107 protein-coding genes and 2 pseudogenes (2 of these 109 only partly in view) are annotated in these 115343 nt (G+C 60.9%); 59 read left to right on the top strand and 50 right to left on the bottom strand.

Annotation, left to right across the window (positions count from 1 at the left end):
• From rpsD to bfr, 5 genes are all read left to right on the top strand, one after another.
• Positions 1-232 carry the 3' end of a 30S ribosomal protein S4 gene (rpsD, locus tag QMK54_RS27885; RefSeq protein WP_003176404.1) on the top strand. 389 nt of this gene lie to the left of the window's left edge, so the window shows 232 of its 621 coding nt (coding positions 390-621); its start codon lies beyond the left edge, outside the window; the stop codon is at positions 230-232.
• A 22-nt stretch (positions 233-254) separates the two neighbouring features.
• Positions 255-1256 carry a DNA-directed RNA polymerase subunit alpha gene (locus QMK54_RS27880; RefSeq protein WP_007970428.1) on the top strand — a complete coding sequence of 334 codons (1002 nt, stop codon included), beginning with the start codon at positions 255-257 and terminating at the stop codon, positions 1254-1256.
• A gap of 42 nt (positions 1257-1298) precedes the next feature.
• Positions 1299-1685, top strand: coding sequence for a 50S ribosomal protein L17 (gene rplQ, locus QMK54_RS27875; RefSeq protein ID WP_046041617.1), 387 nt, complete (start codon positions 1299-1301; stop codon positions 1683-1685).
• Between the two features lie 239 nt (positions 1686-1924).
• Positions 1925-3379, top strand: coding sequence for a catalase (locus QMK54_RS27870; RefSeq protein WP_320401650.1), 1455 nt, complete (start codon positions 1925-1927; stop codon positions 3377-3379).
• A gap of 148 nt (positions 3380-3527) precedes the next feature.
• Entirely contained in the window at positions 3528-3992 is a 465-nt protein-coding gene (gene bfr / locus QMK54_RS27865; protein ID WP_007970123.1) for a bacterioferritin, read from the top strand.
• Positions 3993-4057: 65 nt separating this feature from the next.
• Here the strand turns inward: bfr and uvrA are convergent, their stop codons facing one another.
• Positions 4058-6892: an excinuclease ABC subunit UvrA gene (gene uvrA / locus QMK54_RS27860; protein ID WP_218486197.1), complete on the bottom strand. Its 2835-nt coding sequence runs from the start codon at positions 6890-6892 to the stop codon at positions 4058-4060.
• 191 nt (positions 6893-7083) lie between these two features.
• On the opposite strand from uvrA, the gene QMK54_RS27855 reads away from it, so the two are divergent.
• Both QMK54_RS27855 and QMK54_RS27850 read left to right on the top strand, forming a co-directional pair.
• Positions 7084-8481 (top strand): MFS transporter, encoded by a 1398-nt coding sequence (locus QMK54_RS27855; protein ID WP_110657346.1) that lies wholly within the window; start codon positions 7084-7086, stop codon positions 8479-8481.
• Between the two features lie 9 nt (positions 8482-8490).
• Positions 8491-9009 carry a single-stranded DNA-binding protein gene (locus QMK54_RS27850; RefSeq protein ID WP_007984430.1) on the top strand — a complete coding sequence of 173 codons (519 nt, stop codon included), beginning with the start codon at positions 8491-8493 and terminating at the stop codon, positions 9007-9009.
• A gap of 97 nt (positions 9010-9106) precedes the next feature.
• On the opposite strand, the gene QMK54_RS27845 is transcribed toward QMK54_RS27850, so the two are convergent.
• On the bottom strand, positions 9107-9655 hold the full coding sequence (locus tag QMK54_RS27845; RefSeq protein ID WP_110660253.1) for a cysteine hydrolase family protein: 549 nt from the start codon (positions 9653-9655) through the stop codon (positions 9107-9109).
• Positions 9656-9756: 101 nt separating this feature from the next.
• Between QMK54_RS27845 and QMK54_RS27840 the strand changes: the two genes are divergently transcribed.
• The 3 genes from QMK54_RS27840 to QMK54_RS27830 all read left to right on the top strand — a co-directional run bounded on the left by QMK54_RS27840 (position 9757) and on the right by QMK54_RS27830 (position 12905).
• A complete protein-coding gene (locus QMK54_RS27840) occupies positions 9757-10749 on the top strand; it encodes a GlxA family transcriptional regulator (protein WP_320401649.1) in 993 nt (330 codons plus the stop codon).
• Positions 10750-11047: 298 nt separating this feature from the next.
• Positions 11048-12157 (top strand): DUF3182 family protein, encoded by a 1110-nt coding sequence (locus tag QMK54_RS27835; protein WP_320401648.1) that lies wholly within the window; start codon positions 11048-11050, stop codon positions 12155-12157.
• Positions 12147-12905, top strand: coding sequence for an alpha/beta hydrolase family protein (locus tag QMK54_RS27830; RefSeq protein ID WP_223590071.1), 759 nt, complete (start codon positions 12147-12149; stop codon positions 12903-12905). Before QMK54_RS27835 ends, QMK54_RS27830 begins: the two co-directional genes overlap by 11 nt.
• Before the next feature lie 141 nt (positions 12906-13046).
• On the opposite strand, the gene QMK54_RS27825 is transcribed toward QMK54_RS27830, so the two are convergent.
• The 5 genes and pseudogenes from QMK54_RS27825 to QMK54_RS27805 form a co-directional block, all read right to left on the bottom strand.
• Positions 13047-14033, bottom strand: coding sequence for a lysylphosphatidylglycerol synthase domain-containing protein (locus QMK54_RS27825; protein ID WP_110662069.1), 987 nt, complete (start codon positions 14031-14033; stop codon positions 13047-13049).
• Positions 14020-15312 carry a cardiolipin synthase ClsB gene (clsB, locus tag QMK54_RS27820; protein ID WP_110662068.1) on the bottom strand — a complete coding sequence of 431 codons (1293 nt, stop codon included), beginning with the start codon at positions 15310-15312 and terminating at the stop codon, positions 14020-14022. The genes QMK54_RS27825 and clsB overlap by 14 nt, the downstream gene beginning before the upstream one ends.
• Complete coding sequence (locus tag QMK54_RS27815) at positions 15309-16106, bottom strand: endonuclease/exonuclease/phosphatase family protein (protein WP_223590075.1); 798 nt, start codon at positions 16104-16106, stop codon at positions 15309-15311. Before QMK54_RS27815 ends, clsB begins: the two co-directional genes overlap by 4 nt.
• A complete protein-coding gene (locus QMK54_RS27810) occupies positions 16103-17029 on the bottom strand; it encodes a DUF72 domain-containing protein (protein WP_320401647.1) in 927 nt (308 codons plus the stop codon). Before QMK54_RS27810 ends, QMK54_RS27815 begins: the two co-directional genes overlap by 4 nt.
• A 234-nt stretch (positions 17030-17263) precedes the next feature.
• Positions 17264-17407, bottom strand: a pseudogene (locus QMK54_RS27805) (MFS sugar transporter); the annotation flags it as partial.
• Positions 17408-17751: 344 nt separating this feature from the next.
• Here QMK54_RS27805 and QMK54_RS27800 point away from each other — a divergent pair.
• Positions 17752-19875 (top strand): mechanosensitive ion channel family protein, encoded by a 2124-nt coding sequence (locus tag QMK54_RS27800; RefSeq protein WP_110662770.1) that lies wholly within the window; start codon positions 17752-17754, stop codon positions 19873-19875.
• Between the two features lie 153 nt (positions 19876-20028).
• On the opposite strand, the gene QMK54_RS27795 is transcribed toward QMK54_RS27800, so the two are convergent.
• Entirely contained in the window at positions 20029-24351 is a 4323-nt protein-coding gene (locus tag QMK54_RS27795; RefSeq protein WP_223590082.1) for a DEAD/DEAH box helicase, read from the bottom strand.
• Positions 24352-24704: 353 nt separating this feature from the next.
• Between QMK54_RS27795 and QMK54_RS27790 the strand changes: the two genes are divergently transcribed.
• Both QMK54_RS27790 and QMK54_RS27785 read left to right on the top strand, forming a co-directional pair.
• Entirely contained in the window at positions 24705-25589 is an 885-nt protein-coding gene (locus QMK54_RS27790) for a sugar nucleotide-binding protein (RefSeq protein WP_046041630.1), read from the top strand.
• Positions 25582-26511, top strand: coding sequence for an NAD-dependent epimerase/dehydratase family protein (locus tag QMK54_RS27785; RefSeq protein WP_320401646.1), 930 nt, complete (start codon positions 25582-25584; stop codon positions 26509-26511). The genes QMK54_RS27790 and QMK54_RS27785 overlap by 8 nt, the downstream gene beginning before the upstream one ends.
• A gap of 186 nt (positions 26512-26697) precedes the next feature.
• On the opposite strand, the gene QMK54_RS27780 is transcribed toward QMK54_RS27785, so the two are convergent.
• From QMK54_RS27780 to QMK54_RS27760, 5 genes are all read right to left on the bottom strand, one after another.
• A complete protein-coding gene (locus QMK54_RS27780; protein WP_110661275.1) occupies positions 26698-27396 on the bottom strand; it encodes an OmpW/AlkL family protein in 699 nt (232 codons plus the stop codon).
• Between the two features lie 221 nt (positions 27397-27617).
• The gene (locus QMK54_RS27775; protein WP_110661276.1) at positions 27618-28136 is read right to left on the bottom strand and encodes a DUF3299 domain-containing protein; all 519 of its coding nucleotides are present in this window, start codon (positions 28134-28136) and stop codon (positions 27618-27620) included.
• An 11-nt stretch (positions 28137-28147) separates the two neighbouring features.
• Positions 28148-29413: an ABC transporter permease gene (locus tag QMK54_RS27770; protein ID WP_110661277.1), complete on the bottom strand. Its 1266-nt coding sequence runs from the start codon at positions 29411-29413 to the stop codon at positions 28148-28150.
• Between the two features lies 1 nt (position 29414).
• Complete coding sequence (locus QMK54_RS27765) at positions 29415-30125, bottom strand: ABC transporter ATP-binding protein (RefSeq protein ID WP_057713120.1); 711 nt, start codon at positions 30123-30125, stop codon at positions 29415-29417.
• Positions 30126-30256: 131 nt separating this feature from the next.
• A complete protein-coding gene (locus QMK54_RS27760) occupies positions 30257-30835 on the bottom strand; it encodes a DUF2796 domain-containing protein (protein WP_110661278.1) in 579 nt (192 codons plus the stop codon).
• 135 nt (positions 30836-30970) lie between these two features.
• Here QMK54_RS27760 and QMK54_RS27755 point away from each other — a divergent pair, with 135 nt between their 5' ends.
• Entirely contained in the window at positions 30971-31312 is a 342-nt protein-coding gene (locus QMK54_RS27755) for a hypothetical protein (RefSeq protein ID WP_110661279.1), read from the top strand.
• Between the two features lie 104 nt (positions 31313-31416).
• Here QMK54_RS27755 and trxA read toward each other — a convergent pair whose 3' ends face one another.
• The 3 genes from trxA to QMK54_RS27735 form a co-directional block, all read right to left on the bottom strand.
• A complete protein-coding gene (trxA, locus tag QMK54_RS27745) occupies positions 31417-32289 on the bottom strand; it encodes a thioredoxin (RefSeq protein WP_110663219.1) in 873 nt (290 codons plus the stop codon).
• 199 nt (positions 32290-32488) lie between these two features.
• Complete coding sequence (locus tag QMK54_RS27740) at positions 32489-33142, bottom strand: class I SAM-dependent methyltransferase (protein ID WP_110662470.1); 654 nt, start codon at positions 33140-33142, stop codon at positions 32489-32491.
• Positions 33139-33603 (bottom strand): YbaY family lipoprotein, encoded by a 465-nt coding sequence (locus tag QMK54_RS27735; protein WP_223590084.1) that lies wholly within the window; start codon positions 33601-33603, stop codon positions 33139-33141. The genes QMK54_RS27740 and QMK54_RS27735 overlap by 4 nt, the downstream gene beginning before the upstream one ends.
• A gap of 127 nt (positions 33604-33730) precedes the next feature.
• On the opposite strand from QMK54_RS27735, the gene nrdR reads away from it, so the two are divergent.
• The 12 genes from nrdR (at position 33731) to QMK54_RS27675 (ending at position 42741) form a co-directional block, all read left to right on the top strand.
• Positions 33731-34195 (top strand): transcriptional regulator NrdR, encoded by a 465-nt coding sequence (nrdR, locus tag QMK54_RS27730; protein WP_003228656.1) that lies wholly within the window; start codon positions 33731-33733, stop codon positions 34193-34195.
• Positions 34192-35325 carry a bifunctional diaminohydroxyphosphoribosylaminopyrimidine deaminase/5-amino-6-(5-phosphoribosylamino)uracil reductase RibD gene (gene ribD / locus QMK54_RS27725; protein ID WP_223590086.1) on the top strand — a complete coding sequence of 378 codons (1134 nt, stop codon included), beginning with the start codon at positions 34192-34194 and terminating at the stop codon, positions 35323-35325. Before nrdR ends, ribD begins: the two co-directional genes overlap by 4 nt.
• Before the next feature lie 47 nt (positions 35326-35372).
• Positions 35373-36038 carry a riboflavin synthase gene (locus QMK54_RS27720; protein WP_046815884.1) on the top strand — a complete coding sequence of 222 codons (666 nt, stop codon included), beginning with the start codon at positions 35373-35375 and terminating at the stop codon, positions 36036-36038.
• A 30-nt stretch (positions 36039-36068) separates the two neighbouring features.
• A complete protein-coding gene (gene ribBA, locus QMK54_RS27715; RefSeq protein ID WP_110662983.1) occupies positions 36069-37160 on the top strand; it encodes a bifunctional 3,4-dihydroxy-2-butanone-4-phosphate synthase/GTP cyclohydrolase II in 1092 nt (363 codons plus the stop codon).
• Positions 37161-37406: 246 nt separating this feature from the next.
• Positions 37407-37883, top strand: coding sequence for a 6,7-dimethyl-8-ribityllumazine synthase (ribE, locus tag QMK54_RS27710; RefSeq protein WP_003228649.1), 477 nt, complete (start codon positions 37407-37409; stop codon positions 37881-37883).
• Positions 37880-38380: a transcription antitermination factor NusB gene (gene nusB / locus QMK54_RS27705; protein ID WP_008053839.1), complete on the top strand. Its 501-nt coding sequence runs from the start codon at positions 37880-37882 to the stop codon at positions 38378-38380. Before ribE ends, nusB begins: the two co-directional genes overlap by 4 nt.
• Positions 38381-38398: 18 nt before the next feature.
• Positions 38399-39364 carry a thiamine-phosphate kinase gene (gene thiL / locus QMK54_RS27700; protein ID WP_223590088.1) on the top strand — a complete coding sequence of 322 codons (966 nt, stop codon included), beginning with the start codon at positions 38399-38401 and terminating at the stop codon, positions 39362-39364.
• Positions 39361-39864: a phosphatidylglycerophosphatase A gene (locus QMK54_RS27695; RefSeq protein WP_007970166.1), complete on the top strand. Its 504-nt coding sequence runs from the start codon at positions 39361-39363 to the stop codon at positions 39862-39864. Before thiL ends, QMK54_RS27695 begins: the two co-directional genes overlap by 4 nt.
• Positions 39865-39916: 52 nt before the next feature.
• Complete coding sequence (locus QMK54_RS27690) at positions 39917-40657, top strand: substrate-binding periplasmic protein (RefSeq protein WP_223590090.1); 741 nt, start codon at positions 39917-39919, stop codon at positions 40655-40657.
• Between the two features lie 250 nt (positions 40658-40907).
• Entirely contained in the window at positions 40908-41525 is a 618-nt protein-coding gene (gene ribA / locus QMK54_RS27685; protein ID WP_223590093.1) for a GTP cyclohydrolase II, read from the top strand.
• Positions 41522-41941: an MFS transporter gene (locus QMK54_RS27680; RefSeq protein WP_110662309.1), complete on the top strand. Its 420-nt coding sequence runs from the start codon at positions 41522-41524 to the stop codon at positions 41939-41941. Before ribA ends, QMK54_RS27680 begins: the two co-directional genes overlap by 4 nt.
• The gene (locus tag QMK54_RS27675; protein WP_223590095.1) at positions 41941-42741 is read left to right on the top strand and encodes a cobalamin-binding protein; all 801 of its coding nucleotides are present in this window, start codon (positions 41941-41943) and stop codon (positions 42739-42741) included. Before QMK54_RS27680 ends, QMK54_RS27675 begins: the two co-directional genes overlap by 1 nt.
• Positions 42742-42891: 150 nt before the next feature.
• Here QMK54_RS27675 and QMK54_RS27670 read toward each other — a convergent pair whose 3' ends face one another.
• The 5 genes from QMK54_RS27670 to QMK54_RS27650 all read right to left on the bottom strand — a co-directional run bounded on the left by QMK54_RS27670 (position 42892) and on the right by QMK54_RS27650 (position 49293).
• Positions 42892-44775, bottom strand: a complete 1884-nt coding sequence (locus QMK54_RS27670) for a TonB-dependent receptor domain-containing protein (protein ID WP_320401645.1) — start codon at positions 44773-44775, stop codon at positions 42892-42894.
• Positions 44776-44932: 157 nt separating this feature from the next.
• Entirely contained in the window at positions 44933-46831 is a 1899-nt protein-coding gene (gene dxs / locus QMK54_RS27665; RefSeq protein WP_223590100.1) for a 1-deoxy-D-xylulose-5-phosphate synthase, read from the bottom strand.
• 91 nt (positions 46832-46922) lie between these two features.
• A complete protein-coding gene (gene ispA, locus QMK54_RS27660; RefSeq protein WP_110661003.1) occupies positions 46923-47810 on the bottom strand; it encodes a (2E,6E)-farnesyl diphosphate synthase in 888 nt (295 codons plus the stop codon).
• Positions 47807-48049: an exodeoxyribonuclease VII small subunit gene (locus QMK54_RS27655; RefSeq protein ID WP_007970180.1), complete on the bottom strand. Its 243-nt coding sequence runs from the start codon at positions 48047-48049 to the stop codon at positions 47807-47809. The genes ispA and QMK54_RS27655 overlap by 4 nt, the downstream gene beginning before the upstream one ends.
• A gap of 104 nt (positions 48050-48153) precedes the next feature.
• Entirely contained in the window at positions 48154-49293 is a 1140-nt protein-coding gene (locus tag QMK54_RS27650; protein ID WP_223590102.1) for a Fic family protein, read from the bottom strand.
• Positions 49294-49571: 278 nt separating this feature from the next.
• On the opposite strand from QMK54_RS27650, the gene QMK54_RS27645 reads away from it, so the two are divergent.
• Genes QMK54_RS27645 through QMK54_RS27620 form a run of 6 tightly spaced genes read left to right on the top strand, consistent with a single transcriptional unit; the run spans position 49572 to position 59742 of the window.
• Positions 49572-50363, top strand: coding sequence for a YfaP family protein (locus tag QMK54_RS27645; RefSeq protein ID WP_320401644.1), 792 nt, complete (start codon positions 49572-49574; stop codon positions 50361-50363).
• A gap of 38 nt (positions 50364-50401) precedes the next feature.
• Positions 50402-52114, top strand: coding sequence for a DUF2138 domain-containing protein (locus tag QMK54_RS27640; protein ID WP_223590106.1), 1713 nt, complete (start codon positions 50402-50404; stop codon positions 52112-52114).
• Entirely contained in the window at positions 52111-52749 is a 639-nt protein-coding gene (locus tag QMK54_RS27635) for a DUF1175 domain-containing protein (RefSeq protein ID WP_110660544.1), read from the top strand. The genes QMK54_RS27640 and QMK54_RS27635 overlap by 4 nt, the downstream gene beginning before the upstream one ends.
• Positions 52746-57305, top strand: coding sequence for an alpha-2-macroglobulin (locus tag QMK54_RS27630; protein WP_320401643.1), 4560 nt, complete (start codon positions 52746-52748; stop codon positions 57303-57305). Before QMK54_RS27635 ends, QMK54_RS27630 begins: the two co-directional genes overlap by 4 nt.
• A gap of 16 nt (positions 57306-57321) precedes the next feature.
• Positions 57322-58926: a DUF2300 domain-containing protein gene (locus QMK54_RS27625; protein ID WP_413787349.1), complete on the top strand. Its 1605-nt coding sequence runs from the start codon at positions 57322-57324 to the stop codon at positions 58924-58926.
• 3 nt (positions 58927-58929) lie between these two features.
• A complete protein-coding gene (locus QMK54_RS27620; protein ID WP_223590114.1) occupies positions 58930-59742 on the top strand; it encodes a YfaP family protein in 813 nt (270 codons plus the stop codon).
• On the opposite strand, the gene QMK54_RS27615 is transcribed toward QMK54_RS27620, so the two are convergent.
• Positions 59729-60904 (bottom strand): GGDEF domain-containing protein, encoded by a 1176-nt coding sequence (locus tag QMK54_RS27615; RefSeq protein WP_320401641.1) that lies wholly within the window; start codon positions 60902-60904, stop codon positions 59729-59731. The genes QMK54_RS27620 and QMK54_RS27615 overlap by 14 nt on opposite strands.
• A 239-nt stretch (positions 60905-61143) precedes the next feature.
• On the opposite strand from QMK54_RS27615, the gene QMK54_RS27610 reads away from it, so the two are divergent.
• The gene (locus QMK54_RS27610) at positions 61144-62157 is read left to right on the top strand and encodes a PDDEXK nuclease domain-containing protein (RefSeq protein WP_320401640.1); all 1014 of its coding nucleotides are present in this window, start codon (positions 61144-61146) and stop codon (positions 62155-62157) included.
• A gap of 305 nt (positions 62158-62462) precedes the next feature.
• On the opposite strand, the gene QMK54_RS27605 is transcribed toward QMK54_RS27610, so the two are convergent.
• The 9 genes from QMK54_RS27605 to QMK54_RS27565 form a co-directional block, all read right to left on the bottom strand.
• A complete protein-coding gene (locus tag QMK54_RS27605) occupies positions 62463-63209 on the bottom strand; it encodes a S24 family peptidase (RefSeq protein WP_110660563.1) in 747 nt (248 codons plus the stop codon).
• A 229-nt stretch (positions 63210-63438) separates the two neighbouring features.
• Positions 63439-63966, bottom strand: coding sequence for an inorganic diphosphatase (ppa, locus tag QMK54_RS27600; protein WP_007894323.1), 528 nt, complete (start codon positions 63964-63966; stop codon positions 63439-63441).
• A gap of 113 nt (positions 63967-64079) precedes the next feature.
• On the bottom strand, positions 64080-64892 hold the full coding sequence (locus tag QMK54_RS27595) for a zinc-dependent peptidase (protein WP_320401639.1): 813 nt from the start codon (positions 64890-64892) through the stop codon (positions 64080-64082).
• A 4-nt stretch (positions 64893-64896) separates the two neighbouring features.
• Positions 64897-65553, bottom strand: coding sequence for a DedA family protein (locus QMK54_RS27590; protein WP_110660565.1), 657 nt, complete (start codon positions 65551-65553; stop codon positions 64897-64899).
• 270 nt (positions 65554-65823) lie between these two features.
• Complete coding sequence (locus QMK54_RS27585) at positions 65824-66285, bottom strand: GNAT family N-acetyltransferase (RefSeq protein WP_007970197.1); 462 nt, start codon at positions 66283-66285, stop codon at positions 65824-65826.
• 114 nt (positions 66286-66399) lie between these two features.
• Entirely contained in the window at positions 66400-67236 is an 837-nt protein-coding gene (gene eutC / locus QMK54_RS27580; RefSeq protein WP_411740838.1) for an ethanolamine ammonia-lyase subunit EutC, read from the bottom strand.
• A complete protein-coding gene (locus tag QMK54_RS27575; RefSeq protein ID WP_110660567.1) occupies positions 67233-68627 on the bottom strand; it encodes an ethanolamine ammonia-lyase subunit EutB in 1395 nt (464 codons plus the stop codon). The genes eutC and QMK54_RS27575 overlap by 4 nt, the downstream gene beginning before the upstream one ends.
• Positions 68628-68818: 191 nt before the next feature.
• The gene (eat, locus tag QMK54_RS27570; RefSeq protein ID WP_110660569.1) at positions 68819-70192 is read right to left on the bottom strand and encodes an ethanolamine permease; all 1374 of its coding nucleotides are present in this window, start codon (positions 70190-70192) and stop codon (positions 68819-68821) included.
• Positions 70193-70411: 219 nt separating this feature from the next.
• Entirely contained in the window at positions 70412-71932 is a 1521-nt protein-coding gene (locus tag QMK54_RS27565) for an aldehyde dehydrogenase family protein (RefSeq protein ID WP_320401638.1), read from the bottom strand.
• A gap of 436 nt (positions 71933-72368) precedes the next feature.
• Here QMK54_RS27565 and QMK54_RS27560 point away from each other — a divergent pair, with 436 nt between their 5' ends.
• The 4 genes from QMK54_RS27560 (at position 72369) to QMK54_RS27545 (ending at position 76707) form a co-directional block, all read left to right on the top strand.
• Positions 72369-74285, top strand: coding sequence for a sigma-54-dependent Fis family transcriptional regulator (locus tag QMK54_RS27560; protein WP_320401637.1), 1917 nt, complete (start codon positions 72369-72371; stop codon positions 74283-74285).
• A gap of 166 nt (positions 74286-74451) precedes the next feature.
• Positions 74452-75801, top strand: coding sequence for a UDP-N-acetylmuramate:L-alanyl-gamma-D-glutamyl-meso-diaminopimelate ligase (gene mpl, locus QMK54_RS27555; protein WP_110662692.1), 1350 nt, complete (start codon positions 74452-74454; stop codon positions 75799-75801).
• Complete coding sequence (gene ubiX / locus QMK54_RS27550; RefSeq protein ID WP_110662694.1) at positions 75798-76430, top strand: flavin prenyltransferase UbiX; 633 nt, start codon at positions 75798-75800, stop codon at positions 76428-76430. The genes mpl and ubiX overlap by 4 nt, the downstream gene beginning before the upstream one ends.
• Positions 76423-76707, top strand: a complete 285-nt coding sequence (locus QMK54_RS27545) for a YceK/YidQ family lipoprotein (RefSeq protein WP_320401636.1) — start codon at positions 76423-76425, stop codon at positions 76705-76707. Before ubiX ends, QMK54_RS27545 begins: the two co-directional genes overlap by 8 nt.
• Before the next feature lie 151 nt (positions 76708-76858).
• On the opposite strand, the gene QMK54_RS27540 is transcribed toward QMK54_RS27545, so the two are convergent.
• The 3 genes from QMK54_RS27540 to QMK54_RS27530 all read right to left on the bottom strand — a co-directional run bounded on the left by QMK54_RS27540 (position 76859) and on the right by QMK54_RS27530 (position 79816).
• Positions 76859-77500 (bottom strand): oxidoreductase, encoded by a 642-nt coding sequence (locus QMK54_RS27540; RefSeq protein WP_110658318.1) that lies wholly within the window; start codon positions 77498-77500, stop codon positions 76859-76861.
• Between the two features lie 27 nt (positions 77501-77527).
• Positions 77528-79246 (bottom strand): C13 family peptidase, encoded by a 1719-nt coding sequence (locus QMK54_RS27535; RefSeq protein ID WP_320401635.1) that lies wholly within the window; start codon positions 79244-79246, stop codon positions 77528-77530.
• Positions 79247-79360: 114 nt separating this feature from the next.
• On the bottom strand, positions 79361-79816 hold the full coding sequence (locus QMK54_RS27530) for a MaoC family dehydratase (RefSeq protein WP_008001099.1): 456 nt from the start codon (positions 79814-79816) through the stop codon (positions 79361-79363).
• A 193-nt stretch (positions 79817-80009) separates the two neighbouring features.
• On the opposite strand from QMK54_RS27530, the gene QMK54_RS27525 reads away from it, so the two are divergent.
• From QMK54_RS27525 to QMK54_RS27500, 6 genes and pseudogenes are all read left to right on the top strand, one after another.
• Positions 80010-80372, top strand: a complete 363-nt coding sequence (locus tag QMK54_RS27525; protein ID WP_056728878.1) for a CidA/LrgA family protein — start codon at positions 80010-80012, stop codon at positions 80370-80372.
• Entirely contained in the window at positions 80369-81085 is a 717-nt protein-coding gene (locus tag QMK54_RS27520; RefSeq protein ID WP_110658316.1) for an LrgB family protein, read from the top strand. Before QMK54_RS27525 ends, QMK54_RS27520 begins: the two co-directional genes overlap by 4 nt.
• A 10-nt stretch (positions 81086-81095) precedes the next feature.
• Positions 81096-81686: an LON peptidase substrate-binding domain-containing protein gene (locus QMK54_RS27515; protein WP_223594697.1), complete on the top strand. Its 591-nt coding sequence runs from the start codon at positions 81096-81098 to the stop codon at positions 81684-81686.
• Between the two features lie 221 nt (positions 81687-81907).
• Positions 81908-82276: a hypothetical protein gene (locus tag QMK54_RS27510; RefSeq protein ID WP_110658315.1), complete on the top strand. Its 369-nt coding sequence runs from the start codon at positions 81908-81910 to the stop codon at positions 82274-82276.
• A gap of 122 nt (positions 82277-82398) precedes the next feature.
• A pseudogene (locus tag QMK54_RS27505) lies at positions 82399-82518 on the top strand (ATP-dependent protease); the annotation flags it as partial.
• 108 nt (positions 82519-82626) lie between these two features.
• Positions 82627-82878 carry a hypothetical protein gene (locus QMK54_RS27500; protein ID WP_320401634.1) on the top strand — a complete coding sequence of 84 codons (252 nt, stop codon included), beginning with the start codon at positions 82627-82629 and terminating at the stop codon, positions 82876-82878.
• Between the two features lie 125 nt (positions 82879-83003).
• Here QMK54_RS27500 and QMK54_RS27495 read toward each other — a convergent pair whose 3' ends face one another.
• A complete protein-coding gene (locus QMK54_RS27495) occupies positions 83004-84320 on the bottom strand; it encodes a bifunctional DedA family/phosphatase PAP2 family protein (RefSeq protein ID WP_110658313.1) in 1317 nt (438 codons plus the stop codon).
• 192 nt (positions 84321-84512) lie between these two features.
• A complete protein-coding gene (locus QMK54_RS27490; RefSeq protein ID WP_110658312.1) occupies positions 84513-85211 on the bottom strand; it encodes a DNA-3-methyladenine glycosylase in 699 nt (232 codons plus the stop codon).
• Positions 85212-85400: 189 nt separating this feature from the next.
• Between QMK54_RS27490 and QMK54_RS27485 the strand changes: the two genes are divergently transcribed.
• The 13 genes from QMK54_RS27485 to QMK54_RS27425 all read left to right on the top strand — a co-directional run bounded on the left by QMK54_RS27485 (position 85401) and on the right by QMK54_RS27425 (position 97991).
• On the top strand, positions 85401-86672 hold the full coding sequence (locus tag QMK54_RS27485) for a glutamate-5-semialdehyde dehydrogenase (protein ID WP_320401633.1): 1272 nt from the start codon (positions 85401-85403) through the stop codon (positions 86670-86672).
• A 1-nt stretch (position 86673) separates the two neighbouring features.
• Complete coding sequence (gene nadD / locus QMK54_RS27480) at positions 86674-87363, top strand: nicotinate-nucleotide adenylyltransferase (RefSeq protein ID WP_223594693.1); 690 nt, start codon at positions 86674-86676, stop codon at positions 87361-87363.
• A 72-nt stretch (positions 87364-87435) separates the two neighbouring features.
• The gene (gene rsfS, locus QMK54_RS27475) at positions 87436-87930 is read left to right on the top strand and encodes a ribosome silencing factor (protein WP_110658309.1); all 495 of its coding nucleotides are present in this window, start codon (positions 87436-87438) and stop codon (positions 87928-87930) included.
• Positions 87931-87939: 9 nt separating this feature from the next.
• Positions 87940-88407, top strand: a complete 468-nt coding sequence (gene rlmH, locus QMK54_RS27470; RefSeq protein WP_003185785.1) for a 23S rRNA (pseudouridine(1915)-N(3))-methyltransferase RlmH — start codon at positions 87940-87942, stop codon at positions 88405-88407.
• Between the two features lie 10 nt (positions 88408-88417).
• Positions 88418-90313 carry a penicillin-binding protein 2 gene (gene mrdA / locus QMK54_RS27465; protein ID WP_103396548.1) on the top strand — a complete coding sequence of 632 codons (1896 nt, stop codon included), beginning with the start codon at positions 88418-88420 and terminating at the stop codon, positions 90311-90313.
• 31 nt (positions 90314-90344) lie between these two features.
• The gene (gene rodA / locus QMK54_RS27460) at positions 90345-91448 is read left to right on the top strand and encodes a rod shape-determining protein RodA (protein WP_046041681.1); all 1104 of its coding nucleotides are present in this window, start codon (positions 90345-90347) and stop codon (positions 91446-91448) included.
• 17 nt (positions 91449-91465) lie between these two features.
• A complete protein-coding gene (gene mltB / locus QMK54_RS27455) occupies positions 91466-92476 on the top strand; it encodes a lytic murein transglycosylase B (RefSeq protein WP_110658307.1) in 1011 nt (336 codons plus the stop codon).
• A complete protein-coding gene (locus tag QMK54_RS27450; RefSeq protein ID WP_320401632.1) occupies positions 92476-93483 on the top strand; it encodes a septal ring lytic transglycosylase RlpA family protein in 1008 nt (335 codons plus the stop codon). The genes mltB and QMK54_RS27450 overlap by 1 nt, the downstream gene beginning before the upstream one ends.
• A 195-nt stretch (positions 93484-93678) precedes the next feature.
• On the top strand, positions 93679-94836 hold the full coding sequence (locus QMK54_RS27445) for a D-alanyl-D-alanine carboxypeptidase family protein (RefSeq protein WP_103396545.1): 1158 nt from the start codon (positions 93679-93681) through the stop codon (positions 94834-94836).
• Positions 94837-94919: 83 nt separating this feature from the next.
• Positions 94920-95195: a DUF493 domain-containing protein gene (locus tag QMK54_RS27440; RefSeq protein WP_223594691.1), complete on the top strand. Its 276-nt coding sequence runs from the start codon at positions 94920-94922 to the stop codon at positions 95193-95195.
• The gene (gene lipB / locus QMK54_RS27435; RefSeq protein WP_110658305.1) at positions 95195-95842 is read left to right on the top strand and encodes a lipoyl(octanoyl) transferase LipB; all 648 of its coding nucleotides are present in this window, start codon (positions 95195-95197) and stop codon (positions 95840-95842) included. Before QMK54_RS27440 ends, lipB begins: the two co-directional genes overlap by 1 nt.
• A 25-nt stretch (positions 95843-95867) precedes the next feature.
• Positions 95868-96866, top strand: coding sequence for a lipoyl synthase (gene lipA / locus QMK54_RS27430; RefSeq protein ID WP_160385797.1), 999 nt, complete (start codon positions 95868-95870; stop codon positions 96864-96866).
• Between the two features lie 174 nt (positions 96867-97040).
• Positions 97041-97991: a S66 peptidase family protein gene (locus QMK54_RS27425; RefSeq protein WP_223594687.1), complete on the top strand. Its 951-nt coding sequence runs from the start codon at positions 97041-97043 to the stop codon at positions 97989-97991.
• A 103-nt stretch (positions 97992-98094) separates the two neighbouring features.
• Here QMK54_RS27425 and QMK54_RS27420 read toward each other — a convergent pair whose 3' ends face one another.
• The 5 genes from QMK54_RS27420 to leuS form a co-directional block, all read right to left on the bottom strand.
• Positions 98095-99417: a lytic murein transglycosylase gene (locus tag QMK54_RS27420; RefSeq protein WP_223594686.1), complete on the bottom strand. Its 1323-nt coding sequence runs from the start codon at positions 99415-99417 to the stop codon at positions 98095-98097.
• Between the two features lie 61 nt (positions 99418-99478).
• On the bottom strand, positions 99479-99643 hold the full coding sequence (gene arfA, locus QMK54_RS27415; protein ID WP_007975872.1) for an alternative ribosome rescue factor ArfA: 165 nt from the start codon (positions 99641-99643) through the stop codon (positions 99479-99481).
• Positions 99644-99900: 257 nt separating this feature from the next.
• A complete protein-coding gene (holA, locus tag QMK54_RS27410; RefSeq protein ID WP_110659866.1) occupies positions 99901-100938 on the bottom strand; it encodes a DNA polymerase III subunit delta in 1038 nt (345 codons plus the stop codon).
• Between the two features lie 39 nt (positions 100939-100977).
• The gene (gene lptE / locus QMK54_RS27405) at positions 100978-101583 is read right to left on the bottom strand and encodes an LPS assembly lipoprotein LptE (RefSeq protein ID WP_110659874.1); all 606 of its coding nucleotides are present in this window, start codon (positions 101581-101583) and stop codon (positions 100978-100980) included.
• Positions 101584-101670: 87 nt separating this feature from the next.
• The gene (gene leuS / locus QMK54_RS27400) at positions 101671-104277 is read right to left on the bottom strand and encodes a leucine--tRNA ligase (RefSeq protein ID WP_320401631.1); all 2607 of its coding nucleotides are present in this window, start codon (positions 104275-104277) and stop codon (positions 101671-101673) included.
• A 281-nt stretch (positions 104278-104558) separates the two neighbouring features.
• Here leuS and QMK54_RS27395 point away from each other — a divergent pair, with 281 nt between their 5' ends.
• Together QMK54_RS27395 and QMK54_RS27390 are read left to right on the top strand one after the other, a co-directional pair.
• Positions 104559-104879, top strand: a complete 321-nt coding sequence (locus QMK54_RS27395; RefSeq protein ID WP_110659868.1) for a hypothetical protein — start codon at positions 104559-104561, stop codon at positions 104877-104879.
• A gap of 104 nt (positions 104880-104983) precedes the next feature.
• Positions 104984-105742: a YdcF family protein gene (locus QMK54_RS27390; protein WP_110659869.1), complete on the top strand. Its 759-nt coding sequence runs from the start codon at positions 104984-104986 to the stop codon at positions 105740-105742.
• Between the two features lie 139 nt (positions 105743-105881).
• Here the strand turns inward: QMK54_RS27390 and lnt are convergent, their stop codons facing one another.
• The 5 genes from lnt to miaB all read right to left on the bottom strand — a co-directional run bounded on the left by lnt (position 105882) and on the right by miaB (position 111311).
• Entirely contained in the window at positions 105882-107405 is a 1524-nt protein-coding gene (gene lnt / locus QMK54_RS27385; protein ID WP_320401630.1) for an apolipoprotein N-acyltransferase, read from the bottom strand.
• Between the two features lie 8 nt (positions 107406-107413).
• Positions 107414-108253, bottom strand: a complete 840-nt coding sequence (locus QMK54_RS27380) for an HlyC/CorC family transporter (protein ID WP_007975860.1) — start codon at positions 108251-108253, stop codon at positions 107414-107416.
• A gap of 5 nt (positions 108254-108258) precedes the next feature.
• Positions 108259-108753 (bottom strand): rRNA maturation RNase YbeY, encoded by a 495-nt coding sequence (gene ybeY, locus QMK54_RS27375; RefSeq protein WP_110659871.1) that lies wholly within the window; start codon positions 108751-108753, stop codon positions 108259-108261.
• Positions 108746-109753: a PhoH family protein gene (locus QMK54_RS27370; protein WP_110659872.1), complete on the bottom strand. Its 1008-nt coding sequence runs from the start codon at positions 109751-109753 to the stop codon at positions 108746-108748. Before QMK54_RS27370 ends, ybeY begins: the two co-directional genes overlap by 8 nt.
• Before the next feature lie 229 nt (positions 109754-109982).
• Entirely contained in the window at positions 109983-111311 is a 1329-nt protein-coding gene (gene miaB, locus QMK54_RS27365) for a tRNA (N6-isopentenyl adenosine(37)-C2)-methylthiotransferase MiaB (RefSeq protein WP_110659873.1), read from the bottom strand.
• A gap of 135 nt (positions 111312-111446) precedes the next feature.
• Here miaB and QMK54_RS27360 point away from each other — a divergent pair, with 135 nt between their 5' ends.
• On the top strand, positions 111447-111776 hold the full coding sequence (locus tag QMK54_RS27360) for a DUF1820 family protein (protein ID WP_003185742.1): 330 nt from the start codon (positions 111447-111449) through the stop codon (positions 111774-111776).
• A 173-nt stretch (positions 111777-111949) separates the two neighbouring features.
• On the opposite strand, the gene QMK54_RS27355 is transcribed toward QMK54_RS27360, so the two are convergent.
• From QMK54_RS27355 to QMK54_RS27340, 4 genes are all read right to left on the bottom strand, one after another.
• Entirely contained in the window at positions 111950-112504 is a 555-nt protein-coding gene (locus tag QMK54_RS27355; protein ID WP_103396533.1) for a tetratricopeptide repeat protein, read from the bottom strand.
• Positions 112505-112730: 226 nt separating this feature from the next.
• Positions 112731-114014 carry a glutamate-1-semialdehyde 2,1-aminomutase gene (gene hemL / locus QMK54_RS27350; RefSeq protein WP_008052405.1) on the bottom strand — a complete coding sequence of 428 codons (1284 nt, stop codon included), beginning with the start codon at positions 114012-114014 and terminating at the stop codon, positions 112731-112733.
• A gap of 31 nt (positions 114015-114045) precedes the next feature.
• Positions 114046-114669, bottom strand: a complete 624-nt coding sequence (gene thiE, locus QMK54_RS27345; RefSeq protein ID WP_110662966.1) for a thiamine phosphate synthase — start codon at positions 114667-114669, stop codon at positions 114046-114048.
• Between the two features lie 31 nt (positions 114670-114700).
• Positions 114701-115343 carry the 3' portion of a hydroxymethylpyrimidine/phosphomethylpyrimidine kinase gene (locus tag QMK54_RS27340; protein ID WP_223594680.1) on the bottom strand. 155 nt of this gene lie beyond the right edge of the window, so 643 of the gene's 798 nt are visible here — the last part of the coding sequence; the start codon falls outside the window, past its right edge; the stop codon is at positions 114701-114703.

Raw genomic sequence — 115343 nt, 5'->3', positions numbered from 1 at the left:
TAACGTTCCGTCCTACCAGGTTCGTGCTGGTGACGTGGTTGCTGTTCGCGAGAAAGCAAAAAATCAACTTCGCATTGTCCAAGCTCTCGATCTGTGTGCCCAACGTGGCCGCGTAGAATGGGTAGAAGTAGACACTGAGAAGAAGTCGGGCGTTTTCAAGAACGTTCCAGCTCGCAGTGATCTGTCCGCCGACATCAACGAAAGCCTGATTGTCGAGCTCTACTCCAAGTAAGGGCTAGAAAATAGGTGCATCCATGCAGATTTCGGTAAATGAGTTCCTGACACCCCGCCACATTGATGTGCAGGTTGTCAGTCCAACCCGCGCCAAGATCACTCTCGAGCCTCTCGAGCGTGGTTTCGGCCATACCCTGGGCAACGCGCTGCGCCGCATCCTGTTGTCCTCAATGCCCGGCTGTGCAGTAGTCGAGGCCGAGATTGACGGTGTGCTCCACGAGTACAGCGCCATCGAAGGTGTACAGGAAGACGTAATTGAAATCCTGTTGAACCTTAAAGGTCTGGCTATCAAGCTGCACGGTCGTGACGAAGTTACGCTGACCTTGTCGAAGAAGGGTTCGGGGGTGGTTACCGCTGCCGATATTCAGCTGGATCATGATGTCGAGATCGTTAATCCCGATCACGTAATCGCTAACCTGGCGTCTAACGGCGCCCTGAACATGAAGCTCGTAGTAGCTCGTGGTCGTGGTTATGAACCGGCAGACTCGCGTCAGAGCGATGAAGACGAAAGCCGCAGCATCGGTCGCTTGCAGCTTGACTCTTCGTTCAGCCCGGTTCGCCGTATCGCATACGTGGTGGAAAACGCCCGTGTCGAGCAGCGTACTAACCTGGACAAGCTGGTTATTGATCTGGAAACCAACGGTACTCTGGATCCTGAAGAGGCTATTCGCCGCGCTGCAACCATCCTGCAACAGCAGTTGGCTGCGTTCGTCGACCTCAAAGGTGACAGTGAGCCAGTGGTTGTCGAGCAGGAAGACGAGATCGATCCGATCCTGCTTCGCCCGGTTGACGATCTGGAACTGACTGTACGTTCGGCTAACTGCCTTAAGGCGGAAAACATTTACTACATCGGTGACCTGATTCAGCGTACCGAAGTGGAACTGTTGAAGACTCCGAACCTGGGCAAGAAATCCTTGACTGAAATCAAGGACGTTCTGGCCTCCCGCGGTCTGTCCCTCGGCATGCGCCTCGACAACTGGCCGCCTGCAAGTCTTAAGAAGGACGACAAGGCGACTGCCTGATCGTCGTAATCACCGAACGTAGTGTTTGGTAAGGAATGAACCATGCGTCATCGTAAAAGTGGTCGTCACCTGAGCCGCACCAGCTCGCACCGCAAGGCCATGTTCCAAAACATGGCGGTGTCGCTGTTCGAGCACGAGCTGATCAAAACTACTCTGCCAAAAGCTAAAGAACTGCGTCGCGTTGCTGAGCCGCTGATCACTTTGGCCAAGATAGATAGCGTTGCTAACCGCCGTCTGGCTTTCGACCGTACTCGTTCGAAAGCTATCGTTGGTAAGCTCTTCAACGACCTGGGCAAGCGTTACGCTACCCGTGAGGGTGGCTACCTGCGCATCCTCAAGTGCGGTTTCCGCGCTGGCGACAACGCGCCTATGGCGTACGTCGAGTTGGTTGATCGTGCTACTGCTGGCGAAGCTGTATCCGCCGAGTAAGACGTCAGTCTGAAACAAGGAACCGGGCCTAGTGCCCGGTTTTTTGTGCCTGTAAGAAAAACGCGCCGTTCATACAATCCTCGAATCTTTCCCGTTGTCAGTATGGGATGGGGATGATCATTAGTATTTCTCTATCGATGTCTGCAAGTTAATGAATTTGTAGCTGTCATATTGATGATCAATACTCCTTCTCAGCCGATTAGCCGGCAGTTAAAGACCGACAGAGGAAGGAATTTCGCATGAGCCAAAACACAACGCTTACAACCGCCAGTGGCGCTCCTGTTGCCGATAACCAGAATTCCCGTTCCGCCGGCCCTCGTGGCCCGCTGCTGCTCGACGACTTCCACCTGATCGAGAAGCTTGCCCACTTCAACCGTGAAAACATCCCTGAGCGCCGTGTACACGCCAAAGGCTCGGGTGCCTACGGTACGTTTACCGTGACCAGCGATATCAGCCAATACACCAGTGCCAAGCTGTTCGAAGCGGTTGGCAAGCAAACTCCGACGTTCCTGCGGTTTTCCACCGTGGGTGGTGAGCGTGGTTCGGCCGATACCGAGCGTGATCCGCGTGGCTTTGCCCTGAAGTTTTACACCGAGGAAGGCAACTGGGACATCGTCGGCAACAACACCCCGGTGTTCTTCATTCGCGATCCACTGAAGTTTCCAGACTTTATCCACACCCAGAAGCGCTTGCCGCAAAGCAACCTCAAGAGTGCCCAGATGATGTGGGACTTCTGGTCGCATTCGCCCGAGGCGCTGCATCAGGTCACCATCCTGTTCTCCGACCGGGGTATCCCTGACGGCTACCGTCATATGCACGGCTTTGGTAGCCACACTTACAGTCTTATCAACGCTCAAGGTGAGCGTCACTGGGTGAAGTGGCACTACAAGACCAAGCAGGGGATCAAGAACCTTGCTCCTGCCGAGGCTGCGCGCCTGGCGGGTGCCGATCCGGATTACGCCCAGCGTGACTTGTTCAATGCCATCGAACGCGGCGATTTCCCGAAATGGCGCGTGTGCATTCAGATCATGACCGAGGCTCAGGCGGCAGCGCATTACGAGAACCCGTTTGATGTGACCAAAACCTGGTCGCAGAAAGAGTTTCCACTGATTGAAGTGGGCGAACTGGAGCTCAATCGCAATCCGCAGAATTACTTTGCGGAAGTCGAGCAGGCGGCGTTCGGTCCCAGCAACATGGTGCCAGGCGTTGGCCTCTCGCCGGATCGTATGCTGCAAGGCCGGGTGTTCGCCTATGCGGACGCGCACCGCTACCGTGTCGGCACCAATCACCAACAACTGCCAGTCAATGCTCCGCGCAGCCCGGTCAACACCTACCAGCGCGACGGCTCAATGGCTTTTGGCAGCAATGGCGGTGCGGCGCCGAACTACGAGCCAAACAGCTACGTCGAGTCGCCGAAGCAGGCGCCTCGTTATGCAGAGCCGGCATTGGCCCTGAGCGGTGCAGCCGATCGTTATGATCACCGCGAAGATACCGACTACTACAGTCACGCAGGCGCATTGTTCCGCTTGATGTCTGCAGAGCAGAAATCATTGCTGGTCAGCAACATCGCTGGTGCGATGGCGGGTGTGTCGAGTGACGTGGTTGATCGCCAGTTGCAGCATTTCTTCAAGGCGGACCCGGCGTATGGAGAAGCAATCGCAAAGCTGCTCAACGTACAGCTTAACGAAGTCTAAATGAGAAGCAGAACCGCCCTTGTTTGGGCGGTTTTTGCGTTATTTCAGCTGATTTTCTCAGAATATCTTCGCTTTTATTGCGTCTTCCGAGTGACGATATGGCCGTGTTGGTTCAAACTACAACTTTCAAGCAGGGAGATGTAGGGCGATGCAAGGCCACCCAGATGTGATCGATTACCTCAACACGTTGCTGACCGGCGAACTGGCTGCGCGTGATCAATATTTCGTCCATTCGCGGATGTATGAGGACTGGGGTTTCACCAAGCTCTACGAACGAATCAACCACGAGATGGAAGAAGAGGCTGGGCACGCTGATGCTCTGATGCGCCGGATTCTGATGCTCGAAGGCACGCCGCGCATGCGTCCGGACGATCTTGATGTCGGCACCACGGTCACTGAGATGCTCGAAGCGGATCTACGCCTGGAATACAAGGTGCGGGCTGCGCTGTGCAAGGGCATCAAGCTCTGCGAGCAGCACAAAGATTATGTCAGCCGCGAAATGCTGCGGGTTCAATTACATGACACTGAAGAAGATCACACCTACTGGCTCGAAAAGCAGTTGGGTCTGATCAAGTTGATCGGGCTTGAGAACTACCTGCAATCCCACGCCTGATTCAGCGGATACAAAAAAAGCCCCTGTCACTGACGAAGTGACAGGGGCTTTTTCATGGCACCCGGTTAAGCCCGGTCACGCTCCAGCAAAGGCTTGAGGTAGTAACCGGTATGAGACTGCTTCATCTCGGATACTTCCTCCGGCGTGCCGACGGCAATGATTTGCCCGCCCTTTGAACCACCTTCCGGACCGAGGTCCACAAGCCAGTCGGCGGTCTTGATCACGTCCAGGTTGTGCTCGATCACCACCACGGTGTTGCCGTGGTCGCGCAGGCGATGCAACACGTCCAGCAGTTGCTGGATATCCGCGAAGTGCAGGCCGGTGGTCGGTTCATCGAGGATGTACAGGGTCTTGCCGGTGTCACGCTTGGACAGTTCGCGGGACAGTTTTACCCGCTGGGCTTCACCACCGGAGAGCGTGGTCGCCGATTGCCCAAGCTTGATGTACGACAGGCCGACGTCCATCAATGTTTGCAGCTTGCGCGCCAGGGCTGGTACGGCATCGAAGAACACCCGCGCTTCCTCGATGGTCATCTCGAGGGTTTCGTGGATGCTCTTGCCCTTGTACTTGATCTCCAGGGTCTCGCGGTTGTAACGCTTGCTCTTGCACACGTCGCAAGGCACGTAGATGTCCGGCAGGAAGTGCATCTCGACCTTGATCAGGCCGTCGCCCTGGCAGGCTTCGCAGCGGCCGCCCTTGACGTTGAAGGAGAAACGCCCCGGCCCGTAGCCACGGGAGCGAGACTCCGGTACGCCGGCGAACAATTCGCGGATCGGCGTGAACAATCCGGTGTAGGTCGCCGGGTTGGAGCGCGGGGTCCGGCCGATCGGGCTCTGGTCGATGTCCACGACCTTGTCCAAGTGCTCCAGGCCCTTGATGCTGTCGTGGGCGGCGGCCTCAAGCGTGGTGGCGCCATTCAGTGCCGTGGCGCTCAGCGGGAACAGCGTGTTGTTGATCAGCGTCGACTTGCCCGAGCCGGATACGCCGGTGACACAGGTCAGCAGGCCGATCGGAATTTCCAGGTCGACATTGCGCAGGTTGTTGCCACGCGCACCCTTGAGCGCCAGCGTCAGCTTCTTGTTGCGCGGTGTGCGCTTGGCCGGGACTTCGATCTTCACCCGGCCCGACAGGTATTTGCCCGTCAGCGAGTCCGGATGCGCCATGACCTCGGCGGGTGTGCCCTCGGCGACGATATGCCCGCCGTGCACGCCGGCGCCCGGGCCGATGTCCACCACGTAGTCAGCCAGGCGAATGGCATCTTCGTCGTGCTCGACCACGATCACCGTGTTGCCGATATCGCGCAGGTGCTTGAGGGTGCCCAGCAGCCGGTCGTTGTCGCGCTGATGCAGGCCGATGGAGGGTTCGTCGAGGATGTACAGGACACCCACCAGGCCGGCGCCAATCTGGCTGGCCAGACGAATACGCTGGGCCTCGCCACCGGACAAGGTGTCGGCGCTGCGGTCCAGCGACAGATAGTCGAGGCCGACGTTGACCAGAAACTGCAGACGCTCGCGGATTTCCTTGAGGATCTTGTCGGCGATTTCGCCACGGCGACCGGTAAGCTTGAGCCCGCCAAAATAATCGGATGCATCGCCGATCGGCAGGTTGGTCACCGCCGGCAGGGTTTTCTCGCCAACCCAAACGTGCCGCGCTTCGCGACGCAGGCGGGTGCCACGGCAGTCCGGGCACGACTGGGTGCTGAGGAACTTGGCCAGCTCTTCGCGCACCGAAGCGGATTCGGTTTCGCGGTAACGGCGCTCCAGGTTCGGCACGATGCCTTCGAACGGATGCGAGCGTTTGACGATGTCGCCACGGTCGTTCAGGTACTTGAAATCGACGTTTTGCGAGCCGCTGCCGTGCAGGATGAATTTCTGCTGATCGGCTGGCAGTTCGTTGAACGGTACTTCCAGGCTGAATTTGTAGTGGGCCGCCAGCGACCCGAGCATCTGGAAGTAATAGACGTTGCGCCGATCCCAGCCGCGAATTGCCCCTTCGGCCAGTGTCAGTTCGCCGTTGACCAGACGCTTGATATCGAAGAACTGCTTTACCCCCAGGCCATCACAAGTCGGGCAAGCGCCGGCCGGGTTGTTGAAGGAGAACAGCTTGGGTTCCAGCTCGCTGATGGCGTGGCCGCAGATCGGGCAGGCAAAGCGTGCGGAGAAGATCATCTCTTCACCGGGCTCGTCGTCCATCGGAGCCACCAGGGCGATGCCGTCCGCCAGCTTCAGCGCGGTCTCGAAAGATTCGGCCAGGCGTTGTTGCAGGTCGGCGCGGACCTTGAATCGGTCGACCACGACATCGATGGTGTGCTTTTTCTGCTTGTCGAGCTTCGGCGCTTCGTCCAGCTCGTAAAGCTTGCCGTTGATTCGGGCACGAACGAAGCCTTGCGCGCGCAGTTCTTCGAAAACCGACAGGTGCTCGCCTTTGCGTTCGCGGATGACCGGGGCCAGCAGCATCAGCTTGCTGCCTTCCGGCTCGGCGAGAACCAGGTCGACCATTTGGCTGACGGTCTGCGCTTCCAGCGGGATATCGTGATCCGGGCAGCGCGGAATACCCACGCGTGCATAAAGCAGGCGCAGGTAGTCGTAGATTTCGGTAATGGTGCCGACCGTCGAACGCGGGTTGTGCGAGGTCGATTTCTGTTCGATGGAGATTGCCGGCGACAGGCCTTCGATGGTGTCGACGTCGGGCTTTTCCATCATCGACAGGAACTGCCGGGCGTAGGCCGACAGCGATTCGACGTAGCGGCGCTGACCTTCGGCGTACAGGGTGTCGAACGCCAGGGACGACTTGCCGGAACCGGACAGGCCGGTGATAACGATCAGCTTGTCCCGTGGCAGGGTCAGGTCGATGTTCTTCAGGTTGTGGGTTCGAGCCCCACGAATCAGGATCTTGTCCAAGGTGGCCTCGCTCGGCGGGCGTCGAAAACGTAGGAGTATACGGCCAAATACTGGATGGATGCACACTATCAAACGAGTGGGCTACTGTCTTACATGAAGAGTGTGTCAGCAATGCGCGTCAAAGCGTCGCGATATACCCCGCCAATCGATGGGACTGGTAGAATCGCCGCCGGTTCACATGAGGTTTTTCCATGCACGATCCCCACAGCGAGCGCATGAGTGGCAGCGAGACCCGCGCGGCAAGCGGTCTGGCCCTGGTGTTCGCCTTCCGTATGCTTGGCATGTTCATGGTGTTGCCGGTACTGGCGACCTATGGGATGGATCTGGCCGGAGCCACGCCGGCCCTGATCGGCCTGGCGATTGGCGCTTATGGCCTGACCCAGGCGGTTTTCCAGATTCCTTTCGGTTTCATTTCCGACCGCATCGGTCGCCGCCCGGTGATTTACCTGGGCCTGATCGTGTTTGCCCTCGGCAGCCTGCTGGCAGCCAATGCCGATTCGATCTGGGGTGTGATCGCCGGGCGAATCCTGCAGGGCGCCGGGGCGATTTCCGCAGCGGTCATGGCCTTGCTGTCCGACCTGACCCGCGAGCAACACCGGACCAAGGCCATGGCCATGATCGGCATGACCATCGGCCTGTCGTTTGCGGTGGCCATGGTGGTCGGCCCGCTGCTGACCCGCGCTTTCGGCCTGTCCGGGTTGTTCCTCGCCACCGGCGGCATGGCATTGTTCGGCATTGTGATCGTGATGTTCATGGTGCCGCGTTCCACCGGCCCGTTGCAGCATCGTGAGTCCGGTGTAGCGCGCCAGGCGCTGATCCCGACGCTCAAGCATCCGGACCTGCTGCGTCTGGACCTGGGCATTTTTGTGTTGCACGCGATGTTGATGTCCAGCTTCGTCGCCTTGCCGCTGGCGCTGGTCGAGAAGGCCGGGCTGCCCAAGGAGCAGCACTGGTGGGTGTACCTGACCGCGCTGCTGATTTCTTTCTTCGCCATGATCCCGTTCATTATCTACGGCGAGAAGAAACGCAAAATGAAACGAGTTTTGCTCGGCTCCGTCGTGACGCTGCTGCTCACTGAGCTATTCTTCTGGCAGTTTGGCGATAGCTTGCGGTCTCTGGTGATCGGTACGGTGGTGTTTTTCACCGCGTTCAATCTGCTGGAAGCCTCGTTGCCGTCGCTGATCAGCAAGGTTTCACCGGCAGGCGGCAAGGGCACGGCGATGGGGGTTTATTCCACCAGCCAGTTCCTCGGCTCGGCACTGGGGGGAATCCTCGGTGGCTGGCTGTTCCAGCATGGCGGTCTGTCGGTTGTGTTCCTCGGATGCGCCGGTCTGGCTGCCCTCTGGCTAGCCTTTGCTGTTACCATGCGCGAACCTCCCTACGTCACAAGCCTGCGCTTGCCGTTGTCGCCCGAGGCGATCCGCGAAGCGGGTCTGGTCGAGCGCCTGAAGGCGGTCGTAGGGGTAACAGATGCAGTCATCGTCGCGGAAGAGGCGGCGATTTACATCAAACTGGACACCGAACTATTGGATCGCACCACCCTTGAGCGCCTGGTGAACAACCCGGCCGAGGCAGCGTGCGTAGCCTAGGAGAACGTTATGGCCCGTGGGGTTAACAAAGTCATATTGGTCGGCACTTGCGGCCAGGATCCCGAAGTTCGCTACTTGCCTAACGGTAATGCCGTGACCAACCTGAGTCTGGCAACCAGCGAACAGTGGACCGACAAGCAAACTGGTCAGAAAGTCGAAAAGACCGAATGGCACCGTGTGTCGATGTTCGGCAAGGTTGCGGAAATCGCCGGCGAATACCTGCGTAAAGGTTCGCAGGTGTACATCGAAGGCAAGCTGCAGACCCGTGAGTGGGAAAAAGACGGTATCAAGCGTTACACCACCGAAATCGTGGTCGACATGCAAGGCACCATGCAACTGCTGGGCGGTCGTCCACAGGGCGACCAGCAGGGCCAGGGCGGCGGTAACAACTACCAGCAATCCGCTCCGCGCCAGCAGGCTCCGCGTCCACAGCAGTCGGCGCCGCAGCAGTCGCGTCCGGCTCCACAGCAGGCCGCTCCTCAACCAGCTCCGGATTTCGACAGCTTTGATGACGATATTCCGTTCTAAAGCTGCTGAAAGCCTGCAAACGGCAAGCTGAAAAACAAAACCCGCACTTCGGTCTGAAGTGCGGGTTTTTTATGGTCGGTGATATTTAGTTGCAGGCTCAGGCCGCGAGGAAATCGTTGGCCGACACCACGCTGGCATACGCAAACGCCAGGGCTGCCATGAACGCCGCATGAACCTGGGCCGCCGGTACATTCACGCCATTGAATTCCAGGTCACGGGTGGCGCAGGCGTCGTGGATCACGGTCACCTTGTAGCCAAAGTCCGCCGCCGCACGGGTGATGCCGTCGACGCACATGTGGCTCATGCTGCCCACGACCACCAGTTCCTTGATGCCTTGTTCGTCGAGGATCGATTTCAGCTCGGTTTCGCGGAACGAGTTGACGAAGTGCTTGAGCACCACCGGTTCGTCGGCGCGGTTGAGCACTTTGGGGTGCAGCTTGGCGCCTTCGGAGTTCGGGGTGAAAAACGGCGCCTCTTCGGACGTGAATTCGTGGCGGATGTGCACCACCGAATCACCGGCATCGCGGAAGGCCTTGATCAGGCGAACGGCGTTGTCCGCAGCGGCGTCGGCGCCGACCAGCGGCCACTTGCCTTGTGGGAAGTAGTCGTTCTGGATATCGACTACGATGAGCGCTTGCTTGGCCATGACTGTTTCCTCGAAGTGTGTGTTGGTGTGGAATGAAGTATTGGCTCTGGCCGGCGATCCGGGGATTGGTCGCACCGACAATAGAAGGGGGAAAACTGACAATGGATGCAGAAAGGGCAATCGCTGAGCTGGGCGTGCTGATCTATCCCGGCGCGCAGATGGCGGCGGTGCATGGCTTGACGGATTTGTTCGGGGTGGCCAACCGGATTGCCGCCGAACATCAGTCTGCGCAGTTGCCGCTGTTGCGGGTCAGCCATTGGCAGGTCGAAGGCGATCAGTTGCCGGCGCGGGTCTTCGACAGCCATCCCGGTCCGGAGCGCGCCCTGGTGGCCGTGTTGATTCCCCCGTCGATTGCCGGATTTACCGAGGGCCAGGCGCCACAGGGATTGATCCGCTGGTTACGCGAGCAACATGCCGGCGGCGCGACACTGGGCGGGGTTTGCGTGGGGTCTATCCTGTTGGCGGAAAGCGGTCTGCTCGATGGCCGCAGTGCCACCACCCACTGGACCTCGGCCAAAGCCTTTGCCGAGCGTTACCCGTCAATCAGGCTCAAGGCCGATACGCCAATTGTCGATGACGGCGACCTGATCACCACTGCCGGGTTGATGGCCTGGTCCGAGCTGGGGCTGCGCCTGGTCAACCGTCTGCTGGGGCCGAGCATTGCCACCAGCACCGCGCGGTTTCTGGTGGTGGAGCACAGCGACAGCGCCAGTGAGTGCGGCAGTAATTTTGCACCGATCCTCAGCCATGGTGATGCGGCGATCCTCAAGGTGCAGCACTGGCTGCAAAGCACCGGGGCGACGGATGTATCACTGGCGGCGATGGCCGAAAAGGCAGGCATGGAAGAACGTACCTTCCTGCGCCGATTCCGTGCGGCCACCGGCCTCAAACCCACCGAATACTGCCAGCATCTGCGAGTCGGCAAGGCCCGGGAAATGCTCGAATTCACCAACGGCACCATTGACCACATCGCCTGGACCGTGGGTTATCAGGACCCCGGGGCGTTTCGCGCGACCTTCAAGAAAATCACCGGGCTGGCGCCGAGTGTTTATCGGACGCGGTTCGGGGTGACGCCGGGGGCCGCGACGTGGTAGACGCAGCACCACAAATCCCCTGTGTGGGGCTTGCTCGCGAAAGCGGTGCGTCAGTCAACATCAGCCTCGCTGACAGATAGCATTCGCGAGCAAGCCCACTCCCACATGGGGTCTGTGCCAGTCCTGAGTCGTGCAAAATGCCGGAGTATCAAAGGGCGTCGTGCAGAATAAAACAGGCCCCATGCCATCACTTTATGGGCAACGGTCTGATTTAAAACGCCTTATGCCACAACGAGCCTTGGCCTGATCCCTGCACCCCTTCAACTACATTCATCAAGCGTCGATTGAAGGGGGATGCATGACCCCAACAAACCGCAAGAAACTGGTGGTCGCCCATTCGGTGCTCGCCAACGCGCCGCTGCATGAAGTCGAAACCAACCGTGCGCTGGCCCGCTGGCTGGCGCAGATATTGGGGCTCAAGTACGGCGGCAGCTACGATCCGCAGTTGCACGACGGACGGGATCTCTACCTGTTGCCGACCCAGACACTTGTGGGCGCTGCGGCTGCCCGGCAACTGGGGGTCAAGGGACCGGAAGATTTGTGGGGTGGTTATGTCGACCACGACTTCATCTGCACCAAGGCCATCAGTCACGGATTGCTCAACCGCCATGCCCATGCGCCGCCAGGCTGGGCTCCATTGTTTTCCGAGCGGGTGCGCAGCGTGGTGCTCGACGGTCTCAGCGTCTTCTCCCTGAAGGACGCGCGTCCGGCGGCGGAGCATCTGTTGTACACCGGGCCGATCCGCCTGAAGCCGATTCATGCCTGTGCCGGACGCGGTCAGGAAGTGATCAAAAGCCTCGACGGGTTCGATGAAGTGCTCGCCAGGCCAGAGGCCGGGACTACGTTCACCGAAGGCGTGGTGCTCGAACAGGATCTGGACCAGGTGATCACCCACAGCGTCGGCCAGAGTTTTATTGGCGGCAAGATCCTCAGTTACTGCGGTGATCAATACCTTACCGAAGACGCGCAGGGCGAGGCTGTGTATGGCGGGTCCAACCTGCTGGTGGTGCCGGGCGACTACGACGAATTGCTGAAACTGGATCTGCCGGAAGATGTGCGCCTGGCGATTCATCAGGCGCAGGTGTTCGACAAGGCGGCGGATGAAGCCTATCCCGGCTTTTATGCCTCGCGGCGCAACTACGACATCGCCCAAGGTGTTGACAGTGACGGGCAGGCGCGCAGCGGTGTGCTCGAACAGTCCTGGCGCATGGGTGGTGCCAGCAGTGCCGAAGTGGCGGCGTTGCAGAGTTTCGTCAACGATCGGGGGATGCGCGCGATCCGGGTGTCTTCGGTGGAAACCTACAACGATCAGCCGCTGCCTGCAGACGCCATCGAGGTGTACCGCGGGCCGGCGCAGACCAGTGACTTTCTGCTCAAGTACGTAACGGTCAAATCCTATGACGGCTAGAAGCGAATCCATTCAGATCGACATCGACAACGAACAGATGAGCGGGACTTTTCTGAGCCCCAAATCGAAAGTCCCCGGCGTGCTCTTCGTGCACGGTTGGGGCGGCAGTCAGGAGCGGGACCTGGAGCGCGCCAAAGGCATCGCCGGGTTGGGCTGCGTGTGTCTGACTTTCGACCTGCGCGGGCACACCGGCGGCACCGGCATTCCATTGTCCCGGGTGACCCGCGAAGACAACTTGCGCGACCTGCTGGCAGCCTATGATCGCCTGCTCGCGCACCCGGCCCTCGATACCTCGGCGATTGCCGTGGTCGGCACCAGTTACGGGGGGTATCTGGCCTCGATCCTGACCTCGCTCAGACCCGTGCGCTGGCTGGCGCTACGGGTGCCGGCGCTGTATCGCGACGAGCAATGGCACGCGCCGAAACGCGATCTGGACAAGTTGGATCTGCGTGACTATCGAAGCACCCTGGTGCGTGCCGACAGTAACCGCGCCTTGCATGCCTGTTCGCAATTCACCGGGGATGTCCTGCTGGTGCAGTCCGAGACTGACGATTACGTGCCCCATGCGACGATCATGAGCTACCGCGCGGCGTGCCAGCAGACTCATTCACTGACTCACCGCATCATCGACGGCGCCGACCATGCCTTGAGTGAGCCGGTTTCCCAACAGGCCTACACCTCGATCCTCGTCGACTGGATTACCGAGATGGTGGTAGGGGAGCGGTTGAGCATTATTCAATCGTCCTGAGATTTGTGGTGATCTTGCGGACGCCTTCGCGGGCAAGCCCGCTCCCACAGGGTCCGTTGGTGGATGCAAATTCTATGGTACGCCTTCGATCCTTGTGGGAGCGGGCTTGCTCGCGAAGGCGTCCTCACAACCAGCACAAAATCACTTGGGTTTCCTGGAAATCCGCAACGACTTGGCCTTGGCCTCCACCAGCAAATACATCACCAGGGCAATCAACAGCGGCAGAATGAAGTAAATCGCTCGATAGGCCAGCAGTCCCGCCACCAGGCTGCCTCGCGAAACCTCATGTTGCAGCAGCGCCACGAACACCGCCTCGAGCACGCCGAGCCCGGCCGGGATGTGGGTGATGACCCCGGCGATGGCGCTGATCAACAGCACGCCCAGCACCAATGGATAATCCAGTTTGCCCGGCAGCAAAGTGAAAATCACCGCCGCCATCAGCGCCCAGTTCAGGGCCCCGAGGGCCAGTTGCAGCACCGCCATGCGCAGCGATGGCAGGTCAATTTCGATACCGCGAATCGCCCACTCCCGACGTTTGGCAAACCGGCACGCCGCCAGGTACCCGGCGCTCAGCAGTAGCAACAAAATCCCTACGCCTTGCAGCGCGCTACTGCTGAGCTTCCAGCCCGGCGGCATGCGCACCAGCCCGCTGCTGAACACGGCGCCGGCAATCACCATGTAGCCGAACCAGTTGGTCGCCAGGCTCAGGCCGAGGATTTTCGCGATGTTGCTCTTGCTGACCCCGAGCCGCGAATACAGCCGGTAACGCATGGCGATACCGCCGACCCAGGCGCTCAGGTTGAGGTTGAAGGCATAGCTGATGATCCCCACGGGCAGGATCTGCTTCCATGTCAGGTTCTGGCGGATGTAGGTGCGGCCGATCAGGTCGAAGCAGGCGTACACCAGAAAGCTCACCAGGGTCAGCCCCGACGCAATGATCAGCGTGCGCACCTTGAAATCGGCCAGGTTATCGAACACTTCGTTCCATTCGAGGCGCTGGGCGAGCGTCGCGAACAGCACGATCAGCATCAGGAAAAACAGCATCGTCAGCGGTCGTTTCCAGCGACCCCAATGGGACTTGCCCGGGCTCTTTGCATGGGCTGGCGCGTGGGTCTCAGCGCGGTTCATGGTCGGCGCTCCCGGTTGGGGGTTGGAAGGGTTTTAGGTGCGGTTTATGCGCCGGCAACCAACCGGCCCATGCCGGGAAATGCCGCAGGAAGTGAAACACCAGAAAACCGATGGTCATGTGCCAGACACGCCCGCGTGGCGTGATGTCGAAAGACATGGCCTTGCAGTGGTTGTCGCTGAGGTCTTCCAGGCGATCGAACAGATGTCGATTGAAACCGCGGTCACGGATCAGCACGTTGGCTTCCAGATTCATCGCCAGGCTCAACGGGTCGAGGTTACTGGAGCCGACGGTGCTCCAGTCTTCATCCACCAACGCGACCTTGCCGTGCAGCGGACGGTCGCAGTATTCGTAGATCTTCACCCCGGACTTCAGCAGGTAGTCGTAGGTCATGCGCGCGGCGAGCTTGGCCACCAGCATGTCTGGCTGGCCCTGCAGGATCAGCCGCACATCCACGCCCCGGCGGGCCGCATTGCGGATCTCGCGCAGCAGGCGGAAACCGGGAAAGAAGTAGGCGTTGGCGATCACCACTCGGCGCTGCGCCTGGCGCAACACCTGGCGGTAAACCTCTTCGATGTCGGCCGGGTGTTCAGCGTTGTCGCGGTACACCAGACGCACCTGGCCATCGTGATCGCTGAAGGCCAGTTCCGAACGCCGCAACCGGCGCCGTTGCCACCAGTATTTGGCCCGCACCGGGCGACCGCATTGCAGCAGGGCGAAGTGATGGATATCGGCCACGGCCGGGCCTTGCACTTCCACGGAATAATCCTGTTTGGCCTCGGGGCCGAAGTCGGCCAGATGATCGGCGGAGAAGTTGATCCCGCCGACGAAGGCGACGCTGCCATCCACCACCACAATCTTGCGGTGCAGGCGCCGGAACCAGTTGGTGCGGATGCCCAGGCGTTTCGGTGCCGGGTCGAACATTTGCAGATGTACGCCGGCCGCAGTCAGGGCGGTGAGAAAGCCAGTGCTCAGTTCGCCGCAACCAAAGCCGTCGAGGCTGACGGTGGTGCGCACACCGCGCTGGGCGGCTTCGATCAATATCTGTTGCAGCTCATTGCCGACCTTATCCTCAAACAAAATGAAGGTTTCCAGCAGGATTTCACTTTGCGCCCTGCGCAGGGCTTCAAACACCCGGGGAAAGTACTCCTCGCCATTTTCCAGCAACTCGACCCGGTTGCTGCCTTGCCAGCCATATTCGACATCGACCGCTGTCGGCTCGCGGGTCGGCGGGGCAGGGATATGTTGCAGCGTGGTTTTTTCCATCGACTGGCTGCTCATAGCTCGATCTCCACCGACAGCGGGACGTGGTCGGAAAGGTGCGACCAGGGTCGGGAGGTCAGTACTTGCGGATGGCTGGCCTTGAGGTTGCGCACGTAAATGCGGTCCAGGCGCAATGCCGGCAAGCGCGCGGGAAAACTGCGTGCCGGTTTTCCATGCTGCGCGGCGAAGACTTCACGCAGGCCACTGGGTTTGAGCACTGCATCGGCGCGCTGGCGCCAGTCGTTGAAGTCCCCGGCGACAATCACCGGGGCATCGCCGGGCACGGCATCCAGGCGTTGGGCAAGCAGTTTCAGTTGCGCGATGCGATGGCTTTCGCGCAGCCCAAGGTGCACGCAAATCGCATGCACCTCCCGGCCGTCGCCGGGCAAACGCAACACGCAATGCAAGAGCCCGCGGTTCTCGTGGCCGCTGATGGACACGTCGAGGTTGTCGTGGCGGATGATCTGGAATTTCGACAGCAACGCATTACCGTGATCGCCCGTCGGATACACCGCATTGCGGCCATAGGCGAACTGCGGCCAGAGGGTGTCGGCGAGGAACTCGTATTGCGGCATCGCCGGCCAATTGGTGTAGCGCTTGGGGTGCAGTTCGTGGGTGCCGTGGACTTCCTGCAAAAACACCACATCGGCAGATACGCTGCGCACCGCTTCACGCAGTTCCGGCAGGATGAAACGCCGGTTGAGTGCGGTGAATCCTTTATGGGTGTTGACCGTCAGCACCGTGAAGCGGCGCACCGTCGTGTTGATGGGCGTCTGTTCATCCGTGACGCCGACCGGCTCGGGAATGCTCATGGCAACGCACCTTCGGCGGCAGGTTTGCCGGGGACGGTGGCGAGGTTTTTGTCGAGGTGCAGACGCTCCAGCAAAAGGCGTGCATCAAAGGGCGCGCGGACTTTGCTGTCGTTATCGAAATAGCGGAACACTTCCCGGGACTTGCACGCCTTGGGTTTTTGCCGGGGCGCGATCAATTGTGGATCGTCCGGTTGTTGTCCGTGATGCCAGGCTTCGATCCGCTCGCCCCAGCGCTTCAGTGCTTGCGGGGTATAACCGCTGGCGTAGAGTTCCTCGGCGCCATGCAGGCGCAGGTAGACGAAGTCGCTGGTGATGTCCTCGCGGTACGGCCATTTGCCTGCGGTGTCGGCGATGACCAGTGCCGTGTTGTAGCGCTTGAGCAAGCGCACGAACAGCGGATCGACAAAGCTCTCGTGACGGATTTCCACGGCATGGCGCAAGGGCTGCTTTGTGTAAGCTTTCAGGCTGGCGTGGCCATTGACGTGGGCATCGTGCTGGCGGGCCAGGGTGGCGGCCTTTTCAGTTTCGCGGGGCAATTGGTCGAGGAAGGTTTCGAACAGTTCGGCATCGAATTTGAAACTGGGTGGAAACTGCCAGAGGATCGGGCCGAGTTTTTCTTTCAGTTCCAGAACCCCGGAAGCGAAGAAATTCGCCAGAGGCTTGTGGATGTCACGCAGGCGCCTGATGTGGGTAATGAAGCGCGGGGCTTTTACGCTGAAGACGAAACCCGCCGGGGTTTCGCCATACCACTGCGCATAACGTTCGGGCCGTTGCAGGGCGTAGAACGATCCATTGATTTCGATGCTGTTGACCGCCCGGGAGGCGAATTGCAATTCGCGCCTCTGGATCAGGCCCTTGGGGTAGAAGTCTCCCCGCCAGGGCACATAGCGCCAGCCTGAAATACCGATATGAATCGCCGCCATGTTGCCTTCTCCGGTCTGCCTACCCTGTCTTGGGATGACTACGGGGCAACGGCGAAAGTTTCGGCGTCGGTACGGACGGTACGCCTTGCCGGTTCTGTAGGAGCCGGCTTGCTGGCGAAAGCGCTGTGTTAGTCACTTCCATGTCGACTGTTCCGCCGCCATCGCCGGCAAGCCGGCTCCTACAGGGGGGGCCGTGACCGGCAATGATTGGCGTTGAACTCTCGGCATAGACCGGGCCGAGGTGAGGCCGGTGAACATGATGGCGATCGCGCTGGCGGCTTTTTCCTTCGGCACTAGACTGGTGGCGATGGTCGAGCCGATCAAGAAAAACACCCCGTGAGCCCGGCCGGTGCCGATCCGTGCGAGGATCAACGACTCTCCGGAGATTGATTCGATGGAGCGCAGTGTCGGGATTTGGCTCGTTCAGAAAAATACAGGGATGGACATTTGATATTTGCGTGTAGATCAAATATCGCGATGGCCGGTGCATACTTGTGGCGAGGGGGCTTGCCCCCGTTCGGCTGCACAGCAGTCGTGAATCCATTGCATGCGGTGTATCAGATGAATTCGACCAGGAGGTTTTGGGGGAGCTTCGCACCCCAACGGGGGCGAGCCCCCTCGCCACATAGAGCATTGCCTTCCTCTTATCTGCGGGCAATATCCGAACCTGCCCGGCATTTCTCGATCAGTTTCTTACAGACACAGCCAAAGGAGCGGGTGCTTTGATCAGGCTCAAGACGGCGATATTGCTGGGAGCGTTACTGTTCGTGGGTAGCGAGCAACTGGAGGCCGCCGCGATACCGGGGTTGCCGGCCGCCGCGACCGCCGCGACGCCGCCGGCGCACCCCGAACCGCTGGTACAGGGCGGCTTGCTCGGTGCCATCAGCTCGAGCATCGACGAGGTCCAGAGCAAACTCGATCTCAACGAAAACCTCGTCGACGTCTGGCGCCTGCGTGCCGACCGCGCGGCCGATGAAGTGGATCAGTTGGTCAATCAGCCATCGGCCCGTTCGCCCTGGAGCGTTGCCGGCGATTTCCTGCTGCTGACCTGCGTGTGGGTGGCCGTGTTTGCCTGTCTGTGGCTGCTTGGGCGGATGGCCGTCAGGCGCCTGTGCGAACATCGTCTGCTGCTCAGTCGTGAACGGGGCCAGGCGTTGCTCGGTTACGTACTGCCCTACACCCTTCCGGCGGTGGTCAGTCTGCCGCTGACGATTTATGCCAGCCAGTTTTTGCCGATATCGGCGGGACGGGCGCTGGCGCTGTGTCTGGCTTATGCCGCTAGCGCGGGGATATTTGCTGCGTCATTGATGCTGTCGCTGGTGGTGGTGTTCAATGCCGGGCACAAGCGGCGGGCGGTGCAGATCATTCGCGAGAAGAGTCCCCGTCCCTTGTTCGTTATCGGCTTTCTGGTGGCCTTGAGCGATGCCCTGACCAGTCCGCAGATCGCCCATCAACTGGGCAGCAACCTCACCAGCAGCATCGCCGTGTTCACCGGGTTGGCAGCGTCGATTTCCTTCGGCTTGCTGGTGATCCGCATGCGTCGCCCGGTAGCCCAGGTCATCCGCATCCTGCCGCTGGCCCAACGCCTCAGCCAACCGGCATTGCGTGAAACCCTGCGGATATTTTCCGGGCTCTGGTATTGGCCGATTCTGTTGATGGTGATGGTCTCGATCATCAACCTGATCGGCGCCGGGGCGGACAACCAGAGAGTCCTGCGCAGCGCCTTGTTCACCACGGTGTTGCTGATTGCCACGGTATTCCTCAGCACCACGCTGCATCATTTGTTCAAGGCGCGCAGCGAAGCGGACCTGCGCCGCAGCAGCGCCTACAAGGAGCGCTTTCTCAATCTGTCCCATGCCTTGTTGCGTATCGGCATGGCCATCGTGTTCATCGATATCCTCGGGCGGATCTGGGGTGTGTCGCTGTTCGAATTCGCGGTGAGCAATGCCGTGGGCCGGGCGATCAGTGATTCCCTGAGCCACATCGGGCTGATCCTGCTGGTGACCTGGATGGTCTGGGTCTTGCTCGACACGGCGATACAGGAGGCCCTGAAACCACCGGCCAACAAGCGCTCGGCGCGCCAGCCGAGCACGCGGGTGAAAACCATCCTGCCACTGCTGCGCAACGCGATCAAAATCATCCTGGTGGTGATTTGCGCGATCACCACCATGGCCAACCTGGGCATTAACGTCGCGCCGTTCCTGGCCGGTGCCGGGGTCATCGGCCTGGCAATCGGTTTTGGTTCCCAGCAACTGGTGCAGGACGTGATTACCGGGCTGTTCATCATCATCGAAGACACCCTGTCCATCGGCGACTGGGTGGTGCTTGATTCCGGGCATGCCGGCACGGTCGAAGGTCTGACCATCCGCACCTTGCGCCTGCGCGACGGCAAGGGCTTCGTGCACTCGGTGCCGTTCGGGCAGATCAAGGCGGTGACCAACCAATCGCGGCAATTCGCCTATGCGTTTTTCTCGGTGCAATTCACCTACGACACCGATGTCGACAAGGCCATCGAACTGATCCGCGAGGCCGGGCATTCCATCAGCAACGACCCGTTCCTGCGCTACAACCTGCAAGGGCCGCTGGATGTGTTTGGCGTGGACAGGATGGACCTCAACGGCGTGGTGCTGACCGCGCAGTTTCGCACGGTGTCCGGTGGTCAGTATGCGGTGAGCCGAGCCTTCAACCAGCGTTTGAAGAAGCTTGTGGATAACTCCCCGTGGGTGCATTTCGCGCAGACTTATCCACAGCAGGCGCTGGTGCCGCGGCATCCGGTCGAAGCACCACCGGAGATTGAGCCAGAGCATGCGGCGGTGCTGATGCCGGATCGGCCGCGGTCTCAGTAGAAGGTTTTGTGCTGAGGTTCTTTATTGCCTGTGATGGCCTCTTCGCGAGCAAGCCCGCTCCCACAGGGTTTTGTGTTGGAACACCAATCTGCGTCCGGACATAGATCCAATGTGGGAGCGGGCTTGCTCGCGAAGGGGCCGGTAGAGACACCCTCAATGCCGGATCAATTTGCTGCGCACCTCGGCACCCACCTGCTGATCCAACTCCCCCCAAAACTGCTGCTTGCCGGCAATCTCGGCAGCCACCGGCAAGCCATCGCGATACACCAGCCGATTACTCGCCAGCGCCGGGACTTTTACCCCAGGCAATAGCGTACCGGCGAGGTTCAACGGATCGACCCCGCACACCGCGACCAGGCTACCGTCATGGGGCCGACGCCGGACCTCGCGCAGCAATGGAATCGCCTCGGGCAGGGCGAATTGCTCGCCCGCCAGGCCACTGACAAACCGCCCGCCGCGAATCTCGCCACGTGCCTCCAGACGATGGAAAGTGCGCAGCAGTTCGCGCCAGCTCGGCAGCCAGTCCGCCTCACGCTCCAGCAAGCGCCAGAACACCACGCCGTAGCGGCGTAGCAGGGTCATTGCGATGTGTTCCAGGGTGTCGGCCGGCGTCGGTGCGGGGCGCGGGTTTTCCGAGAGCGGCATGGCCGGCACTCGTCGCAACAAGGCCCAGCGTCCGGCGTCATCCATGCCTCCGATAAACGCCCCGCGCCCGCGCCCGCGCCGAGCGTTGCGCGGCTGGCGCTTGCTGGCCGGGGTGATCAGTGCGCGCAATCCGGCGAAGCTGTCGGCGTTCACCAACCCTGCGCCCACCAGTTCCTGCAGAGCGATCTCCAGCTCCGATCGCAGCAGGTGGGCCTCATGGATCAGCTCATCGAAAAACAGCGCGCCGTGCTGGCTGAGGGCCGCGTGGACTTTTTGTGTTTTCGGCGACAATTCGCTGACCGGTGTCTGCTCGGTCAAGCCGCTCCAGAGGCCGACCCGGTTGCGCGGCAGCAACACAATCGGCGTGCTGCGCAACGCGGTGCTGGCGCTTTTGTTGTGCGCGGTCAGGCGTGTCCACACCAGTCTGCCGCTGCGGCACAACTCATCCAGCCAGGTCGCCGCGTAGTCCTTGATCCGCGCCGGCAGGATGTCGCTGTCCCAGGCTGAAGCGGCGGCGGGGTAGCCCTCGAATTGCGCGACGATAGCTGGCAGTACCGCCGCGCCCTGGCCCTGGCTTGCGCTCGACACATGCTGCCAGTCGAACAGGAACCGCATGAAATCCTGCAACGCCACCGGTTCGATTTCCCGGCGCAGGCGCTTGACCGTATAGCGGTGAATCCGTGCCAGCAAATGCCGCTCGCACCATTCTTCCTGGGCGGTGCCAGGGGTGAAGCGACCGCGCAGCACATAGCCTTCGCGTTCCAGTTGCGCCAGGGCTTGATTGACTTGAGCGGCGGGCAAGCCGAGTGGTTCGGCAATGCGATTGAGCGCGAGCGGCCCGAAGGCGCTGAGTCGCGCGCGGATCAGTTCGAGTACGGCTTCGTCGGGCTCCCAGACTTCATCGAAGTCCGGCAGCGCTTGCAGGGGAGGCGTCAGTTCAGCTTGTGGGTAAATAGCCCGCAGGCAGGTCAGTCGCTCCAGCGCCAGCCACAGCGATTGCCCGGGGTTGATCTGCAAACGGCTTGCGCGCCCGCTGGCGGCCAGGCTGTTGAGCCAATCGGGCCACTGCGCATTGGCGCCGGCCTCGGCATCGGTAATGCACGCCAGGCTCATCAAGGCCTCGTGCATTTCATCGACCCCGGAGGGCGCCGGCCAGGCTTCGTCGCGCACGGCGGCAATCGCCTCGGCGTCCAGTGCACCGAGATCGTCAGTGGATTGCGGGTCGCTCCAGCGCCGGTTGAGCACGGCTTGGGTACGGCGTTCTTCCAGCGGTGCATCGTCAAGAAAGGTATAGGGTCGGGCGCTGAGAATCTCCGCCGCCAGCGGCGAGGGCGCCGGCAAGTCGCGGCTGATCAGGCGGATGTCGCTGCGCTCCATGCGCCGCAGCAAGGCCAGCCAGCCTTCAGTGTCCATGGCTTCGTGCAGGCAATCGTCGAGGGTTTGTTCCACCAGCGGATGGTCGGGAATCTCCCGTTCGCCGGCGAGGTTTTCCACGCAGGCGATCTGGTCGGGAAACACGCTGGCGATCAGGTCTTCGCTTTTCATCCGCTGGATCTGCGGCGGGACTTTGCGCCCGCCGCTGTAGCGCGGCAGGGCCAGGGCCACGCCGGCATTCCAGCGCCAGCGCACGCCGAACAGCGGCGCCTCGAGCACGGCCTGGATCAGGATGTGTTCGGCGCTGTTGCTGTGCAGGTAGCGCCAGACATCGTCCAGTTCAAAACTGTGGCTGGTGGACAGCGACAGCACGATGGCGTCTTCGCTGGCGGCGGCCTGCAATTCGAAGTTGAAGGTGCGACAGAAACGCTTGCGCAGGGCCAGGCCCCAGGCGCGGTTGATGCGGCTGCCGAACGGCGTGTGAATGACCAGTTGCGTGCCGCCGGACTCGTCGAAAAAACGCTCCATCAACAGCGTGTCTTGCGAGGGCAGGGCCCCCAGCGTTTGTCGCGCACGGGCCAGGTAATCCACCAGTTGTTCGGCGCTGGCGAGGTTCAGGCCCAGGGTCTCGGTCAGCCAGTCGAGTGCAGGTTGCACGTTGCCTGGCGCGGCACCCAGCAGGTCGTCGAGTTGTGCCTGCAAGCGCGCCACCGCCGAGGACAATTCGGCACTGCGCCCCGGCGCTTCCCCGAGCCAGAACGGAATGGTCGGCGGCTGGCCTTGGGCGTCCTCGACCCGGACCTTTCCGGTTTCCACGCGCAGGATTCGATAGGACGTGTTGCCCAGCTGGAAGACATCCCCGGCAATACTTTCCACCGCGAAGTCTTCGTTGATGGTGCCGATGTTCAGCCCTTGTGGCTCCAACAGCACGCTGTAGTCGGCGTTGTCCGGAATGGTCCCGCCACTGGTCACCGCGGTCAGTTTCGCGCCCCGGCGACCGCGCAGGGTGCGGCTCACGGCGTCGCGGTGCAGGTAGGCGCTACGGATGCCCTGACGTCCGTTGTAGCCCTCGGCGAGCATGTGCAGCAGCGCCTGGTAATGTTTGTCGTCGAGTGCGGCGTAGGGCGAGGCGCGGCGCAGCATCTCCAGCAACGCTTGCTCCGGCCATTCCTGGCAGCTGACCTCGGCGATGATCTGCTGCGCCAGCACGTCCAGCGGCGCTTGCGGGATCAACAAGGTGTCGAGTTCGCCCCGGCGCACGCAGTCGAGCAGCGCGGCGCATTCGATCAGGTCGTCGCGGGTGGTGGCGAACAAACGGCCCTTGGGCGTGCCGCCGACCTGGTGCCCGGAACGGCCGACCCGTTGCAGAAATCCGGCAATCGAACGCGGCGAGGCGATCTGGCACACCAGGTCGACGTCGCCGATGTCGATCCCCAGCTCCAGTGATGCCGTGGCGATCAGCACTTGCAGGTCGCCGCGCTTGAGGCGCTGCTCGGCATCCAGGCGAAACTCCTTGGCCAGGCTGCCGTGGTGGGCCGCCACGGCATCCTTGCCCAGGCGTTCGCTCAAGTGCCGGCTCAGGCGTTCGGCCAGGCGCCGGGTGTTGACGAAAATCAGCGTGGTCCGGTGTTCCCGGGCGAGGGCGGCGAGGCGGTCGTAGACCAGTTCCCAGACATCATTGGCCATCACCGCCGATAGCGGCACGGGTGGCACTTCGATGTCCAGATCGCGGGGGCGGGCGTGGCCGATGTCGACGATCTCGCACGGGCGATCGCGGCCCACCAGAAAACGCGAGACGGCTTCGATAGGTTTTTGCGTGGCCGACAGACCGATGCGCAACAGTGGCTCCGGACAGAGCGCTTGCAGGCGTTCAAGGCTCAGCGCCAGATGGCTGCCGCGTTTGCTGGCGGCCATGGCGTGGATCTCGTCGACGATCACCGTTTGTGTGGTGCCGAGCATCTGCCGGCCGGAATCAGATCCGAGCAGCACGTACAGGGATTCCGGTGTGGTCACCAGAATGTGCGGCGCCGTCTTGCGCATCGCCGAGCGGTCTTTTTGCGGCGTGTCACCGGTGCGCACGGCGGTGCTGATCTGCAGTTCGGGCAGGCCCATCACGCGCAATTGCTCGGTAATGCCGGCCAGCGGGGTTTGCAGGTTGATCTGGATGTCGTTGGACAGCGCCTTGAGGGGCGAGACATAGACCACCAGGGTGGCGTCGGGCAAGCCTTCGGGGCGTTCCAGGCCGCGGTGTACCAGGTCGTCGATGACGGCGAGAAAGGCGGTGAGGGTCTTGCCGGAGCCGGTGGGCGCGGCGACCAGGGTCGAGCGGCGCTGGCGAATCAGCGGCCACGCCCGGGCCTGGGCGGCGGTGACCGCTGCGAACGTGTGGTTGAACCAGGCGCTGACGGCGGGGTGGAAGCCGCTCAGGGCACTGTCTGCGGGGATGGGCAGGTTCATGCAGCAAGTTATGCGGGTGGGGGCGCAAGATGCAAGTCTCGCAGGCTGGTCGGTAACCTGTGGCGAGGGGGCTTGCCCCCGTTGGGGCGCGAAGCGGCCCCAAAATCCGCAAGCGCGGTGTAACAGGCAAACCGCCTTCAACAATTTTGCGACTGCTGCGCAGCCGTACGGGGGCAAGCCCCCTCGCCACAGGGGCCAGTGGCAGCACCACAAATCCCGGACATCTACACTTTACGGATGACGGTTGCGCACTAAACCCGCAAAATGCAACGATTCCGGCAATTACCAACGACATCGCCTGGGCGCGGTGTCGAAAAAGCCATCGTTCCAATCAGACTGGGCCTGCTGACTCTATGCGAATGCGCCTTATGTTACTGGGCGGCGGAAATGCCCTTGGGCAGGCGCTGATTCGCCTCGGTGCGGAGGAAGACATCGGTTTCCTCGCCCCCCGCCCGCCGCAAGACGGCTGGGATGCCGCGAGCCTGACACAATTGCTCGACGACACCCGTCCCGATGCATTGATCAACCTTGCCTACTACTTCGACTGGTTTCAGGCCGAGGCAGTGAGCGAGTCGCGTCTGGCCGGCCAGGAGCGCGCGATCGAGCGTCTGGCGGAATTGTGCCAGCACCACAACATCGTTCTGCTGCAGCCTTCCAGCTATCGAGTGTTCGACGGCTCCCGCGCCACGGCCTACAGCGAAAAAGACGAACCGGTGCCCTTGGGCCTGCGCGGTCAGGCGTTGTGGCGGATCGAGCAAAGTGTTCGCGCCACCTGCCCGCAACATGTGCTGCTGCGTTTCGGCTGGCTGCTGGATGACAGCCCGGACGGTGCCCTTGGCCGCTTCCTCGCCCGTGCCGAACAACCCGAAGAACTATTGATGGCCGACGATCGACGCGGCAATCCGACGCCGGTCGACGATGCTGCCCGCGTGATCATTTCAGTGCTCAAGCAACTCGATTGCGCCGCGCCGCTCTGGGGCACCTACCACTACGCCGGGCATGAGGCGACCACGCCGCTGGCGCTGGGGCAGGCGATTCTGACCGAAGCCCGCAGCCTGCATCCGCTGGCCATCGAAGCGCCGACCGCCCAGGCCCACGCCGCGCGTCCGGATGCGGCGGAAGAGCCACAACACGCGGTATTGGCCTGCAAAAAAATTCTGCACACCTTCGGGATCAAGCCGCGTGCCTGGCGTGCGGCGCTTCCCGGTCTACTGGACAGGTTCTATCGCCATGGCTGACGGTCCCGTTTTGATCACCGGTGGTGCCGGTTTCATTGGTTCGCACCTGACTGATGCCCTGCTTGCCAAGGGGCATGCGGTACGGATCCTCGATGACCTGTCCACCGGCAAGCGCAGCAATCTGCCGCTGGGCAATCCCGGGGTCGAACTGATCGTCGGCGACGTGGCCGATGCGGCCTTGGTTGCCCAGGCGATGGCTGGTTGCAGCGCGGTGGCGCACCTGGCCGCCGTGGCATCGGTGCAGGCCTCGGTGGACGATCCGGTGCGCACGCACCAGAGCAACTTCATCGGCACGCTGAACGTCTGCGAAGCCATGCGTCAGGCCGGGGTCAAGCGCGTGCTGTTCGCCTCCAGCGCGGCGGTGTATGGCAACAATGGCGAGGGCGAGTCGATCGACGAAGAAACGCCCAAGGCACCACTGACGCCCTATGCGGCGGACAAACTCGCCAGCGAGCATTACTTCGATTTCTACCGCCGCCAGCATGGGCTGGAGCCAGTGATTTTCCGCTTCTTCAACATCTTCGGTCCGCGCCAGGATCCGTCCTCGCCGTACTCCGGGGTGATCAGCATTTTCAGCGAACGCGCGCAGAAAGGCCTGCCGATCACCGTGTTCGGTGATGGCGAGCAGACCCGGGATTTCGTCTACGTCGAAGACCTGGTCGACTTGCTGGTGCAGGCCATCGAGAAGCCCCGGGTCGAAGACGGTGCGGTCAACGTGGGCTGGAACCAGGCGACGACCCTCAAGCAAATGCTCGAAGCGCTCGAAACCGTGGTCGGTGAACTGCCGCCGGTGAGCTACGGCCCGGCGCGCTCCGGTGACATCCGTCACTCCCGGGCGAACAACCGGCGTCTGCTGGAGCGCTTCACTACCGCGGAGCAGACTCCGATGCGTATAGGGTTGGCGCGGTTGCTGGGACGATAGATGACTGCCCTGCGGACATGAAAAAGGCGCCTTTTTACAGGCGCCTTTTTCACGGCCGGAATTTACCCTGAAGTGGGTAGATTCCCTGTGGCGAGGGGGCTTGCCCCCGTTCGACTGCGCAGCAGTCGCCATCAGTATTTAGTCTGCTCACCAGCAAGCCTCATTCACCACCACGTGAACGTTCGTTTAGAACTTGTAGCCCAGACCAACCATGTAGATGAACGGATCCACATCCACGTTGACCTTGGCGCGGGTGCCCGGTGCAATCGAGTTGTTCTCGACGGTGGCGCGGGTATCGATGTCGATGTAGCGCACCTGGGCGTTGAGCATGACATGTTCGGTCAGCATGTAGTCGGCACCGACCTGCCAGGCCATGCCCCAGGAGTTCTTCGCCTTGAAGTTGCTGAAACCGGCGGACTGGGCTTCGCTGCCAACGTGTTCGTCGTAGATCCAGGTGTAGTTGATACCGGCACCGACGTACGGCTGAAACGCCGACTTCGCGTCCAGCGGGTAATACACCACGCTCAGGGTTGGCGGCAGGTGCTTGAGCGTGCCGAGTTTGCCGTTGGCAGCGCTCAGGGCGGTGCCTTTGAGTTTCACGTCATGCTCGAACGGCGTGGCCGCCAGCAATTCGATCCCCCAATTGTTGGTGAGCATGTAGGCGAAGTTCAGACCCAGTTGGGTGTCGCTGCTCATGGTCGCCTTGCCGCCCAAGTCGGCACCTGCGAGCGGGCCTTGATCGACCTTGACGCTGGAGCTGTCGGCTTTCGGGTTAACGGTGATGGCGCCCGCACGAAGGATGATGTCACCGGCCTCGTGGGCGTGGGCGAGCGGGGCTGCGAGCGCGAGGGCAACCAGCGAAGCGCTGAGCATGGACTTGTTCATGGGGGCTCCAAAGGACGTTAAAAATGTTCGATGTCCAATGGTAAGCCGGCTAACTATTCGGTCTTTTGATGCAGCTCAATGAAAGTGGCTAGGGAGTGGTTTTTGTGCTGTTTTTGATGGCCCCTTCGCGAGCAAGCCCGCTCCCACAGGGGAACGCAATCCAATGTGGGAGCGGGCTTGCTCGCGAAGGCGGAGAAACTGACAGTACAAAACGACCGGATTCACTCCGGCAATTCATACAGGTAAATCTTGTCCGCCTCCATCTGATACCCGGCATCCGCCAGCTCGCTGGTGGTCGCCTTGACCTGCAACGCGCCCTCGATCCAGTACGGCTGATACAGCTCGTCGAGCTTCACGCCGACTTCGCTTTTGACGTGCACGATCTGGTTCGACGGCGGTGGTGGCACATGGATGCAGGCGCCGAAATACGGCACCAGCAGGAACTCCGTGGTGCGTCCTTCCTCGCTGACTTCCAGCGGCACGATGTAACCTGGCAAGCGAATGTTCTGGCCATCGAGGGCCTTGACCACCGGTGCGTTGGGCATGTCCTGTTTGGCGGCTGGCGCCGACTCTGCCGAGAGCGTGCTGCTCATCTGCGACAGATCGTGCAGCGGCGTCATGTTCGGCACTTCTTTCGGCGCGTCGGGCGGGATCATCTCCGACCAGGTCAGGTCTTTTGGCTGGGCTGCCCACAGGGGCAGGGCGACCAGCATCAACAGCGCAATTACAGCGCGGGGCATTTTCAACGTCCTCATAAACGGATCGACAGGCCATCGGCCAGGGATTGGCGATAGGCGCGCCAGGCCGGCACACTGCCCATCAGCAGCGCGGCGATCAGGATGCCACCGAGCAGCGTCCATTCATACTCGCTCGGCCAGGACAGCGGCAGGAACAGGCCGTAGTTGGCTTGCACATAACCCTGGGCCGCCGCGATGCACACATACAGCAATGCCACGCCAGCGATCACGCCCGACAACGCCAGGGCAAAGGCCTCGAGCACCAGCAGTGTCGCGATGTGCCAGGGGCGTGCGCCCACCGAGCGCAGGATCGCCATTTCCCGACGGCGTTCGTTGAGGCTGGTGAGAATGGCCGTCAGCATGCCAATCAACCCGGTCAGCACCACAAATAGCGAGACCACGAACAAGGCTTTTTCCGCGGTGCCCATCAGGCTCCACAGCTCTTGCAACGCCACGCCCGGCAGGATCGCCAGCATCGGTTCACCGCGGAATTCGTTGATTTCCCGCTGCAGGGCAAAGGTCGAAATCTTGTTGTTCAGGCCGAGCATGAACGCGGTGATCGCCTGCGGCGTGAGGTCCATGTTGCGCGCCTGATCGGCCGTGATGCGCCCCTCGCCCCGGGCCGGCACGCCGTTATGCCAGTCGATGTGAATCGCTTCCATGCCGCCAAGGCTGATGTGCAGCGTGCGGTCCACCGGGGTGCCGGTGCGCTTGAGAATGCCGACCACGGTGAACGGCTTGTCGTCATGCTTGACCAGGCTGATCGCCGCCACGCCGTGGGCCAGCACCAGTTTCTCGCCGAGTTTGTAGTGCAGCGCATCCGCCACTTCGGCACCGAGCACCACTTCGAACGGGTCGGTGGCGAAGGCGCGGCCATCGGCCAGTTCCAGGTGTTGCTGGCGACCGTACTGGTAATGCTCGAAGTAGGCTTCGGTGGTGCCCATCACCCGGTAGCCGCGATGGGAATCGCCGAGGGACATCGGGATCGCCCATTTCACTTTCGGGTTGTTGGCAAAGTGTTCGAAGCTGTCCCAGCGGATGTTGTTGGTGGCGTTACCGATGCGGAACACCGAGTACAGCAACAGGTTCACCGAGCCTGAGCGGGCGCCGACGATCAGGTCGGTGCCACTGATGGTACTGGCAAAACTGGCCTTGGCTTCGGTACGCACGCGCTCCACCGCCAGTAACAGGCACACCGACAGGGCGATGGCGAACGCGGTGAGGATCGCGGTGAAGCGGCGGTTAGCCAGGCTGGCCATGGCTAGACGAAACAGATACATCTCAGACCTCGGACGGGGTGGCGGCGCGATTGAGTTCGGCCAGCGACAGGTTGTGGTCGAACAGCGGCGCCAGGCTCTGGTCGTGGCTGACGAACAACAGGCTCGAGCCGGCTTCGCGGCACTCGGCGAACAGCAGGCGAATGAAGTTCTCGCGGGCATCGTAATCGAGGGCCGAGGTCGGCTCGTCGGCGATCACCAGTTCCGGCTGGCCGATCAAGGCTCGCGCTGCGGCGACTCGTTGTTGTTGGCCGATGGACAGCGAATCGGCGCGGCGTCCGAGGATGTTTTCATCCTTCAAGCCCAAATGAGCGAGCAAGGTGGCGGCCGCTTTGTCGACGCTGCCGTGGCGTTGTTTCGCCCGTTCGGCGCGCAGTTTCGAGAAGTGGCAGGGCAGTTCGACGTTCTCGCGCACCGACAGAAACGGCAGCAGGTTGAACTGCTGGAAGATGTAGCCGGTGTGATCGACGCGGAAGTGGTCGCGGGCGCCGGCCGAGAGTTGCGTCAGTTCCTGGCCGAGCAGGCGGATGCTGCCGCGATCAGGTTTTTGTACGCCGCCGAGCAGGCCGAGCAGGGTGGTCTTGCCACTGCCGCTGGGGCCTTTGAGGAACAGGGTTTCCCCGCGCTCCAGGCGAAACGCCGGGATGTCCAGCAGTGGCGGGTGACCGGGCCAACTGAAGCCCAGGTCGGACAGTTCGATGAGTGCTTGGGTCATTTAGCCGATTTCATGAATGTTGATGACCTGTGTAGGAGCCGGCTTGCTGGCGATAAACGATAACGCGGTTTCATTGACAGACCGCGGCGTGGCGATCGCCAGCAAGCCGGCTCCTACGGAACTGGGTGGATTCAGAATTTGAGGGCCGCAGACTTGGCCGTCACTTCAACCCCTTGCTGCCCGCTCGGGCTGATCAGTTGTACCTGAATTTTCTGGGTGGCCGGGAACGAGTTGAAAATGTTCGCCAGGTCCAGGGTCTTCAACGCCGCTGGAGTGGCACAGGTGAACTGGTAGTGGGCGTGGATTTCGCTGTGATCGTGATGATGTTCATCCTTGGCGTCTTCATCGTGGTCATCGTCGGCATCCGGGGCATCGCCGAACAGCGGGCTTTCCAGTTCCTGGTTTTCCACCACGCAACCGGCGGCTGTCGGCAGGTTGAACAGGGCCAGTGGTTGCTCAAGCCGGGCGCGGGCGGCGGCGACTTTGGCTTTGTCGGCATCGCTGCTGGCGACATGCTCGAAACCCACCAGGTTCATCGCCGGGCTTTCCAGCTCCAGCGCCAGGGTCTTGCCGTCGAGCGCCGCGTTCAGGCGGCCCACTCCATGCTCGTGGGCACCCAGGCTGCCATGCTCATGATCGTGTTCATCGGCGGCATGGGCGACAGCCAACGGCAACATGGCAAACGGCAGAACGAGAAGCAGACGACGCATGGCGAGTCTCCGAAAAGTAAAATGAATAAAATGTTATGTAATCTTATAACGTAGATGCGGAGAGTTTGACTGTCTGCTTGGCGTTGCACAAGTCCCGTGGGAGCATGCAGGGAAGAAATGTGCGGGAGCAGACCTATGTTGCGAATTCGCGGAAGCATCGGCGACTGGCCGGTGGATTTGACCCTGGAGATGGACGACGCGGACTGGGCGCGACTAGGGGCGCAACTGCAGGTGGAAAAAGCCCCGGTCAGCACGCCAGCGGCGAAACCGCTGAATCAGGATGATGCGCTGTGGCAGATCGCCAGGGATTTGCTGCGCCAGGCCGGGCAGCTCAGTGGCCCGGACCTGCTCGATCAACTGGAAGGCCTGACCGGCAGCGCGGCGGCGGGCAAACGCCTGTTGGTGCGCTTGCGCCATAGTCCGGATGTGAAAGTGGAAAGCGGTACCGATACGCCGCTCTATCGCTGGTTGTTGTAGGAGCGAGCTTGCTCGCGAAAAGCGTCAGGGCGCTTCGGCCATGCAGGCAGCCCTCGTCATCGTTGACGACCATCGCGAGCAAGCTCGCTCCTACAGGTTTGTGATCAGTAGAGAGCAGCAAACAACTTGCGGCGATACGTGCTCACCAGCGGGTGATCATTGCCCAGCAACTCGAACACCTGCAGCAAGGTCTTGTGTGGCAAGCCTTCGCTGTAGCTGCGGTTGCGCATGAACAACTTCAGCAAGGCATCCAGCGCGGCGTCGTACTGCTGACGGGCCAGTTGCTGGATCGCCAGTTGATAGACCGCCTCGTCGTCCAGCGGGTCTTTCGCCAGCCGGGCCTTCAGGTCGGCGGCATCCGGCAAGTCCTTGGCCAAACCGAGAAACTTGATCTGTGCCTTGGCGCCGGCCAGCGCGGCCTTGTGTTCGTCGCTCTTGACCGCATCCAGCACGGCTTGCGCTTCGCCCAGTTCACCGCGTTCAGTCAGACAACGGGCGTAGAGGATCAGCGCCTTGGCATTGGTGTTGTCTTCACCCAGTAGCACTTTGAGCAGGGCTTCTGCATCGGCAAAGCGGCTGTCGTCGAACAGCGCCTGGGCCTGTTCGAACGGATCGGCGGCGGCCGGCGGCGGCATCTGCACATGGGGTTCGAGCAGGGCGCGCACGGCGGATTCCGGCTGGGCACCGGCAAAGCCGTCGACAGGCTGGCCGTCCTTGAACAGCACCACGGTCGGCAGGCTGCGGATGCCGAAGCGGGCGACGATGTCTTGCTCGAGGTCGCAGTTGACCTTGGCCAGCAGCAACTCACCCTGATAGCTCTCGGCAATGCTCTGCAACATCGGCATCAGCACTTTGCAGGGCGCGCACCATTCGGCCCAGAAATCCACCAGCACTGGCTTGTGGAAGGAGTTCTCGATCACCGACTGGTCGAAATCGGCAGTCGTGGCGTCGAAGATGTACGGCGTTTCCTGACTCATGGGTGATCTCTTGGAAGCGTGAATGGGGCAACTATACGGCTTGGTGGGGTGCGGCCGGAAGCGGGGTAGGCGTGAGAGGTGCGTTGCCTGATCGGGCGTCTTCGCGGGAAAGCCCGCTCCCACAGTGGTTGGTGTGCATCACAAATCTTGTGGCCGACTTAAATCCGTGTGGGAGCGGGCTTGCTCGCGAAGCTCTTGGTTAACGCTGCGCGTGGTACAGGCTCACATGCCGAAACTCGTGGGGCTCGGCCAGGTCCGGCAGGGTCATGGCTTCGAGCATTTCGATGCGTTGGTACAGCGGATGACGGAAATCCCTGACACGGGAGTCCGCCACCAGCGCTTCCCGGCCGCGACTGAGGAACTGGTCGAGCAGTGGCAGGTTGGCCCGGTCGTACAGCACATCCGCGACCAGGATCAGATCGAAGCGATCAGCCTCGGCGAAAAAATCCGTCGAGTAATTGAGCTGTACGTCATTGAGCTCGGCATTGGCCCGACACGCGGCAATCGCCAGCGGGTCGAGGTCGCAGGCCAGCACTTCAAGCGCGCCGGCCTTGGCCGCGGCAATCCCCGCCACCCCGGAACCGGCACCGAAATCCAGTACCCGCTTGCCTTCGACCCAATGCGGGTTGGCGGCCAGATAACGGGCCACGGCCAGGCCGCTGGCCCAGCAGAAACTCCAGTACGGCGGCTCATGCAGGATGCGCCGGGTTTCTTCCGGGCTGAAGGCGCGGTCCATGTTGTCGCCGTCGATCAGCCACAGTTTCAAATCGCTTTCAGGCAACGGGCAGGCCACCAATTGTGCGTCGCCGAGCAATTCAGCCAAGGCCCGTTGCAGGTCGAGCGGTGCACTCATGGGGCTTTGACGAATTGCAGTTGGCCCAGGGCCTGGGTGGTCGGTTGGCTGATCAGCTGCGACGGCAGGTGCAGGATCAACTGGCCGGACTGACTGGCCCGGCCACGCAGTTCCACGCGGGCGCCGGTCGGGAAGGATTCCGGATTGAAACGCAGGTGAAACGGCAGCACCTGGTTGTTGCCGATCAGGCTGGAGCTGGCGAGCAATTGTTGCGGGCGGTCCTTATCGTCGATCACCAGCAGCGCCAGTTCGACTTCAGCGCCGGCCGGCACGCCTTGCAAGGTGCCGCTCAGCTCACGCTGATAGGCGGGCAGCGGGCCGAGGTCGGCGGCCTCCCGGGCTTTTTTCTGTGCTTGCTGCGGCGCCGGGCCTGGCGTTGGCGGCTGGGGCTTGGGTGCATCGCTGCCGCAAGCCACCAGCAGGCTGAAAACACTGAGCAAAATGAGCGGACGTAACGACATTGGTGGCTCCATAAAGCTGAATTCCATGGATCAAGTGATCATCCCGTCTGTATACCGCAAACCCTATGGCTTGTCTTGCCACCGGGATGCGCTACCATGGCCCTCCCTTTTTTTGTTGCCTGCCACCATGCACTGTCCCTTCTGCGGTGCCAACGACACCAAGGTCATCGACTCGCGTCTGGTCGCCGAGGGCGAACAGGTGCGCCGCCGGCGTGAATGCCTGGCCTGCGGCGAGCGTTTCACGACGTTCGAGACGGCTGAACTGGTGTTGCCGCGCCTGATTAAAACCGACGGCAGTCGCCAGCCGTTCGACGAAGAAAAACTCCGCGCCGGCATGCAGCGCGCGCTGGAAAAGCGCCCGGTGAGCGTCGAGCGCCTCGAATCGTCGCTGGTGCACATCAAACACAAACTGCGCGCCACCGGCGAGCGCGAGGTCAAATCCCTCGTGGTCGGCGAACTGGTGATGGCCGAGCTGCAGAAGCTCGATGAAGTCGCCTACATCCGCTTCGCCTCGGTATATCGCCGCTTCCAGGACCTCAACGAGTTCCGCGAAGAGATCGATCGCCTGGCCCGTGAACCGGTGAAAGAATGACCACCTGCGCAGAACAAGCGATCCTCGACGCCCACTTCATGGCCCGTGCCCTGGAGCTGGCGCGCAAGGGGCATTACACGACGCACCCCAATCCGCGAGTTGGTTGCGTGATCGTGCAGGGCGGGCAGATTGTCGGCGAAGGCTGGCATGAGCGCGCCGGTGAACCCCACGCCGAAGTCCACGCCTTGCGTGCTGCCGGTGAGTTGGCCCGTGGCGCCACTGCCTACGTCACCCTTGAACCTTGCAGCCATCACGGCCGTACACCGCCGTGCGCCGATGCGCTGGTGAATGCCGGCGTGGCCCGGGTGGTCGCGGCGATGCAGGACCCGAACCCGGAAGTCGCCGGTCGCGGTTTGCAACGCCTGTCCCAGGCTGGCATCGCCACTGAAAGCGGTGTGCTGGAAAGCGAGGCACGCAAGCTCAATCAAGGCTTTCTGAAACGCATGGAACACGGCTTGCCCTACGTGCGGGTCAAATTGGCCATGAGCCTGGACGGTCGCACGGCGATGGAAAGTGGCGAAAGCCAATGGATCACCGGCCCGGCGGCACGTTCGGCGGTGCAACGCCTGCGCGCCCAGGCCAGTGTGGTGCTGACTGGTGCCGATACGGTGCTGGCGGACAACGCGCGGTTGACCGTGCGCGCCGATGAGCTGGGGCTGGATGCCGGGCAAACGGCCCTGGCCATGAGCCGTCCGCCCCTGCGTGTGCTGGTCGATGGTCGTCTGCGGGTGCCGCTGGATGCGCCATTCTTCAAGGCTGGCCCGGCGCTGGTCGCCACTTGTGTCGCGGTGGAGGAACAGTACGCCAACGGCCCGGAATGCCTGATCGTGCCGGGCTACGATGGCCAGGTCGATCTGCGCCAGCTATTGGTCGAACTCGCCGCCCGTGGCGTCAACGAAGTGCTGGTCGAGGCCGGTCCGCGCCTGGCAGGTGCCTTTGCCCAACTCGGTCTAGTGGATGAGTTCCACATCTTCATCGCCGGCAAGTTCATGGGCTCCTCGGCGCGGCCACTACTGGACTGGCCGCTCGCGCAAATGAAGGATGCGCCCGAGCTTAAAATCATCGAAATTCGTGCTATCGGCGATGACTGGCGAGTCATCGCCATTCCTTTGCCAGCAGCAAGCGTATAATTTCCGGCCATCGCGCAAGCTTTGGCTTTGTTCTCGAGGAGAACCTCATGTTTACCGGCATCATCGAATCCATCGGCAGTATTCGTGCATTGACCCCAAAGGGCGGTGATGTGCGGGTTCACGTCGAAACCGGCAAGCTCGATCTGAGCGACGTCAAACTGGGCGACAGCATCGCGGTCAACGGCGTGTGCCTGACTGCCGTCGAGTTGCCAGGCAACGGCTTTGCGGCGGACGTCAGTCGCGAAACCCTCGACTGCACCGCCATGAACGACCTGAAAAGCGGCAGCCCGGTCAATCTGGAAAAAGCCCTGACCCCGACCACTCGCCTTGGCGGACACCTGGTCAGCGGTCACGTCGATGGCGTGGGCGAAGTGGTTGCCCGTACTGAGAACGCGCGCGCCGTGGAATTCCGCATCCGCGCGCCGAAGGACCTGGCCAAGTACATCGCCCATAAAGGCTCGATCACCGTCGACGGCACCAGCCTGACCGTGAACGCAGTCGATGGCGCCGAGTTCCTGCTGACCATCATTCCGCACACCCTGAGCGAAACCATCATGGCGTCGTATCAACCGGGTCGCCGGGTGAACCTGGAAGTGGACTTGCTGGCCCGTTACCTGGAGCGCCTGCTGTTGGGCGACAAGGCCGCAGAGCCGACTGCCGGCAGCACCATCACCGAAAGCTTTCTGGCCCAAAACGGCTACCTCAAATCCTGAAGCTCAAATTTCGCAAAAAGGGGGTGCCTTGTGGCGCTCAATAGCATCGAAGAACTGGTTGAAGACATCCGCCAAGGCAAGATGGTCATCCTCATGGATGACGAAGACCGCGAGAACGAAGGCGACCTGATCATGGCCGCCGAGTGCTGCAAGCCCGAGCACATCAACTTCATGGCCAAGCACGCCCGTGGCCTGATCTGCATGCCGATGAGCCGCGAGCGTTGCGAACTGCTCAGGCTGCCGTTGATGGCGCCACGCAACGGTTCCGGTTTCGGCACCAAGTTCACCGTGTCGATCGAAGCGGCCACCGGTGTGACCACCGGCATCTCCGCCGCCGACCGCGCGCGTACCGTGCAGGCCGCCGCCGCCCGTGATGCCAAGGCTGAAGACATCGTCAGCCCGGGCCACATCTTCCCGCTGATGGCCCAGGCCGGTGGCACCCTGGCCCGCGCCGGCCACACCGAAGCGGCGTGCGACCTGGCGCGCATGGCCGGCTTCGAACCGAGCGGCGTGATCTGCGAAGTGATGAACGACGACGGCACCATGTCCCGTCGCGCCGAGCTGGAAGCTTTTGCAGCCGAACACGACATCAAGATCGGCACCATCGCCGACCTGATTCACTACCGCATGATTCACGAACGTACCGTTCAGCGGATTGCCGAGCAGCCACTGGACAGCGAACTGGGCCAATTCAACCTGGTGACCTATCGTGATTCGGTGGAAGGCGACGTGCACATGGCGCTGACCCTGGGCAATGTGTGTGCCGAAGAACCGACCCTGGTTCGCGTGCACAACATGGACCCGCTGCGCGACCTGCTGATGGTCAAGCAACCGGGCCGCTGGAGCCTGCGCGCCGCCATGGCTGCGGTTGCCGAGGCTGGCAGCGGCGTGGTGCTGTTGCTCGGTCACCCGCTCGATGGCGACGTGCTGCTGGCGCATATCCGCGAAACTGCCGACCACGCCGCGGTGAAAAAACCGACCACCTACAGCATTGTCGGTGCAGGTTCGCAGATTCTGCGCGACCTGGGCGTACGCAAAATGCGCCTGATGTCGGCACCAATGAAATTTAATGCGATATCCGGTTTCGATCTGGAAGTTGTAGAATACGTGCCCTCCGAATAAGACACCGGGTTTTGGCATCGTTGTTCACTTAAGGCTTGTTTGATTTACTGTGGCGAGGGAGCTTGCTCCCGCTTGGGTGCGCAGCGCCCACAAGAGGGGCCGCTAGGCAGCCCAGCGGGAGCAAGCTCCCTCGCCACAACGAGTTGCAAGTGAACACCGATGCGGGTTCCGGCGCTGTATTCGCGGCTAACAAATCACTGAGGGACGCGTAGAAAACACGTCCCGGCTCTTTAAGAGATCTAACGAATGACCCTGAAGACCATCGAAGGTACCTTCATCGCCCCTAAAGGCCGCTACGCTCTGGTAGTGGGCCGTTTCAACAGCTTCGTCGTTGAAAGCCTGGTCAGCGGTGCAGTTGATGCCCTGGTTCGCCACGGCGTAAGCGAAAGCGACATCACCATCATCCGTGCGCCTGGCGCCTTCGAAATCCCGCTGGTTGCGCAGAAAGTCGCTCAGAAGGGCGAGTTCGCGGCAATCATCGCCCTGGGCGCGGTCATTCGTGGCGGTACTCCGCACTTCGAATACGTGGCTGGCGAATGCACCAAGGGCTTGGCCCAGGTATCCATGGAGTTCGGCGTACCGGTCGCTTTCGGCGTGCTGACCGTTGATTCCATCGAGCAAGCCATCGAACGTTCCGGCACCAAGGCCGGTAACAAAGGTGCCGAAGCTGCCCTGTCCGCTCTGGAAATGGTCAGCCTGCTGGCGCAGTTGGAGGCCAAGTGATTAGCGACGAAAGCGATCGTTTCAACCCGCGCGATCCAAAGCCTGCGGATGCCGGTAAGCCATCGAAAAGCGTCAAGCGTCGCGAAGCCCGTCAGCTCGCGACCCAGGCGCTGTACCAATGGCACATGGCCAAGCAGTCGCTGAACGAGATCGAAGCTCAGTTCCGGGTCGATAACGATTTCACCGATGTTGATGGCGCCTACTTCCGCGAAATTCTTCACGGGGTTCCGCAGTTCAAGACCGAAATCGACACCGCACTCACGCCTTGCCTCGATCTGACCATCGAAGAGCTCGACCCGGTTGAACTGGCGGTTCTGCGCCTGTCCACCTGGGAACTGCTCAAGCGCGTCGACGTGCCGTACCGCGTTGTGATCAACGAAGGTATCGAACTGGCCAAGGTCTTCGGTTCCACCGACGGCCACAAGTTCGTCAACGGTGTGCTCGACAAACTGGCGCCACGTCTGCGTGAAGCTGAAGTGAAGGCGTTCAAGCGCTAACCAGCGCTTGAAACTGCGATGGGCGAGTTTGAGCTGATCCGCAATTTCTTCGCCGCCGCGCCTTGTGCGCAGGGCGGCGAAGGCGTTGCTCTCGGGATTGGCGATGACTGCGCCTTGCTGGCTGTTCCTCCCGGGGAGCAGATGGCGATTTCTACCGATACGCTGGTGGCCGGTGTGCATTTCGCCGATCCCTGCGATCCGTTTCTGCTCGGTCAGCGCTCGCTGGCCGTGGCCGTCAGCGACCTGGCTGCCATGGGCGCCACCCCGGTTGCCTTCACCCTTGCCCTGACCTTGCCGACGGTGACCGCCGATTGGTTGCAAGCCTATGCCCGTGGTTTGAACCTGATGGCGCAAAGCTGCGGTGTGGCATTGGTTGGCGGCGACACCACCCATGGACCGCTGAGCCTGACCATGACCGTGTTCGGTCGTGTGCCGGCTGGCTTGGCGTTGACCCGCAGCGGTGCGCGACCGGGCGATCTGCTGTGTGTCGGTGGCGACCTGGGAAATGCCGCCGGTGCCTTGCCCCTGGTGCTTGGCGCGCGCACGGCCCAAGCGAGCATTGCCGAGCCATTGCTGGCGCATTACTGGTCACCGCAACCACAACTCGGCTTGGGTCAGGCGCTGCGGGGCAAGGCCACTTCGGCGATGGATATCTCCGACGGTCTGCTCGCTGATTGCGGGCATATCGCGCTGGCCTCGAAGGTCGCTATCGAAGTCGAACGTGAACGTTTGCCGCTGTCGCAGAGCCTGGTCGACTTTCTCGGTCACGCGGATGCACAGGTGGCGGCCCTGAGCGGCGGCGACGATTACGTCCTGGCCTTCACACTCCCGTCCGTCGAGTTGCCGCTCTTGCTGGCCGACGGCTGGCCGATCCATGTGATTGGCCGTGTGGTGACGGGGCAGGGCGTGACGCTGCTGGACGCCGATGGCAAAGACATCACCCCGCAAACCCGGGGTTATCAACATTTTCGGGAGTCACCGTGACAGATCATCCCAAACAGGTCCCGGCGGAATTCGTACCGCCGTCGGTCTGGCGTAATCCATGGCATTTCCTGGCGTTCGGCTTCGGCTCGGGCACCTTGCCAAAGGCGCCTGGCACTTGGGGGTCGTTAGTTGCGCTACCCTTTATTCCGTTGTGGCAGATGCTGCCGGACTGGGGTTACTGGCTGATGCTGGGCATCACCATGTTGTTCGGTTTCTGGCTGTGCGGCAAAGTGGCTGACGATTTGCGGGTACACGACCATGAAGGCATCGTCTGGGACGAAATGGTCGGGATGTGGATCACCCTGTGGCTGGTGCCGGAAGGTTGGCAGTGGTTGCTGGCGGGCTTCTTGATGTTCCGCTTCTTCGATATCCTCAAGCCGTGGCCGATTCGCTGGATCGACCGGCACGTGCATGGCGGCGTTGGCATCATGCTCGATGATGTCCTGGCCGGGGTGTTCGCCTGGTTGGCGATGCAGGGACTTGTGTGGTTTTTCGCCTGAGCGGAGATATTCAGGCGTTAATCAGGAGAACTGTTAATCGGGAGAAGCAAGGATGGCTCTACGCGGATTGATGGTGCTGGCGTTCACGATATTTTGCTCTTTTGCCCAGGCGGGCGGAGGGGTCGCTACGCCGCCATCGGTGATTCATCTGGCGAGCGAAGACTGGGAAGACTACACCGCTGCAGATGGACATGGCCTGGGTTGGGACGTGTTGCGCCAAGTGTTCGAGCCGGCGGGCGTCAAGGTCGACATCCGCACCGAGCCCTACGTGCGTTCGCTGGGCCTGGCCGAACGTGGCGAGGTCGACGCCTGTGTCGGTTCCTATCGTGACGAGTCCGAGGGTGTGCTCTATCCCCATTGGAACTTCGACACCGATCACATCTATGCCTTGGGCCTGGCCAGCAGTCCGGTACCCACTCCGGAAACCGTGGGCAGTTATCGACTGGCGTGGGTTCGCGGCTACGATTACCAGCATTACCTGCCTAACGTGCAGCATTTTGCTGAAGTGCAGCGGCGCACCGGCATTGTGTCGATGCTGATCCACAACCGTGCCGACTATTACATCGATGCGCAGACCGAAGTCGATTACGTGCGCAATCGCGCCAAGGAACCTTCCCTGTTGCGCAGTACCCATATCGCCGAATTGCCGCTGTTTCTGTGTTTCGCCAAGACCCCGAAGGCACGCAGCCTGATGGCCCTGTTCGATCAGCGCATGGAGCAACTGGTGAAAAGCGGCGAGCTGAAACCGATCTTCGAGCGCTGGAAACAGCCGTATCCGTTTGATTCGGACTGAGCCGGTTCTTGCGGCTGATGATGTACCCATTGTGGGAGCGGGCTTGCTCGCGAAAGCGGTGTGTCATGCAACATTGATGTCGACTGACACGACGCCTTCGCGAGCAAGCCCGCTGCCACATTGAATGATGGAGGCTGTTATCAAACTATTTGATAGTTATCGCCGATAATTCAGCCTAAGCGTCCTCCGGAACCTGCTGTTACAATGCCGGCTCTGCGAATCTTCAGACTTTTAGATCAGGAGCACACCGGTGCCTGTCGTTTTTGTCGCCGCTTCCAAGCTGCCAACGCCTTTTGCGCAATTCACCATGCACGGCTTCCTCGATGAAGCCACCGGCCGCGAGCACGTTGTGCTGAGCCTGGGTGAGATCGCCGACGGTGCCCCGGTGCTCGGCCGGTTGCACTCCGAATGCTTGACGGGCGATGCCCTGTTCAGCCAGCGTTGCGACTGCGGCTCGCAACTGGAGGCCGCCTTGCAGGCCATCGCACGCGAAGGTCGTGGGGTTTTGCTCTACCTGCGTCAGGAAGGTCGTGGCATTGGCCTGCTGAACAAGATCCGCGCCTATGAGTTGCAGGACGGTGGTGCCGATACCGTTGAAGCCAACGAGCGCCTGGGCTTTGCCGCCGACCAGCGTGACTACGCCATGTGCCTGCCGATGCTGGAGCACCTGGGCGTGAAGTCCCTGCGCCTGATGACCAACAACCCGCGCAAGGTCAAAGCCTTGACCGACATGGGTATCGTGGTCGCCGAGCGCGTGCCGCTGCACACCGGCCACAACCCGCATAACCGACTCTACCTGGCGACCAAGGCCAGCAAGCTCGACCACATGATGGGCAACGAGCATCAGGGCGAGGCAGACCGGGCGTGACCCGCGGTCAGGTGCGGCGGCGACTGTCCGTCAACTGGTGGCAATACCTGGCACTGGCCTTGTTGCCGCTGTTTGTGATCAACGCGGTGTTCGGCCAGAGCGACGCCATCCTGCCGGTGCTGGCGATGCCGTTGTTCATCGCCGGAGTTGCCTCGATGTTTGTCAGCCTGAAGTTTTTCGGTGCTTACAAACACGCGCTGATCGCCACCCAGAAAGCCCTCGATACCCCTGAAGAACCTGCCGCCTGGATCAGTCTGGCGGCCAAGCGGCGCACGGCATTCCTCGCCGCCGGGCTGCCGGCCTGGATCGCTGCCCTGGCGGTGTTCGTCGGTCTCGAGGCTGTGCCGCTGATGCTGCTGGCGCTGTCGACCGCCGTGCTGTTCTACCTCTATCGTATTCCGCGTCAACTCGGTTGATGCGCGCGGTCTGGCTGGCGATTTTGTTGCTGGCCGCCAGTCGCTCGGCCATCGCGGTCGAGCGGGTTGTCAGCCTTGCACCGTCGCTCTCTGAAATCGTCATCGAGCTGGGCTCCGCCGACCTGCTGGTCGGCGTGCTGGACGCTGGTGAACGACCTGATGAACTGAAGAACCTGCCCTCCGTTGGCCGCTATGGCCAGTTGGACATGGAGCGCTTGCTCAGCCTGAAACCCGATCTGTTGCTGCTATGGCCCGGTAGCGTCGGCCCGGCCCAGCGTGACCAGCTCAAGCGCCTGAACATTCCCACCTACGTCGCCGAGCCCCACAGCCTGGACCAGCTCACGACGCAGATCGAGGCTATTGCCGCTCAGCTCGGCCGGCCTGAGCGCGGTATTTCATTGGCCACCGATTTACGCCAGCGGCTGGGTGAATTGCGCCAACGCTATCGACGGGATCGGCCGTTACGGGTGTTCTATCAGGTCTGGGATCGGCCGCTGTACACGGTTGGTGGTGAGCAGATCATCAGCGATGCGCTGGCGGTCTGCGGTGCCCAAAACGTATTTGCCGACCTGAAACTGCCGGCACCGCAAGTCAGTGTGGAAGCCGTGCTGCAGCGTAATCCCGAAGTGATTCTGGCCAGTGATCAGGCGCAGCTCGATGCGTGGAAAGCCTGGCCGCAGGTGGCGGCGGTGGCACAAGGGCAATTGCGTTTGGTGACGGACAAGGGCCTGGAGCGGCCGAGTGGGCAGATGGTCGAGGCGACTGCAAAGCTGTGCCAGCTTCTTCAGCCGAACCGCTGACCTGTGGCGAGGGGGCTTGCCCCCGTTGGGCTGCGAAGCAGCCCCAAGTCTTAGAATGATGTTTCATCAGGCATGCGACATCAGCCTGATTGCGGTCGCTGCGCAACCGAACGGGGGCAAGCCCCTCGCCACAAATGATCGAGTCTGGCTTTAGATCCCCGGTGTCCAGGTCACCCCGAACATCCACGCCCGACCTTCCTCGCGATACCCATACTGGCTACCCAGGTAGCTGTACAGCGCCCGACTGTAACCCTTGTCCAGCAGGTTATCGACCTTCAGCTCCAGCTTGATTTCACGATTGAGCTCCCAACTGCTACGCAACCCCAACAAGGCATAACCACCGAGCGGCTGTTGATTGTTCAGGTCGTCATAGCTGCTGCTGACCGCTTGCCAGCTGGCGCCGAGACCCAGGCGATCGAACTGCCGGTCGAGATCCCAGCTCAAGGTGCGCCGTGCGCGACGGGCCAGGGTGTGGCCTGTGTCACGATCCCGCGGGTCGATGATCGCCACGCCGAGGTTGCTCTGCCAATCGAACAGTTCCTGCTTCAGCGCGGCTTCGAAGCCGTTGATCCGCGCCGAGGCGACGTTCTCCGGGCGCGAGTTGCTGCCGAAGATGATCGCGTCTTCAAGGTCGGTGCGATACAGCGACGTCTCCAGGCGACTGCTCTCGGTCAATTGGCTGCGCCATTGCAGCTCATAGCTTTTTGAGGTTTCAGGCTTGAGGTCCGGGTTGCTGAAGTCCGGGTAGTAAAGATCGTTGAACGTCGGCGCGCGGAAGCCTTCGCTGTAGGTCAGCAGCACTTCGTTGTCCGGGTTCAGCGGCAGGGTGAAGGTGCCGCTCCAGGTGTTCTGGCTGCCGAACTGCTGGTTATCGTCGTGACGCAGGCCCAACTCCGTGGAGAAACTGTCCGCCTCAAAGCGATGCTGGATGAATGCTGCGCGGTTCCAGCGGCTGTCCTCGTCGAACGGCGTGCTGCTATTGATCCGGTCTTCGTACCAGTCGCCGCCCAACATCAGGCTGTTGCGCTCGTCGAGCGTCAGATCGTTCTGCCAGGTCACCGAGTCGCGATAGGTGTTGAACACCGTGCGTTCATCGCTGAGCTTGTCGAGGGTCTTCTCACGGTTTTCGCTGTGGCCGAAATCAACGCGGGTTTTCCAGAGATCGTTGACCCGTGCATCGACATAGCTACTGACGCTGCTCACATCGAATTCGCTGTAGGGCTGTTGCTGGACCGACTCGAACGTATTCATGTCGAAGCGACCGAAGGGGTTGTCGAATTCGCTCTTGCCTCGGTTATCCAGCACGTTGGCGCCGACTTCGATGTCATCGGTCAGGGCGTGGCTCAGGCTCAGGCTAAACGACTTGTTGCGGTATTCGTCATGGTCGCCGTCGCTGGGATACGACTCGTGAGTGCGATTGACCCCGGCGGTTTCGTCGAGGCTGGCACCAAGGTTGAAGCGGGTTTTTTCATCACCACCGGACAAACCGAGGCTGCGCTCCCAGGTCTGGTTGCTGCCAAAACCCATGTGCAGTCGCGGTTGCAGGCCCTGTTCGCCGCCACGGCGGGTGAAGATCTGGATCACTCCGCCGATCGCATCGCTGCCGTAAATCACCGAGCGGGAGCCGCGCAACACTTCCACGCGCTCGACCTGGTCGATGTTGATGTGTTGCAGGTTGCTGTCACCTGAGGTCGAACTGCCGATGCGCTGGCCGTCCACCAACACCAGGCTCTGGGCCGACTGGGTGCCGCGGATGTAGACACCCGGAAGACTGCCGCGCCCACCGGTCTGTGAGACTTGCACGCCCGGCACCCGCCGCAGCAAATCCGTGACGCTATCGGGTTGCAGGCGATCGATGTCGTCGCGGGTGAAGACGGTGTTGGCGGCGCTGCTGTCGTTGCGCGCCTCGACTTGGCGGTTGGCGCTGATCAGCACGTCGGGCAGCTTCAGTGCCTGGTCGCGTTCGAAGGTGTCGGCTAAAGCGTTGGTGGTGGGCAGCAGAAACAGAGGCAAGGCGAGGTGGGAGAACTTCATTGGTAGTCCGATGGTGCTTTGAGGCAAATACAATTTTGAGAGGTCCACAAAACACTGTGGGAGCGGGCTTGCTCGCGAAGGCGTCGGTACAGCCAACATTGATGTTGGATGTGCCGGCCTCTTCGCGGGCAAGCCCGCTCCCACAGGGAGAGTGTGTTTAGCGGTCGAGCAGTTGCAGGCGCTCGCGAATGGACGCTTCGATTCCCGCTTCGTCCAAACCACACTCAGCCAGCATTTGCGCAGGCTTGGCGTGTTCGACGTAAATGTCCGGCAAGCCCAGGTGCAGCATCGACTTGAGGATGTTTTCGCGGGCGAGGAATTCGCTGACCGCGCCACCGGCGCCGCCCATGATTGCGTTCTCTTCGACGGTCACCAGCAGTTCGTGACTGCCGGCGATTTCGCGAACCAGCGCTTCATCCAGAGGTTTGACGAAGCGCATGTCGACCACGGTCGCGTCCAGCGTCTCGGCGACTTTCAGGGCTTCGGCCAGTTGCACGCCGAACACCAGCAGGGCAACTTTGCTGCCCTGGCGGCGGACTACACCTTTACCGATCTCGATCGGTTCGAGGTCTTTCTCGATAGTCGCGTTCGGGCCATTCCCACGTGGATAACGCACCGCCGCCGGGCCTTCGTACTGGTGACCGGTGGTGAGCATCTTGCGCAGTTCGTTTTCGTCGCTCGGGGTCATCACCAGCATGCCGGGGATGCAGCGCAGGTACGAAAGGTCGAAACTGCCGGCGTGGGTCGGACCGTCTTCGCCCACCAGGCCGGCGCGGTCGATGGCGAACAGCACGTCGAGGTTCTGCACCGCCACATCGTGAACAAGCTGGTCGTAACCGCGCTGCAGGAAGGTCGAATAGATGGCCACCACGGGTTTGGCGCCTTCGCAGGCCATGCCGGCCGCGAGGGTGACGGCGTGCTGCTCGGCAATGGCCACGTCGAAGTAGCGCAGCGGGAAGCGCTCACTGAAAGCGACCAGGTCCGAGCCTTCCTTCATCGCCGGGGTAATCCCGACCAGGCGCGGATCGGCAGCCGCCATGTCGCACAGCCATTCACCGAACACACCGGAGTATTTCGGGCCGCTGGCTTTTTTCGGCGCGGCAGCCGGCGCGTCCAGCGGTTCGAGTTTGGTGATGGCGTGGTAGCCGATCGGGTCGACTTCCGCCGGGGCGAAGCCTTTGCCCTTCTTGGTGACAATGTGCAGGAACTGCGGACCTTTCAGATCGCGCATGTTACGCAGGGTGGCGATCAGGGTTGGCAGGTCGTGGCCATCGATCGGGCCGATGTAGTTCCAGCCCAGCTCCTCGAACAGCGTGCCGGGAACCAGCATGCCTTTTGCGTATTCTTCAGTGCGACGGGCGATTTCCCAGGCACCGGGCAGGCGCGACAGCACTTTTTTGCTGCCTTCGCGCATGCTCGCGTAAGTACGGCTGGAAAGGATCTTCGCCAGATAGTTCGACAAGCCACCGACATTGCGCGAGATCGACATGTCGTTGTCGTTGAGGATCACCAGCATGTTGGCGTCCACTTCCGGCGCATGGTTCAGCGCCTCGAACGCCATGCCCGCGGTCAGGGCGCCGTCGCCGATCACCGCGATGGCCTTGCGCTCGCTGTTTTGCAGGCGGGCGGCGATCGCCATGCCCAGCGCGGCACTGATCGAGGTGCTGGAGTGGCCGACGCCAAAGGTGTCGTACTCGCTCTCGGAGCGACGCGGGAAGGCGGCAACGCCGTCCTTCTGGCGCAGGGTGCCCATGCGCTCGCGACGACCGGTGAGGATCTTGTGCGGATAAGCCTGATGACCTACGTCCCACACCAACCGGTCGTCCGGGGTGTCGAAGACGTAATGCAGCGCGATGGTCAGCTCGATCACGCCCAGGCCGGCACCGAAATGCCCACCGGTCTGGCCGACCGTGTAGAGCAATTCCAGGCGCAACTCATCGGCCAGGGTTTCCAGCTCGGCTTCGCCTAACCGGCGCAGGCCGTCCGGCGTGTTCGCGCGGTCGAGCAGGGGCGTGGTCGGGCGCTTGCGGGGAATCTCATGAAACGTCGTGGGCATCAGGCGAATCGTTATAGGTATAAAAGATGCGGCAGTTTACCTGATGCATCGCCCCCTGCCCACGCGTTGGTCCTTTTTGGCGGATTCGCCGTCAGCTGCGGCGATCGACGATATACCGGGCCAGATCACGCAACGGCTCGGCGGCCGCGTCAAACGGTCGCAGTGCGTGCAGGGCCTGGTCGCGCAGCTCCAGGGCATAAGCCTTGGCCGCGTCGAGGCCGAGCAGGGCCGGGTAGGTCGGTTTGTCCCGGGCAATGTCGGCACCCTGGCGTTTGCCGAGGGTTTCGGTATCGCTTTCGACGTCTAGGATGTCGTCCTGCACCTGGAATGCCAGGCCGATGGCCTGTGCATAAGCCTGCAGGGACTTGAGTTCGTCTTTCTCGGCACGGCCGCTGGCCAGGGCACCAAGCTTGACGCTGACCTCGATCAACGCGCCGGTTTTGTGCCGGTGCATGTACTCCAGGGCTTTCTGGTCGAGTTTCAGACCGACCGAGCCGAGGTCGATGGCCTGGCCGCCGACCATGCCCGCCGGACCTGCGGCCAGTGCCAGGGCGGTGACCATTTGCAGGCGGATGTCGGCATCCGTGTTGCTCAGATTTGGATCGAGCAGCGCGCTGAAAGCCAGGCTCTGCAAACCGTCGCCGGCGAGGATCGCGCAGGCTTCATCGAATTTCTTGTGGGTGGTGGGCTGGCCGCGACGCAGATCGTCATCGTCCATCGCCGGCAAATCGTCGTGCACCAGTGAATAGGCGTGGATCAGTTCCACTGCACAGGCCGCGCCGTTGGCTTGCTCAGGCTTGCCGCCCAACGCTTCGCACGCGGCATAGGCCAGCAGTGGGCGCACGCGCTTGCCGCCATTCATTACGCTGTAGCGCATGGCCTCGTACAACCGCGCAAGCTCCGGGCCCGGTGCCGTGAACAGGGTTTCCAGAGCCGCATTGACGCGAGCCTGGCTGGTGGCCGAGTACGCTGCAATCATTCTGGCTGGTCCGCGTCGAAGGGTTCCTCGGCCAACTCGCCATCACGCTCGAGCAGCACTTGAACCTTTTGCTCGGCCTGGGCCAGCGCCGCCTGGCAATCGCGGGTCAGACCGATGCCTTGCTCGAAAGCGGCCAGCGAGTCCTCCAGCGACAATTCGCCATTCTCCAGACGCTCCACCAGCGTTTGCAGGTCGGCGAGGGACTGTTCGAAATCCAGTGCAGCTTTTTTGCGGGCCATGGCGGCGATTTCCGGTTGACGTTAAACCGGCGCGACACTAGCAGATAGGGGGGTTATGGGCAAATGAGGGGGGTGTTTGGGTGCAATGGTTTCAGGCCTCAGGTTCACGCCTCATCGGGGTATTTGATCTGGTACCGGGTACTGCGCCCGCCACCGGGCAGGCGTTTCAGGCAGTCTTTGTCCAGCAGTTCGGTCAGATGACGGGTCGCGGTTGCTTTGGATACTTTGGCGACGGCCTGGTATTGAGCCGCGCTGATGCCGTGCTCGAAGCCTCTTTCGCCGCCGTCGAGCAAGCGATTCAATACTTTTGTTTGCTCGGCCGACAGCTCGGATCTCTGATGTGCCTGCCAGAATCGCGCCTTGCCCAGCACACTGTCGATCCGCGTCATGGCTTGTTGCAGGCTGCGCAGAAGCGTTTGCAGGAACCACTCCAACCACTCAGTGACATCTGTCGTAGCCTTTTGACTGGTTTCCAGCACGCGGTAGTAACCGGAGCGGTCCTCAAGAATACTTGCCGACATTGCATAAAAACGAATCGCCTGAGCCTCACCCTGCGCCAAAGCCAGATCGGTGATGGTGCGCGTGAGGCGACCATTGCCGTCGTCAAACGGGTGGAGTGTGACAAACCAGAAGTGTGCGAGGCCAGCACGCAGCAATGGGTCGAGTCCGGCCTGGTTTCGGCCGCTCTCAAACCAGTCGAGGAAGATTTCGAGTTGACGCTCAAGGCCCAGTCGAGGCGGCGCTTCGAAGTGCACGGTCGGCTTGTCGAGACGACCGGAGACGACCTGCATCGGTTCATCGCCTCGCAATGCACCGACACGTATCGCCCGGGCGGCGAGGTCGCCGTCCTGCTCCGGAAACAACCATTCATGCCAGTGCAGCAAGCGATCCAGCGTCAGTGGCTCGGCAAAATGCTGCGTAGCATCGAGCATCAATTGCGCAAGACCTTCACTGCGTTGGCTGACTCTATCGCCATCAACCAGATCCAGGCCCAAGCGCCGAGCCAGCGACGAACGAACGGAACCGACGTTCAGTTGCTCACCTTCAATGGCCGATGAGGTGACGATGTTTTGCAACAACGCATCCAGCTCACTTTGCGCGCTCAGCGAGCTGCCCACGGAACTGGCCATGCCCATTAGCCGACCTTGCGCTTGAACGCACTCGCGTAACAAGGGCGCCAGGCGTTCGGCATTCCAGGTGAAACCCGGCCAATCAGGCTGCTGCCATATCCATTGAGGTGTCATGAACTTGATGCTCCAGGTGGGGGTGAGCCGATTAGACGGGCTATTCGGCTCACATAATGAGCCGAATATGATACTTATTCGGCTCACCGTCCACCCATTACCGTGACTTCCACCGCAATTTCGGAGCCATCCGATTGTTAAAAAACATCCGAATGGCTAACCTTCGAGCCCTATACGACCCCGCAGTCACGGGTCTTTCAGACGAAACACAGTATCCACATCTGTAACGCGCCCAGGATCAGGCGCAAGGTTTCGTCATGCATGGCAGGAGGCGTCGCATGCGTTCATTTCTTTTGCTGCTGATCGGGTTGGCTATTTCGCCCGTGATTCTGGCCGCGCCGAATGCCGAGTTGTCGGAGCCGGTGGGCGGCTGGCGTTACAACGGCCTGCTGGACCGTAGCGAAAACCCGCAAGTTGCCTATCCCACGCCGCCGATTGATCGGGGTGTGCAGCGCAATCGCACGATGATCGAAGGCCAACTGAAGGCCCTGGGCACCCAGCGTGGGCCGCACACCTTGGCGGTCAACGGCAATCCGCTGAATCTCTATACCGACGAGCAAGGGCGTTTTGCCCGGCCCTATGCGTTTGGCGCCGGCTCCAACAGCGTCGAAGTGCGCAGCGCCGAAGGCCAGTCGCTCGAGCGTGTGCAATTCTACGAAGCCAACAACCTGCGGACCCCGGCCAGGATTCGCGTGGTGCTGGGCTGGGACGATCCGAAAGCCGAACTCGACCTGCATGTTGTCACGCCTGACGGCCAGCATGCCTTCTGGGCGCACTCGGCCTTGACCAACGGCGGCGGCCTCGACCCTGATGGCGTCGATGGTCCGGGCCCGGAAATGTTCACCATGACCGCACCGCTGCGTGGCACCTATCTGGTTTACGTGAACTATTGGGGCAACTTCGGCAGCGGCGGCTATAACTTCGATGAGACCAGCAACCAGAACGAGGTGATTACCTCGCAGATCAACCTGGTGCTCAACGAAAACACCGTCGATGAAAAACGCGAGACCTTCATCGTGCCCCTGCGCGCAATCGGCGACCTGCTGCTGGTCAAGACTTTCAACTATTAAGCATCCCGCTCCACGGATGAACATCGGGTTTTGTGAACATGAGTGATAGCACTGTTACCCCCGCCGCTGACGCACCCGCGGCCAAACCTTCCCTGCATTGGCCGACGCTGCTGATCGGGATGTGCCTGGTCGTTGGCGTGGCCGGTGGGTTGGGCTGGTTCATGCACAAGCCCAAGACCCCGGCGCCGGTGTTGGCCAGTGACAAACTGGGCATGAGTCGCCCGGATGGCTTGCTGGAAACCCATTCCCTGAGCCAGCTGCCCAAGGACCTGCTGGCGGTGCCGTTCCTCAAGGAAACCCTGACCGAAGATTTCGTCTTCTATTACGAAACCCACGCCGATCGCCTGGGCTTGATCGGCAGTTTGCGACGGATCATCTACGAGCATGACTTGAAACTGCAGGACACCTTGATCGAGCAGCTGTTCGATCAGCCCGCCGACGTAGCGTTGTGGCGCGGGGCGGACGGGCGTCTCAAGGATTTCCTGTTGGTGATGGATCGCGGTGGGCTGGCCAAGGTGCTGGAGCCGCTGGCCAAAGTGGCGCTGGACGACTCGCAGCTAAGCAAAATCGCGGAAGTGAAGGTCGGCAGCGACGACGTGGCGCTCTATCAACTCAACTACAACGCGAGCAAGGCGCTGCTGTTCGCGTCCCATGGCGACAAGCTGGTGGTGCTGTCCAATCCGGTGAAACTCTACGATCCGCAGAGTGGTGCAACGGAGGAGCCAGGCAGCGTGTCGACCATGGCCATTGCCGCGCTGCTCAATGGCGAAAAACTGTTCCCCGAAGCCTTCGGCCTGCCGCCGCGTGCGCCGGAGGTGAAACAACGCCTGTCGGTGAATGCCAGTGTGCTGGCCATGGGTTACCAGCGCTTCATTCCGAACTTCGCCGGCCTGCGCTTCGACATGGACGACAAGGGCTGGCACAGCTTCCTGGCCATGGATGAGCTCGATAATCAGCCGGACTTCGATTTCAAACCGATCTGGCAAGCCATGCCTATGGGCGCCAGCGCTTGTGTGGCGTTGCCGCTGGCCGCCGAACAACAGAAACCGCTGCTGGTGAAACTCGGTGCGCAGGAGAAAGTGGCCCAGGCGCTGACTGAACACATGGCCGGCGCAGCGGGCCTGTGCTGGTATGCCGATTCGCGGTTGTACACGCCCTTGCTGGTGGCCAGCCTCAACGATGACGACAGCGGCAAACTCGATGGGGATCTGGGCAACCTGTTCAGCTCGATGGTCGGCGCCTACGAGAGCAATGTCGAAGAAGGGGCCTTCCCGGTGGTGGAAAAGCAGGAAGGCCAGAGCCATCAGTGGCAACGTCAGGTCAGCTCCAGTTTCGGTCCATATGCGGCCAAGGACGCTGAAGATCCCGACGCCATCACCGGCAAGGCGTTCATGCGCGTGAGCCTGGCGCGCCACGGTTCGACGCTGCTGTTTTCCCTCGACGACAAGCTGGTGGACAAGGCCCTCGGCACCCTCGAAAAACACTTCCCGCCGATGGCCGACGTGGTACCGAAAGACCTGCTGATGCCGGTCTATTTCGGCCCGGATTCGATGGCGCAACTGATGCAGCAGGAAACCCTCGACAGTCTGCCCCAGGACTTGGAGCCGGTGTTCTACAACGCCGCGCAAACCTACCTGATCCCGAAACTGCGCAAGCTCGGCGGCTACGGCAAATATGCCCTGACCTTGCCCGAAGGCAGCGAGCCAGACGGTCACTGGCAGTGGCTGCCGCTGGAGTGGAAAGCGCTGTGACGGCATTGATCCGAAGTTTCGGCTTGCTGGCTCTGTTGCTGAGCGCGGGTGCCCGCGCTGTCGAGGCTCCATCGCTTGACCCACAGCAGTCCCAGGTATTTCGTGCCTGGTTCGTGCGCATCGCCCAGGAGCAACTGAGCCAGGGCCCGAGCCCCCGTTGGTATCAGCAAGACTGTGCCGGGCTGGTGCGTTTCGCTGCCAATGAAGCGTTGAAAGTCCATGACGACAAATGGCTGCGCAGCAATGGCCTGTCCAATCGTTACCTGCCGCCGGAGCTGCAATTGAGCGATGCCCAGCGCGGTCTTGCCCAGCAATGGCAGCAGGGCGGCGGCAAAGTCGGGCCATACGTCAACGCGATCAAATTGATCCAGTTCAACAGCCATCTGGTCAGTCGCGATGTGTCTCAAGCACGCCCTGGCGACCTGATGTTTTTCGATCAGGGCGACGACCAGCACCTGATGATCTGGATGGGCCGCTACATCGCCTACCACACTGGCACCACCACCCCCACCGACAACGGCATGCGTTCGGCAAGCCTGCAGCAACTCATGACATGGAAGGACACCCGATGGATACCCGACGCAGCCAACCCCAACTTCATCGGCGTCTATCGACTGAATTTTCTCTCCCAATGACCGGTGCCCGCATGCTGCGTTTTCTGTCTCTGATGTTGGTGTTGGTGTTGCCTTTCTCGGCGGCAAACGCCGAAGATTCGGTCCCGGCCAGCGGCTATACGCCAGTGGCTGGCGAGAGTTTTTTCCTGCTGGCCGACAGCAGTTTTGCCAGCGACGAGCAGGCGATGGTCCGACTCGAAGCGCCGGGCCGCGACTATCGCCGGTTTCGCATGGAACCCTACGGCGGCGCCGACATTCGTGTGTATCGCATCGACAAACCACTGGATTTCCTCAAGCGCCAGAAGAACCTGCATCGGGTGGTCAGCGATGGCCAGTTCAAGGGTGAAGGCCTGTCCAACACCCTCGCGTACCTGTGGGACAACTGGTATCGCAAATCCCGTCGGGTGATGCAGCGGGCGTTTTCCTACGAGTCGCGTAAACAAGTCACCGAGGAAGTGCCGGAGCTGAAGATGGGCAACGCGATGGCCGCGCCAACGCCCTACGATGCGCAGCCGCAATTCGCGTTGATACCGGGTTTGCCGGTGGTCGGCCAGTTTCGTTATCCGTTGTGGCAGGCCAAGCCGATCCAGCCACCTGCCGGGGTGAACCTGGCCGGTTCTTCCAGCGATTTTGTCAGCGTCGCGCCGGGCAACGTCTACATCCCTTTGGGCAACCTCAAACCGGGCCTGTATCTGGTGGAAGCGCTGATCGGCAAGTACCGCGCGACCACCATGGTGTTTGTCTCCAACACCGTGGCGGTGAGCAAGATTGCCGGTGACGAATTACTGGTGTGGGCTGCGCGCAAACACGAAGGCAGTTCGGTGCCGAAGGTCAATGTGCTGTGGACCGATGGCCTCGGTGTGATGAGCAGCGGCGCCACGGATACCGATGGCTTGCTGCGCCTGAAACACGTCAGCCCCGAGCGTTCGTTCGTGATCGGCGAGGACGAAGAGGGCGGGGTGTTCGTCTCCGAGAATTTCTACTACGACAGCGAAATCTACGACACCAAACTCTATGCCTTCACCGACCGGCCGCTGTATCGGCCGGGGGATTGGGTGTCGCTGAAAATCGTTGGGCGAGAATTCAAGAACGCGCGGGATTCGGTGCAGCCAAGCGCAGCCGACGTCAGCGTGACCGTGCTCGATGCGACCGGCACGGCGCTGCAATCCCTCGATCTGAAGCTCGATTCCAAGGCTGGCACCCAGGGCCGGTTCCAGTTGCCGGACAACGCAGTGGCTGGTGGCTATGAACTGCGTTTCAGCTACAAGGACCAGGCCTACAGCAGCGCCTTTCGCGTCGCTGAATACATCAAGCCGCACTTCGAGATTTCGCTCAATCTGGCCAAGCAGGATTACCGCACCGGCGAACCGGTCAAGGGCAACCTGGTGCTGCTGTACCCGGACGGAAAACCGGTGGCCAATGCGAAGTTGAGCCTGAGCCTGCGTGCCCAGCAGCTGTCGATGGTCGACAACGAACTGCAATACCTCGGGCAATTTCCGGTGGAGCTGACCAGCACCGAATTGACCACAGATGCCAAGGGCAATGCGTCCCTTGACTTGCCGGCAGCGGACAAGCCGAGTCGCTACATGCTCACGGTGTTTGCCAGCGACGGTGCGGCGTATCGCGTGAAAACCACCAAGGAAATCCTCATCGACCGCGGCGCGGCGAATTTCCGCTTGAGCGCGCCTCAACGCTTCAGTGCGGTGGGTGACAAGGTTGCGTTCAGCTACGCCCGCGAAGGCGAGCAGGCCGAGGCGGTTTCTCCTGGCAGTTACGGCTGGGTACGTCTGGAAGACCAGAGCACCGGTGAAGGCAAACTCGCGGCAACCGACAAGGGTTTCACCCTGGCCTTCGATCGGCCGGGCACCTACAACCTGACGCTCAAGGATGATCATGGCCGGGTGGTCGGCGCCACCGGCCATTCGGTCACTGGTGAGGGTGTCAAAGCGGTACCCGGCACCGTGGAAATCGTCCTCGACAAGCCCGAGTACATCGCAGGCGATGAAGCGCTGGCGTTGATCACCTTCCCGGAGCCGGTCAGCGATGCCCTGCTGTCGCTGGAGCGCGACAAGGTCGAAGCGACCGCGCTGTTGTCCAGGGGCGCCGACTGGCTGAAGATGGAGAAACTCAGCGATACCCAGTACCGCGCGCGCATCCCGGTGAAGGACGGTTTCGCGCCGAACCTGACCTTCTCGGTGCTGTACACCAAGGGCGGCCAATACAGTTTCCAGAACGCCGGCATCAAGGTGGTCACGCCACAGATCGACGTGGCCATCACGACGGACAAGGAAACCTATCAGCCGGGTGATACCGTCTCGGTAGACCTGACCACCCAGTTCGCCGGCAAAGCGATTCCCGCGCACCTGACGGTCAGCGTGGTCGATGAAATGGTCTACGCTCTGCAACCGGAAGTGGCGCCGAGCATCGACCAGTTCTTCTATCACCCACGGCGCAACAACGTGCGCACCAGCGCCAGTTTGTCGTTCATCAGTTATGACGTCGCCTTGCCAGGCAGCCCTGGTGCGCCGGGTAAAGCCAATCGCAGTGAGCGCGGCGTGAAGGTGCTGGAGCGGCCGCGTCGCGAGGACGTCGACACGGCGGCGTGGCAACCGGAATTGCTGACCGATGCCAACGGCAAGACCCGCTTCACCTTCAAGATGCCGGACTCCCTGACCCGCTGGCGCATCACCGCCAGGGCTATCGCCGATGACGGTCAGGTCGGGCAGAAGAAGCAATTCGTACGCTCGGAAAAACCGCTGTACTTGAAATGGAGCGGTCCAACTCAATTCCGCGCTGGCGACAAACCGGACCTGGGTGTGTTCGCCTTCAGTCAGGCCGAGAAACCGGTCAAGGCCGGGCTGGTGACCCATTTCGCCGGCAACGAACAGCGCGTGCCTGTCACCCTGAACAGCGGCATCAACTACATCCCGCTGCCGGCCTTCGAGCTGGCCAATGGCGAGTGGAGCGCCGAGCTGGTGCAGGACGGCAAAACCGCTGATGCCCTGGCGGTGCGCCTGAGCGCGACGGGTGAAGGCTGGCAAGTGACGCAATCGCAGAGTCTCGATGTGAGCAGCGGCGATACACCGCTGACTCTGCCGGCAGACGCGACCGATATCCGCCTGCGCCTGGACGACAGTCCGCAAGCGTTGTTCCGTTCGGCCCTCGACGATCTGTTGAGCTACCCCTACGGTGGCGTCGAGCAGACGGCCAGTCGCCTGCTGCCGTTGAGCATCGCCTACCCGACGCTGGCGGCGAATCCGCAGATCCGCGATCGCTTGCGCCTGATCATGCAAAACAGTCGCCTGCGCCTGGTGCAAATGGCCGGCCCTTCGGCGAGTTTCACCTGGTGGGGCATGGACGGCGAGCCGGATGCGTTCCTCACCGCCTACGCCTATTACGCCGACTGGCACGCCAGCCAGGTGCTGGAACTGAGCCTGCCGCCGGAGCATTGGCAGCGGGTGCTGGAGGTCTACGCCAAACAGGCCAGGAACACGCCGCTGTTGCAGCGGGCGCTGATCCTGTCGTTCGCCAAACAGATGCAGTTGCCGGTCAACACCTTGCTCAGTGGCTTGATGGATGATTTGGCGAAAGCGGGCGAGGGCACTGCCGCGAACCTGATGGAAGACGGTGAAGATGGCCTGGTCATGAGCGATCCGGATTCTGCGCTGGGGCTGGCTGCCGCACGCGTGCTGACGGCCTCGCTGGCCAGGCAAGCGAAGGTCGTTTTGCCGGACGCGTTCAATCGGCAACTGAGCGATGCGCAGCAACGTCTGGCGGTCAGTTCCCAGCCGTTTGCCGAAGCGCTGAACCTGTCACTGCAACCCTTCGATCAGGCTCACGCCCAGGCCTTGCTGCAACGTTTGCTGCCACAGCAATCGACCCTGGAGCGTGCGTTGGCGTTGACCTGGCTGCAACGCAGCATCGAGCAGGCATCGCCCACCATTGCATTGGCGCCGGGTGAAGGCTGGAAGAAACGGTACGGGGTTTCTGGTGAGATGTATTGGACGTGGCAGGGGCCTGCACCAGTACCGGCGGTGTTGACGCTGACCGGCGCACAAGAGCGTCCGCTGCGCGCCGCATTGAGCTACCGCAGCCAACAGCCGACGGTCGATCCGATGGCGATGACTATCACCCGTCGGCTGTCGCGACTGGTGCCGGGGGATGAGGCCTTCACCTTCAAACTTGAAGCCGTCGGCAATGCGCCGCTGTCCAGCGACAACCTCTATCTTGACGAAGTGATTGTCACCAGCAAAGCCGCCAAACCGTTGCGCTACGGCCTGCTGGAAGTGCCGCTGCCACCGGGCGCCGATGTCGAGCGCACCACCTGGGGCATCAAGCTCATGGGCAAGACCGGCACCGAACCGACATCGCTGGAAAAGGCGCGTTTCGAGCCGGGGCAAATGGCTTACGCCGTTCCGGTCGATGCCTTGAGTGGCGAATTGCGCTTGCGGCACTTGGTGCGTTTCTCGCAGAAGGGCCAATTCAACTTGCCGCCGGTGCGTTTCACTCAGGTGTATGCGCCGCAACATCAAGCGCTGGAACAAAAGGCAGCCCTTGGCCAGGTCACGGTTCACTGACGTGCACAGGCTGCTGATGGCTTGGTTGCTGTGTTTGATCCCTGTGCTGGCAACGGCGCAGGACGAACCTTTGCGCCTGGCCTTCAAGGGCGATTTGTTGTCCCTGAGCCGAACGCAGGTGATCACCCGCGAGCCGTTGCTGCAGACCTTGCAGACGCCGCTGGGCAGTGTGTGGAAGTTATTCGTCTACGCCTGGCTGGTGGATACCGGCGCCCGAGAGCTGGCTTATGAATGTCGTGGCCAGTCGAAGGAAGAGGTTTATTGCTGCACGGCGGGCGGCAGGATCGAACGTGATCAGGCGTTGGTGAAGTCCTGCGGTCTGTATTTCGAGCCCGCGCGACTGGGCATCAGTGATGCCGACTGGCGAGCCTATTGGCAGACGCGGCAGGCGCCGCCATGGTTGCTGGATTTGCCTTCATTGCAACCGGCCACACGGGTTTCGGTGGCGGAACTGTTGAAGGTGCTGTCGGCACTGCCGGCACAGGATCAAGCCCGGCGTGCGTTGCTCGATGTGGTGCTCAATGCCGCTGATGGCAATGTCGTCGGTGAGCTCGGTAGTCGTTTGCGAGTGAAGACCTGGAGCTGGTTGGCGGATCAGGATGCTGCGTCGCGTCAGGGCGGGTTTGCCGGTTGGACGGCAGACGGTACTCCGGTCTGGTCTGGAGGACGGGGCACCAGTCAGCGGGTACTCAGTGATTATGCGCAAGCATTGTCTACGGTGATTCCTGTTGCATGGCCTGCGGATGCAGGGCAGTGCGTAGAGGTCGACCTGTTCTCCCGCTATCCGCTTCGGCGCGTGCTGTCAGGGAGTGCTGTGGCGTCCTCCGGGCCGTTGCAGGGTGACTATCGCGTTGAGTTCGCCAACGGCAATGCGCTGGATATCCACAGCGACGGCGAGCTGTTTCTGCTCAACGACAACCTCGTGGCGCGCCTGGATCGCGAAGAGTACGTCGCCCGGGTTCTCCAGCGCGAAGCCAGCGCCGAACCGGTCGAGGCCGCTAAAGCCCTGGCTGTGGCCATTCGTACGTACCTGCTGCAAAACGCCACGCGCCGTGGCGATTGCCTGAGCATCGACGACAGCAGCAGCCGCCAGCGGGTCGCACCGCGTCCGGCGTCGCCCGGGGCTCGCGACATCGCCGCGTGGACCAGCGACCTGGTGCTGGCCGGCAGCACCGTGACCTACCATTCCGACCAACCTGGCCCGGACAAACTGTCCTGGCAGCAAGCCGTCGAACAGGCCTGTGCCGGTCAGCGCTACGACGCCATCCTGCTGCACGCCTACCCACGCGCCAGCCTCAGCCGCTGGGACAACCCGGTCGCGTCCTGCGAAGCGTTGCCCGCCGCGCAAGACTGGCTGCAAAAACAACGGCGCGGCTGGCGCCCGCGGCTTGAAAGTGAAACCGGCTACAACGAAGTCAGCACCTTCGCCGTGTGCCGTCTGCCCTTCGGCCGCCCCTATGTCGACCGCGAACGCCAGCGCATCTACGTGCGCGGCGTGCTGACGCTGCAAGACCGCCTCGACTTGACCCACGAATACCTGCACCTGGCCTTCGAAGCACACCCCAACGGCCAGGATGAAACCTACATCGAAGGGCTCGCCCGCCACCTCTTGCTGGAATAGACCATGAAACTCCTTTATCCACAGGTCTTGCTGTTTCTCTGTTCGCTGGTGGCGTTGCCACAGGTGATGGCGGCTGACAGCGTCAAACTCGACACCCCCGCAGGTGGCTGGCGCACCGGCGCGCCTGAGGGCGAAGGGGAAAGCTTCCGGCAGATCGTCAACTACCCGGCCTCCTCGGTGAATACCCCGGCAGGACAGGCCAACACCGCGCGCATCAGCGGGCAGATCAAGGCCACAGCGAAATCGACAGAACCCGGCCGACTGATCGTCAACGGTGTGAGCATGCCGCTGAAAATCGATCCGGCAGGCAACTTCGATCGCCCGTTCTCATTCCCCAACGGCAGCAATAGCGTCGAGGTTCGCAGCCCTGATGGCCAACAACGTAAACGCACGCAGTTCCTCAACAGCAGCGGCGGCGCCACCCCGGCCAAATTGCGCGTCTTGCTGGCGTGGGACAGCGACGGCACCGACCTCGACCTGCACCTGATCACCCCCGACGGTGCGCACATCTGGTACGGCGACCGTGTCGCGCCCAACGGCGCAGCGCTCGATGTCGACGTCACCACCGGCTACGGCCCGGAAATCTTCGCCATGCCCGCGCCGATCAAGGGGCAATACCTGGTGTACGTGAACTACTTCGGCGGCGGCTACAGCAGTGATGAAGAAGGGCAGGAAGACGCGGTCCAGCCGCTGACCACCGCGCAGGTGACGGTGATTACCGAGGAAGGAACGCCGAGCGAGAAGATGGAGACGTTCCTGGTGCCGATGCGCGCGGTGGGCGAGCTGACGTTGGTGAAATCGTTCAGCTACCCGTGAGGTTGAGGTACAACTTGCGCAGGGTTTGCACCCGATTGCGCCCGTGATCCTTGGCGCCATACAGGGCTTCATCGGCTTGTGAAAGCAGGCTCGAAAGGTCGTAGCCCGACTCGCGGGTGGTGACGACGCCGATGCTGACACTGAGCATTCCCGGCTCCAGCATCGACAGTTGGGAAAACGCCTGGCGGATGCGTTCAGCCACCTGAACTGCTTCTTGCTCATCCGCCTCTTTGAGCAGGCAGGCAAACTCCTCTCCGCCGATGCGACCGAACACATCGTGATTGCGAAGGTTGCCCGTCAGAATCCGGCTGAATGCGATCAGCGCCTGATCCCCCATCGGATGGCCAAAGCTATCGTTCAGGCGCTTGAAGTGATCCAGGTCGCACAACAGCAGGGCGACAGATTCCGTTCGGCGTTGGCTATCCGCCAGCAACCGCTCTCCGTGGGACATGAAGGCGCGCCGGTTACCGATCCCGGTGAGCGAATCGCAGAATGCCGCCGCCTTGAATTTGAGCTCGGTGCGTTCCTTGACCATGGCCAGCGTCACATAAGCAATGCCAATGACGTACAGCATGGATTCGAACAGCATGAAGGAGAAAAAGCGCACACCCTCGCCGACGCCCGACAGGGCCTGATCCAGCGGCAGGCTTTTGTCGATCACACTGCGAACGATGTAGAAAACGGTATGCAGCAGGGTCAGAACCAATGCGGGCATGTACGCGACATCAAGGCTCTGACGGTTACGCCATAACTCCGCGGCCGTCAGCACGCCATAGCCGGCCGCCAGCAGGGAATACATCACGACGCGCAGCGGCATGGCGTCATAGAACGCGGGAATCAGGCAGAGGCTCAGCCAGATGCCCGCGCCGGCAAAGATTCCCGGCAGCGACGGCGCGCGCCCGACCAATACGCGCATGGCGGTCCAGTTCATCGCAGCGCTCAGCAACAGGGCCACGTTGCCAAAAATCAGCGGGACAAAGTCGACCCCGCGCCCACGCCAACTGACCAGCACCACACCCAGGGCGGCGAGCAGCATCATTGCACCCAGATAAGCCAGAGGCCGCTCACGGGTTTCACGCCACCAGGCATGACAGGTCAACAGACCCATCAGAATAAAAACGAAGACCGAGACTACCAGCAGGGTCGGGATGTGCAGATCCATTGCGTAAGTGCCCGTTGAGCTTGAAAGCGAATTCCGACCGACAGAGCTTCTTCCGGGGTAAGGGTAGCGGTCTTTGGACGGGGTGGATTTAGCATCGGCCAATTTGGCTTGGCAAGTGTTCTGTGGGCGGGATGGAGGGTTATTAGCGTTTTTTCATGCAGAAATACATTGTGAATGTTCCTGAGTCGGTATCAGGAGTAATTGAGAGGGCCCTCCAACCGACATGGAAATGCCCTGACGTGAATGATCTTCGTAGCGGTACCTCTCTCGATTCTGCATTCAACGAAATCACCCAACTGATTGTGACTGCGCGACAACGCGCGATGCAGGCGGTCAACACTGAGTTGATTGAATTGCACTGGCAGGTTGGGGCTTACATCAGTCGCAAAATTGAAGCGGCGGAGTGGGGGGATGGGGTGGTGGCGCAGTTGGCTAGTCACCTCGCTTGTACTCAGCCTGGATTGCGAGGCTTTACCCGCCCCAATTTGTTTCGTATGCGTCAATTTTTCGAAGCGTACAGGCATGACGTAAAAGTCTCAGCACTGCTGAGACAATTGCCTTGGACACACAACATGATCATTCTCAACCAGAGCAAACACCCGGAGGAACGTGAGTTTTACCTGCGCATGGCAATCCAGGAGAAGTGGTCGAGCCGCGAACTGGAGCGTCAGTTCAAGGCGGCTCTGTTTGAACGTTCAGTGGTCAGCCCGGCAAAAGTGTCAGCACCGCTGAGACAAATTCATCCCCAGGCCCTGGAGGTGTTCAAGGATGCCTACATGGTCGAGTTTCTGGCCCTGGAGCGTGGCCATGCAGAGACAGACTTGCATGGAGGCCTGCTGCACAGGCTCAGGGATTTTCTGATCGAACTGGGCAGGGACTTCTGCTTTGTGGGTTCGCAATATCCATTGCAGGTAGGTGGGCGTGACTTTGCGCTGGACCTGTTGTTCTTCCACCGAGGGCTGAACTGCCTGGTGGCGATCGAACTCAAGGTCGGGCGCTTCGAACCGGAATACCTGGGGAAGATGGATTTTTATCTTGAAGCGTTGGACCGCAATGTCCGCAAGCCACACGAAAACCCGGCGCTCGGCGTATTGTTGTGCGCGAGCAAAGAGGACGAAATCGTCGAATACGCCCTGAACCGCTCACTGTCGCCCGCCTTGATCGCGGAGTACCACACCCAGTTGCCGGACAAGAAGCTGTTGCAAGCCAAGCTGCAGGAGTTTTATGCGTTGAATGCGCAAGAGGCTGAGTGATTTTTGTCGTTGAACATTTTCTTTCAGGCATTAAAAAGCCGGCTTGTGGCCGGCTTCTCGGGGACTGGCTTGGATCATTTTTGGTAAACCGCGCCAGCCTTCAAAACGTACACCCGGATCTTGCGTCCGGCTGTGGGACCTGGGGAGAAAGTCATCTGCCAGGTCAGTGCATCTGAGCCGCAAGGCGGGTCGATGCGCAAATGTGGGGCGCAGCATACGCAGGTTTGGCGAAAATTCCCAGCGGGAAGTGCCGGGCAGAGCCGCTTGGCCACCTGAGTGGGTGGCCGATGGGCGTTCCGGGGCGTTTAAAGAAACGGTACCACCGGCCGCCGTTTGTTCAGGGTCGACCACCAGAACACCCAGCCCAACACCCTGATGTTCTGTTGTTCGATTTCTCCAGCCCTGAAAATTTCATCCGGGTACTCGGCACGGTTGTGGCTGCGCAGTCGCAGGGAGTTGCCCGGTAGTCGGTGCAGGTATTTGATGCGCAGCATGCCGTCATGCTCGATGGCGTAGATCTCGCCATCGATAATCTGGGTCAGGCCGCGGTCAATCGCCAGGGTCGAACCGTCTTCAATTTTCTCTCCCATGCTGTTGCCGCTCATGAAGGCACAGATGGCGTCGGTGTGGTTGATTTCCAGGGAGTCGAGGTGATTGCGGGGCAGGCGGATGGATTGCTCGGGGTCTTCAATGACGTGGGTTTTGTTTGAGCCCGGGGTGATGGCAGCTTCTTTGTACAGAGGCAGTTCGACGTCGGCAGGCTCAATGACGGTGTAGACGCCACGGATGGTCTGGGCATCGAAGGTGTGGCCGGACTCGTCGAGCAGGCGCAGGTGCTGGGCGTCTTTCGAGCCTTCGCCGGTTTTCAGCCAGTCGCTGTTGACGGAGAGTTTTCTGGCGACTTCTTCCATGCAATGGGCAGGCACGCCGCGGGTGTACCAGTTATGTACATTTTGCGGAGCCGTATCCAGGAAGTCGGCAAATCCGGTGGTGGTGATGTTCGCTGCTTCGAGGAGCGCCTTGAAGCGTGGGCCGCTAGTGTTCTTTTTCATGAACACGAGTCTACTGGCGGCTGGTGAGGGTTTGAATAAACGCTTCGTTCAAATTTTGCGGGAAATTTACGACCGGATGTAAGACGTTCTTGAGGAATTTTAAACAGACGGAAACCATGATCGAACAAGGTTAAACGTCATGTTTAGCGCGCTTATCATGCGCCCACAAAAAACCCCGGATCACCCGGGGTTTTTCTTGCCGCTTGCAGCTAATAGCCTGCAGCCGGGCTTAGCCTTTATAGGCAGCAACCGACTTGGTGATTGCGTCGCGGGCGGCGTCTGCGCCGGCCCAGCCTTCGATCTTCACCCATTTGCCTTTTTCGAGATCTTTGTAGTTCGCGAAGAAGTGCTCGATCTGCTGGATCAGCAGTGCTGGCAGGTCGGTGTATTCCTTCACGTCGACGTACAGCTGGGACAGCTTGTCGTGTGGGACTGCGATGACTTTGGCATCGCCGCCGCCGTCGTCGGTCATGTTCAGGATACCGACCGGACGGGCGCGGATCACCGAACCTGGAGCAACCGGGTAAGGGGTCACGACCAGCACGTCGAGGGGATCACCGTCGTCAGCCAGGGTGTTCGGGATGTAACCGTAGTTGGCCGGGTAGAACATTGGGGTGGCCATGAAACGGTCAACGAACAGGCAATCGCTGTCTTTGTCGATTTCGTATTTGATCGGCGCGTGGTTGGCCGGAATCTCGATCGCGACGTAGATGTCGTTCGGCAGGTCTTTGCCAGCCGGAATCTTGCTGTAGCTCATTGGGCGTTGCCCCCGTTAGTTGACCAAAAACACTTGGCCGGATTGACCAAAAAGTGGCGGCGATTATAGGCATATTCCTGGATCGACGCCATGTACCAGAAGTCGTATGGCGCTTACTGGTGTGCCTGATAGACAGGGTCATGCGCCTGAAGTTGCTTCAACCTCGCCAGCGGGTCCTGGCGATAGAACAACTTCAACTGTTGATACACCTGTGGATAAGCCTCGTGCAGCAAATCCGGGGCGCTGAAGAAGTATTCGCTGGTGACGGCGAAGAACTCGGCAGGGTTTTCGGCGGCATAGGGATCGATGGCCGTTTCGGCATCGGGATTGCGCTCCAGTTGCCGGTCGAGGTCGTCATAGGCCTCTTGCATGACGTTGGCCCAGTCGCTGACGCGCATGTCGGCATGCAACGGCGGCAGGCCATTGGCCACGCCATTGAGCATGTCGAGTTTGTGCGCCAGTTCGTGGATCACCAGGTTGTAGCCTTCCCAGCCACCACTGGCCATCACGCCGGGCCAGGCGAGGATGATCGGGCCTTGCTGCCAGGCTTCACCGCTGTGTTCACCGTCCCATTCGTGCTCGACGCCGCTGGCATCACGATGGCGCTGGGGGCTGAGGAAGTCATCGGGGTAGAGGATTATTTCGTGGAAGCCCTGATACCAGTTCAGGTCGCCGAGGTGCAGCAGCGGTAGTTGCGCCTGGGCAGCGAGCAGCAAGCGTTGCTCCTGATGCAGTTTGACGCCGGGCAGGGCGGTCAGGTGCTTGTCTTCGAGGAACAGCACGCAGGCTTCGCGTAGCCATCGGTCTTCGGCGGCACTGATGCCGTCGAGAAAGCTCAGGTGATGGCGCACCCGTTGCCACATGTCATCGGCAATCGGGTGCTTGGCCAGGGTGCACCGGCGACGCCAGGCGCTCAGAGACCACATCGTGTCAGCGCGATTCGGCTTTTGAGCTCGAACCCGCAAGGCGGCTACGCACCATGCCAATGATCATCGGCACCAGCGAAAGCAGGATGATGCCCACAATCAGCAGCGACAGGTTTTTCTTGATGAACGGCACGTTGCCGAAGAAGTAACCGAGTGTCACCAGGCCGCCGACCCACAGGATGGTGCCCAGCACACTGAAGCCAAAGAAGCGCGGGTAGGGCATTTTCCCCACACCGGCGACGAAGGGCGCGAAAGTACGGATGATGGGCAGGAAGCGCGCCAGCGTCACGGTTTTGCCGCCATGCTTGTCGTAGAAATCGTGGGTTTGTTGCAGGTAGTCGCGGCGGAAGATCTTCGAGTTCGGATTGCTGAACAGTTTTTCACCCGCCGTTCGTCCGATGATGTAGTTGGTACTGTCGCCCAGAATCGCCGCCAGCATCAGCAGGCCGCCGAGCAGTACCGGGTCCATGCCGCCACCGGCCGCCACGGCGCCAGCGATGAACAGCAGGGAGTCGCCCGGCAGGAAGGGCATGACCACAAGGCCGGTTTCACAAAAGATAACCATGAACAGAATGGCGTAGATCCACGCCCCGTAGTTGGCTACAAGCATGTCGAGGTAGACGTCGAGATGCAGCACAATGTCGATCGGGTTGAAATCCATGCAAAGCACCTGTGTTAATGGCCCAACTCGGCAGGCCTGTGCGGATGACTTCGGGTAAGACTACAGACAGGTGTAGTTTTTCTTACATGCCGGGAAGGTCGGGATTATACGAGGCAAGAGGTGAAAATCGCGTCGAGATTGTAGCGGGGAATGTCATGAAAGGGCTGATGTTTGATAACGAACAGGTGGGAGCGAGCCTGCTCGCGATGCCGTCGCCTCGTTGGACCCGTGTAATCCAGTCGATGCCATCGCGAGCAGGGTACAGGTGATTCAGAGTTCGTCGCTGATCGGCAGCACATAGTTCTTGAATTCGGTGTCTACCTTGAAGCCGATGGACTCGTAGGTTTTCTGCGCGATTTCATTGTTGCTGCTGGTGGAAACACGCATGCGCACGGCATTGGTTTCCTTGGCCATTTTTTTCGCGGTACGGATCAGGTTATCGGCCACCAACTGGCGGCGGGCGTCCTCGGCGACATAGATATCGTTGAGGATCCACACGCGTTTGAGCGAAAGCGAGGAGAAGCTCGGGTACAGCTGACAGAACCCCATCAGTTTGTGGCTGTCGTCATCGGACAGCGCCAGGTAGATCACCGACTCCTTGCGACGCAGGCGTTTTTCGAGGAACGCTCGTGACGAGTCCGGATACGGCAGGGAACCATAAAACTCGCGATATTTGACGAACAATGGGGTCAGCAGGTCCAGGTGTTCGAGGGTCGCTTGAATAATCCGCATGGTAGGTCTCGTCTTCAAGTGGCTGTCTTACGTCTCTGACGGCGATGGGAAACCTTTGGCGGCCGCGCAACGATCCTGCCTGAAATTGGTACGAATGTGCAATGCAGAAGCGGTTCAGGCATTCGGCGGGCCGAGCAGGAAATTACCTTTCATGTCGGTTCCTGCATCCGATTCCAGTGTCTGGACCTGTGCTTCATCCTTCAGATTGACCCCTGACAACTGCCGCCGACAGGCTTCGCGCATCAAATACAGCAAACGGTGTGCCGCCATGCCGTAACTCAGGCCTTCGAGCCGCACGTTGGAGATGCAATTACGGTAGGCATCGGTAAGGCCGACCTTGGGATTGTAGGTGAAATATAACCCCAGGCTGTCCGGGGAGCTGAGTCCAGGGCGTTCGCCGATGAGGATTACGGTCATTTTCGCCCCCAGCAACTCACCGATTTCGTCCGCGACCGCCACGCGCCCCTGTTCCACCAATATCACCGGCGCCAAGGCCCAGCCTTCGGCGGCAATCTGTTCTTCGAGACGTGCCAGAAAGGGCAGGGTATGGCGATGGACGGCCAGTGCCGACAGGCCGTCGGCGATCACGATCACCAAATCGACCCCGCCAGGATGCGCCGAAGCGTATTCACGCAGGGTCTTTGCCGACGCGTCATTGAGCTTTCGTCCCAGGTCCGGGCGTTGCAGGTAACTGTTGCGGTCGATCGCTGCGCTGTGCAGCAAAAGGCATTCGTGTCCGCGTTCGGCCAGTTTTGCATTGAGTGCCGCGTGATCGAACGGCAAGTGCACCGCATCCCGCGCCTGGGCGTGGGCGTATTGGAAGTCCAGTTGTGCGCGGGTGGGAATGCTGGTGCCGGTTCGGCCCAGGGCAATTCGCGCCGGTGTCAGGCGTCGCAGTTCAAGCCATGGGTTGTGGGGATCGAAGGGTAGTTTATCCATGTCATTACTCATCCCAATTGCGCCAGGGCCTGCCGAAAGGCCGGCGGCAGGCTGTCACCGAAGAGAACTCTGCCGTCCGATTGAGTGAAGATGCCCATTTTCGCCAGCCACTGCTCGAACTCCGGTGCGGGCTTCAACCCCAGGGTCTGCCTGGCGTAGAGCGCATCGTGGAACGAGGTGGTCTGGTAATTGAGCATGATGTCGTCGGAACCGGGGATACCCATGATGAAGTTGATTCCGGCGACGCCCAGCAGGGTCAGCAGGGTGTCCATATCGTCCTGGTCAGCTTCGGCATGGTTGGTGTAGCAGATGTCACAACCCATGGGCACGCCCAAAAGCTTGCCGCAGAAGTGATCTTCCAGGCCGGCGCGGATGATCTGTTTGCCGTTGTACAGGTATTCCGGGCCGATGAAGCCAACGACGGTGTTGACCAGAAACGGGTTGAAGTGACGCGCGACGGCATAGGCGCGGGTTTCGCAGGTTTGTTGGTCGACGCCATGGTGGGCGTTGGCCGACAGGGCGCTGCCCTGGCCGGTTTCGAAGTACATCAGGTTCTGGCCGAGCGTGCCGCGGTTCAGGCTCAAACCGGCGTCATAGCCTTCCTTCAATACACTCAGGTTGATGCCGAAACTGGCGTTGGCCGCTTCGGTGCCGGCGATCGACTGGAACACCAGGTCCAGCGGCACGCCCCGATTGACCGCTTCAATCGACGTGGTGACGTGGGTCAGCACGCACGCCTGGGTCGGGATCTCGTAGCGTTGGATGATCGCGTCGAGCATTTCCAGCATGGCGCAGATCGAGGCGATGCTGTCCGTGGCCGGATTGATGCCGATCATTGCGTCGCCATTGCCGTGCAGCAGACCGTCGAGAATGCTCGCGGCGATGCCGGCCGGTTCGTCGGTGGGGTGGTTCGGCTGCAGGCGCGTGGACAGGCGTCCGCGCAGGCCCAGGGTGCCGCGAAACTGCGTGACCACGCGGATTTTCTGCGTCACCAGCACCAGATCCTGCACGCGCATGATCTTCGAGACGGCGGCAGCCATTTCCGGGGTCAGGCCGGGGGCGAGGGCGCGCAGGACGTGTTCGTCGGCGGCATCGCTGAGCAGCCAGTCGCGAAAACCACCGACGGTGAGGTGGCTGACGACGGCGAAAGCCTGTTTGTCGTGGGTATCGATGATCAGTCGGGTGACTTCATCGGATTCGTAGGGGATCAGTGCTTCCTGCAGGAAGTGGCTTAGCGGAGTGTCGGCCAAAGCCATCTGTGCGGCCACGCGCTCGCCATCGTTGAGCGCGGCGACGCCGGCCAGGAAATCCCCGGAGCGCGCCGGGCTGGCCTTGGCCATCACTTCCTTGAGGCTGTCGAAGCGGTAAGTCTGGGCGCCGACGGTATGGGCGAATGCGGCCATGGGGCGGTGTCCTCCAATAATTACTGCAATCTGCTCTTCCTGTGGGAGCGGGCTTGCTCGCGAATGCGGTGTGTCATTCAAAATAGATGTCGACTGACACGACGTCTTCGCGAGCAAGCCCGCTCCCACATGGGAACTGCGTGCACTTCAATAATGCAGGCGCCGGGCAACAGGCCCGGAGCCGGTGCATCTCATATACCTTCGAGCATAGCGTCTGCCGGTGCTTCGGATCGTTGCTTGGCGGTCAACTGGAAGTACAGGTAACCGGCAGCCATGAAACCGAGGAAGATCAGGCCGATCAAGGTGTTGAACCACGCCATCGCCACCAGGCACACCACCGCCAGAAACAGCGCGATCCCCGGTACGATCGGATAGCCCGGCGCGCGGAAGGTACGTTCCAGGTTCGGTTCGGTTTTACGCAGCTTGAACAGGCTCAGCATACTGATGATGTACATCACGATGGCGCCGAATACCGACATGGTGATCATTGCCGCCGTCAGGGTCATGCCTTGCAGGTTGACCAGCCCGTCGCTGTAGATCGCCGCGATGCCTATCACGCCACCGGCCAGGATCGCCCGGTGTGGAGTCTGGAAGCGCGAGAGTTTGGCCAGCCCTTTGGGCAGGTAGCCGGCGCGGGCCAGGGCGAAGAACTGCCGGGAATAGCCAAGAATGATCCCGTGGAAACTCGCGACCAAACCGAACAAACCGATCCAGACCAGCATGTGCATCCAGGTTGAATTGTTGCCGACCACGGCTTTCATCGCCTGAGGCAACGGATCGTTGATGTTCGACAGTTGACGCCAGTCGCCGACGCCACCGGCCATTACCATCACGCCGATGGCCAGGAACACCAGGGTCAGAATACCGCTGACGTAGGCCTTGGGGATTGTGCGTTTCGGGTCCTTGGCTTCTTCGGCGGCCATGGCAGCGCCTTCGATGGCGAGAAAGAACCAGATCGCGAAGGGAATGGCGGCGAAAATACCGGGAATCGAGGCCATCGTGAACTCATTGGCGCCCGACCAGCCATTGAGTACGAAGTTGCTGAAGCTGAAGCCCGGAGCGACCACGCCCATGAACACCAGCAGTTCAGCGACCGCCAGCACCGTGACCACCAATTCGAAGGTGGCCGCGATGCTGACGCCAAGGATGTTCAGGCCCATGAACACGAAATAGGCGCCAACGGCGGCGATCTTCGGGTCAAGTTCCGGGTATTGCACGTTCAGGTAGGCGCCGATGGCCATGGCGATGGCCGGTGGTGCAAAGACGAATTCGATCAGGGTGGCGATGCCGGCGATCAATCCGCCTTTCTCGCCAAAGGCCCGGCGGCTGTAGGCAAACGGCCCGCCAGCGTGGGGAATCGCCGTGGTCAGTTCGGTGAAGCTGAAGATGAAGCAGGTGTACATCGTCGCCACCATCAACGCGGTGACGAGAAAGCCCAATGTGCCTGCGGTGCCCCAGCCGTAACTCCAGCCGAAGTACTCGCCGGAAATCACCAGGCCGACGGCAATGCCCCATAAATGCAGGGTGCCGAGTGTGGGTTTGAGCTGTGTGGAAGAAGTAGTCATAAGTCCTCTCTAATTTTTATTGTTCGATCTTTTGGACTTTCGGGTACGACGGGTTGGGTGCAAATCCTGAATGACGGGTACGCAAGGCCCGTGCCAGAGCGGCCAGCCTTTGGTGTTGTGTCATTTAGGACGCCATCGCCGGCAAGCCGGCTCCTACAGGTTTACGCGGTCTGTAGGAGCTGGCTTGCCAGCGATGGACTCACCTCATTTCAAGAGGGGTTAGAAGAAGCCCAACGGATTGATGTCGTAGCTCACCAGCAGGTTTTTGGTCTGCTGATAGTGGTCGAGCATCATCTTGTGGGTTTCACGGCCGACGCCGGACTTCTTGTACCCGCCGAACGCGGCGTGCGCCGGGTACAGGTGGTAGCAGTTGGTCCACACACGACCGGCCTTGATGGCGCGGCCCATGCGGTAGGCGCGGTTGATGTCGCGGGTCCAGAGGCCGGCTCCGAGGCCGAACTCGGTGTCGTTGGCGATGGCCAGGGCTTCGGCTTCGTCCTTGAAGGTGGTGATGCTCACCACCGGGCCGAAGATTTCTTCCTGGAACACGCGCATCTTGTTGGTGCCCTTGAGCAGGGTTGGCTGGATGTAATACCCGGTCGCCAGGCTGCCCTCGAGTTTTTCTATCTTGCCGCCGGTCAGCAGCTCGGCGCCTTCGCCCTTGGCGATTTCCAGGTACGAAAGAATCTTGTCGAATTGCTGCTCGGACGCCTGGGCGCCGACCATGGTGTCGGTGTCCAGCGGGTCACCACGTTTGATCTGCAGGACCTTCTTCATCACCACTTGCATGAATTCGTCGTAGATCGACTCCTGCACCAGCGCGCGAGATGGGCAGGTGCAGACTTCGCCCTGGTTGAAGAACGCCAGCACCAGGCCTTCAGCGGCTTTTTCGATGAAGGACGGCTCGGCCTTCATGATGTCTTCGAAGAAGATGTTCGGCGATTTGCCACCCAGCTCCACGGTGGACGGAATGATGTTTTCGGCGGCGCATTTCATGATGTGCGAGCCGACCGGGGTCGAGCCGGTGAAGGCGATTTTGGCAATGCGTTTGCTGGTGGCCAGCGCTTCGCCGGCTTCGCGACCGAAACCCTGGACGATGTTCAGCACGCCGGGTGGCAGCAGGTCGCCGATCAGTTCGACCAGCACGGTGATGCCCAGCGGGGTTTGTTCGGCAGGCTTGAGCACCACGCAGTTACCGGCGGCCAGGGCCGGGGCGAGTTTCCAGGCGGCCATCAGGATCGGGAAGTTCCACGGGATGATCTGCCCGACTACGCCCAGTGGTTCATGGATGTGATAGGCCACGGTATTGCCGTCGATCTCGGCAGCGCTGCCTTCTTGCGCGCGGATGCAGCCGGCGAAGTAGCGGAAGTGGTCGGCGGCCAGCGGGATGTCGGCGTTGAGGGTTTCACGCACGGCTTTGCCGTTGTCCCAGGATTCGGTAATTGCCAGCAGTTCGAGGTTCTGCTCGATGCGGTCGGCGATTTTCAACAGCACCAGCGAACGGGCTTGCGCAGAGGTGGCGCCCCACGCGTCGGCGGCGGCGTGGGCAGCATCCAGGGCCTTGTCGATGTCTTCGGCCGTGGAGCGGGGGAATTCGGCAATCGGTTGGCCATTTACTGGCGAGGTATTGGTGAAGTACTGACCTTTGACAGGCGCGACGAACTCGCCGCCGATGTAGTTACCGTATTTGGCTTTGAACGAAACGATAGCGCCTTCAGTACCGGGGTGAGCGTAACGCATGGTGGTCTCTCCTTGCTTTTGTGCTTATAGGGAGTCGCGCATGTGCGCTTGCTTTAAGCGTAGAGCAAGGGCCGGGCCAGTGCGTTGCAGCTCAGGCAAATCAAGGCCTTGCGCATTTTTTGTCGGACGGATGGGGTGCGCCTGTGACGTTTTCGGTACAACTGGCGTGACACTTTGTACCGCTACTGGCACAGCCTGTGACTGGGTAGTCTTGCAGGCATTGCAATGCAGGCCAGGCTGGAGGATGCTCGGCGACGGGACGCTGCTTTGTGGCGAGGGAGCTTGCTCCCACTGGGCTGCGCAACGGCCCCAAAAAGTCTGCCGGCCAAGATTCTGGCGAGCGCTTCGCACTCGAGCGGTAGCAAGCTCCCTCGCCACAAGGTGTGTGCCATTCCTTAAAAGGGGGAGGCATTGCTCTCGGGGAGAATAATAAGAAATGCACGACAACCATTTGAGTCGCCATGCCCAGCAGGTCCTGACTGTCACTCAGGGCAAGGCCCACCTGCACGGCCCTGGCAGCGATCCGTCCATCGCGCGCTCCTGGCTGCGCTGCCTTGAGGACTATCATCTCGACCCGGCCCTGAGCATCGCGCCGACGGTGCTGGAACATGGCCGCGTCCTCGAAAGCCGCGAACGCTTGCAGCAAGTGCTGCACATCGCCGGCAATGAAATGACCAGCCTGCACCAGCAACTCTCCGGCGCCGGCCATGCGGTATTGCTGACCGACGCTCGCGGCGTGATCCTCAACTGCGTCACCGCGCCCGCCGAGCGGCAGATCTTCGAACGCGCCGGGCTCTGGCTCGGTGCCGACTGGAGCGAGGCCTGCGAAGGCACCAACGGCATCGGCACCTGCCTGGTCGAGCGTCAGTCGCTGACCATCCATCAGGACGAACACTTCCGTGGCCGTCATACCGGCCTGACGTGCTCGGCGAGCCCGGTCTTCGACCCCCATGGCGAATTGCTGGCGGTGCTCGACGTGTCGTCGGCGCGGCGCGATGTGTCGCGGCAAAGTCAGTTCCACACCATGGCGCTGGTCAATCTGTCGGCGAAGATGATCGAGAGTTGCTACTTCCTGCGCTGCTTCGACAACCAATGGCTGCTGCGTTTTCACTTGCAGGCCGAGTCCGTTGGATTGTTCAGCGAAGGGTTGCTGGCGTTCGACGGAGAAGGGCGCATTTGTGCGGTCAATCAGAGTGCGCTGAACCTGCTGGGCCATATTCGCGGCGGCTTGCTGGGTAAGCCGGTGGAAGCGTTTTTCGATTGCTCGCTCGATGAGTTGCTGGGGCGGGCGAGCATCAATGCCGCGGCCAGTTGGCCGTTGCGCACCCGTGATGGCCGCAAGCTGTTCGCGGTGTTGCGCGGTGAGGCGCGGCGACCACTATCGATTCCGATGGTGCCTGCTCCCAAGGTTGCTCCAGCACCGCGCCTGTCGGGCATTTGCCTGGATGATGTGACGTTGCAGGCGGACTTTCGCAAGGCCTTGCGTGTCTACGAGCGCGATGTGCCGTTGCTGATCAACGGCGAAACCGGGTCCGGCAAGGAGGCCTTTGCCAAAGCGGTGCACCACGCCAGCCAGCGGGCGGAAAAAGCCTTCGTCGCCCTCAATTGCGCGGCCATTCCCGAAAGCCTGATCGAAAGCGAGTTGTTCGGTTATCGCGGTGGCAGCTTCACCGGCGCACGCAAGGAAGGCATGCGTGGCAAGTTGCAACAGGCCGACGGCGGGACGTTGTTCCTCGATGAAATCGGTGACATGCCACTGGCCTTGCAGACGCGCTTGCTGAGGGTGCTGGAAGACCGGCAAGTGGTGCCGATTGGTGGCGAGCCGGAATCGGTGAATGTGCGGATCATCAGCGCCACTCACCGTAATTTGCTGGATCGCGTGCAGGACGGCAGCTTCCGTGAAGATTTGTATTACCGCCTCAACGGGCTGGAAGTCGCGCTGCCGGCTTTGCGCGATCGCAGTGATAAATCGCAGTTGCTCGATTTTCTATTGGCCGAAGAGGCGGGCGCAGAAACCGTGCTGATCGACGGACCGGCGCGGGAGGCCTTATTGGGGTTCGCCTGGCCGGGCAACGTGCGCCAACTGCGAAATGTGCTGCGTACGCTGGCAGCACTGTGTGAGGACGGGCGGATTGGCCTGGAGGATTTGCCGGCGCTGATTCGTTCGGTCAGGCCGGCAGTGGTGCCGCCTATCGAAGAGCCATCGGAGCATCCGCTGGAGGATGCCGAGCGGCTGGCGTTGCTCAATGCGCTGGAGCAGACGCGGTGGCATATGACGCATACGGCGGAGCAGTTGGGGGTCAGTCGAAATACCCTCTATCGGAAGCTGCGTAAATACGGTATCGCCCGGTAATTGCTACGTCGACCTGTAAGGATCCGGCTTGCCGGCGATGGCGGTCTGGAGATTGTCTTCGCCGGCAAGCCGGCTCCTACAGGTTTTGCGCTGAGCGCCATTGAAACACAAGGTGCGATTTTCCCCTCCCTAAGCTAACCTGCGACCAAGTTTTACGAGGTCGACTATGCACATTCATATTCTTGGTATCTGCGGCACTTTCATGGGGTCAATGGCGGTTCTGGCCAAAGAACTGGGCCATCACGTGACGGGCTCCGATGCCAACGTCTATCCGCCGATGAGCACTCAACTGCAAGCCCAGGGCATCGAGCTGACACAAGGCTATGACCCGGCGCAACTCGATCCGGCCCCTGATCTGGTGGTGATCGGCAACGCCATGTCCCGGGGCAACCCGGCGGTGGAATACGTGCTGAACAAAGGCTTGCCGTACGTCTCCGGCCCGCAATGGCTGGCGGATCACGTGCTGCAAGGTCGCTGGGTACTGGCGGTTGCAGGTACGCACGGCAAGACCACCACCAGCAGCATGCTGGCTTGGGTCCTGGAACACGCGGGCATGGCCCCGGGCTTCCTGATCGGCGGCGTGCCGCAAAATTTCTCGGTGTCGGCGCGCCTGGGCGATACGCCGTTCTTCGTCATCGAAGCCGACGAGTACGACAGTGCGTTCTTCGACAAGCGCTCCAAGTTCGTACATTATCGCCCGCGCACGGCAATTCTGAACAATCTCGAATTCGATCACGCGGACATCTTCCCGGACCTGCCGGCCATCGAGCGGCAGTTCCACCATCTGGTGCGGACTATCCCGAGCGAAGGCCTGGTGATTCATCCAACCACTGAGCCGGCCTTGCAGCGCGTCATCGAAATGGGTTGCTGGACTCCGGTGCAAACCACCGGTGCCGGCGGTCAGTGGCAGGTCAAGCTGCTCAGCGAAGATGGCTCCAAGTTCGAAGTGATGTTCGAGGGCATCGCCCAGGGCGTGGTCGAGTGGGACATGACTGGCCAGCACAACGTCGCCAACGCCCTGGCTACCCTGGCAGCCGCACGCCATGTCGGTGTGGTGCCATCCATGGGCATCGCCGCGTTGAGTGCTTTCAAAAGCGTGAAGCGCCGGATGGAAAAAGTCGCGGAAGTCCGTGGCATCACCATTTATGACGACTTCGCTCACCACCCGACCGCCATTGCCACCACGCTGGATGGCCTGCGCAAACGCATTGGCGATGCACCGTTGATCGCAATCATCGAGCCGCGCTCCAACTCCATGAAGCTCGGCGCGCACCGCGATGGATTGCCGGAAAGCGTGGTCGATGCCGATCAGGTGATCTGGTACGCACCCGCCAACCTCGGCTGGGACCTGGCGGGTACTGCGGCGCTGTGCACTGTGCCGTCGATTGTCAGCGATTCCCTTGAGGGCATCATCGAGCGCGTGAAGAGCCAGGCCCAGCCCGGTACTCACGTGGTGATCATGAGCAATGGCGGCTTCGGCGGCCTGCACGGCAAACTGGCCGAGGCGCTCAAATGAACAACGGCCCGGAGCGCATTACCCTGGCGATGACCGGCGCTTCAGGCGCCCAGTACGGTTTGCGCCTGCTCGACTGCCTGGTGCGGGAAGATCGTGAAGTGCACTTCCTGATCTCCAGGGCCGCGCAGTTGGTAATGGCGACCGAAACGGACGTTACGCTGCCGTCCAAACCGCAGATGATGCAGGCCTTTCTCACCGAATACACGGGCGCTGCCGCCGGGCAGATTCGGGTGTACGGCAGGGAAGACTGGATGTCGCCGGTGGCCTCGGGCTCCGGCGCGCCAGCGGCGATGGTGGTGGTGCCGTGCTCCACTGGCACCTTGTCGGCCATCGCTACCGGTGCCTGCAACAACCTGATCGAGCGTGCCGCCGACGTGACGCTCAAAGAGCGTCGCCAGCTGATTCTGGTGCCCCGCGAGGCGCCGTATTCGAGCATTCACCTGGAGCACATGCTCAAGTTGTCGAACATGGGCGTGACCATCCTGCCGGCATCACCGGGCTTTTATCATCAGCCGCAAACCATCGACGACCTGATCGACTTTGTCGTCGCGCGGATTCTCAACCTGCTGAATATTCCTCAGGACATGCTGCCGCGTTGGGGCGAGCATCATCTGACCAGCGATGAATAAGCTGCTGGTGGTGCTGCTGGCGCTGCAATTGGGCGGATGCGCCACGGCGCGCACCCTCGATGCGGCCAAACCGGGCGCTCCGGTGGTGTACTCGGGGACTCGCCTGGATTTGTACGCGATGAACGGTGGGTGCTGTGCGATGGACCGATTCGGCGCCGAAGCGCCGGGCTATCCGGGCATCGATCTGCCGGCGAGTGCGTTGCTCGACACGCTGTTGTTACCGTTGTCGTTGTTGACGGTGATAGGGGTGAGTTTTCAGGCTACGGGTGGGTTGTAAGAGAGCGTTGTGGCGAGGGGGCTTGCCCCCGTTCGGCTGCGAAGCAGTCGTAAATTCTGTGCACGCGGAGCAACAGATAAATCGAGTTGACTGGTTTTGGGGCCGCTTCGCAGCCCAACGGGGGCAAGCCCCCTCGCCACAGGTCCGCGGATTACTTGCCGAGTTTGCGCAACTCATCCGACTCGACAATCCTGACCCCGTCCTGCTCTTCCAGCGCCAGGCGCCACATCGCGCGAGCCAGTTGGCAGGCCTCGATACCATGGTATTTGCCAGGGATCAGCCGAGACAACGGCCCGGCGACTTTCTCGCCCAGTCGCGGTTCGGTGCGTTCGCCCAGCAACAGCGAAGGCCGGCAGATGGTCAGCTGCGGCCAGTCCTGCGCGCGCAAGGCGTGCTCCATCTCGCCTTTGACCCGGTTGTAGAAAATCGACGATCTACGATCGGCTCCCAAGGCACTGATCACGATCAAGTGCCGTGCGCCCATTTCCCGGGCACGTTTGGCGAATGCCACCACCATGTCCAGGTCCACCGCGCGAAACGCCTGTTCGGAGCCTGCCTGCTTGATCGTGGTGCCAAGGCAGCAATAGGCGATATCGACCCGCCCGTTCAGTTGTGGCAGGAACGCCTTCGGGTCACCGACCGGGTTTTCCAAGTGCGGATGCTCGGCCAGTGGACGGCGTGAAGGGGCCAATACCCGGGTAATCGTTGGCTCGTTAAGTAGGCGATCAAGCAGATGTTCACCCGTCAAACCGGTGGCTCCGGCGAGCAGCACATGCTGAGGCGTCAAGTACATAGTGTTTCTCCCTTGATACTGTTCAGCTTAGTTGCTGTTTGCATCCTTGCTTTGCATAGATGCACTTTGCAGTGCTTTTCGTGCCTGTTGTTTACGCAGTAGTTGCCAATGCGAGAGGACGGTTTTCGGTGCCCAGATCTGAGGCTCGGACGCTTCGAAACCATCCGCCAGCTCACGCTCGGCGACAGTGGCCTTGGCCAGTTTGAAGGCCTGCTCCAGATCATCGGTCTGGTTCAGGGCCTGGACGAACAGGGCGTCGCCGAAGTAGGTGAAGTTGGCTTCCTCCGAGCAGCCGAAGGACACCCGGTCGGCCCGCGAGGCCGTCATGATCAGGGTTCGCTCGTCCTTGAGGGCGGGGATGAAGCCGCCGGAGTAGCAAGACGAAATCACGATGACCTTGTCGCGGTTTTTCAGCGGGGCAAGGACAGCGGCCAACTCGTCGGCTGGCAGATCAGCCAGTTCCATGCGCGGCTGGTCCAGCACCAGCTCATGTTCACTGGTGCCATGACTGGTCAGGTAGATGAAGATCAGGTCTTCCGGACCGCTGCGTTCGGCCAGCGTCAGGGCGGCACGTCGCAGGTTTTCCCGGGTAGCCATTGGGCGGTCGGCGAGGTGGTCACGATGGTTCACCAGGCGGATTTGGCCAAAGGCGCCGAAACGGGTGGAGAGCATATTGGCGACGTAGTCCGACTCGCGCAGAAAAACACTTTGCTTGCCATCACCGCCCAGGGTCAACGAATACAGCTCCACCGCCGGGGTCGAGGGCGGAATGTTGCTCAGTGCTGCATCGAGCAGGCGCCCCTGTGCCAACAGGCCGAGCTCCAATGTGTCTGGCAACAATTTGCCCTCGGCGTCGCGCACGCGCTGGCCGTTGATCCAGGTGCCGCTGAGCACGGTGCCGTCGGTCAACACCAACGTGCCGCGCCCCTGGTAACTGTCGTTGTCGAACTGGCCGGTGTAGAAGCTGCCGTCGGCGAGGTTCAGTCGGCCCTGGCCGGAAAAGCGCCAGTCGTTGAACTGGCCGATGTAGTGGCTGCCGTCGGTGCCGATCAGCTCGCCCTTGCCGTTCAGCGAACCTTCCTTGAACTGGCCCAGCCAGACATCGCCGTCCGCGTTTTCGTAGCGGCCTTTGCCGTGCAGTTGGTTGTTCTTGAAGCTGCCGACATAGATGTCGCCTTCGGCGCTGTTGAACGTGCCGTTGCCCTCCAGCTGGCCGTCGACGAAGTGCCCGGTGAACTGATTGCCGTTGCCGTCGCCGCGCTGGCCTTCGCCATTGGGTTTGCCGTGAGCGAACTGGCCCTGATAGGAGCTGCCGTCTTCGAGTTCGAGGCGGCCCAGGCCGGCGTATTGATCAGCCTTGAACTCGCCGCGATAGCTCATGCCGTTTTCTTTGAGTGTTCCTTCGCCGTTGCGCCGGCCAGCCTTGAAGCCACCGCTGTAGCTGCTGGCGTTGGTGGTCAGCGCCCCCTGGCCTTCGAACAGTCCCTGATTGAACTGCCCGCGATAGACTTCGCCATTGCTGCCATGCCACTCGCCCTGGCCCTGCCACTGGCCTTTGTCGAACTCGCCGGCGTACCAGCTGCCGTTCGGGTAGTCGATGCGCCCCTTGCCTTGCAGCAAGCCATTGACCAGATCACCGCGATAGCGTCCGCCGTCCGGCAAGCGGGCGTCGGGGGGCAAAGGCGATTCGCCGTCGCCGCAAGCGGTGAGCATCAGGGTCAAGGCAAGGAGTGCAAGTGGGCGCATAGCGGATTCCGGGCAATTAGGCGAGGGAGTATGCCGCAGCTATGTGTCCTTATATAGGGCGAGGTACCGCGAGAGGTCGCGAAACAGCAGGAGCTGCTTCGCATCCGGGACGGTTTACACGAAGCACAGGGACAGGGGTTCGGCGATGTACGCCGGTTTGTCCGAACCTTCGATTTCCAGGGTGGTGGTGGCCTTGAGCAGCCATTGGCCGGGTTTCTTCTCGATGACTTCGGTCAGGTCGACCTTCAGTCGCACCCGCGAATTGACCTTGACCGGCTGGATGAAGCGCACGCTGTCGAGGCCGTAGTTGACCACCATCTTCAAGCCTTCAGGCATGACGAGGATGTCTTCCATCAGTTTCGGAATCAGCGATAACGAAAGAAAACCGTGAGCGATGGTACTGCCAAATGGCGTTTGCGCGGCCTTGACCGGATCGACGTGGATGAACTGAAAATCCCCTGTGGCTTCGGCGAACAGGTTGATGCGGTCCTGATCGATGGTGAGCCATTCGGAACGTCCAAGTTCCTTGCCGACATAATCTTTGAGCTCTGCAACTGGAACATAGGGCATTGAGACTCTCCTTGGGTTCATCGGTTTTATAGTTTTGGCTTGCGGGGATTCAACCTCCCGGCTTACCACTTTAGATCAACATGGCCAAACGCCCAGGTCAACTGACCATGCTTTTGGCGAATGCCGGTCTATAGCGTGAGCATGCTTATAATGCCCGGCCAATGCGGGTGACGGATTTTGCAGGAGATCTTTTATGTTGTTACGGGGCCTGACTTGGCTGGTGCTGTTCCAATTGCTCGGCACTGCAATCAATCATTTGTTCTTGCCGGTGCTGCCGGGGCCGATTGTGGGGTTGCTACTGCTGCTGGTGTACCTCATCTGCCGCGGGCAGGTTGGCGAGCCGCTGAACCTGGCGGCCAGCAGCCTATTGCGCTACCTGCCACTGTTGCTGGTGCCGCCAGCCGTGGGCGTGATGGTCTATGCCGCTGACATCGCGGCGGATTTCTGGGCGATTGTCGGTGCGCTGGTATTGTCGCTGTTGCTTTCGATGGCCTTCGCCGGGGTGCTGATGCAGCGCATGGTCAAGCGTCACGCTCACTCCGAGGATAACCAATGATCTTCGACTGGCACGGCGCCTGGGCGTCGGTGATTCATCATCCGTTGTTCGGCATAGGCATTACCCTCGGCGCCTATCAACTCGTCCTTGCGGCGTTCGAGAAAACCCGCTGGATCTTTTTGCAGCCGGTGCTGGTCTCCATGATGCTGGTGATCGGCGTGCTGGTGGGCTGCGGCCTGACCTACGCCGAGTACCGCAAGAGCACCGAGATCCTGAGTATCCTGCTCGGTCCGGCCACGGTCGCCCTGGCGGTGCCGCTCTATCTCAACCTGCGACGGATTCGGCAGTTGTTCTGGCCGATATTTACTACGCTGGTGATAGGTGGGGTCGTGGCCACGGGGATGGGCGTGTTGCTGGGCTGGTCATTCGGTGCCGAGCACATGATTCTGATGACCATGGCACCGAAGTCGGTAACTTCGCCGATCGCCATGCTGGTGGCCGAGCAGATCGGCGGGGTCGCGGCACTGGCGGCGGTGTTCGTTCTGATTACTGGCGTGATCGGGGCGATTTTCGGTCCGGCCCTGTTGACCCGCCTCGGCGTGCATAGTCCGGAAGCCCGGGGCATGGCACTGGGCATGACGGCCCATGCGGTTGGCACGTCGGTGGCGTTGCAGGAAAGTGACGAGTGCGGCGCCTTCGCGGCGCTGGCGATGAGCCTGATGGGTGTGGCCACGGCGGTTTTCCTGCCGCTGGCGGTATCGATGGTGGTGTAAGGAAATGTCTATGAGTCTGCCGCTTTTTCCGTTGAACACAGTGCTGTTCCCAGGTTGCATCCTCGATTTGCAGATCTTCGAAGCGCGCTATCTGGACATGATCGGCCGCTGCATGAAACAGGGCGGCGGTTTCGGCGTGGTGTGCATCCTCGACGGCGAAGAAGTCGGGATCGCCCCGGCCGGCTACGCGCTGGTGGGCTGTGAAGCGCTGATTACCGATTTCAAACAGCAGGACAACGGCCTGCTGGGGATTCGGGTTCAGGGTGGGCGGCGTTTCCATGTATTACGAACGGAAGTTCAGCGCGATCAGTTGACCGTCGCCGAGGTCGAGTGGCTGGAAGACGAACCGGAACAGCCACTGCAGGATGAGGACGCCGACCTGGTCGCATTGCTCAAGGCCCTGGCGGAGCACCCGATGGTCGAAGCCTTGAACATGGGTACTGAAGCGACCGGTCAGCAGTCGCTGGCAAATCAGTTGGCGTACCTGCTGCCTTTTGCCGAACTGGACAAGGTCGATCTTTTGCAACTCGATGATCCGCAGCAACGACTGGATGCGATTCAGGCGTTGCTGGATGAGTTGCAGGGCGAGTTGTTTGCTTGATTAGTAATGGCCAGCCGCCGATTACTCGGTTGAGTGTTGTTGTTTAGTTGGTTTTCAGTTTTATGGAGTTGTTTGTTTTTGTAGTGTTCAGCTTGCTGGGTGGGGCTTTGCATTGATTTTTAATAAGTTAGGTGGGTTGTATGTGTTGATTGGTAGAGTTTAGGTGCTTATATTTGCTGCGCCTGCATGAGGCAGGTATTGCATATATAAGGGATTGAATTATGAGATATTTAAGCGGCAATGAACGTACGTTGTGGGACTTTTGCTTTTCCCGGATCATGGTTCGGTATGTTTTCGCAAACGCCCCGCAGGTCGAAGTAGAGTTCGCGGCGGACTCGGCGGTCAATGCGGCGAATGCATTGATCCTGGTGCGACGCTCGGGTTTGAATGGCGGTCGCGACAATTTTGAGCAACGGCTCTGGGATGATTATGCGGGAGAGGCGATGATCAAGTTTTCTGCGGAGGTTCGTTGGAAGTTTGAAGATTATGTCGTCGTCGCTGGCCAGGTTGCAAAACAAGCCGATACGGCCGTTGTGAAGTATCGTGGTGTTGAAGACTCGGATTTACCAAAATTCCCGTTCGGCAACTAAGGCTTGATATGAGTTGTCAAGGCGCGCCGAGGTACACCCGCGAAAAGGTTAGCGTCATAGCCGGCAAACAGCTTGCCAGCAGGTCAGGTGCATCCGTGGCGGTTATTCACGGTCGTCCATACGGCGAACAGTCACTACCCAATCAGGTGATGTACATGCTGTCTTTTGTCGACATGAACAAGAAGCGACTGGATGCGATTCAGGCGTTGCTGGATGAGTTGCAGGGTGAGTTGCTTGCTTAATTATTTTGTTCTAATTTCAAAAATTAGAACGCTTGTAATGGCGCGCTATTTTATTTAAGTTTTCCTTGCGGCCAAGATTTCTGGGTCGACATAACAAGGAGAGTTTTAATGATGAATGTTGATTTTATTGATGTGATTCACACCTCGCAAAGGGAAGAATATTTTTTTATTCAGACCGTAGTTTGGCGTCAAATCGCCGATGAGTTGCTTGTGCGCAATCCAGCTGTTAAGTATGTTGAAGTTCGGGATAAGGTGGACAGTGAGCTCGCTACCGTATTTCAGCAATATTACGGGCGTCTGGATAAATATCTTGAAGAGCGCAGTGCCGAAACTCGTGACAATCTCCCGGATTTAAAATAATCACTGGTTGTCCTGTGTTCGTAGTATGTTTTCTATATTGAAGATAAAGTGCTGCTAGTAAAAATAATCCCGGTCGGTTCGATCGGGATTATTTTTTGGCGATTTGAGTTTGGCGCAAAACTCTTTTAATAGGCATACCGCAACATCGTATGCGGTAAATGCCGCAGTACGAAGAAACCGAACAATGCCAGCAACGCCGGCAACACCAGCCACCAGACCTTGGGTGGCAAGGCGTTGAGCGGTTCCTTGTGTTGGATCAGCCACAGGCTGGCTGCACAGACGCATGCCGCCAGCATCGCGCCGGCCATGACATCGGTCGGCCAATGCGCGCCGAGGTATACCCGCGACAGCGCAATAGCCATCGCTGGCAGGCAGCCCACCAATAGCCAGGTCAGGCGCATCCGCGGCGGCTGTCCGCGGCCCGCCAGTACGGCGAGAGTCAGGAACAGCGCAAAAGAGCCCGACGCATGGCCGCTGGGCATGCTGTAGCTGGTCAGCGGATCGCTCAGCACTTCGGGGCGCACGCGGGCAAAGAACTGTTTGGTCGCGGTGTTCGCCAATGCGGTGAAGAGCAGGGTGCTCCCGGCGAAAATCGCCGGGCGCCATTGACGCATCAGCAACAGCAAGCCGGTCAGTAGCGTGCTGAACAACAGCATGTTGTGGAATTCGCCGATCAGCGTGAAGACTACCGCCACCTCATCGAGCATCGGGCTGCGATGTTCCTGCACCAGAGTCATCAAGCCTTGATCAAGGGCACTCAGGTACGGATAGCCGATGAACAGCCCTGCCAGGAGGAGAAAACTCATGCCGGCGATTATCGATGTGGCCCGGCGATGCTGGCGCAGGCTACTGGTGGCACTCAGCCCGACCATCACGGCAATGCCGCCGGCAACGATTCCTGCCTGGAGCCAGAAACCTTCGGGTAGCGGCAAGCGAATCGCCGCGCCGGTAGCCCAGCCGGGCAACAGGTAGGCCACCGACCATCCTGCACCGGCCAGCAGGCTGACGGCAATGAAGCGTGGGAAGGGCATGTCGCACATGCCAGCGACCATCGGCAGCATCGGCCGCAATGGCCCGATAAAACGCCCGACCAGCAGGCTGGCGATGCCATAGCGCTGGAAGTAGGCCTCGGCCCCGGCAATCCATTCCGGGTGATGACGCAAACCGGGCAAGCGCCGGATATTCTGATGAAAGTGCCGTCCAAGGAAATACGAAACCACGTCGCCCAATACGCCAGCGAGGAAACCCAGCAGCAAGGTTTCACTAAGCGGCAACGCACCGCTGCCGGCCAATACCGCAACGGTAAACAGCAAAACCGTGCCGGGGACGATCAGCCCGGCAATCGCGAGGCATTCCACAAAGGCCACCAGAAATATTGCCGCCGCGAGCCATTGCGGATTGACCGTCAACCAACCGGTCACGCTATCGAGCCATTGGCCCATATAAACCACTCCATCAAATGTTCAATTGCTTCCAGGGATTAATGCAACTTTGAATGCGCCACTGCCCCCTGTGGGAGCGGGCTTGCCCGCGAACAGGCTCTTTCAGTCGATATCGACGTCGACTGATACTCCGCCTTCGCGGGCAAGCCCGCTCCCACAGGGAAATGCTGTTTGCTCAAGTCTGAGTCAATTTCAGGACAGCACAAAATAATCGCGACCTTCGACTTGCCCGCGACGCAGCGGATTGCGCGTGCAGTAAGCAGCGTAGGCGCCGTCGACGAAGCGGTACATCAGATGTTCATCGCGCCCGTGGGGGATGCCCAGGCGGGTAGTCTGGATGATGTGCGCGGGTGTCTGGCCGACGTGCTCCACCAACAGAGCTTCATGATCGAAGCGTTTGGCGTCCCACACCGGCACTTTCAGGCCCAGCGCCTTGCACAGCAGGGTTTGCCCGGCGCAGAGTTTTTGTGACGGGCGAGGGTGGCCCTGGGCATCGGGATTGTTCAAAAGCATCTGTGCCAGGCTGGCCGGCCCGCTCAATTCATCGATCCACGGGTACGCAGACTTGATCAGTACGGCGTTACCGGGCCCTTGGGCGCTGAAATTAAGGGAGTCGCCACCGCGGGCGTAATACATATAGATGTGGCCGCCATCCAGAAACAAAGCCTTACGTTTTTCTGTGTAGCCGAGGGACGCGTGGCTGCCTTTTTCCGCGCAGTAATAGGCTTCGGTCTCGATGATCCGCGCACTCAGCCACAGGTCGCCAACTCGATGGCGGATGACTTTGCCGAGTAAATCCCGGGCCAGAATTTGCGCGTCACGGTCGAAAAAACCGTCCGGGAGGCCCGTGGGCAGGCTCGTAGCGGACGCTCGAACAGTCAGATTGGACATGATGATCGGCGTTTATCAGGGCTGAATAAGCCGTGATGATAACAATTTGCAGCTTAATCCCGGCTGAACATCAGCAAATACCCCTCCATTTCGACCATCCGCCCGTCACCGCTGTTAGTCCCGGGACGCGACAGCTATAATCTGCCGCTTTACTCTTTACCAAGACCTTAGCAAAGACCACTCCAGACCATGACTGAGTCCGTTCTTGACTACATGACCCGCCTGGGTCGCGCTGCCCGCGAAGCTTCCCGCGTCATCGGCCGTGCCAGCACCGCGCAGAAAAACCGCGCCCTGCAGGCCGCCGCCAATGCGCTTGACGCTGCCCGCGCCGAGCTGACGGCGGCCAATGAGCTGGACTTGGCCGCAGGTCGCGCCAATGGTCTTGAGCCTGCCCTGCTTGAGCGCCTGGCACTGACTCCGGCGCGTATCGACGGCATGATCGTCGGTCTGCGTCAGGTGGCGGCCTTGCCGGACCCGGTCGGCGCGATCCGTGACATGAGTTTCCGTCCGTCGGGTATTCAGGTCGGCAAGATGCGCGTGCCGCTGGGCGTGATCGGAATCATCTACGAGTCGCGGCCGAACGTGACCATTGATGCCGCGAGCCTGTGCCTGAAGTCCGGTAACGCGACCATCCTGCGTGGCGGTTCCGAGGCTATTCACTCCAATCGTGCCATCGCCGCCTGCATCCAGCGCGGCCTGGCCGAGGCCGATCTGCCGGCCGCCGTGGTGCAAGTGGTTGAAACCACCGATCGCGCGGCCGTCGGCGCGCTGATCACCATGCCTGAATATGTCGATGTCATCGTGCCGCGCGGCGGCCGTGGCCTGATCGAACGCGTCAGTCGTGATGCCCGGGTACCGGTGATCAAGCACCTGGACGGCATTTGCCACGTTTACGTGAGTGAACACGCCGAGCTGGCCAAGGCCCAGCGCATTGCCTTCAACGCCAAGACTTACCGTTATGGCATCTGCGGTGCCATGGAAACGCTGCTGGTGGATCACACCGTTGCCAAAGATTTCCTGCCAGCGATGGCGGCACAGTTCCGCGAAAAAGGCGTCGAACTGCGCGGTTGCGAGCGTACCCGGGCAATCATCGATGCCGTGGTCGCCACTGAAGAAGACTGGAGCACCGAATACCTGGCGCCAATCCTGTCGATCCGCGTGGTCGACGGGCTGGAGCAAGCCATCGAGCACATCAATCACTACGGTTCCCATCACACCGATTCGATTGTCAGCGAACACCAGGGCGACACCCGGCGTTTCGTGGCTGAAGTCGACTCCTCGTCGGTGATGATCAATACCCCGACATGCTTCGCCGATGGCTTCGAATACGGATTGGGTGCCGAGATCGGCATTTCTACTGATAAGCTGCACGCCCGCGGCCCGGTGGGTCTCGAAGGACTGACCTGCGAGAAGTACATCGTGGTCGGTGACGGGCAGTTGCGCGGACAGGAGCCGGCCTGACTTGGGCGACTTCAACCCGTCAGCCCCGGTCACCGTCAGCGAGCCAGCCCCTCGCCGGATTGGCGTGCTGGGCGGAACGTTCGACCCGGTGCACATCGGCCATTTGCGCGGTGCGCTGGAGGTCGCTGAAACATTGGCGCTCGATGAGCTGCGACTGACACCCAGTGCCAGGCCGCCTCATCGGGACAAGCCGCAGGTGTCGGCAAAAGACCGTCTGGCGATGGTCGAGTGCGCGGTGGCCGGTGTGGCGCCGTTGGTGGTGGACGCCCGCGAATTGCAGCGGGACAAACCGTCCTACACCATTGATACCCTGGAACTGATGCGCGCCGAACTGGCCGTATCCGACCAGGTTTTTCTGCTTTTGGGCTGGGACGCTTTTTGCGGCCTGCCCACTTGGCACCGCTGGGAAGAGTTGCTCCAGCATTGCCATATCCTGGTGTTGCAACGCCCGGATGCCGACAGCGAACCGCCGGATGCCTTGCGCAACCTGCTGGCAGCGCGCTCGGTGAGCGACCCGCTGGCCCTCAAAGGGCCGAGCGGACAGATTGCATTCGTCTGGCAGACACCGCTCGCGGTATCCGCCACCCAGATCCGTCAACTGCTGGCCAGCGGTAAGTCGGTACGTTTCCTGGTGCCCGACGCGGTCCTGGCCTACATCGATGCGCACGGTCTCTACCGTGCGTCGAACTGAATAGGAGTGCTTCAAGGCACGTGGCAACAACGTGTATCGAAGCCCCGAACATACGAGCAAAACGAGTTTTATATGACGAGCAACAACGAAACCAAAGTAAAACGCAAAGGCACGTTCAAGAGCGCTCCGCTGCCTGAGAAAGTCCTCGCTGCCGAGCCGCCTAAAGGCGACGAGCTGGTCAAGATCGCCGTAGCCGCCCTGGAAGACGTCAAGGCCCAGGACGTGCTGGTGATCGATGTTCGCGACAAGCAGAGCATCACTGACTACATGATCATCGCCACCGGTACCTCCAACCGCCAGATCGGCGCGATGCTGGACAAGGTCCGCGAAGCGGTCAAAGCCCTGGGCATCAAGCCACTGGGTGAAGAAGGCAAGGGCGATAGCGACTGGGTGCTGCTGGACATGGACGACGTGATCGTCCACATGATGACCTCCAACGCCCGTCAGTTCTACGACCTGGAGCGCCTGTGGAAAGGTGCCGAGCAGAGCCGTGCGGCCGATGGCAAGCACCACAGCCCTGAAGTTGGTCACGAGCACTTCAACAAGCTCAACAAAGACCAGGAATAAGGGACCGCTGTGCGACTGCGACTGATCGCCGTCGGTTCACGCATGCCCAAATGGGTGGAAGAAGGCTGGCATGAATATGCCAAGCGTCTTCCGTCCGAGCTGGCGCTGGAACTGGTGGAAATACCGCTCAATACCCGTGGCAAGAACGCCGACGTGGCCCGCTTCATCCGTCAGGAAGGCGAAGCCATGCTGGCAAAGGTCGGGCCGAATGAGCGGATTGTCACTCTCGAAGTCCATGGCAAGCCCTGGAGCACCGAGCAACTGGCGGTCGAGCTCGATCGCTGGCGGCTGGACTCGCGTACGGTCAACTTCATGGTCGGCGGCCCCGAAGGGCTGGCGCCGGAAGTCTGTGCCCGGGCTGACCAGCGCTGGTCGTTGTCGCCGCTGACCTTGCCGCACCCGCTGGTGCGGATTCTGATCGGCGAACAGTTGTACCGTGCCTGGACCGTGTTGTCCGGTCACCCATACCACAAGTAGCTCTGCCCTCATGTCCCAACCGATCCGCATCAAGGACCACGAAAAAGACGCCCGTCTGGTGCGTGGCCGCGTCGTGTTCGGGGCTATTGCAGTGGTGGCGCTGATTGGCGTGCTGATCGCGCGCCTGTATTTCCTGCAGGTAATCCAGTACGAGTATCACTCGACCCTGTCGGAAAACAACCGTGTCCATGTGCAGCCGATTCCACCGACCCGTGGCCTGATTTTCGACCGCAACGGCGTGGTGATTGCCGATAACCGGCCCAGCTTCAGTCTGAGCATGACCCGCGAACGCTCTGGCGATTGGCAGCAAGTGCTCGATGTGATCGTCGAAGTCCTGGAGCTGACGCCCGAGGACCGGGTGATCTTCGAAAAACGCATGCGTCAGGGGCGTCGGCCGTTCGAGCCGGTGCCGATCCTGTTCGAGCTGACTGAAGAGCAGATCGCCCGCATCGCCGTGAACCAGTTCCGCCTGCCGGGCGTGGAAGTGGTCGCGCAACTGGTTCGTCACTATCCCCAGGGCGCGCATTTTGCGCACTCGGTGGGCTACATGGGGCGGATCAACGAGAAAGAGCTGAAGTCTCTGGACCCGGTCAGTTATAGCGGCACCCATCAGATCGGCAAAACCGGCATCGAGCGTTTCTATGAGCCGGAGCTGCATGGCCAGGTGGGTTACGAGGAGGTCGAGACCAACGCTCGGGGCCGTGTATTGCGGGTGCTCAAACGCACCGAACCGGTTTCCGGCAAAGACATTGTCCTGAGCCTCGACATCAAATTGCAGGAAGCCGCCGAAGCCGCGCTCGGCGGTCGTCGTGGCGCGGTGGTGGCCCTGAACCCGAAAACCGGCGAGGTGCTGGCGATGGTCAGTCAGCCGAGCTTCGATCCGAACCTGTTCGTCACCGGCATCAGCTCCAAGGCCTATTCCGAGCTGCGCGACTCCATCGACCGGCCGCTGTTCAACCGCGTGCTGCGCGGTCTGTACCCGCCGGGCTCGACCATCAAGCCTGCCGTGGCGATTGCCGGCCTCGATTCGGGCGTGGTGACGGCCTCGACCCGGGTGTTCGACCCGGGCTACTACATGTTGCCCAACTACGATCACAAATACCGCAACTGGAACCGCACCGGCGATGGTTTTGTCGACCTCGACACGGCGATCATGCGTTCCAACGACACCTACTTCTATGACCTTGCCCACAAGCTGGGGATCGATCGGTTGTCGTCGTACCTGTCCAAGTTCGGTATCGGTCAGAAGGTTTCCCTGGACATGTTCGAGGAGTCGCCGGGTCTGATGCCGACTCGCGAATGGAAGCGAGCGACCCGCCGCCAGGCATGGTTCCCGGGCGAAACGCTGATTCTCGGGATCGGTCAGGGCTACATGCAGTCGACCCCCCTGCAGCTGGCCCAGGCCACGGCGCTGGTGGCCAACAAAGGCATCTGGAATCGTCCGCACCTGGCCAAGACCATCGAAGGCGAGAAGCCGGTGGATCAGAACCCGATGCCGGACATCATCCTGCGTGATCCATCTGACTGGACCAAGGTCAACCACGGCATGCAGCAGGTGATGCACGGCGCCCGCGGTACGGCACGCAAGGCTGCGATCGGTGCGCAGTACCGCATCGCCGGCAAGAGTGGTACGGCCCAGGTGGTCGCGATCAAGCAGGGCGAGAAGTACGACCGCTCCAAGGTTCAGGAGCGCCATCGCGACCACGCCTTGTTCGTGGGCTTCGCCCCGGCTGACGATCCGCAGATCGTGGTGTCGGTGATGGTCGAGAACGGTGAGTCCGGCTCCGGCGTCGCCGCGCCAGTGGTGCGTCAAATCATGGACGCCTGGTTGCTCGACCAGAACGGCCACCTGAAAGCCGAATACGCCAGCCCTACTAGCGCGGAGGCCACGGCCCGTGATGAATAATTTTGATCGCATGCTCTCCAGTGAGGATGTGATGCGTCGTCGCGCGACGCTGCTGCAACGCATGCACATCGATGGCGTGCTGCTGATTTTGCTGTTGACCCTGGCCGCCGGCAGCCTGTTCGTGCTGTATTCGGCCAGTGGCAAGAGCTGGGACCTGCTGGCCAAGCAGGCCACTTCGTTCGGCATCGGTCTGGTTTCGATGATCGTCATCGCTCAGTTCGAGCCACGCTTCATGGCGCGTTGGGTGCCGGTCGGGTATGTGATCGGTGTGCTGTTGCTGGTGGTGGTGGATGTCATGGGCCACAACGCCATGGGTGCCACGCGCTGGATCAATATCCCCGGTGTCGTGCGCTTCCAGCCCTCGGAGTTCATGAAAATCCTGATGCCGGCAACCATCGCCTGGTATCTGTCCAAGCGCACATTGCCGCCGCAACTCAAGCATGTGGGCATCAGCTTGATGCTGATCGGCGTGCCATTCATTCTGATTGTGCGGCAACCGGACCTCGGCACTTCGCTGCTGATCCTGGCCGGCGGCGCTTTCGTGCTGTTCATGGGGGGGCTGCGCTGGCGCTGGATCCTCAGCGTGCTGGCCGCCGCCGTGCCCGTGGCGATTGCCATGTGGTTCTTCATCATGCACGACTACCAGAAGCAGCGAATCCTGACGTTCCTTGACCCGGAAAGTGATCCGCTCGGTACAGGCTGGAACATCATCCAGTCCAAGGCTGCCATCGGCTCAGGTGGTGTGTTCGGCAAGGGTTGGTTGCTGGGCACCCAGTCGCACCTGGACTTCCTGCCGGAAAGTCATACCGACTTCATCATTGCCGTATTGGGTGAAGAGTTCGGCCTGGTGGGGATCTGCGCGCTGTTGCTGATCTACCTGCTGTTGATCGGCCGTGGCCTGGTGATTACCGCCCAGGCGCAGACATTGTTCGGCAAGTTGCTCGCGGGCAGCTTGACCATGACGTTTTTTGTTTATGTTTTCGTCAACATCGGTATGGTCAGTGGCCTGTTGCCGGTGGTGGGGGTGCCGTTGCCGTTCATTAGCTACGGAGGAACTTCGCTGGTGACGCTGCTGTCAGCGTTTGGGGTTTTGATGTCGATCCATACCCATCGCAAGTGGATCGCGCAGGTTTGAATAAGGTGAAATTTTCAATGCAAGTAATGCGTGGCTGGGCGACTCGATTTGCGCCATGGGTCGGCCTGGTAAGCATCCTTGGCACCGTGCAGGAAGCGTTGGCCGGCGACTACGAGGGCTCGCCCCAGGTGGCCGAATTCGTTGGTGAAATGACCCGCGACTACGGTTTCGCCGGTGAACAGTTGATGGGCGTGTTCCGCGAAGCCGAGCGCAAGCAGTCGATTCTGGACGCCATCTCGAAACCCGCCGAACGGGTCAAGCAGTGGAGCGAATATCGCCCGATGTTCATCACCGATGCGCGCATAGCCCGGGGTGTGGATTTCTGGCGTCAGCACGAAGCGGTGTTGGCCCGCGCCGAGCAGGAATACGGTGTGCCGGCCCAGGTGATTGTCTCGATCATCGGCGTTGAAACCTTTTTCGGCCGCAATACCGGAAATTTCCGGGTGATCGATGCCTTGTCGACCCTGGGTTTCGACTATCCTCCCCGAGCCGAGTTTTTCCGCAAGGAATTGCGTGAGTTCCTGCTGCTGGCCCGCGAAGAACAGGTCGATCCGTTGACGCTCAAAGGCTCCTACGCCGGCGCAATGGGCTTGCCGCAATTCATGCCGAGCAGTTTCCGCGCCTATGCGGTGGATTTCGACGGTGATGGCCATATCAACATCTGGACCAACCCGGACGACGCCATTGGCAGTGTTGCCAGTTACTTCAAGCGTCATGGCTGGGTCGCCGGCGAACCGGTGGTCAGCCGCGCCGATGTCCGTGGCGATCAGGTCGACGAGGGTCTGACCACAGGAATCGAACCGACGAAAACCGTCGGGGAGTTGCGAGCCCTGGGGTGGTCAAGTCATGATGCGCTGCGCGATGATATGCCGGTTACTGCTTTCCGCCTGGAAGGCGACAATGGCCCCGAGTACTGGATGGGCCTGAAGAATTTTTACGCGATCACGCGTTATAACCGCAGCGTGATGTACGCAATGGCCGTACATCAACTGTCTGAACAACTGGTCCAAGCACGGGGCGTCAAGTAATGCGGGCATTGCCTATCAATAAACCCCTGAAGCTGATGGCATTCGCCGCGCTGGCAATGCTGGTCACCAGTTGTTCGACCAGCCGCGCGCCGGCCCAGAAGACCACTACCGCCGTACGCTCGACGCCGGGGCTGGACATCAACCGTGCCCACAAGGATGGCGCACCTTGGTGGGATGTCGATGTTTCGCGCATCCCGGACGCCACGCCGACCCTGCACACCGGCCCGTACAAGGCCAGTCCGTACTCGGTATTGGGCAAGACCTATTTCCCGCTGCAAGAATCCAAGACCTACGTGCAGTCGGGCACGGCGTCCTGGTACGGCACCAAGTTCCACGGCCAGAACACGGCCAACGGCGAGGTGTATGACCTGTACGGCATGAGTGCCGCACACAAGACATTACCGCTGCCGAGTTACGTCCGGGTGACCAACCTGGACAACAACAAGAGCGTGATCCTGCGAGTCAACGACCGCGGGCCGTTCTATTCGGACCGGATTATCGACTTGTCCTACGCCGCCGCCAAGAAACTCGGTTATGCCGAAATCGGCACCGCGCGGGTCAAGGTCGAAGGCATCGATCCCCAGGCATATTGGGCGGCTAAAGGCCGTCCGGCGCCTTTGATGCTCAACGAGCCGCAAGTCGCGCAGAATAGCGCCCCGGTGATCACGGCTTCGGCCGGCACCGTCGAGCAATGGACTCCGCCGCCGCAGCAACACGCTGCCGCGGTAGTGCCAGTGCAGCTCGATGCAAAAAAAAACGCTTCTGTACCAGCCTCTGGCCAGTATCTGCAGGTGGGCGCGTTCGCCAACCCGGACGCTGCAGAACTCCTGAGATCGAAGCTCAGCGGGATGGTGAGCGCTCCGGTGTTCATCAGCTCGATCGTGCGCAATCAGCAGACCCTGCATCGGGTTCGCCTGGGCCCGATCGGATCGCCGGGTGAGATCCAGCAGGTGCAGAACAGCGTGCGCCTGGCCAATCTCGGTTCGCCGAGTGTTGTGACCGAGTAAGCCACGAAGTAATACGTAGAGCTTGATTGACGGTTCGTCTGCGGTATTGGGGGGCGAACCAGGTTGTTGACTCGTTGAAGAACAAAAGCCCGGCAAGGGTGACTGAGTGAACAGCTGAACACGCGATGACTCGTTAGAAAGTCATTTGATTAGTTTTGCCTTCGGGCAGTTTCCATTAGCGATTTCGAGAGACGGATGAACATCACCACCTTTGCCAAACGCCTGTTCCTGCTAGTCCCGCTGCTTCTCTCACCTGCCGCCTTCGCGGTCGAGATGATGCCGTCGCCACCGCAACTGGCCGCCAAGGCCTACGTGCTCATGGACGCCAGCAGCGGCAACGTGCTGGTCGAAAACAATGGTGACCAGCGTCTGCCACCGGCCAGCCTGACCAAGCTGATGACCGCGTACATCGCGACCCTGGAAATCCGTCGTGGCCAGATCGGCGAAAACGATCCGGTGACCGTCAGCGAGAACGCCTGGCGTACCGGCGGTTCGCGGATGTTCATCAAGGTCGGCTCGCAGGTGACTGTCAGCGACCTGCTGCACGGCATCATCATCCAGTCGGGCAACGACGCCAGTGTTGCGCTCTCCGAGCACATCGCCGGCAGCGAAGACGCATTCGCCGACATGATGAACAAAACCGTCGGCGACCTGGGCATGACCAATAGCCACTTCATGAACCCGACCGGTCTGCCGAACCCCGAGCACTATTCGTCGGCTCACGACATGGCCGTGCTGGCTCGCGCGATCATCCACGAAGACCCGGCTCACTACGCGATCTACTCGCAGAAAGAGTTCTTCTGGAACGGCATCAAGCAACCTAACCGCAACCTGCTGCTGTGGCGCGACAAGACCGTCGACGGTCTGAAAACCGGTCACACCGACGAAGCGGGCTACTGCATGGTGTCCTCGGCTGTACGTGATGGCATGCGCCTGATCGCCGTGGTATTCGGTACCAACAGCGAAGTGGCTCGCGCCGCCGAGACCCAGAAGCTGCTGACCTACGGTTTCCGCTTCTTCGAAACCCAGACCTTCTATCAGAAAGGCGCCGAGCTGGCTCAGGCTCCTGTCTGGAAAGGCGCCACCAACCAGGTCAAGGCCGGCCTGGCTGAAGACCTGACCATGACCCTGCCGAAAGGCCAGCTGAAAAAGCTCGCTGCCAGCATGACCATGAACCCGCAACTGGTTGCGCCAATCGCCAAGGGCGACGTGATCGGCAAGGTCGAAGTCAAACTGGACGACAAGGTGGTGCACAGCGCCGACCTGATCGCTCTGGACGGCGTCGAAGAGGGTGGTATCTTCCGTCGCATGTGGGATAGCATCCGTCTATTCTTCTACGGCTTGTTCAACTGATAGTGTGCTCCTGCAAGGCCCCGTGCTGATCCGGCGTGGGGCTTTGCCGTCGCCACGGCTTACGCTTACGAGGCCGTTACGCCATGACCGATACCGAAGTAAAGGCGCCAAAGATCGAGTTCCCTGCCAATGATTACCCGGTTAAGGTGATCAGCGACACCGGTGTGGGCAACAAGGACAGGATCATCGACATCGTCCGCAAGCACGCCAAGATCAACGATGAGCGTGTTGACGAGCGCCAGAGCAGCAACGGCAAATACACCACCATTCAGTTGCACATCGTCGCGACCGACCAGGATCAGCTGTACAACATCAACAGCGAACTGCGGGCTACCGGTTTCGTGCACATGGTGCTGTGATGTCCGGCACGCTGGGCTTTCGCGAGCTCGGCCAGATGGCTTATGAGCCGGTCTGGCATGCCATGCAACGCTTCACCAACGAACGCGGCAGCGATGCTCCCGACGAGATCTGGCTGGTCGAACACCCGCCGGTCTTCACCCAGGGGCAGGCTGGCAAGGCCGAACACTTGTTGTTGCCGGGCGATATTCCGGTGGTGCAGGTCGATCGCGGTGGTCAGGTGACTTACCACGGCCCAGGCCAACTGGTGGCCTACCTGCTGCTGGACGTGCGCAAGCTCGGTTTTGGCGTGCGCGATCTGGTCACCCGGATGGAGCAGTGCCTGATCGAGCTGTTGGCCAGTTACGGCGTGATCGCCGCAGCCAAGCCCGATGCACCGGGTGTCTATGTCGACGGGGCGAAAATCGCCTCCCTGGGTCTACGGATCCGCCATGGTTGTTCCTTTCATGGCCTGGCCTTGAACGTGGACATGAACCTGGAACCGTTTCGACGGATTAATCCCTGCGGTTACGCCGGGCTGGCGATGACCCAGCTGAGCGATCACGCAGGATCGATTGAATTTGCCGAGGTAAGTGCCCGGCTGCGCGCGCAGCTCGTCAAACACCTCGACTATGCTGAGCAGACGACCCTGACGGGCGGAATCGACTGATATGACTACTGATGCAGTGCAAACCATGATCCCGACGCTTGATGTCACCGAGCGCCCGGCCCCGCGTCCCAAGGTTGAAGCCGGCGTCAAGCTGCGCGGCGCCGAGAAGGTTGCACGCATCCCGGTGAAGATCATTCCGACCACCGAACTGCCGAAGAAACCAGACTGGATTCGCGTACGCATCCCGGTTTCGCCGGAAGTCGACCGCATCAAGGCCCTGCTGCGCAAACACAAGCTGCACAGCGTGTGTGAAGAAGCGTCCTGCCCGAACCTGGGCGAATGCTTCTCCGGTGGCACCGCGACCTTCATGATCATGGGTGACATCTGCACCCGTCGTTGCCCGTTCTGCGACGTCGGCCACGGCCGTCCGAAGCCACTGGACGTCAACGAACCGGAAAGCCTGGCCATTGCCATCGCCGACTTGAAACTTAAATACGTGGTGATCACCTCGGTGGACCGCGATGACCTGCGTGACGGTGGTGCCCAGCACTTCGCCGACTGCATCCGCGAAATCCGCAAGCTGTCACCGAACGTACAGCTCGAAACCCTGGTCCCGGACTACCGTGGCCGCATGGACATTGCGCTGCAAATCACTGCCGCCGAGCCGCCAGATGTGTTCAACCACAACCTGGAAACCGTGCCGCGCCTGTACAAGGCTGCGCGCCCGGGTTCGGACTACCAGTGGTCACTGACCCTGCTGCAACGCTTCAAGCAGATGATGCCGCACATTCCGACCAAGTCCGGCCTGATGCTGGGTCTGGGCGAGACCGACGAAGAAGTCATCGAAGTCATGAAGCGCATGCGCGAGCACGACATCGACATGCTGACCCTCGGCCAGTACCTGCAACCGTCTCGCAGCCACTTGCCGGTGCAGCGCTTCGTGCACCCGGACACCTTCGCCTGGTTCGCCGAGGAAGGTTACAAGATGGGCTTCAAGAACGTCGCTTCCGGTCCACTGGTACGCTCCTCGTACCACGCCGACGAGCAGGCCAAGCTGGTCAAGGCCGAGCTGATGTCGTCCTGATCTGCACAAAGAAATGAAAAACGCCCGCATGGTATCCAGCCTTGCGGGCGTTTTTTTGCCTGGCCTACGGCACTGGCCGCTTTTTCCCGCAACCTTCGGGGCGACTGACCCTCTTCAGTTTGTCCCTGTTCCTGACTACTGTGTGCTGACGTGTTCACGCTGGGAGATTCACGGATGACCGCTCGACCGACCCACACCCTTTGCCCTCATGCTCCCGTCCCGGCACTGCCGTCGGAAGGCAAGATCGGCGTTATCGCGCCCGCCGGTCCCGCGTCGCTGGACACCGACAAGGCGGTGCAATGGATGCGTGCCCGGGGTTATTCACTGAAAGTGTTTCCCGGTGTCTACGAGAAAGATGGCTACCTGGCCGGCAGCGATGACGTGCGGCTCAATGACCTGCACGCAGCGTTCGCGGATCGTGAAGTCGATGCCATCATCTGTCTGCGCGGTGGTTACGGCACGCCGCGGCTGCTTGATCGCATCGATTTCCAACTGCTGCGCGACAACGCCAAGCCATTCATCGGCTACAGCGACATCACTGCCGTGCATTTGGCGATCAGTCGCTATGCCGGCTTCGTGACATTTCATGGTCCGCTGCTCAATGCCGACCTCCTGGGTGACAAGCAAATACCTACGGAGTCCTCCTTCTTCAACATGCTGAGAGGGCAGGTGAGGGCAGGCACAGTGCTGGCGCATCCAGTGGCCTACCCGTTGACCACAATCGAGCCGGGCGTGGCCCATGGACGCTTGCTGGGGGGCAATCTGGCCATGATTGCCGCAACCATGGGCACGCCTTACGAAATTGACGCCGAGGGCGTCATTCTGTTGATCGAGGACATCAACGAGCCGCTGTATCGCATTGACCGGTTGCTGACTCAACTGCGATTGGCAGGCACGTTGCACAAGCTGCGGGGTGTGCTGGTCGGGGATGTGGCGGGGGTGGAGGTAGCTGCGCTGGAGAGATTGCTCAAGCAGACCTTCGCGCCATTGAAGATTCCGGTGCTGTCCGGGTGGCGCAGTGGGCACTGCGATCCGAACCTGACGTTGCCGATGGGGGCGCTGGTCAGGCTGGATGCGGGGAATCAGGAATTGACACTGGAGCAGGATGTGGTGGTCAGGCAGTAGATTTTCAGTGCCTGACTGTCAGTCTTCGCGAGCAAGCCCGCTCCCGCATTGATTTTGTGCCGTTCACAGAACCAGTGTGGGAGCGGGCTTGCTCGCGAAGCTTTTAGCGGTTACGCAACCCTTCCAGCAATTTGTGCGTCGGATAGCCATCCGCCGGCCAGCCAAACGACTGCTGGGCGCTGCGGATTGCCTTGCGGGTGTTGGCGCCGATGATGCCGTCGGCCGTGCCGGCGTCATAGTTTTGCGCACTCAACAGGTTTTGCAGTTCGATCCGTTCAGTACGGCTCAGAGGCAGGTCATCCTTTGGCCATGAGCCGCTGATCAAGCCCGCGCCATTGAAGCGTTCGGACAGCAGGCTCACCCCCAGGGCGTAAGACGACGAGTTGTTGTACTTGAGGATTGCCCGGAAATTATCGAGCACCAGGAACGCCGGGCCACGGTAGCCGGCTGGCAACAACAGGGCCGCGGACAATTGCTCGGAACCGGCCGGGACCTGACCATCGTTGGGCAGGGTAATGCCTAGTTGCCGCCATTCGGCGACGCTCTTGCGAATCGTGCCGTCGGCCAGCAGGTAGTTGAACCCGCTCGGCAGCTGGACTTCAAAGCCCCATGGCTGGCCTCTCTGCCAGCCCGAGCTTTGCAGGTAATGCGCGGTCGAGGCCAGGGCATCGGCCGAGCTACCCCAGATATCGCGACGCCCGTCACCATCGAAGTCCACCGCATGGGTGTTGTAGGTGGTTGGGATGAACTGTGTCTGGCCCATGGCGCCGGCCCAGGATCCGAGCATCTTCTCGGGCTCGATATCGCCTTGTTGCAGGATCTGCAGGGCGGCAATCAATTGCGCGTGGGCGAAACCGGGACGACGACCTTCGTAGGCCAGGGTGGCCAGTGAGTTGATCACTGACTTGCTGCCCTGGAACTGGCCAAAGTTGCTTTCCATACCCCACACGGCCACCAGGGCCTGACGATCAACACCGTAACGCTGCTCGATGCTTTGCAGGACGTCAGCGTACTGGTCGATCAGCGACTGGCCTTTGCGTACCCGCAGCGGCGACAGGGCGCCATCAAGGTATTCCCACACCGGTTTTGCGAATTCCGGTTGGCTGCGATCGGCACGAATCACACTGGGGTCGAAGCTGACATTGGCGAAAGCGCGATCAAACAGATCGGCGCGAATACCGGCGGCCAAGGCATCCTTGCGGAAACCCGCCTGCCATTCGGCAAAGGTCTGGGTTGGCTGGATGTCGAGGTTCTCACCCGTCGGAACCACAGGCGGAACAACCGCCGGGGCGGTGGCGACAGGCAGCGTCTGAAGCGGCTGAGCGTCGGCTGCGGTCGGTTTTTCCGCACAGGCGACAAGCAAAACAAGGCTGGAGGCAGCGATCAATTGGCGCAGGTGCCAACGACGGGGAAGACAAAAGGGCATGCACGGGTCCAGGAAAAACGAATCAGGTACAGACCTTAACATGTCGAAGGGGTGTTCTGCTTTACGCAGCCAGAAAGTAAGAAGCCTCCCAGTTGTCAGACTGGAAGGCTTCGCGGCGGTAACTGCCTTTGCCCTTGGCCGGGCGTTCCTGGCGGCTGCGGAACAATGGCTGGGCGATGATGGATTTGGCCTTGTTGGGGCCATGCTTCGATGGCTTTTTGCTCATGGTGATGCCTCGCAGGGGAGTGGTTTTTGCGGGGCAAATCATCGGCCGAAGTTGGGGGGATGTCTAGTCCCTACATTGTGTAGGATCTTTCATTGATCTTGATAGCGATGTGGTTTCTGTGGCGAGGGGGCTTGCCCCCGTTCGGCGGCGAAGCGTCGTAAAATCGATATACGCGGTTTGTCTGAAATACCGTGTGTATCGATTATGGGGGGCGCTTCGCGCCCCAACGGGGGCAAGCCCCCTCGCCACAGGAAGCCTTACTCGGCAGGTAACGACAATCTTTGCCCCGCCATCAACAGCGTCAACCGGCTCAGGCTCATCCACGGCGAACCCGCCGCCTGGCCCTTGATCTGCGCGTCGATGCGTTGCGCTTCCAGCAGCAGTTGCGCCCAGCGTTGTGCCGAGTAGCGTTGCAGGGCTTTGCTCATCAACGGTTTACGTTTGTCCCAGACCGGGGGTTTGGCCTGGCTGAAGGCTTTGTCCAGCGGCGTCCCCTGGCTGTATTGCAGCGAAATATTGGCCAGCAGGCGCAGCTCCCGGGCCAGGGCCCAGAGAATCACCGGCGGCTCGACGCCTTCACCGCGCAAGCCTTCGAGCATGCGCAGCGCGTGGGCCGCTTCACCATTGAGCACGGCATCGGTCAGGCCAAACACGTCGAAGCGCGCACTGTCGGCCACCGCCGCCTGCACGGTTTCAACGGTGATCTGACCGCCTTCGGCCATCAGTTTGAGCTTTTCGATTTCCTGGGCGGCGGCCAGCAAGTTGCCCTCGACCCGTGCAGCGATCAGTTCAACGGCATCCTGGCTGGCGGAAAGACCGGCCTGGGACAGGCGTTGGCGGATCCAGCTGGGCAACTGGCCAACATCGACCGGCCAGATCTGCACGAACTGGGTCTGCTGTCCTTCGACCAGCGCCTTGCCCCACTTGGTTTTCTGCGCGCTGCCGTCGAGTTTCGGCAAGCTGACAAGCAGCACGGTGTCTTCGGCCGGGCGCGAGCAATATTCGATAAGCGCAGCGGCACCTTTGTCGCCGGGTTTGCCGGAAGGCAGGCGCAGCTCCAGCAGGCGCTTTTCAGCGAACAGCGACATGCTGGCACCGGCTTGCAGCAACGTCCCCCAGTCGAAACTGGCGTCGGCGGCAAACACCTGGCGCTCATCGAATCCCTGCTGACGGGCGGCGGCGCGAACAGCGTCGGCCGCTTCCTGGCACAACAACGGGTCATCACCGCTGATGATATAGACCGGCGCGAGGGCACCTTGCAGGTGTTTGGCGAGTTGGGCGGGGGCGAGCTTCATAAGAGAGGGCAAACGGGGCGCCCGGGCGCCCCGTAAGTCTTACTGCTGCGGCAGTTCGACAGGCGACTGGCGCGGGGTTTCCGCTTCAGCCTTTTGTGCCGCTTCCAGTGCCGCGGCGTCAGCCTTGGCCCTGGCTTCGGCAGTCTGCTGCAACTGATCCAACTGGGCCGGGCTCAGTTGTTCCAGGCGCAGCATCATGCGTTGAACCATCTCGCGGCGGCCTTCTTCCCGGGCGGTGGCGGCTTCCTGGTCAGAGCCCACCAGGTTGTTGCCGTCGTGCATATAGATTTTCTGCACTTCAAGCTTGTCGCTCAGCAGTGGCAGATCGCCGCGACCACGGATGTCGTAGTTCAGCACGGTGGTGATCTGGTACTCGCCAGCACGACCGGCACCTGCGTAGCTGATGATGCGCTGGTTTTCCTGTTCATTGGTCAGGATCAGCTTGTAAGGCGCACCGGTATAGACCTTGACGCCGCTGCCTTCCAGGACCTGGCGCAGTTGGGTCACGGTTGGACCGTAGGCGTTACGGGCGCTCAGGTCGAGTTCCTTGATCGCCAGTTCGTTGGTGCCGGTGCCACGCAGCTGGAAACCGCAGGCGCTCAGCAGAACCGCGAGGCCCATCACCAGCAGATTGCGTTTGATCATCTTGTTGCTCCCCTTGAAACCATGTGGGCCGATCAAGCGGCCCGAAAGGTTTTATTCGGCGCCAGGCTCACCTGGCGCCTGATCCAATTAGCTGGCGACGATATTGACCAGTTTCCCGGGCACTACGATCACTTTACGAATGGTCAGACCGTCGACGAAACGCAGTACGTTTTCGTTGGCTCGGGCGGCGGCTTCGACTTCTTCGCGACTGGCGCTGGCCGGCATTTCGATCTGGCCACGCAGCTTGCCGTTGACCTGGATGACGAGCGTCAGGCTGTCCTGCACCAGTGCGCTGTCGTCCTGCACCGGCCAAGTGGCGTCGATCACTGGATCAGCGTGACCCAGTTGATTCCACAGCTCATGGCTGATGTGCGGCGTGATCGGAGCCAGCAGCAGAGTCACGGTTTCCAGGCCTTCGTGAATCAATGCGCGATCCTGTTCGGTGGCTTGCGCGGCTTTTTCCAGCACGTTCATCAACGTCATCACCTGGGCGATGGCAGTATTGAACTTGTGGTTCTGGCCGACATCCTGGCTGGCCTGCTTGATGGCCAGGTGGATCGAGCGGCGAACGGCTTTCTGCTCGTCGTTCAGGCCGGCTACGTCCAGTTTGCCCGGCAGGCCTTGAGTGACGTGTGCTTGGGCCAGGCGCCAGACGCGCTTGAGGAAACGGTGCGAACCTTCGACGCCGGAGTCGGACCATTCAGCGCTCATGTCAGGTGGCGAGGCGAACATCATGAACAGGCGGCAGGTGTCTGCGCCGAACTGATCGATCATCGACTGTGGGTCGACGCCGTTGTTCTTCGACTTGGCCATCTTCTCGGTGCCGCCGATTTCCACCGGCAGGCCGTCGGATTTCAATTTGGCGCTGATGACCTTGGCCTTGCTGTCACGCTCAAGCTCGACGTCCGCCGGGTTGAACCAGGTGTAGGCACCATTGGCTTCGCGGCGATAGTAAGTCTCGGCGATCACCATGCCCTGGGTCAGCAGGTTCTTGAACGGCTCGTTGGAGCTCACCAGGCCTTCGTCGCGCATCAGCTTGTGGAAGAAGCGCGCGTAGAGCAGGTGCAGGATCGCGTGTTCGATACCACCGATGTACTGATCCACCGGCAACCAGTGATCGGCTGCCGATCTTTCTACCAGGCCGCCTTCAAAGTGCGGCGAGGCGTAACGGGCGTAGTACCACGAGGACTCGACGAAGGTGTCCATGGTGTCGGTTTCACGCTTGGCAGGCGCGCCGCATTTCGGGCAGCTGCACTCGTAGAACTCGGGCATGCGCGCCAACGGCGAGCCGGCACCGTCGGGTACGACGTCTTCCGGCAGCACGACTGGCAGTTGATCTTCCGGTACCGGTACGTCACCGCAAGTGTTGCAGTGAATGATCGGGATCGGGCAGCCCCAGTAGCGTTGACGGCTGATGCCCCAGTCGCGCAGGCGGAACTGGGTGCGCGAGGCGCCGAGTTCTTTCTTGATCAACGCAACTTCGATGGCGTCGAAGGCGCCCGCGAAGTCGAGGCCATCGAACTCACCGGAGTTGATCAGCGTGCCGTGCTCGCCGTAGGCGTCTTGCCATGGCGTCGGGTTGGTGTCGCCGGAGCTGGTGCGCACCACCGATTTGACCGGCAGGTTGTACTTGTGGGCGAATTCGAAATCGCGCTCGTCGTGGGCCGGAACCGCCATCACCGCGCCGTCGCCGTAGTGCATCAGCACATAGTTGGCGACCCATACCGGCAGTTTTTCGCCGGTCAGCGGGTGCTCGACGAACAGGCCGGTCGGCAGGCCTTTTTTCTCCTGGGTGGCGACGTCGGCTTCAGCCACGCTGCCGCCCTTGCATTCGGCGATGAACGCTTGCAGCTCAGGGTTGTTCTGCGCCGCCAGGGTGGCCAGGTGATGCTCGGCGGCCACGGCGACGTAGGTAGCGCCCATCAGGGTGTCCGGACGGGTGGTGAAGACTTTCAGTGTGCCGGTTTCGCCGATGGAGTCGACGTTGTACGGGAACTGTACTTCCATGCCGCGGGATTTGCCGATCCAGTTGCGCTGCATGGTCTTGACCTGTTCAGGCCAGCCAGTCAGTTCGTCGAGGCTCTCCAGCAGTTCATCCGCGTAGGCGGTGATCTTGAAGTAGTACATCGGGATTTCGCGCTTTTCGATCAGCGCGCCGGAACGCCAGCCACGGCCGTCGATCACTTGCTCGTTGGCCAGGACGGTCTGGTCGACCGGGTCCCAGTTCACGGTGCCGCTTTTTTTGTAGATCACGCCTTTTTCGAACAGGCGGGTGAACAGCCATTGTTCCCAGCGGTAGTAATCGGGCTTGCAGGTGGTCACTTCGCGCGACCAGTCCACTGCCAGTCCCAGGCTGCGCAGCTGGGATTTCATGTAGGCGATGTTTTCGTAGGTCCACTTGGCGGGCGCTACGTTGTTCTTCATCGCGGCGTTTTCCGCCGGCATGCCGAAGGCGTCCCAACCCATGGGTTGCAGAACGTTCTTGCCTTGCATGCGCTGGTAGCGGGAGATCACGTCGCCGATGGTGTAGTTGCGCACGTGCCCCATGTGTAGCTTGCCGCTGGGGTAAGGGAACATCGACAGGCAGTAGTAAGTCTCCTTGCCTGGCTGTTCACTGACTTCAAAGGACTTTTGCTCGTCCCAGAACGACTGGGCGGCGGCTTCGATTTCACGGGGCTGATATTGTTCGTGCATGGCTACTTTTGAACTGAATAGGGGTGGCCTAATCCTCTTCAATGCAACGCTGGACGCGGATCACGCCACATTGGCGTTTTCGATGCCCAGCCGAGCTGGAAGTGGAGTTACAGGAAGCGCCGTAGCATACATGACCGCGCTCTACCGAGGGAAACCCTGATTACTGCCGCGCGTCCTGCAAAAACCGCTGCGAGGGCCGTTGGTCGCGGCGTTCAGCCGGTTTGTTCATGGAAGCTAAGCTCTAACTGGGGAGTAGGTCTTATCTTCCAATGAGGTGAGGGATGGTTGAGTCACAGCAAAAAGCTACAAAACCGGAGCTGTACGAAAGGCTGATCGATCGTTTGGCCTTGGCCCTGGACGCGGCAAAAACCGCTAGCCGGTTGCGCGACGAACGCCCTCTGGAGCTGGAACTGCGTGGCCTGAGCTCCGCAGAGTTTGCACTGGTCAAGGCGTATCTGGATCGCAGTGAGCGTGAGACACACGGATGCTTGTCAGAAGCGGTAAAGCAACTCGACGCACCACGTTCGGCCAAGATCATCTGGCTCAAGGACAAGGTTCCCGGCAGAGACGCGGTAAAGGTCCGGTCTTTGCAGTTCAAATAGGGCGCCGAGCCATGCTCCATGCATTTTTGAAGCATAGTCCTTCCGTATTGATTGTCGCATCACGCCAACCCACTTAGGCTTCGGGCATCTCCGGGAGATGCTCGATGCCATTTCGTTACTTCGTAAAACAACTACTTTTGCCACCCGGCATTCTATTGCTGCTGCTTTTGCTTGCCTGGTGGTTGCGCCGCTCAAGGCCAAGGCTTGCCGGCGCGTGCTTTGCGCTGGGCCTGGGTGGATTCTGGCTGATGAGTCTGCCGGTGGTGGTGCAGTGGGGGGCAGGCCTGCTCGAGCGGGAGCCACCGTTGGCACGCGATGAATGGGCAATCCTGGGGCAGCGGGCAGACGCCATTGTTGTCCTCGGCTCCGGGCGCGAGCGCGGTGATGTGGCCTGGGGGAGCGACCAGCCCACGGGCGTCGGTCTGGAACGCCAGCGCTATGCCGCGCGGTTGGCGAAGGCTTCCGGCCTGCCGGTACTGACCAGCGGCGGCTTGCATTACGGTACGCCGCCCAGCGAGGCGCAGATGATGGCGGACTCCTTGCGTGACGATTTTGGTGTGAGCGTGCGCTGGCAGGAGGGGCGTAGCCGCACGACCTGGGAGAATGCACAGTTCAGCGCCGAGGTGTTGCAGCCGCAGGGCATCAAGCGTGTGGTGCTCGTGACTCAGGCCTGGCATATGCCACGAGCGGCCTGGAGTTTCCGCAAGGCCGGCTTTGAGGTGGTGCCGGCGCCGGTAGGATTTCTGGGTGGCGACAACGCGCGGCCACTGGGAGGCTGGATGCCGGAGTTCAAGGCGATTTGGCAGAACGGGCAATTGATGAATGAGGCGGTGGGGCAGGTCGGTTATTCGTTGTTCTACTGAAGTAATGTCTGTGCTGATTGATGGGGTGCCTGTGATGCCGCCTTCGCGAGCAAGCCCGCTCCCACACTGGATCTAAGTCGGTCACTGTATTTGTGTACGACGCCGATCAAATGTGGGAGCGGGCTTGCTCGCGAAGCTTTTAAACGGTCTTGGCCATCCGGCTCGCAATCAGCGCCCAGCCAAACAACAACACGCAGAGAATGAGCAATGGCCACGAACGCCATTCCAGGTACGGCGTCAGGTTGTGCATTGGCACCACTTCGCCATACAGGATGCCGCGCTCGAACTGCGGGATCTGATCGGTAATCTGACCGAACGGGTTGATCAGGCCGGATACGCCGTTGTTGGTGGCGCGGATCATCCAGCGGCCGGCTTCCAGCGCGCGCATCTGCGCCATCTGCAGGTGTTGCAGCGGCCCGATGGAGGTGCCGAACCAGGTGTCGTTGCTGATGGTCAGCAGCAGATCGCTGCGGGCGGCAAGGCTGGCGGCGAACTCCGGAAAAACCACTTCATAGCAGATGAACGGCGCGATCTGATAACCCTTGGCTTGCAACAACGGCTGGTCGGCCGGGCCGCGAGCGAAGTCCGACATTGGCAGGTCGAAGAAGGCGATCAGTCCGCGCAGCATGTCCTGCAAGGGGACATATTCACCAAACGGCACCAGTTTTTGCTTCAGGTAAGTGCCGTCGCCTTCACCGGTAACGGTGATGCCGTTGAAGAAGCGCTTCTCGTGGCGTACCTCCATGCGCACCGGGACGCCGGTTATGAAGGCCGATTTACGCTCGGCCGCGAAGTTACCCATCATGCTCAGGTAGCCCTCGGCAGACTCCTTCAGCACTGGAATCGCCGTTTCCGGCCAGATCAGGAGGTCGGCGCGCTTTGAGCTGAAGCTCATGTCGCGGTACAGCGCCAGTTGTGCGTTGAGCTGCGCCGGGTCCCATTTCATGCTTTGTTCGACGTTGCCCTGGATGGCGGCAACGCTCAATGGCGGGCCCGACGGGCTGGTCCAGGCATGGTGCTTGAGTGCCATGCCGGCCAGCCATGGGCCGACCAGCAGCAATGCGCCAGCAGCGATAAAGCCTTTGTGCCCCGTGCGAACCAGGCGCAAACCGTTGTAGATCAACGCAGCTGTCAGGGCCAGGGTGAAGGAAATCAGCCACATTCCGCCAAGGGGGGCGAGCCCGGCCAGCGGGCCATCGAGCTGGCTGTAACCGGAGTACAGCCACGGGAAACCCGTCAGGAACCAGCCACGGAATGCTTCCTGGCCGACCCATAGCGCCGCGAAGGCCAGGGCATCGGCCAGCGGCGCCTCATTGCGGCGCAGCCAGCGCGCCCAAATCCAGGCAGGCAGGGCAAAGAACCAGGCAATCGCCGCCGTGAAGAGCAGCATCAGGAAACCGGCCAGCAATACCGAAGCACCGCCGAAGTGGTGAATGCTGTAGTAGATCCAGCTGGTACCGGCACCGAACAGGCCGAACCCGAAACACCAGCCGCGACCCAGCGCCTGACGTGGGCTCAGCTCACGCAAACCGGCATAGAACAGGCCGACGGCGAGCAGTGCCAGTGGCCAGATATCGAACGGCGCCAGGGCCAGGGTGGTGATTGCACCGGCCGCCACGGCCAGCAGGTTACCGGGCCAGCCGGGGCGGGTTGTCCAGCGCATTTCAATCCTTAGCGAGCAATGGGCGTCAGGCGAAGCAAGTGAATCCGACGGCTGTCGGCGTTCAGGATGCGGAAACGGTACGGGCCGATCTCAGTGATTTCGTTGCGTTTGGGCAGGTGCCCGAACGCGCTCATCACCAGGCCGCCGACGGTGTCGAACTCATCGTCAGAGAACTCGCTGTCGAAAAATTCGTTGAAGTTCTCGATCGGCGTCAGCGCCTTGATCAGGAAATCACCGCTGGGCAGCGGCTTGATGTAGCTGTCTTCTTCGACGTCGTGTTCGTCTTCGATGTCGCCGACGATCTGTTCCAGCACGTCTTCGATGGTCACCAAACCGGCCACGCCGCCGTATTCGTCGATGACGATGGCCATGTGGTTGTGGTTGGCGCGGAATTCGCGCAGCAGCACGTTAAGGCGCTTGGATTCCGGTACGAATGTAGCCGGACGCAGCAGGTCCTTGATGTTGAAGCTGTCGCCGTTCTCCTTGAGGATCAACGGCAGCAAGTCCTTGGCCAGCAACACGCCCATCACGTCATCGTGGCTTTCGCCGATCACCGGATAGCGGGAGTGGGCCGAGTCGACCACGGCAGGCAGGAACTCGCGAGGTGTCTGGTTCGCCTTGATGCTGACCATTTGCGAGCGCGGGACCATGATGTCCCGGACCTGCAAGTCAGCCACCTGGATGGCGCCTTCGACGATGGCCAGCGCTTCGCTGTCCAGCAGTTTGTTCTGGTGTGCATCGCGCAGCAGCTCCAGCAGCTCCTGGCGGTTTTTCGGCTCGTGGGCAAAAGCCTGGGTGAGCTTACCCAGCCAAGACTTCTGCCCGTTGCTCGATCGATCTTCGCTCATAGCGATTACTCTGAATCCTTTGTTGTTTCGGTGGGGGATAAATCGGTTTCGTCGTCCGCGTACGGATCGGGAAAGCCCAGTTCTGCAAGCAACGTTCGTTCCAGTGCTTCCATCTCTTCGGCTTCGTCATCATCAATATGGTCGTAACCAAGCAGATGCAAGCAGCCGTGAATCACCAGGTGCGCCCAATGGGCCTTGAGTTCCTTGCCCTGTTCAGCGGCTTCGCGCTCGACCACGGCCACGCAGATCACCAGATCGCCCAGCAGCGGGATGTCGAGGAACTCATCCGGCACATCGGCCGGGAATGACAAGACGTTAGTTGCGTAATCCTTTTGCCGCCAGGTGTGGTTCAGCTCGCGTCCTTCGGCTTCGTCGACCAGACGAATGGTCATCTCCGAATCGGCGGTGCGTTGGCGTAAAGCCAGTTCGCACCACTGGCGGAACTCGGCTTCGCTGGGGGCGGGGGCTTGGGTGGCGATTTGCAGGTCAAGCTCAAGCATCGCGGCGGCTATCCTTGGCGGCTGCATCATCGGCCGCTTTGGTTTCGAAGCGCTCGTAGGCTTCAACGATGCGCTGCACCAACGGATGGCGCACGACGTCCTTGGGCTGGAAGTGCGTGAAGCTGATACCCGGCACATCCTTGAGCACTTCGATCACATGGTGCAGGCCGGACTTGGTGCCGCGTGGCAGGTCAACCTGGGTGATGTCCCCGGTGATGACGGCCGTGGAACCGAAGCCGATCCGGGTCAGGAACATCTTCATCTGCTCGACCGTGGTGTTCTGGCTTTCGTCGAGAATGATGAAGCTGTTGTTCAGCGTGCGGCCACGCATGTAGGCCAGTGGCGCGACTTCGATCACCTGGCGCTCGATCAGCTTGGCAACGTATTCGAAGCCGAGCATTTCGTAGAGTGCGTCGTAGAGCGGGCGCAGATACGGGTCGATCTTTTGCGACAAGTCACCCGGCAGGAAGCCGAGTTTTTCACCCGCTTCGACGGCCGGACGCACCAGCAGGATGCGACGGATCTGCTCGCGCTCCAGTGCATCCACCGCGCAGGCCACGGCCAGATAGGTCTTGCCGGTACCGGCCGGGCCGATGCCGAAGTTGATGTCGTTTCCGAGGATTTCCTTCACGTAGCGCAGCTGATTCAAGCCGCGGGGGCGAATCATGCCTTTCTTGGTGCGCAGGGCGACGGAGGCTTCGGCGGGGGAGTGGTTGTCCAACTGCTCGACGGCCGATTCCTGCAGGAACAGGTGCACCATGTCTGGCGACAGCTCGGTACCCTTGGTTTCCCGGTACAGGCGGCGCAGGAGGTTTTCCGCGGAGGTGGTGTGTTTGGGCTCGCCGATCAGCTCGAACTGGTTGCCGCGATTGCGGATCTCGATGGTCAGGCGCTGTTCGATCAAGCGCAAATGCTCGTCGAATTGCCCGCACAGATTGGCGAAGCGGCGAGCTTCAAAAGGCTCGAGGATGAAACGATGTGGTTCTATGGGTGCGTTCAAGGTCGTATTTAGCCGCCCTGGGGCAATTGAGATGAAATCAAGGATAACGCCAGTGGGCTGGGTGGGAAAGCTCTTAAATAAGATGCAGAAATTTGGCACTTAAACTGTGGCGAGGGGGCTTGCCCCCGTTCGACTGCGAAGCAGTCGCAAAATACCAGGACCGCTTCGCGATCCAACGGGGGCAAGCCCCCTCGCCACAAAAGCCCGCTCCCACAAGGGGGACGCGGGGTTACTGGATCAACGACCCCCGCAGCGAATGCGGCTGCGCGGCATCGATGTGCACATCCGCGAACTGGCCGATCAGGGTCGGATTATCGCAGCGGAAGTTGACGATACGGTTATTTTCGGTCCGGCCTTGCAGTTCGCCTGGGTCTTTTTTCGAGTAATCGGTCACCAGGATCCGTTGGATCGAGCCGACCATTTGTCGGCTGATCTCGAAACCTTGCTGGTTCAGGCGATGTTGCAGCGCATTCAGGCGTTCTTTTTTCAGCTCTTCCGGCGTGTCATCGGCCAGGTCGGCGGCCGGAGTGCCCGGGCGCTGGCTGTAGACGAACGAGTAGGAAAAGTCGAAACCGACGTCGGCAATCAGCTTCATGGTCTGCTCGAAGTCTTTCTCGGTCTCGCCCGGGAAGCCGACGATGAAGTCCGAACTGATGCAGATCCCCGGCACGGCGGCGCGCAGCTTGCGCAGTTTGGATTTGTACTCCAGCGCTGTGTGGTTGCGCTTCATCGCCGCGAGGATGCGGTCAGAGCCCGACTGCACCGGCAAGTGCAGGTGCTTGACCAGTTCCGGCACGTCGGCGTGGGCCTGGATCAGACTGTCGGAGAACTCCAGCGGATGCGACGTGGTGTAGCGGATGCGGTCGATGCCATCGACTGCGGCGACCACGCGGATCAGCTCGGCCAGGTCCGCCAGGCGCCCGTCATGGGTCTTGCCACGATAACCGTTGACGTTCTGCCCCAGCAGCGTCACTTCGCGCACGCCGTTTTCGGCCAGGTGAATGATCTCGGCAAGCACGTCGTCGAACGGCCGGCTGACCTCTTCGCCACGGGTGTAGGGCACCACGCAGAACGTGCAGTACTTGCTGCAACCTTCCATCACCGACACGTAGGCGCTCGGGCCGTCGATGCGGGGCTCGGGCAAATGGTCGAATTTTTCGATTTCCGGGAACGAGACGTCGACTTGCGGCAGCTTGGTGATGCGCGCGGCGTCGATCATTTCCGGCAGGCGGTGCAGGGTCTGCGGGCCGAAGACCACGTCGACGTACGGTGCGCGATCGCGGATGGCCGCGCCTTCCTGGCTGGCTACGCAACCACCGACGGCGATTACCATGTCCGGGTTGGCCAGCTTCAGTTCGCGCCAGCGACCGAGTTGGGAGTAGACGCGGTCCTGGGCACGCTCGCGGATAGAGCAGGTATTGAGCAGGATCACGTCGGCGTCTTCAGCGCGCGCGGTGACTTCCAGGGCCTGATGTTCGCCCAGCAGATCGACCATACGCGAGCTGTCGTACTCGTTCATCTGGCAACCGTGGGTTTCGATGTAAAGCTTCTTGGCCATGGAAAGAGTCATCACGTGATTCAAAGAACCGCGCATTATAGGGAACATGTCCCGCGGTTCCTACCGCTGCGCGTCCAATGGCTATGCTATAGTTCGCGCCCTCATTTTTATCCCCCGATGTGTTGCTCGCCTGCCATGACCAAACGTGAAGCTCCAATCTACAAGGTGATTTTCCTCAACCAGGGCCAGGTGTTCGAAATGTACGCCAAGCAGATCTATCAAAGTGATCTGTGGGGCTTTCTGGAAGTGGAAGAGTTCGTCTTTGGCGAGCGCACGCAAGTGGTCGTCGATCCGAGCGAAGAGAAGCTCAAGGCACAGTTCGAAGGCGTGGTGCGCAGCTTTGTGCCGATGCATTCGATTGTGCGTATCGACGAAGTCGAGCGTCTGGGCACACCGAAAATCAGCGAAGCCCGTGGCGCGGTCGGCAATGTAATGCCGTTTCCGATGCCGATGCCTGAGAAGTAAGTAGCCAAGGCTAGAGAGGCTTGTTGTGGCGAGGGGGCTTGCCCCCGTTGGGCTGCGAAGCGGCCCCAAATCCGACCACCGCAGTCTTCTATGGATGCTGCATTTAGAGATTTTACGACTGCTGCGCAGCCGAACGGGGGCAAGCCCCCTCGCCACAAAGCCCCTCGTTGTTTTCAGGGCAATGGCGCAAAAGGCGTACGCCCATCGGCGCTCTGCAATTCCATCAGGTATTTACGGAAAATTTGCCCGAGCACCTGGGTGGCGACTTCGAGTTCTTCGCGGGGCATCTTTTCAGTGACTTCGTCGGCGGTGTCCAAGGCATCTTCGGCGCCGTTGACCGCCGCCATCTTCAGCAGGATATACGCCTGAACGTTATTGGCCGGCACGCCTTCGCCGTGGAAGAACATGGTGCCTAACTTGAATTGCGCCTGGGCGTGGCCTTGCAGCGAGGCCTTTTCGAAATAGCTCAGGGCTTGATTGAGGTCGCGCGGCGCGTTTTTGCCTTCGTAGTAGAACTCACCCAACTCGTATTGCGCTTGCGCATCCCCTTCATCCGACGCTTTCTGGCAGGCAGCGAGCGCCTGTTCCAGGTCTTGCGGCTGGGTATTGAGGGTGCAGCGACCCATCGCTGGGATCAACAACGAGTTGCCGCCTGCTTGTGCGTGCGCGAGCAGGGGCTGAAGAAGCAACAGGCAGCCCAGTGCAAGGGTGCGGCCGGTGCGGTTCATGGGAATCGACTTACCTCTGAAGGGCGCGCGGACCCATCGAGGGGATCCAATAAGCGCGCATTATGAAATAAGCAGGGCCAACCTTACAAAGTCTTTACTCGTTTTTCTGCTGCGCGGGAAATATATCACCGGTTTTGCGGAGGATTTTTGCTGAAACTGTAGGAATGCAGGCGGGGCGTGTAGGTGAAAGCTGACGCCGGCAATGGCCAACGTCAGCGCTACAGCGTTATTTCAAGGCAGCGAAGGCGCGCTCGGCGGCGTCCAGGGTCAGTTTCAGCTCGGCTTCGCCATGAGCGATCGACGTGAACCCGGCTTCGAAGGCGCTCGGTGCCAGGTACACGCCGCCTTCCAGCATCAGGTGGAAGAAACGACCGAACAGGGCCGCGTCGCTGGCCATGACGTCATCGAAGGTGACGATGTCGTCGGCGCCGCTGAAGTACAGGCCGAACATGCCGCCGGCCTGGGTGGTCACGAACGGAATGCCGGCCGCATCGGCGCGCTGTTGCAGGCCGTCGAGCAGGCGAGTGGTGTAGTCGGTCAGCTCGGCGTGGAAGCCCGGGCGGCTGATCAGGCGCAGGGTGGTCAGGCCGGCGGCCATCGCCAGCGGGTTACCGGACAGCGTACCGGCCTGGTAGACCGGGCCCAGCGGGGCGATGCGCTGCATGATTTCACGCTTGCCGCCGAAGCAGCCGACCGGCATGCCGCCACCGATGATCTTGCCGAAGGTGGTCAGGTCCGGCGTCACGCCGTAGTACGCCTGGGCACCGCCGAGGGCGACGCGGAAACCGGTCATCACTTCATCGAAAATCAGCACCACGCCGTGCTTGTCGCACAAGGTCCGCAGGCCTTCGAGGAAGCCCGGTGCCGGCGGCACGCAGTTCATGTTGCCGGCCACTGGCTCGACGATGATGCAAGCAACGTCCTGGCCGACTTCGGCGAGCATGGCTTCAACGGCATCGATGTCGTTGAAGGGCAGGGTCAGGGTGTGTTTGGCGAACGCGGCCGGCACGCCGGCCGAGCTCGGTACGCCCTGGGTCAGTGCGCCGGAACCGGCCTTGACCAGCAGGCTGTCGGAGTGACCGTGGTAGCAGCCTTCGAACTTGATGATGCTGTCGCGGCCGGTGAAACCGCGGGCCAGGCGAATGGCGCTCATGGTTGCTTCGGTGCCGGAGCTGACCATGCGCACCATTTCCATCGACGGCACGAGGGAGCAGACCAGGTCGGCCATCTGCGTTTCCATCTCGGTCGGGGCGCCGTAGGACAGTCCGTGTTCAAGCTGCTTGCGCACGGCGTCCAGCACGTCCGGGTGGCTGTGGCCGAGGATCATCGGGCCCCAGGAACCGACGTAATCCACATAGCGCTTGTCGTCTTCGTCGGTGACGTAGGCGCCTTCGGCGTGCTTGAAGAACAACGGCGTGCCGCCGACGCTCTTGAACGCGCGAACCGGCGAGTTCACGCCACCGGGAATGTGTTTCTGGGCATTGGCAAACAGCGTTTCGGAACGAGACATGATCGGGCTCTCAAATCAGATTTTAAGCGACTTAAATAGAAAACAGTTCGTTGAAGGCGCGGGCACGACGGGTCACTTCGGCCGTACTCTCGGCGCCAAACAGGCCATGCACCACGGCCAGCAGATCGACGCCGTGGGCCACCAGCGGGGCGGCGTTGTCCAGGGTGATGCCGCCGATTGCGCAGATCGGCAAGTGCAACTGCTTGCGCGCCTGGTCGAGCAGGTCGAGGCTGCAGGTCGGTGCGCCGGGCTTGGTGTTCGAATTGAAGAAACGACCGAAGGCGACGTAGCTGGCGCCTTCTTTGGCAGCCTGTTCGGCCAGTTCGAGCTGCGCGTGGCAGGTCGAGCCGATGATGGCTTTGGAACCGAGCAGGGCGCGGGTCGGCGACAGCGGACCGTCCGTCTGGCCCAGGTGCACGCCAACGTTCAGGCGCGCGGCCAGTTCGGCGTCATCATTGATGATTAGCTTGGTGTTGTAGCGTTCGCACAGCTCGCGCAGTGCTTCGGCCTCACGCAGGCGGCGGGCCTCGTCACTGCTCTTGTCACGGTATTGCAGCAAGATGACGCCGCCTTCCAGCGCCGCCTCCACGTACTTGAGCAATTTGCCGTCCAGCAAATGGCTGTCGGTAATGGCGTACAGGCCACGTAGTTTCATCGGACAAGCCTCAGCGCATTACTAATAGAAGTTACGAACAGAAATCCAGTGGCAAACGGCGCGGCACAAACTGGCCTTTGCCCAACTGCTCGGCATCGCGCAGGGTGCGCCACGTGTAGTTAAGCGCGGTCTGTACGGCACTGGCGAGGTTTTCGCCCTGGGCCAGACGACCGGCCAGCGCGCTGGCCAGGGTGCAACCGGAACCGTGATAACTGCCCGGCAAGCGCTGGCAGGTATAGGTTTCGCGCAGGCCGTCGCGGCTGTACAGGCGATTGTGGATTTCGGTTTCATCGCCATGGCCGCCGGTGATCAGCAGGTGTTTGACGTACGGCAGGAGTTTTTCAGCGCACTCGTCCGCGGTGCCATCTGGCAGTTCGGCGAGGATCCGGGCTTCGGGAAGGTTGGGGGTTGCAATGATCGACAGGGGCAGCAGGCGTTCGCGCATGGCGTAGCCCACCTCGTCCTTGCCCAGGCGTCCGCCGCCGCCGGCGCGCAGCACCGGGTCGCAGACCACCGGCAGGTGCGGGTGCGCCGAAAGCAGTTCGACAACGGTGTCGACCATTTCCAGGGAGCCGAGCATACCCAGTTTGACCGCAGCGACTTCGGAATCGTTGAGCACGGCATTGGCCTGGGCCAGTACCCACTCACGGTCGAGGACGCGGAAGTCAGTGACA

This window comes from Pseudomonas sp. P5_109 (assembly GCF_034009455.1).
GTDB lineage: Bacteria > Pseudomonadota > Gammaproteobacteria > Pseudomonadales > Pseudomonadaceae > Aquipseudomonas.
This window is presented reverse-complemented; position numbering and strand designations above follow the sequence as displayed.

Coding starts and splice junctions, on each gene's coding strand:
- QMK54_RS27880 (WP_007970428.1), top strand. CDS start 255: ATGCAGATTTCGGTAAATGAGTTCCTGACACCCCGCCACATTGATGTG.
- rplQ (WP_046041617.1), top strand. CDS start 1,299: ATGCGTCATCGTAAAAGTGGTCGTCACCTGAGCCGCACCAGCTCGCAC.
- QMK54_RS27870 (WP_320401650.1), top strand. CDS start 1,925: ATGAGCCAAAACACAACGCTTACAACCGCCAGTGGCGCTCCTGTTGCC.
- bfr (WP_007970123.1), top strand. CDS start 3,528: ATGCAAGGCCACCCAGATGTGATCGATTACCTCAACACGTTGCTGACC.
- QMK54_RS27855 (WP_110657346.1), top strand. CDS start 7,084: ATGCACGATCCCCACAGCGAGCGCATGAGTGGCAGCGAGACCCGCGCG.
- QMK54_RS27850 (WP_007984430.1), top strand. CDS start 8,491: ATGGCCCGTGGGGTTAACAAAGTCATATTGGTCGGCACTTGCGGCCAG.
- QMK54_RS27845 (WP_110660253.1), bottom strand. CDS start 9,655: ATGGCCAAGCAAGCGCTCATCGTAGTCGATATCCAGAACGACTACTTC.
- QMK54_RS27840 (WP_320401649.1), top strand. CDS start 9,757: ATGGATGCAGAAAGGGCAATCGCTGAGCTGGGCGTGCTGATCTATCCC.
- QMK54_RS27835 (WP_320401648.1), top strand. CDS start 11,048: ATGACCCCAACAAACCGCAAGAAACTGGTGGTCGCCCATTCGGTGCTC.
- QMK54_RS27830 (WP_223590071.1), top strand. CDS start 12,147: ATGACGGCTAGAAGCGAATCCATTCAGATCGACATCGACAACGAACAG.
- QMK54_RS27825 (WP_110662069.1), bottom strand. CDS start 14,033: ATGAACCGCGCTGAGACCCACGCGCCAGCCCATGCAAAGAGCCCGGGC.
- clsB (WP_110662068.1), bottom strand. CDS start 15,312: ATGAGCAGCCAGTCGATGGAAAAAACCACGCTGCAACATATCCCTGCC.
- QMK54_RS27815 (WP_223590075.1), bottom strand. CDS start 16,106: ATGAGCATTCCCGAGCCGGTCGGCGTCACGGATGAACAGACGCCCATC.
- QMK54_RS27810 (WP_320401647.1), bottom strand. CDS start 17,029: ATGGCGGCGATTCATATCGGTATTTCAGGCTGGCGCTATGTGCCCTGG.
- QMK54_RS27795 (WP_223590082.1), bottom strand. CDS start 24,351: ATGAACCTGCCCATCCCCGCAGACAGTGCCCTGAGCGGCTTCCACCCC.
- QMK54_RS27790 (WP_046041630.1), top strand. CDS start 24,705: ATGCGAATGCGCCTTATGTTACTGGGCGGCGGAAATGCCCTTGGGCAG.
- QMK54_RS27785 (WP_320401646.1), top strand. CDS start 25,582: ATGGCTGACGGTCCCGTTTTGATCACCGGTGGTGCCGGTTTCATTGGT.
- QMK54_RS27780 (WP_110661275.1), bottom strand. CDS start 27,396: ATGAACAAGTCCATGCTCAGCGCTTCGCTGGTTGCCCTCGCGCTCGCA.
- QMK54_RS27775 (WP_110661276.1), bottom strand. CDS start 28,136: ATGCCCCGCGCTGTAATTGCGCTGTTGATGCTGGTCGCCCTGCCCCTG.
- QMK54_RS27770 (WP_110661277.1), bottom strand. CDS start 29,413: ATGTATCTGTTTCGTCTAGCCATGGCCAGCCTGGCTAACCGCCGCTTC.
- QMK54_RS27765 (WP_057713120.1), bottom strand. CDS start 30,125: ATGACCCAAGCACTCATCGAACTGTCCGACCTGGGCTTCAGTTGGCCC.
- QMK54_RS27760 (WP_110661278.1), bottom strand. CDS start 30,835: ATGCGTCGTCTGCTTCTCGTTCTGCCGTTTGCCATGTTGCCGTTGGCT.
- QMK54_RS27755 (WP_110661279.1), top strand. CDS start 30,971: ATGTTGCGAATTCGCGGAAGCATCGGCGACTGGCCGGTGGATTTGACC.
- trxA (WP_110663219.1), bottom strand. CDS start 32,289: ATGAGTCAGGAAACGCCGTACATCTTCGACGCCACGACTGCCGATTTC.
- QMK54_RS27740 (WP_110662470.1), bottom strand. CDS start 33,142: ATGAGTGCACCGCTCGACCTGCAACGGGCCTTGGCTGAATTGCTCGGC.
- QMK54_RS27735 (WP_223590084.1), bottom strand. CDS start 33,603: ATGTCGTTACGTCCGCTCATTTTGCTCAGTGTTTTCAGCCTGCTGGTG.
- nrdR (WP_003228656.1), top strand. CDS start 33,731: ATGCACTGTCCCTTCTGCGGTGCCAACGACACCAAGGTCATCGACTCG.
- ribD (WP_223590086.1), top strand. CDS start 34,192: ATGACCACCTGCGCAGAACAAGCGATCCTCGACGCCCACTTCATGGCC.
- QMK54_RS27720 (WP_046815884.1), top strand. CDS start 35,373: ATGTTTACCGGCATCATCGAATCCATCGGCAGTATTCGTGCATTGACC.
- ribE (WP_003228649.1), top strand. CDS start 37,407: ATGACCCTGAAGACCATCGAAGGTACCTTCATCGCCCCTAAAGGCCGC.
- thiL (WP_223590088.1), top strand. CDS start 38,399: ATGGGCGAGTTTGAGCTGATCCGCAATTTCTTCGCCGCCGCGCCTTGT.
- QMK54_RS27690 (WP_223590090.1), top strand. CDS start 39,917: ATGGCTCTACGCGGATTGATGGTGCTGGCGTTCACGATATTTTGCTCT.
- QMK54_RS27675 (WP_223590095.1), top strand. CDS start 41,941: ATGCGCGCGGTCTGGCTGGCGATTTTGTTGCTGGCCGCCAGTCGCTCG.
- QMK54_RS27670 (WP_320401645.1), bottom strand. CDS start 44,775: ATGAAGTTCTCCCACCTCGCCTTGCCTCTGTTTCTGCTGCCCACCACC.
- dxs (WP_223590100.1), bottom strand. CDS start 46,831: ATGCCCACGACGTTTCATGAGATTCCCCGCAAGCGCCCGACCACGCCC.
- ispA (WP_110661003.1), bottom strand. CDS start 47,810: ATGATTGCAGCGTACTCGGCCACCAGCCAGGCTCGCGTCAATGCGGCT.
- QMK54_RS27655 (WP_007970180.1), bottom strand. CDS start 48,049: ATGGCCCGCAAAAAAGCTGCACTGGATTTCGAACAGTCCCTCGCCGAC.
- QMK54_RS27650 (WP_223590102.1), bottom strand. CDS start 49,293: ATGACACCTCAATGGATATGGCAGCAGCCTGATTGGCCGGGTTTCACC.
- QMK54_RS27645 (WP_320401644.1), top strand. CDS start 49,572: ATGCGTTCATTTCTTTTGCTGCTGATCGGGTTGGCTATTTCGCCCGTG.
- QMK54_RS27640 (WP_223590106.1), top strand. CDS start 50,402: ATGAGTGATAGCACTGTTACCCCCGCCGCTGACGCACCCGCGGCCAAA.
- QMK54_RS27630 (WP_320401643.1), top strand. CDS start 52,746: ATGACCGGTGCCCGCATGCTGCGTTTTCTGTCTCTGATGTTGGTGTTG.
- QMK54_RS27625 (WP_413787349.1), top strand. CDS start 57,322: ATGGCTTGGTTGCTGTGTTTGATCCCTGTGCTGGCAACGGCGCAGGAC.
- QMK54_RS27620 (WP_223590114.1), top strand. CDS start 58,930: ATGAAACTCCTTTATCCACAGGTCTTGCTGTTTCTCTGTTCGCTGGTG.
- QMK54_RS27615 (WP_320401641.1), bottom strand. CDS start 60,904: ATGGATCTGCACATCCCGACCCTGCTGGTAGTCTCGGTCTTCGTTTTT.
- QMK54_RS27605 (WP_110660563.1), bottom strand. CDS start 63,209: ATGAAAAAGAACACTAGCGGCCCACGCTTCAAGGCGCTCCTCGAAGCA.
- ppa (WP_007894323.1), bottom strand. CDS start 63,966: ATGAGCTACAGCAAGATTCCGGCTGGCAAAGACCTGCCGAACGACATC.
- QMK54_RS27595 (WP_320401639.1), bottom strand. CDS start 64,892: ATGTGGTCTCTGAGCGCCTGGCGTCGCCGGTGCACCCTGGCCAAGCAC.
- QMK54_RS27590 (WP_110660565.1), bottom strand. CDS start 65,553: ATGGATTTCAACCCGATCGACATTGTGCTGCATCTCGACGTCTACCTC.
- QMK54_RS27585 (WP_007970197.1), bottom strand. CDS start 66,285: ATGCGGATTATTCAAGCGACCCTCGAACACCTGGACCTGCTGACCCCA.
- eutC (WP_411740838.1), bottom strand. CDS start 67,236: ATGAGTAATGACATGGATAAACTACCCTTCGATCCCCACAACCCATGG.
- QMK54_RS27575 (WP_110660567.1), bottom strand. CDS start 68,627: ATGGCCGCATTCGCCCATACCGTCGGCGCCCAGACTTACCGCTTCGAC.
- eat (WP_110660569.1), bottom strand. CDS start 70,192: ATGACTACTTCTTCCACACAGCTCAAACCCACACTCGGCACCCTGCAT.
- QMK54_RS27565 (WP_320401638.1), bottom strand. CDS start 71,932: ATGCGTTACGCTCACCCCGGTACTGAAGGCGCTATCGTTTCGTTCAAA.
- QMK54_RS27560 (WP_320401637.1), top strand. CDS start 72,369: ATGCACGACAACCATTTGAGTCGCCATGCCCAGCAGGTCCTGACTGTC.
- mpl (WP_110662692.1), top strand. CDS start 74,452: ATGCACATTCATATTCTTGGTATCTGCGGCACTTTCATGGGGTCAATG.
- ubiX (WP_110662694.1), top strand. CDS start 75,798: ATGAACAACGGCCCGGAGCGCATTACCCTGGCGATGACCGGCGCTTCA.
- QMK54_RS27545 (WP_320401636.1), top strand. CDS start 76,423: ATGAATAAGCTGCTGGTGGTGCTGCTGGCGCTGCAATTGGGCGGATGC.
- QMK54_RS27540 (WP_110658318.1), bottom strand. CDS start 77,500: ATGTACTTGACGCCTCAGCATGTGCTGCTCGCCGGAGCCACCGGTTTG.
- QMK54_RS27535 (WP_320401635.1), bottom strand. CDS start 79,246: ATGCGCCCACTTGCACTCCTTGCCTTGACCCTGATGCTCACCGCTTGC.
- QMK54_RS27530 (WP_008001099.1), bottom strand. CDS start 79,816: ATGCCCTATGTTCCAGTTGCAGAGCTCAAAGATTATGTCGGCAAGGAA.
- QMK54_RS27525 (WP_056728878.1), top strand. CDS start 80,010: ATGTTGTTACGGGGCCTGACTTGGCTGGTGCTGTTCCAATTGCTCGGC.
- QMK54_RS27520 (WP_110658316.1), top strand. CDS start 80,369: ATGATCTTCGACTGGCACGGCGCCTGGGCGTCGGTGATTCATCATCCG.
- QMK54_RS27515 (WP_223594697.1), top strand. CDS start 81,096: ATGAGTCTGCCGCTTTTTCCGTTGAACACAGTGCTGTTCCCAGGTTGC.
- QMK54_RS27510 (WP_110658315.1), top strand. CDS start 81,908: ATGAGATATTTAAGCGGCAATGAACGTACGTTGTGGGACTTTTGCTTT.
- QMK54_RS27500 (WP_320401634.1), top strand. CDS start 82,627: ATGATGAATGTTGATTTTATTGATGTGATTCACACCTCGCAAAGGGAA.
- QMK54_RS27495 (WP_110658313.1), bottom strand. CDS start 84,320: ATGGGCCAATGGCTCGATAGCGTGACCGGTTGGTTGACGGTCAATCCG.
- QMK54_RS27490 (WP_110658312.1), bottom strand. CDS start 85,211: ATGTCCAATCTGACTGTTCGAGCGTCCGCTACGAGCCTGCCCACGGGC.
- QMK54_RS27485 (WP_320401633.1), top strand. CDS start 85,401: ATGACTGAGTCCGTTCTTGACTACATGACCCGCCTGGGTCGCGCTGCC.
- rsfS (WP_110658309.1), top strand. CDS start 87,436: ATGACGAGCAACAACGAAACCAAAGTAAAACGCAAAGGCACGTTCAAG.
- mrdA (WP_103396548.1), top strand. CDS start 88,418: ATGTCCCAACCGATCCGCATCAAGGACCACGAAAAAGACGCCCGTCTG.
- rodA (WP_046041681.1), top strand. CDS start 90,345: ATGCGTCGTCGCGCGACGCTGCTGCAACGCATGCACATCGATGGCGTG.
- mltB (WP_110658307.1), top strand. CDS start 91,466: ATGCAAGTAATGCGTGGCTGGGCGACTCGATTTGCGCCATGGGTCGGC.
- QMK54_RS27450 (WP_320401632.1), top strand. CDS start 92,476: ATGCGGGCATTGCCTATCAATAAACCCCTGAAGCTGATGGCATTCGCC.
- QMK54_RS27445 (WP_103396545.1), top strand. CDS start 93,679: ATGAACATCACCACCTTTGCCAAACGCCTGTTCCTGCTAGTCCCGCTG.
- QMK54_RS27440 (WP_223594691.1), top strand. CDS start 94,920: ATGACCGATACCGAAGTAAAGGCGCCAAAGATCGAGTTCCCTGCCAAT.
- lipB (WP_110658305.1), top strand. CDS start 95,195: ATGTCCGGCACGCTGGGCTTTCGCGAGCTCGGCCAGATGGCTTATGAG.
- lipA (WP_160385797.1), top strand. CDS start 95,868: ATGATCCCGACGCTTGATGTCACCGAGCGCCCGGCCCCGCGTCCCAAG.
- QMK54_RS27425 (WP_223594687.1), top strand. CDS start 97,041: ATGACCGCTCGACCGACCCACACCCTTTGCCCTCATGCTCCCGTCCCG.
- QMK54_RS27420 (WP_223594686.1), bottom strand. CDS start 99,417: ATGCCCTTTTGTCTTCCCCGTCGTTGGCACCTGCGCCAATTGATCGCT.
- arfA (WP_007975872.1), bottom strand. CDS start 99,643: ATGAGCAAAAAGCCATCGAAGCATGGCCCCAACAAGGCCAAATCCATC.
- holA (WP_110659866.1), bottom strand. CDS start 100,938: ATGAAGCTCGCCCCCGCCCAACTCGCCAAACACCTGCAAGGTGCCCTC.
- lptE (WP_110659874.1), bottom strand. CDS start 101,583: ATGATCAAACGCAATCTGCTGGTGATGGGCCTCGCGGTTCTGCTGAGC.
- leuS (WP_320401631.1), bottom strand. CDS start 104,277: ATGCACGAACAATATCAGCCCCGTGAAATCGAAGCCGCCGCCCAGTCG.
- QMK54_RS27395 (WP_110659868.1), top strand. CDS start 104,559: ATGGTTGAGTCACAGCAAAAAGCTACAAAACCGGAGCTGTACGAAAGG.
- QMK54_RS27390 (WP_110659869.1), top strand. CDS start 104,984: ATGCCATTTCGTTACTTCGTAAAACAACTACTTTTGCCACCCGGCATT.
- lnt (WP_320401630.1), bottom strand. CDS start 107,405: ATGCGCTGGACAACCCGCCCCGGCTGGCCCGGTAACCTGCTGGCCGTG.
- QMK54_RS27380 (WP_007975860.1), bottom strand. CDS start 108,253: ATGAGCGAAGATCGATCGAGCAACGGGCAGAAGTCTTGGCTGGGTAAG.
- ybeY (WP_110659871.1), bottom strand. CDS start 108,753: ATGCTTGAGCTTGACCTGCAAATCGCCACCCAAGCCCCCGCCCCCAGC.
- miaB (WP_110659873.1), bottom strand. CDS start 111,311: ATGGCCAAGAAGCTTTACATCGAAACCCACGGTTGCCAGATGAACGAG.
- QMK54_RS27360 (WP_003185742.1), top strand. CDS start 111,447: ATGACCAAACGTGAAGCTCCAATCTACAAGGTGATTTTCCTCAACCAG.
- QMK54_RS27355 (WP_103396533.1), bottom strand. CDS start 112,504: ATGAACCGCACCGGCCGCACCCTTGCACTGGGCTGCCTGTTGCTTCTT.
- hemL (WP_008052405.1), bottom strand. CDS start 114,014: ATGTCTCGTTCCGAAACGCTGTTTGCCAATGCCCAGAAACACATTCCC.
- thiE (WP_110662966.1), bottom strand. CDS start 114,669: ATGAAACTACGTGGCCTGTACGCCATTACCGACAGCCATTTGCTGGAC.